Source organism: Alistipes sp. AF48-12 (genome assembly GCF_003477565.1).
Taxonomy (GTDB): domain Bacteria; phylum Bacteroidota; class Bacteroidia; order Bacteroidales; family Rikenellaceae; genus Alistipes_A; species Alistipes_A hominis.
On record NZ_QUDJ01000013.1, the window covers coordinates 1 to 105,611 of the forward strand.

Below are 105,611 nucleotides of genomic sequence, written 5' to 3' on the forward strand. Positions count from 1 at the left end.
GAATGAAAGGACGATCCCGTAAAAGGCTTTCGGAACCGGGCGTCTCGTCGGGGGAGGACGCGGACCCGACCGTAGCCGTAAACAATGATAATATCCAAATCATACACGCTTTCATAATACTTCCGTTTAAAGATTTTTAAGATTTACTTCAGTCTGATTCACAATCCGCTTAAAAGGCCGTGAACTCATCCGGTTGCCGGCTACCTCACTGCTCCCGGCCCGGAACTCGATATAATCTATACATTGATTATATTTTTAGTAACTAGTAAGTCCAACAAGTGGCACCAGTAACGCACATTCCAATGCAGGTATTACCTGCATTGTAAATGGCTGCCGTATTGCGTAAAAAGTTACATATATCCATGCAACTTTCAACGCAAGTTTGTTGACCCGGACAAGACGGATCCCCGTTACAGGGGTGTCCGCAGGTGGCATCGGAATGAGCAATAGTGTACTGATTACAGAAACCGTCGGGTCCACATCCGCCTCTGAGTTGATTCATTTCACCACCGTTAATCCTTGCAACGATGTCTTTCTTCAATACGAGTTTTTTCATGATAGATTAAATTAATAGTTTTCCCTACACTCTTTTACGGATTTTCGGATTTCTCCGGTTGTTTATAATAAGAATAAGTCCGTCCATTCGCTTTTCTGTTCCATATCGAGCGACGACATCAGGATTAGGCCGATGCCCGCGATTCCTTCGAGCATCGTATAGGAATCTTTCCAGAGCGGCGTCGTTTCCAACATATACCGTTATGCAGCGACAGCTCTTCGATATACAGGGGATCGCGTTCGATGATTTTTTTATCGATGTCCTCCAGCACATCGTCCGAATCGCCTTCCAACAAAGCGTTTTGGATCAGGTGTTCGACGCCCCAGCCGATACCGCACAGTCCGTCGACGAAGTTGATAGGGATGTTTTCGTGAACCATGTCGAACACTTCGTCCAGCAGTTCTTCCGCGTATTCGCGGAAGTAGGCTTTGCCGGTATGTTTGGCATATTGTCCGAAAAACGCCACGCCTCCCATTTTCCCATTGAGCAATCCCGCATTGGGGGCGAAATGGTAGCTGAGAATCAAATGACGGGTCTGTCTGTCGAGTAACATAGACATCAGTTTTATAAGTTTTTTATAAAACTACAATGTGATTAGAACTCCTTCTCTCTCAGATTTTATGATCCAAGCTATCACAATGCTCTTCACAATCGCACGGATATTTATATTCTCTTAAAAAGTTCCGTGCCGTTTTATGCCCTCTCTGTTATTGAATAACTTTACATAAGCTGTATTTCCCTTCTCTTTCGACTAATCGATTCTGTGTTTTTATCAGGTTACGAGTATTCCCCGACCGAATACAATAAATTATTCGTCCGGAAATAATTAGTATTGCTTTAAATGTAAAAAGGAAATCTCGATGAAGTGTTATTATCCGACCTTTCCCCAAGAATGTCAAGAGTCCAATGCGGATTAGCATACCCATGAAGCGCAATGCAATCGAAAATCAGAGATATAGAGTATGTTATATCCATTGGTATATAACTGGTTATGCAAAATGCAACTGTAAAACGACTTAACGACTTTAAGTATTCTTTTATGAAGTTCTTGCAAATTAGATAAATTTTATTAAAAATCAATATTATCAGTCGTTTTTTGTGCACGATAAAGTCGGAGAAAGTCGTAATACAGAAGGGATATATGCGGAAAAACGGCTAAACTATGGACAATAATGTGTTACATGCGTTTGGAATAGCATTTTCTGAATATATTCTGCCACCGAAAAAACGCTTAAAACCGCATTTTTCGCCATAGGCTTAAAAATAACACATCCTGTAAATCAACCTATTATTCTCCAAGATTTCAAATAGGTAACGAAACGGTAACGATTTTTACAGAGTCATCTGTCCAACTCACTGATTTGTCATAGAAAAACTTTACAGATTATATTACTTTGTCCTATTTGAGCAAGACGTCGGTCGAGCGTTGGGAGGTGCAGTCTTTGGTCCGGCCGTGCATGAAAAATCTTGACCGCACGGTACGCAGCCTGACGCGAGTTGAAAAAAGCGGCCGGGGCGGGCACGGTCTACTGGAGGCGGGGATATGCCTCGACAGGCTGCCAGGGGAGGCAAACGACGACGTGCGATTGTTACGGCATCCGTTTCCGGGGCGATAGCGCGGTTCATAATTTCCTGACAGTCGGCGGCGCCTCTACCGGTTGGAGTGAAATGATGTTCGTGTTCAAGAAAAAAATCCCGAATTGCGAGGCGCTCAAAGAGTGTTACGAGAAGGGGGTGGAGAGTAAAGAGCATGTTCGCGAACTGAAAAAAGACCCCTTTTCGATACTGAATTTCTGCGACGCGTTTTTCGCAGAGTAACGGTCGGGGCGATAAGTCGCTTTTGTATGTAAGGATCGATCTACCTAAGCGATCTGAAGTTCGTGTATTTTTTTTGGGTAAGGAGTGTCGGGAAATCGGGCGATCGTTTGGTTCTCCGACGGTTCGTTATATGGAGAATCGGCGATCCGGAATCCGGGCCGCCGTAACGTCGATGTCCGGAATACCGCGAGATTTCCGGTTCGGATACGGAATGGAAACGACAAAGCCGGAGTCTTGAGACTCCGGCTTTGTCGTTCCGAGCGATGTTTCAGGAACTGCGATTACAGCGCCAGTTTGTAAATCCGGTAAATGTCTTCGACGTGCAGGGCCCGGAAATTTCCCAGCCCGTTGCGTCCGTCGCGTTCGGCGAGGCATTTTTCGGCCATTTCGCGCAGGTGCTCTTCGCCGATCCCCACGTCGCTCAACCGGGTGGGCAGGCCCATTTTCCGGTACCAGCTTTCGAGACGGGCGATCATTTCGAAAACAATCTTTTCGGGATCGTCGAAAGCCAGCGAAACGTCGAATACGCGCACGGCGAATTGAACGAACTTGTCGATGTCCGTTTTGTAAACGTATTTCATCCACGCCGGGAATACGATCGACAGGCCCGCCCCGTGCGCGATGTCGTACTGCGCGCTCAGTTCGTGCTCGATGTCGTGGCTGGCCCAGTCGCCGATGCGTCCCGTGTTCAGCAGGTTGTTGTGCGCGACGGTGCCCGCCACATGATCTCGGCGCGGACGTCGTAATCGGTCGGATTTTCGAGGGCCATCGGGCGTGGTAGAGAATGGTGCGGATGGCTCCCTCGATCAGGCGGTCGGTGAAATCGACGTGTTTTACCCGCGTGAAATAACGCTCCATTAAGTGGGCGACAATGTCCGAGCAGCCGTTTGCAATCTGGTGCGGCGGCATCGTGAAAGTCACTTCGGGATTCATGAACGCGAATTTCGGGATCAGGCATTCGCCGCCGATGTAGCGTTTGTAGTTGCCGTCCTCGTTGGTGATGACCGAACTGTCGGACGATTCGGAACCGGCTGCCGGAATGGTCAGCACGACGCCTACGGGCAGCGCTCCCTCGATCGGCTTGTCGTCGTACAGGTAGTAGTCCCAGATGTCGTCTTTGCAGCGCATCGCGGCCGCGATGGCCTTCGACGAATCGATCGTGCTGCCGCCGCCTACCGCAAGGATGAAATCGATCCGGTTTTCCCGGCAGATTTCGACGCCTTTGCGGACGAGCGACAGGCGGGGATTGGGCTGTACTCCGCCGAGTTCGGCGACGTACAACCCTTCGGCTTTGAGCGATGTTACGACCCGGTCGTACAGGCCGTTGCGCTTGATCGACCCGCCGCCGTAATGCAGCAGCACCCGTTTCCCATATTTGGCGACTTCCCGGCCTACGCCGTTCTCGACGCCTTTGCCGAAGATGATTTTTGCCGGATTGTAATATTCGAAATTGATCATTGGATTAGTATTGAGTTAAATAGGGAATGTGTAGCTATTTCCGTTCGGTCAGCGACAGAATGAGTCCGTCGCGCATCGTGAGCGTGGCTTCGCGGCCTTTGCCGCGCAGATCCATCATGTCGTTCTTGTATCCGAAACCGTCGGCGGTCACGTACTGCGTCAAGTCGAATACCGTCCCGTCGAGGGTGACCCGCGCCAGATCCGGTTCGAAAACGACGTCGATCCGGTAGCATTTTTTCGTTTTGCCGTCCGTGCCGTCGAAAACGACGTTGATCGGGTAGGGGTCCTGCACGTAGATCGTATTGCCGCGCTGTTCGATCACCCAATGTCCATCCGCCTGCCGGACGTTTTTCGTGTCGTCGTCCTCGACGTTCCAAGCGTGCCCGCCGCCGGGCAGGTCGCGCCGGTCGAGCACCTCGGTTTTTTCGTTGCCGGGCAGGAACAGTTCCGCCTGGGCCGAGTCGGCGCTGAATACGATGTAAGCGGCATATACGGCGCCCGTATCGGATTGGGTCGTCGGGAGCATTTTGACGCCGTCTTCGAACGGACGGATGCAATCCTTACGCGCCTCCGACCATTGGTAGCCGGCCGATCCGATGCAGTCGTGGCCGTCCCTGTCCGCTCCGGTCGCCTGCCCCGTTTTTTTCGTCCCGTTCTGTCCGCAGCCGCAAAGCGCCAGCGCCGCGACTGCCATGAAAATCGTGTTTTTTATCATGTCTGTCTGTTTTGGTTTCGAGAATTATGCCCGTACAATATCCCGGCCAAACGGAGTAAAGGCCAGACTCATCAGTTTGAAATGCTGCCGGCCGAACGGGATGCCGATGATCGTGATGCAGAGCAGCACGCCCCAGAACAGGTGCGACAGCGCGATCCAGATTCCCCCGACGAAAAACCAGAGGATGTTCATCAGGGTGCTGAGGCATCCGCTGCCCTGTTCGGTGACGACCGTCTGCTGTCCGAATGGAAACAACGCTAACAGTCCCATTTTGAACGCCTGCAGCCCGAACGGGATGCCGATGATCGTCAGGCACAGCACCAACCCGCCGATGAAGTATTCGACGGCGATCGCCAATCCCCCAAACACCAGCCAGATAATATTGCCCAGTAAGTTCATTGTTTTTCCCTGTTTTAATTATAATTACAAAGATAGTATATTTTCATGCGGCTCCAAATCCGGGACGGTCGCTTCCCGGGGCGTTCGGATTCGTTAAAAACGGGACTTTTCTTCGGTGGCTCCCGATTCGACGTTTCTGACCTTGACTTCTTTACCCGTTTTGAAATTGTAACGCAGCGATACGGCGATCTGACGCCAGTTCTGGCGCTGTTCGACGGTGCGTTCGAAGGTCGGTTCCACGATCCGGATGTTTTCCTTGTTGTAATTGATCAGGTTGTGGACGGTCAGCGATGCGGTCAGCCGTTTTTTCAGCAGCGACCGCCGGAGGCCGGCGCCGACGTTGAACTGTCCGCTCATACGCATGTTGCCCCATAACCGGGGAGTCCGGTAGTTCAGATTCAGGTCGAGCGTCCACTCTTTGCGGATCGTCAGCGCGTTGTTCAGGTATCCCTGTACCGTATTCTGGCGGCCGGCCAGACTGCTGAAGCAGTTCATCGCCGTCAGATTCAGATTCAGCATCCACCACGGAGTAATGTTTGTCGGAACATTGACGTTCAGGTTGAAATTTCGTCCGATCGGGACGTTTTCGTAACGGTACAGGATGATATCCGGGTCGTCCGGATCGGTCGTTGCGACCTGTTCCGAACTTCCGTTGACCGATTCGAATCCGACGGTCAGCGAATATTTGTGCCGGATGATCCAACTGACCGAATAACTGTTTTGATAGGCCGGCCTCAGGCGCGGGTTCCCTTCGAGAAACGAATACTCCGACAGCGGCATACGGTACGGATTGAGGTTCCAGAACGACGGGCGGCTGATCTTCCGGTTGTAGTTGAAGGCCAGCATTTGCGTCGCTTTTTTGTTCAGCGGCAGCGACAGGTTGGCCGACGGGAACAGCCCGAAATAATTCTGCCGGTCGGTAATCAGCGTACTGCTGGTCGCCGGGATTGCATAGGTATATTCGCCGCGCAGGCCGACGTTCAGTCCGATCCCGTTTTTGAATTTAGTCGAAAAATCGGCGTACAGCGCCCCGATGTTTTCCGAATACCGGTTCAGGTTGCTCTGCCGGTCGATCCGGTGCCAGGCGTCGTCGCGGAGAAATTCGTACAGGATAGCGGTGTTCATCCGGTTCAGCGTGTACTTGGCCCCGGTACGGAGTTTCGAAACCGGACCGAGCGCGATTTCGAAAGCGGCGGTGGCCGCATAAAGGTCGTTGACCGTATGGATGTCGCCCCGGTAGGTGGTGTCGAACGCCTGCGACCCGGTATAACGGCTGAAGTAATCGGTCGGATCGTCGTTGTCGCGCCGGTAGTAATCCAGCAACAGTTTGAACAGCGAACCGGTGGTATCCATTTTGAAAATATAGTTCGCCGAAATCCCCAGGCCGTATCCCTGTTGGTTTTGCAGAAAATGGCTCGCTATCCGCGTCGAATCCGCCTTGTCCTGTTTTTGAAGTCGGTTATGGGTTTCCGATCCGCCGGGCAGATTGCGGAAGTAGCTGATTTCCAATCCGGCGCTGTGCCGGTCGTTGAATTCGTACAGCGCTCCGATGCGCGGCGAAACGGATTTCCAGTGCCCGTCGAGCCTGCTTTCGGAGCGAATCGACGCGTCGTTTTGCCCGAATGCGGACGATTCGGTAATTCGTACGATCTGTTTGCCGAACCAGGTTCCCATCGAAGCGTAGAGGCTCAACCGGTCGTTCCGGTAGTTCAGGTTGAACGACGGAGAAGTCGTCGAAGAAGCGTTTGAAAAGGCGTGCGAATAGTAGATGCCGACCGCTCCGTCGATCCCGTTGTCGCGTTTGCGCTTCAGCGTGATTTTGATGATGCCGGCGGTCATGTCGGCGTCGTATTCGGCCCCGGAGTTCGGCACGATCTCGATGCGCAGGATGTCTTCGGCCGGGATCTGGTTTAGGTAGTTGATCAGATCTTCGCCCGTTTCGCGCAACAGTCGGTTGTTAATCATTACTTTAGCGCCTTTTTTGCCGAAGATGGCGATGTCGTCTCTGATCCATACGCCCGGCGACAGTTTCAGCATTTCGACGGCCGTGCGCCCGATTGCCTGCGGCATGTCGGCCACGTTGACGATGAAGCGGTCGGCTTCGCGGACGATCGGGGCGGCCTTGACTTCGACGCCTTGCAGCGAAATTTCGGACGGGTCCAGCACGATGCGTCCCAGATCGGTGTCGTGCGCGATCGTTATGCCCCGCTGTTTTTTCTCGTAACCGAGCAGAGCGATCTCCATCCGGTAGTTTCCGTGCGGGATCCGCACGGAGAATCTGCCCGTGCTATCGGCCAGGGCTCCATAGACCGCCGAAGAGTCCGTTTCGGAAAAGAACGAGACGGTGGCGAATCCGATGGCGGAGCCCTGTCCGGTACAGGTCTGTCCGGTACAAGTCGCTGCGTCGGGTTGAGCCGACAGGGTAACGGCCGTAAGCAGCAGAACGATAGTAGATAAAATTTTCATAATCATCGGTAGATTTAGGTTGGTATGTTTGTTTTTAAAGATGCTTGTTCTGCAAATATATGTATAAATATTAGTATTATGCAATACATAATAATATTATTTTCGATGTATTTTGTTGTTTTGTGATATCATGTATGGCATTTTACCTGGACGGCAAGAGTTGTTCAGTACTGTCAATGAATGTTTTGACGGAAACGGATCCGAAGGTTTATGCGATAAGTTGAGCCTGTAAATTCTTTTGTTCCGATATTTTGATTTACTTTGCATCTGTTTTATTACCGGGCGTTGGTATATAATTTGCGATGTTTTTTTGCATATCCTAAAAGCATACACGATGGCAAAGAACAAAATGAAAGAAAAAGTAATTGATACAGAGCCTATTAAGGACGACCGTGAAGAGGTTGCCGAAGCGGCTCAGGAGATGGTCGAGGAGCAGACGGGTGACAAGGTGACAGACCAGGCGGCCGAAGAAGATGACAAATCGGCACGGATGGCAGCGGCCGAGAGCGAGTGGCAGGACAAATACCTGCGGCTGGTGGCCGAGTTCGACAATTACCGCAAACGGACGTTGCGGGAAAAAATGGATCTGATCGCCTCGGGCGGCGAAGACGTGATCAAATCGTTGCTGACCGTGATGGACGATATCGACCGGGCGCTCGACGCGATGTCGAAATCGAGCGATATCGATTCGATCCGCCAGGGGATCGTGCTGATCCATCAGAAATTGCTCGAAACCTTGCACGCGAAGGGTGTCGAGGAGATCACGGCGATCGGCAAGGAACTGGATACCGACCTGCACGAAGCGGTCGCCAAGTTCCCGGTTTCCGACGAGAAGAAGGGAAAGATCATCGACGTAGTCCAAAAAGGCTACAAACTGAAAGATAAAGTGGTTCGTTTTGCTAAAGTTGTTGTAGGAGAATAATCTGTTATGGCGAAAAGAGATTACTACGAGGTGCTCGAAGTACAGCGCGGAGCCAGTGCCGACGAGATCAAGAAGGCTTACCGGAAGGCGGCGCTGAAGTATCACCCGGATAAGAATCCGGGGGACAAAAGCGCCGAGGAGAAATTCAAGGAGGCTGCCGAGGCTTACGACGTGTTGAGCAACCCCGACAAGCGGGCGCGGTACGACCAGTTCGGCCATGAGGGAATGAGCGGCGCAGGCGGTTTCGGCGGCAGCGGCGGCGGTGCGGGCGGCTTCGGCGGCGGCTTTACGATGGAGGATATTTTCAGTAATTTCGGCGATATTTTCGGCGGGCATTTCGGCGGCGGTTTCAGCGGCGGCGGCTTTAACAGCGGCGGCGGGCGCAACCGGGTGAATCGCGGTTCGGATCTTCGGATCAAGGTGAAACTGACCCTCAAAGAGATCGTTAACGGGACGACCAAGAAGCTGAAAATCAATAAACAGATCGCTTGCGATCAGTGTGGGGGAACCGGAGCGAAGGACAAGGATTCGTATGCTACGTGTACGACGTGTAACGGTTCGGGTTATGTGACGCAGGTGGTCAACACCTTTTTCGGCCGTACGCAGACTTCGCAGCCGTGTCCGACCTGTCACGGCGAGGGCAAGATCATTACCACGCCGTGTTCGAAGTGTCACGGCGAAGGGGTCGTTCGCGGCGAGGAGGTGATCGAAATCAAAATTCCGGCCGGAGTGGGCGAGGGGATGCAGCTTTCGGTCAGCGGCAAAGGCAATGCCGCGCGTCACGGCGGCGTGAACGGCGACCTGCTCGTGCTGATCGAAGAGGAACCCGACAAGGATCTCGTTCGCGACGGGAACGATTTGATTTACAATCTGAATATTACCTTCCCGCAGGCTGCGCTCGGCGCTTCGGTGGAGGTGCCGACGGTTGACGCGAAGGCCAAAATTAAAATCGAACCGGGCACGCAGGCCGGCAAAGTGCTGCGACTGCGCGGAAAAGGCGTTCCGGATGTGAACGGTTACGGACGCGGCGACCTGCTGGTGGTCGTGAATATCCATGTGCCCGCCTCGGTGAACGCTTCCGAAAAACAACTGCTCGAAAAGCTGGCCGAGAACGACCATTTCAAAAAGGCGGAACAGAGCCGGGATATGAATATTTTCGACCGAATGCGCAGTTTCTTCCGTTAACGGAGAGCCGGGCGCGGGGTTGCCGGACAGCGTGCATGAGGAAAACTTTCGGACGGTTTTCCGGGACACAATATAAAGATAAATGGAGAACGATAAGATCAGAGTGCTGCCTGACGGGGTTGCCAACCAGATCGCTGCGGGCGAGGTGGTAGGCCGCCCCGCTTCTGTCGTAAAGGAGTTGATGGAGAATTCGGTCGACGCCGGTAGCAGGACGATCACGGTGAACTACAAGGACGGCGGGCGTTCGCTGATCCAGGTGGTCGACGACGGATGCGGCATGAGCGAGACCGATGCGCGGCTCGCTTTCGAACGTCATGCGACGTCGAAAATACGCCGTGCCGAAGACCTTTATCAGCTAGCATCGTTCGGTTTTCGCGGCGAGGCGTTGCCGTCGGTCGCTTCGGTGGCGGAAGTCGAACTCCGTACCCGGACTGCCGATCAGGAGATCGGCACGCAGGTCGTGATTCACGGAGGGCGGTTTGTTTCCCAAGAGCCGGTGCAGACGGCCGTCGGCACGCAGTTTCTGGTAAAAAATCTGTTCTACAATACGCCGGCCCGGCGCCGGTTTCTCAAGGAGGCCAACGTCGAGGGAAGACACATCCGTTCCGAATTCTTGCGGGTGGCCCTCTGTAATCCGGAAGTGGCTTTTTCACTGTACGACAACGATGTGCTGATCGCTACGTTGCCCGCTTCGAACCTTCGCCAGCGGATCGTTTCGGCGATCGGCGGCAAGGATATCGCTAAAAATTTGCTCGAAGTAGGCGCCGATACTTCGATCGTCAGGATCGAAGGATTCGTCGGCCGTCCTTCGGCCGCCAAAAAAACGAACCGGGAGCAGTACCTGTTCGTCAACGGCCGTTATTTCAGTTCGCCCTATTTCCGCAAGGCGATCCTGCAGGCTTACGAGAAACTGATCGCTCCCGATACGCAACCGTCCTACTTTTTGTATCTGACGATCGATCCGCAGCGGATCGACGTGAATGTGCATCCGCAAAAGACCGAGATCAAGTTCGACGACGAACAGGCCGTCTGGCAGATTTTCAACGCCGCCGTGCGGGAGTCGCTCGGCAGACTGGGAGTCGTGCCGATGATGGATTTCGAGATGGACAGTTCGATCGACATTCCCGTATTCCGGGAGGATGCCGCTTTCAGGATTCCCGATCTGGGGATCAATCCGGACTTCAATCCGTTCCGGGAGGAGAAGACGGCGGCGCCGCATGTTTCTCGGGCGTCCGACAACCGGGCCCCGAAACATTGGGAGAACCTTTATCCGGTGCGGGAAGACGATGCGACGGAACCGGGTTTTCCGGAACAGCGTTTCAAAGAATACGACAGCGCCGAACTGGAATTTATCGACGGGAGCGATTCGGGAACGGTGCAGCAGACGCTGGAGTTGGATGCGGAACGCCCTTTTTCGGGAGTATTGCCGTTCGGGAAGCGCTATTGCGTCGCCCGGTTGCGCGAAGGATTGGCGGTCGTCGATCTGCGCAGGGCGTTCGAGCGGGTGCTTTTCGAACGTTACCGGGGGCTACTGGGCAACAATGCTTCGGTGACCCAGCAATTGCTTTTCCCCGAACAAGTCGCGCTGACCCGTGAGGAGCAGGCGTTGATCGCGGAGAGCGGCGGGGAGATCGAAGCGATGGGCTTCGATCTCAGAACGGAACGGGACGGCGTGTCGGTGTTCGGTATCCCGGCCGACCTACCCGACGCGCAGATCGCCGGTACGTTGCGCGAACTGTTGGCCGAGCTGCGGGAGACCGGGGCGTGCACCGATGAGAAACGGCATGAGCGGATGGCGGCGATACTCGCGCGGAGGGGAGCCCTTTCGCTGGGCGAGGCAGCCGACGCCGACGCTGCCGGGCGGTTGCTCGGGGAGTTGTTCGCATGCGGTTCGTTCAATTACACGCCGGACGGGGCTTCTGTGCTGATTTATATAACGGACGAAGAGATCGCCGGAAGATTTAACGCGTAACCCGGAAGATCCGTCCGGGATAATTATTGACGAAGATTTGGTAAATAGACGATGATGAGATTTCAAACGGCTTATTCGACCCCTCCGGTGGTCAAAAACCTGATTATCCTGAACGGCCTGTTTTTCCTGGCCGAAATCGTGCTGCCCGGACGGATGGGCGACTGGCTGATCGAGCGGCTGGGGCTGTTTTTCTGGGAGAGCGGTAATTTTCAGATTTACCAGCTCGTGACCAGCATGTTCCTGCATGCCAATTTCATGCATCTGTTCATGAATATGTTCGCTTTGTGGATGTTCGGCCGGACGTTGGAGTACGAGATGGGCAGCAAGCGTTTTTTTGCTTTACTACATGGTGACGGGGATCGGCGCCGGACTGCTGCAATTGGGCGTGACCTGGATCGAGGTAAGTTCGCTGCATTCGGCCGTCGCCGCAGGGACGGCGAGTCCGTATGAGTTGGCCGCCCGCATCGGATCGGTTACGATCGGCGCTTCGGGAGCGGTGTTCGGCGTGTTGCTGGCATTCGGGATGATGCATCCCAATGCGATGTTGATGTTGCTGATTCCGCCGATCCCGATCAAAGCCAAATATTTCGTGATCGGATACGGACTGATCGAACTTTTTCTCGGCGTGTCCGGGGCCCAAAGCGGCGTCGCTCATTTCGCGCACGTCGGCGGTATGCTGTGGGGTTTCTTCCTGTTGCGTTACTGGAAAAAGAAAGGAGATATTTACTATTGACGTCGAACTGAATCGCAGGATTTCGGAATGAAAAAACGAACGTTGTGTTGGATGGCTGCCGTTATGCTGGCGGCCGGCGTCGCGGAAGCCCGGTCTCCCGTGCATCCGTTTAACGGAAAGAACCTGAAAGGGTGGGTCGGTTATGTCGGGGACTCCACGCTCGATGCGGCTGAAGAGTTCGGCGTCGTGGACGGGATGCTGCGGGTAAGCGGAGCGCTGGGTTATATCCGGACGACGCGCGCTTATTCGGATTACCGGCTGACGCTACAATACCGCTGGGAAGGCGAGCCTACCAACAGCGGAATCTTCATGCATATCCAGCCCGGCGAAGACCGGTTATGGCCGAAGTGTTACGAGTGCCAGTTGTGGGCCGGGCATGCCGGCGACGTGAACGATGCGGGGGATTCGCAGAGCGACGAATTCCGCAGGATCGGCGCCGCGACCGTTCCGAAGTTGCAGCCCGCCAGCGAAAGGCCTGCGGGGGAATGGAACGACGTCGAAATCGTGTGCGACGGAAACTCCATGACCATATTCATCAACGGCGTACTCCAGAACAAGCTGACACGTATGAATAACGACCGCGGGTATATCGCTCTCGAAGGGGAGGGAAGCCCGATCTTGTTCCGTAACATCGAGGTCGCGCCGCTGAAACGAAAACGATAACCTATGTCCGGCAAACAAAAAGAACACAGACGGCACGGTATCCTGCTCGGAGTGGCCGACGGGGTGGTTTTCCTGATCTCGGTTGCGTTGGCCGTGCTGCTGATGCTGGCCTATGCGGCTCCCCGGGTAGACCCCCACGATTCGCTGTGGTTCGCTTATCTCGGTCTTGCGGCTCCTTTTCTCTACCTGGCCAATCTGGTGTTGATGCTCTATTGGACGGTGCGTTGGAAATGGATCGCGGTCGGTCTGGCGGCAGTCGCCGTGATCGGACTCGGACACGTATCCAAATTTTTCAGGCCGGCTTTCGGGAAAGCTTACGAACAGGTGCGGCAGCCGGGGTCGTTCCGGGTGCTGAGCTATAACGTAGAGGCTTTTTCGGCAGGGATTCGCTCGGGAAACGCGAAAATCAGGTTGCCGAGATCGCCCGGTTTATCCGGGAATCCGAGCCGGATATCATCTGTATGCAGGAGTTCGAACTGAATCGGATCAATCCTCGCGTGAAGTTCGATTCGCTGCTGGAAGCGTGGAAATACAGCGCTTTTTTCTTTACGTCGGGCAGTCCCGACCAGAACGGGCGCGGACTGGCCATATACAGCAAGTATCCGGTCGTCCGGCGCGGCGGGATACATTATCCCGAATCGAACAACGCCTCGATGTGGGCGGACGTGATTATGCACCGCGATACGTTGCGCGTCTATAACAACCATATGCAGAGCACCCAGGTCAACGAGAGCGACCGCGAATACCTGTCGGGGACGGGCCTGTCCGCGGACTCGCTCGGAGACGAGCGGCTGAAAGACATTCTCCGCAAATTGGGCCGCAACTTCAGGGTGCGTGCCGCGCAGGCCGATTCGATCGCCGGGATTATCCACGACGGGACGCCTCGGGTGATCGTTTGCGGGGATTTCAACGACACGCCGATGTCCTATACTTACCGGCAGTTGCGGGGCGACCTGAAAGACGCTTTTTGCGAAAAGGGACGCGGGATCATTTTTACGTACCGCGGGCTGCTCGGGGTTTTCCGGATCGATTACCTGTTCCATTCGAACGACTTGGCGACCGTCGGATACGATTCCGAGCAGCCGCAGTGGAGCGATCATAATCCGGTGCTGGTCGATTTGAAACTGCGGTAATATCCCGTCCGTCATGATTGCCCCGATCCCGGATGCCCGGGCCGGAAAAGAACCGAAACCGTTCGCGGCGTTGTCGGAATCCGCTTCGCGGGCCTACCCAAAAAAACGTCTCCGCAAAATACTTTGCGGAGACATTCCACTTTACTTGTTGGCTTACAAAAATGGGATTGGAACTCTTATTATTCCTGACACAAAGATCGGGATCCGTACCTGTTCCGGCAATACCTGAACCGCGTTAAAAAAGGGGCGGCGTATCCTCATTTCGAGGGATGGCGCTATTTGCCGGCGTTCTGTCCGCGCGGTTGCTGCGCTGCGGGCGGCGTTCCGACTTTCGGCACCGGGAATTTGTACCGGGCGTAGGTGATCATCACCAGGATGATGCCGACGAAAATCAGCGCGGCGGCGACGATGTTGTCGTAACCGACCGTCACTTGGTTGCGGTAGATGCCCAGTACGGTCGCGGCCACCGGTTGCAGATAAGAGTACAGGCCCGTATGCACAGAGGTAAGCTTTTCGGTACCGTAGTAGAGCAGGTAGTTCGGCAGCATGGTTCCCAGGATCAGAATGTAGGCGATCTCGGCGACCCCGATGGCCGGCAGGGAGCTGAAATCGAAATCGACCAGCTTTTTGCCGAAAAACGGCGCGGCGATCAGCACGCCGATGATGTAGTACCATCCGGTGACGGTCATCGTGCCGAATTTCATCAGTTCCGGTTTGATGAAAACCGTGTTGGTCGCGGCGGCGAATACGCTGATCAGGATCAGCAGGTTGCCGATCTCTTCGCTCTTCTGTTGCGGCCAGCCGTTGCCGAGAATCAGCACGGCGCTTCCGGCAACGCCCAGGATGATCCCGATGATTTTCGCCCGGTGGATCTTTTCGCGCATCAGCAGGGCCGATACGCTGAGCGTTACGATCGGAGCCATCGTGGCCAGCGTGGAGGCGTCGACCGGGTTGGTATATTTGGCGCCCCACAGCATCAGGAATTCGTGCCCGTAAATCACCAGTACCGTCGGGATCAGAATCCAGATGAAGTCGCGGAACGGAATCCGGAACCGTTTGAAAAGAATGGCCCACGGAACGAACCAGACCGCCGAGACGACTACCCGCAGGAAAAAAAGGGTTTCGAAAGGCATGTAGCGCCGGATGATGGAGATAAAGAACGAGAAGTTCATCCCCAGCAGAATGTTGGCGAAAATCAGCGCCATGTGTGCGATTACATGTTCTTTGTGCGTATGCGGCTTGTCGGTCATAACGTGCGGGTAGGGACAGCCCGGGGGCCGTTTGAAAAAAGCGGTCCCGGAAAGGAGAATGTTCATTGCGGAAAACATTCCCGAATCCGGAGCCGCTTTTCGTGACTGAAGTGCCGGATTTAACCGAATAGGTTTAATCCCAGTTTGTTGGTGATGTACTTAATGGCGTTTTGCGCCCGTACCGAGTTACCCGATCCGTCGAGTTTCGGCGAAAAGGCCGCGATGCCCATCACTCCGGGCAGCACGCCGACGATTCCGCCGCCGACGCCGGTTTTGGCCGGAATGCCGGAGGTGAAGATCCAGTCGCCGGTGTGTTCGTAGAATCCGACCGAAGCGATCATCGCGACGATCTTCGAAGTCAGCTCGGCGTCGAAGACCTTCTTCTTGGTGACCGGGTTGACGCCGCGGTTGGCGATCGTGCCGCCGCAGATCGACAGTTGGCGTGCGGTCACGCCCATCGAGCACTGGCGGGTGTAGATATCCAGCGACATATCGGGATCGTCGTAAATCCGATTGTAATTTTTCAGCAGCCAGGCGATCGATCGGTTGTTGAAATTGGTCGCCGATTCCGATTTGTAGAGTTCGTCCTGCAGTACCAGCGGACTGCCGCAGAGTCCTGCCAGAAAATCGGTGATCGATTTCCATTTGCCGTCCGAATTGCCTACGGGCTTGACCATGCTGCACGCCGTGATGGCTCCGGCATTGACCAGCGGGGTCGAGGGATGGTCGTTCTCGAGTAGGATCGCCATGATCGAGTTGAACGGCAGTCCGGTCGCGTCGGCCCCGATTTTTTGCAGGATCGTGTCGGCTCCGTATTGCTGCATCGCCAGGATGGCGGTAGGCACTTTCGAGACCGATTCGATCCCGAATACGTAATCCGTGTCGCCCGCCTCGACGATCTCTCCGTCGGGGAGGCAGACCGATATGCCGAACAGTTTCGAAGGTACCTTGGCCAGGAACGGAATGTAGTCGGCGTTGTTGCCGCCGTCGTCGCCCTTGATTTTTTCGTAGGCTTCGTTGACGACGTCGTTCAGTTGTTTCGTATCGAATTTTTGCATAGTCGTTTAATTTTTAGTCGGTTCGTTATGGTCCGTCGCCGAGCCGGTCGTCGCGCCTGCGTTCGAAGCGTCGGCGGCGGTTCCCGTCGCAGTCGGCGTTACGGCCGGTTGTGCGGTTGCGGCAGCCGGCTGCGGTTGTTTTTCCCAGGAGAACGGCTGAAATTCTTTGGCCGCTTCGGGATCCTGCCAGGACGGTTTACGCGAAGCGTAGATGATGAACGGGGCGCCGACTACGATGATACAGCCGATAATCAGTACGGAGAACCATACCGTGTTGCTGCCCGTCGAAATCTGGCTGGGCGGGATAAAGCTGAGAATGAAGGCCAGCAGGGCGCCGCAGAAGCCGAGTCCGGCGATGAACCAGATCAGGCCGTTGCCTTTTCCGATCCGGAACGGGCGTTGCTGTTTCGGCATTTTGTAACGCAGTACGATGGCCGAGCTGAACATCAGCAGGTACATGATCAGATACAGCAACACGGTCAACTGCGACAGGATCTGATAGAAAGACTGCACGGAGGGCATGACCACGAACAGCAAGCTCAGTACCGTAACGACGCATCCTTGGATGAGCAGGATGTTGCGCTGTACGCCGGATTTGTTGGCCTTTTGGAAGAACGGCGGCAGATACCCGGCCTTTCCTACCGTGAAGATACCCTTCGACGGGCCGGCGACCCATGTCAGCACGCCGGCCAGTACGCCGAACATCAGCGCGATGGCGATGATCGGGGAAGCCCAGCTCATATGCAGGTAATGGAAATAGTTGTCGAATCCGATCAGCAGACTCTGCGTCAGGTTGATGTCTTTGGCCGGGATGATAAAGCCCAGCGAGAAGGTACCCAGTACGAAGATCAGCACCGTAATCAGCGACCCGATGAAGATAGCCTTGGGGTAGTTCTTGCTCGGATTTTTCACGTCCATCACATGGATACCCATCATCTCCATACCGGCGTAGAACAGGAAGATACCCGAAGCCAGCACCAGGTTGTCGAATTTGGTCAGGTCGGGGAAGAATCCCTGGCTCATGTCCATGTTATTATGTCCGCCGGTACTGAGGTAGATGATCCCGAGGACGATCAGCAGGCCGGCCGGGATAATCGTCCCGATCATACCGCCGATTTTCGAAATCTTGCCGACCCACGTCAGCCCTTTCAGGGCGATGGCCGTGGCGGCCCAGTAGATGACCAGTACGACGATCAGTGTGAAAACTTTGTTCGACGCCAGCATCATGTCGTGATGCGGGTCCATGCCGATAAAGGCGATCGAGACGGCTCCGAAGGTCAGCACGGTCGGATACCAGATCGTACTTTCGATCCATTGCAGCCAGATGGCCAGGAAACCCGTGCGGGCGCCCATCGCTTCGCCGACCCAGCGGAACACACCGCCCTGTTTGTCGGCGAACATCGCCGCCAGCTCGGCTGCGACCAGCGCGGTCGGGATCAGGAAAACGATCGCCGCGAACAGGTAATAAAATGCTGAAGATGGCCCGTAAACCGCTTCCGAAGGGAGTCCCCGGAGACTTACGACGGCCGTAATGTTCATAATTGCAAGTGTCATTACACTCAATTTGAACCCTGTACTTTTTGTTGTTGCCATACGATCATACGATTAAATTGCTTGTTAACTGTGGTGTCATTAACAACCGGCGGTTATCCGCTCTATATTCATGTTGCGGATAACCAGCCGTTTGCATAAGAGTAAGCTATTTCTTCGCCGTTTTGACGTGCGTGTGCGTGAAGACCTTGCCGACTACTTTCTGATTTTTGTCCTGCGCGATGCGCGTCTGCGTCGGGTATTCCAGCTTTTCGAACTCGTTGATCGCATTCTGCATGTCCGTCAGCAGCATATCGGTCATGTCGCGGCTCATACCCTGGCGGAAGACGATGCGCATGACCACGTAATTATCCAGCTTTTCGGGCAGGGTATAGGCCGGAACCATCCAGCCGCTCTGCTGCAGGGCCGCCTGCAGGTCGTAGAGCGTCCATTTGGCCGTTTTCGCATATTCCGGTTTCATGTACCAGATGAACAGCGGGTTCACCACGTCGTTGCTGTAATTGACGAACGGTTTCATCTTGCCGATTTGCTCGTGTGCATAGCGGGCGATCTCCATGCTGTTGGTCTGTACCTCTTTGTAGCCTTCGAAACCCAGACGGATGAACTGATAGTATTGTCCGAGGATCTGTGCCGCCGGGCGCGAGAAGTTCAGGCCGACCTGCGTGATGTTGGCTCCCAGGTAGTTCACGCTGAATGCCATTTCGTCGGGCAGGTATTTTTTGTCTTTCCATACGACCCAGCCCAGGCCCGGATAAACCAGACCGAACTTATGTCCTGAGGTACTGATCGACAGCACCCATTTCAGGCGGAAGTCCCATTTTTTCTCGGGTTCGAGGAACGGTAGGATGTAACCGCCGGTGGCGGCGTCCACGTGGATCGGAATATCGTATCCGGTTTTGGCGTTGTATTCGTCCAGGGCTTTGTCCAGCGCTTCGACGTCGTCGTTCAGGCCGGTCCAAGTCACGCCCTGGATGGGAACTATGCAGATCGTATTTTCATCGCACATGGCCAGCGCGTCTTTCGGATCGAGCGTCGTTTTTTCCAGGCTCAGGGGCACGGTACGCATTTCGATTTGCCACAACTGACCGAATTTTTCCCATACGACCTGGAAACCGGTCGAAATGACGAAGTTCGGTTTGTCGTACGGTTTGCCCTGCGCTTTGCGTTTCGCACGCCAGCGCAGCCATGCGGCTACGCCGCCCAGCATACAGGCTTCGGACGAGCCGATCGCCAGCGCGCCGGCTTTCCACTGCGCCTGTTCGGGCGAATTCCACAGGTTGGCCATGATGTTGACGCAACGGGCGGCCATGACGGCTACGCGCGGATATTCCGTTTCGTCGATGTAGTTCACGTCGATCGATTCGTTCATCAACTTGGTGGCGTAATCGTCCATGTAGGTCGTTACGAATGTGGCGAGGTTCAGTCGCGGCTGCGTCTGCGGGAACGTTTCATCCTTCACCATCTGGTAGGCGATTTCAGGAGCGGTGGGTTGCATCGGAATCTTTTCCGTAGGAGCTGACGTTCTCATTTTCTGGGAGCCGTAGACCGGAGTTTCGATGTCGGCCCGTTGTTTGTTCGAATTGTTCATAACGTTAAAATTTAGTATTTTATAAAATGTTGGAAAGTGAATTTTTAATCGGATTGATAACGTTGTTTTCAGAGAACGTCTCTGCCGTTCCACGGACGAAGTTTCCCCGCGATATCCCCGAATAAGGCAAGAATTATACCAAGCGGGGCCGCCCGTTCGGATTCGGAGCCCTCTGCGCCGCGGGTTTCGGGACGCGTTTTGCGAATTACCCGTTGATTCTTATATTTGTATCGTATGCCTAAAAAATTAACCCGATCATGAGATTATCCGCTTTTTTTATTTTCACGGCGATATTTTTCGCCTCGACCGTCGCGGGCCGGAATGTCCCGTTTTCCACCGAACAAAAGATAACCGGCCTGTATCCGCCCGTGAGCGGCGTTTTGTCCGGGAAACCGGTGCCTGAGTCGCCCGATCCGCTGGTTGCTTACCGCTGGACGAACCCCCGTGCTTCCGACGGTCTCGAATCCTATCTGCTCACTCCCGTTTCGGTCGGGATCGACCGGCCGGAGAACGTGAAACGGATCGGGAAAAAGACGGCGGCGATCCGGGTCGACGGCCCGTGCGACCTGATGTTCGACTTCGGCCGGGTCAGCGCCGGCTGGCTGGAGTTCGATTCGGACGACCTGGACGGGGAGGTCGAAATGAGCATCAGCGAATATACCGAACCGGCCGTATTGAATGCCGGCGCGCAGCATCCGCACAAGACGGCCGTACCGGTGCGTTACGGCAATACTTACCGGCTGGAACTGAATACGGAACTTTACGAAGGGGTGCGCTACGGTTGGATTCACGTCCGGTCGCTCCGCCGCCCGGCCACGATTTCCGCCGTCCGATTGGTTTGCCAGACCAAGCCTGCCAATTACGAAGGCAGTTTCCGTTGTAGCGATCCGACGCTGACCCGGATCTGGTACACGGGCGCCTATACCGTCAAGCTGAACCTGCTGAAAGAGTATTTCGGGGCGATCCTGATGGAGCGCAGCGACCGTCATTCGTGGACCGGCGACGCCCATCCGTCGCAGGCCGCTTCGATGGTGGCGTTCGGCAATTACGACTTCGTGAAACAGAACTTGTATTATACCTCGACGCAGTTCAACGGCATCGCCGGTTATTCGCTTTACTGGGTGTTGAGCCTGATCGATTACTATAATTATACGGGCGACAGGCAGACGCTCGACAGCCTGACCGACAACGCCTGCAAAAAGCTGGATGTCGCTTATGCCCACTACGGGACGAATCCCGACCTGCAGTTTCACGGTTGGGACGAACGGCTCGGCGCCGGGTTCGAGAACCCGAATTGCGACGAATCGCAGAATACTTATAAGATGTTGTCGATCCGGGCATGGAACGAGTTCGCCGCGGCGATGGATGCCTGCGGCCGTTCCGACCTGGCGGCGAAGTACCGCGCTTATGTCGACGAAAAGAGCCGGGAGTTGCGCGATGCGGGCGGTTGGTACGACTCGTTCGGTATTTTTGCGGCTTCGGACGCCGTGAATGCCGGTTTTACGAACTCCGGCGAACGACAGGGATTGTGGCGGACGGCTTTTACGGATCGTCAGCAGCGGTTGTCGTATTCGCCGTTCAATCAGTATTTCGTGATCCAGGCTATGGCGCGGATGGGACGTTATCCCGAAGCGTTGACTACGATCGACGATTGCTGGGGAGGACAGTTGCGTTACGGCGGAACGACTTTTTTCGAGGTTTATCGACCGTCGTGGAACGATGCGCTCGCCCCGAACGGCGCTCCGGTCAATAATCAGTGCGGTTACACGAGTTTCACGCATCCGTGGAGCGCCGGAGTGACCAAGTGGTTGACCGAAGAGATCCTCGGTGTGAAACCGGTTCTGCCGGGATTCGGGCGATTTTTGATCGCCCCGCATTTGTCGGAGCGGGTCGCTTCGGTCGAAGGCTGCGTCCCGACGCTGCACGGAACGATCCGAGTGGCTTTCGATATAAAGACCGGTAAGGGGCGTATTACGGTTCCCGACGGGACGGTCGCAGCCGTCGGTATTCCGAAAACGGGCCGCGTCGTCCGGCGGGTCTCGTTCGATGGGAAAGAGATGCCGCCTGCCGCGCGTCAGGACGATGATTTCGTCTATTACGAAGGGATAGTCGCCGGGGATTACCGGCTGCGGGTCGAATACGACGGCGCGTTGCAGCCTGTTCCGCAGGAAGCGTTTTCGTACGCCTGCTCGCAACCCGTCGTACAAGATTCGCTGACGCGCGGCGACTGGAAGGGAAAGTACGGTAGCCGGGGGTATATCCTGTGCAGTTACGACGGGGCGGGGAACGATCGCGTCAACCTGCCCGATTTTACCGATTCGGTCGTATCCGCCAAGATCGGCGCCCGCCTGATCGCGTCGGAGACCGACGATCCGCGGGCGCTGGCGTCCGACCGCAGCGGCGATCCGTTCCGCCGGCTCGGGGCCGCCGTGACGCTCGATCCGCTTCCGTGCAATCAGACGATGACGTTCGACTTATATAACAACCGGAATTGTCCTTACCGCGTGGCGCTCTATTTCGTCGATTGGGAACGAGAAGGGAGGCGCTCGGCTATCGAGGTTTTCGATTTGAAAGACAAGCGGTTGCTGATGCCCGTTCGGTTCGTGGAAAATTACGGCGAGGGGCGTTACGTGATCCTGCAACTCGACCGTCCGGTGCGGTTGCGGGTCGATCAGGTGCGCGGGACGAACGCTTCGCTCAGCGGGATTTTCTTCGACTGACGCCGGCGGTCGCCGCCGAACGATCGGCGGGAGCGGTTGCGGAACGGTGAAATTTAATCCGATTCTAAAAACGCATCGGATTTTTTTGGTACTTTTGTCCCGCAAAATCAATCCGGAAGGAGTATGCGGGAACGCGGCGCGGGATTTTATCATGGGCTGGCCATCGCGGCGGTCGTGATCTGGGGTACGACATTCGTTTCGACGAAGGTGTTGTTGACTGAAGGATTGTCTCCCGCTGCGATCATGTTCCTGCGCTTTCTGATCGCTTACGCGGTTTTGAGGACGGTCTGTCCGCGAAACGAACGCCCGGTGCGGTTCAAAGACGAACTGATGTTCGCCGCGGCGGGGATTACCGGCGGATCGATGTATTTTCTGACCGAGAACATGGCGCTACAGATCACGCTGGTGTCGAATGTCGCGTTGTTGCTGACGACTTCCCCGATCATGACCGTTCTGTTGTCCCGTCTGTTCTTCCGGCGGACGGAACCGTTCGGCCGGCCGGTCGTGCTGGGGATGTTGGTGGCGTTGGCCGGAGTGGCGCTGGTGGTTTACAATGGCAATTTTATCTTGCAGATTCGCCCGTGGGGCGACCTGCTGACGCTGACGGCCGCGTTGATGTGGGCGTTTTACAACATCGTATTGAAAAAGATAGACCGGCGTTATACGACGTTGGAAATTACCCGCAAAGTGTTTTTTTACGGTCTGGCGACTTTGTTGCCGGTGTTTTTTTTCACGCCGCTGCGACTCGATGCGGAACTGTTGCTGCGACCCGCGGTGTGGGGAAACCTGCTGTTCCTGGGGCTGGTCGCTTCGTTGTTCTGCTTCGTAATCTGGAACATGGCCGTCAAACGTCTCGGTACGGTGCGTACCAATAATTACATTTATTTCGTACCTTTGGTCGCGCTTGCCAGTTCGGCGCTCGTTCTGCACGAAACAGTGACGGTCGTGGCGCTGGCAGGAGCGGTATTGATCCTGGGAGGGGTTTATGCCGCGGAAAAGGGAGGAGGAACGAAACCAAAAAACGATGCATACGATGAATGAACCGATGACCGTTCGTTTCGCCACGGAAGAGGATGCTCCGGTCGTCTACCGGTTTATCCGTAAGATGGCGGAGTACGAGAAGCTCGAACACGAAGTCGATACGTCCGAAGAGGCGTTGCGCCGTTCGGTGTTCCGGGAACGGCAGGCCGAGGTGATTCTGGGCGAGGTGGCCGGCCGGCCGGTCGGGTTCGCTCTCTTTTTTCACAATTTTTCCACGTTTCGCGGTCAGAGGGGACTTTACCTGGAGGATATTTTCGTAGACAGGGAGTTCCGGGGAAAGGGGTACGGCAAAACGTTGTTCCTGCACCTGGTCGGATTGGCCGCCCGGAGGAAGTGTCGCCGGATGGAGTGGGTGGCGTTGAACTGGAACGCTCCTGCGATTGCGTTTTACGAGTCGCTCGGAGCGGTTCGGATGGAACAATGGAGTATTTTCCGGCTGACCGAGGAGCGTATACGGGAATTATCCGGTAAGCAATGACATAAAACAATAAAAGTATGGTTATCGACGAAAGGGAGTGCCGCCGCGAAGAGATGGCGGCGATCGCCAGGCAGATCATGATCGCCGGGCGGACGGCCCCTAAAGGCAAGGGGATCGATATTATCGAGATCGTAACGGTTACCGGGGAAACGATCGCCGAACTGGCCGGGGCCGTTCGCGACGCATCGGCCGCGACCGGGATGAAATTTTTTCTGCGCGATGCGGAGAACATCCGACAGGCCGACGCCGTGATTCTGGTCGGCTCCCGCAGTTCGGTGATGTCGCTGAACTGCGGCTATTGCGGTTACCCGACTTGCGTTGCGAAAAACGAGCATCCGGACGTCCCTTGTGCGATCAATATGACCGACCTGGGGATCGCGATCGGTTCGATGACGGCCAAGGCCGCCGATCTGCGGGTCGACAGCCGGGTGATGTTCTCGGTAGGATTCGCCGCACGGCGGATCGGCCTGCTGACCGACTGCCACGCAGTCTACGCCATTCCGCTCAGCGCATCTTCCAAAAATCCGTTTTTCGACAGACCATCGACACGCTAATAATCGCTTTATATGTATAACGAACAGATGATTCAGGAACTGCGCAAGCGTTGGAACGCTTTGCAGCAGGCGTTGGCACGGGAAGGGGGCGACGCGATCCTGATAACGACCAATGTGAACCTGTTTTACGTATCGGGAAGAATTTTCAGCGGGGCGGCCTATGTGCGTCCCGAGGGCGATCCGCTTTTTTTCGTCCGCCGCCCGGTCGGGCTGAAAGGCGGTAACGTGATCTATATCCGCAAACCGGAGGAGATCGCCGGCCATTTGCAGCAGAGGGGAATCCCGATGCCCGCGAAGCTGTTCCTCGAAACCGATTCCATTTCCTACAACGAGTATCGGCGCTACGAAAAGATCTTCGATCCTCGCGTCGTTTGCAACGGAACGCAGTTGCTGCGCGGGGTGCGGAGCATCAAGACCATTTACGAGATCGGCCGGATCATGCGTTCGGGCGTGCTACATGCCCGGCTTTACGAGCGGATTCCGTCGCTTTACCGTCCCGGTATGACCGACACCGAACTGTCGATCGAGATCGAGCGCGAAAGCCGCCGGCTCGGGTCGCTCGGTATTTTCCGGATTTTCGGGCAGAGCATGGAGATCTTCATGGGGAGTCTGCTGGCCGGGGACAATGCCGATGCGCCGTCGCCGTACGATTTCGCGCTCGGCGGGGCCGGTCTGGACGCCTCGCTTCCGGTCGGCGGAAACGGTACTCCGTTGACCGACGGAACCAGCGTGATGGTCGACATGGGCGGGAATTTCACCGGTTATATGACCGACATGACCCGTGTTTTTTCGGTCGGAAAGCTGACCGATCGGGCTTATAGAGCGCATGACACTGCGTTGGAGATTCAACGGCGGATCGAGCAGACGGCGGCGCCGGGAGTTCCGGCGGCCGATCTTTACAACCTGGCCGTGCGGATCGCCGCCGACGCAGGGCTGTCCGATTATTTTATGGGACACCGCCAGCAGGCCGGATTTATCGGCCATGGGATCGGAATCGAGATCAACGAAGCGCCCGTACTCGCGCCGCGGTCGAAGGAAGCGCTGGTTCCGGGTATGGTTTTCGCGCTCGAACCGAAGTTCGTCATTCCGTCGGTCGGAGCCGTCGGCATCGAAAACAGTTTTCTGGTAACCGATAACGGCGTCGAGAAACTGACCCATTGCGAAGAGGCGATCGTGCCGCTGCAATAGCCGGAGAAGACCGATAAAAAAAGGGGTGTCGGAGAAGACATCCCTTTTTTATCGGTAACAAAAACTCGTTATTTTCTGGCCGGACAAGCTTTTTTACTGTGGCAGCAAGCTTTGTTTCCTTCTTTGCAGGCTTCCTTCTTGCAGCACTCTTTTTTGCAATTTTCCTGACATCCTTCTTTGCAGACGCCTTCTGCACATCCGCAGGCTTTCTCACAATTTTCACCGCAAGCGTTCTCGCATTTTACATCGCAGGTCTTTGCGCATTTGGCTTTCTGGCAGCATTCGGTTTTCGCTTTGGTCGCTTTTTCGCTCTGCGGGGCCTGCGCCAACGCTACCGTGAACAGGGCTACGGCAAACAGCGAAACCATGAATAACACTTTTTTCTTCATCTTTCTTCGGTTTTAAAAAATTAAAATCAATCGTCCTTATTCAGCAGGACAGCCCTATTCGGGATATCCAACAAAACAAACGGGCTTTTATCCGGCGGTAGTATCCGTCTCCACAAAAATACGTAAAAATTTTTGGAAACGCCTTCAAATTCGTATCTTCGTCGGGAAAAATCCATGAATCCGATAAACGATCCGATGTGCGATGAATGAATTCCCGTATCCGCGATATTCCTATCAGGTGCAGCCGCGAGAGGTGGATCTGACCAAAAAAGCCACGATTTTTACGCTGGGCGATTGTATTCTGCACGCCGCCGGTGAAGACGCCGATCAGATCGGGTTCGGGGTCAGGGAACTGCAGCGGAAGAATATGACCTGGGTGCTTTCGCGCATGGCGGTCGAAGTGTACCGCTTTCCGGAAGAGTACGAGCGCTATACGATCGGGACGTGGGTAGGCGAGATCAGCCGGCTGATGACTACGCGTAATTTTGTGGTGCACGATGCCGACGATCGCCGGATCGCCGCGGCGTCGACCTGTTGGGCGATGATCGACATGCAGAGCCGTCTGCCGCTCGATCTGCGCGAAAACGTGGATTACAACCGGGCGCTGATTTCCGAACCGTGTCCCGTCGGCAAACCGCTGAAAATCGCGCGGGTGGATGGACAATTGGCCGACGACCGCCGGGTGCGGTACAGCGACGTCGACTTCAATCAGCATACCAATACGATGAAGTATATCCAGTGGATGATCGATACGTTGCCGCTGGAGCGTTTGACCGAAGGACAGATGAAGCGACTGGACATCAATTTTATACATGAGACGCGTTACGGTCAGCAAGTGCAGGTTTATTACGAAGAGGGCGAGTGCGGCGACCGTTTCGAAGTGCGTTTGATGCCGGAGGGCACGACGGCCTGCAAGGCAGTTTTTCAGTGGAATAAAAATCGATAACCCCGGCTTTGCGTGCAAAGCTGAAATATGAATGAAAATGAAAAAAACAGGCTCGTTTGTCGCAGTCGCCGCTGCGCTTGCATTGTTCTCCTGCACGGAGAAAAAGGCGGATTCCGTCCGGCTCTTCAACGGAACGGATCTGACCGGATGGGTACTTTACATGCAGGATTCGACGTTGAATCCGCAGCAGGAATTCGTCGTTCGCGACAGCGTGATCGCCCTGTCCGGACCGTTCGGATACGTACGTACCGACAAGGCTTATTCGAATTATAAGCTGAACGCCCAGTGGCGCTGGCCCGACAGCGCGACCAACAGCGGGATTTTCGTCAACATCCAGCAGGACGGTATCTGGCCCGATTGCTACGAGTGCCAGTTGTGGAACGGCCGCGCCGGCGACCTGATCAATTCGGGCGGAGCCGATTGCGCCGAATACCGGGCCGATTCGACGCTGATGATCGTGACCAAAATGAACGCATCGAACGAAAAGCCGGTCGGGGAGTGGAACAGCGCCGAGGTGATCTGCGACGATAGTACGGTGACGGTTTATATCAACGGCGAGTTGCAGAACCGGATTACCGGCGTGTCGAATAACAAGGGCTATATCGGCTTGCAGAGCGAAGGCGGCCCCATCGAATTCCGCCGTGTGGAACTTACGCCGCTCGAATAGGCGGAAAACCGCTGCCGGATTGTAAAAATTGCCGGGACGAAAAGTTCCCCGGGTCGTACGACCCGGGGAACTTTTCGTTTATCCGGTAGGGGAATCGGGAGTTAAATTCTCGCTTCATTTTACGGATTAGAATTGTTTCGGATAAAAGAATGTAATAATCGGATTGTCTTCTTTCTGCATGGATAAGCCCAAATCCGTTCTTGCTCGGCCGAATTGTTTTACGAGTGAATCGTAAGGAAGATTTTTCCAGCCCGCCACGTCATTGGTAACCATGATCGGAAACATATACCCGATAAATGCGTCTTCGGTCGACCCGATTATATTGGCAAAAAACAGCGGAAAAAAACCGTATCTTTTACCGAAGGATATCAATTTTCCCGTCGAAAGGGAATAAATACAATCGAATTTACGATGCGCTCTGGAATAACTGAAGTGAAGATAATCTTTTGTCAGGTAAAAATCGCCGTTCATGAATAGAAATTTGGTACCGTCCTGCGCTTTTCTCAAATCTCTTTTCCGTTCCGGTATTTTTCCGGTACGGTACGATCTCCGAAATTCACGGTGAACTCGACCCGGATACTTCCGTTCTCGTGAATCGAATAAATCGTATCGTTGTAGACCGGGCGGTAATAAACGATATTGTTTTTCGGGAAAAAATGGTGTCTGTTCACCAGGCTTTGATAGGTATTCTTTTTTCTGTAAAATCCGTGGGAAGTAAATGTTCCGGTAGAATCGGTCTCGAAAACAGAATAGTTGAAGATCGATCTAAATTCGTCGTTATCGCAGCTTATCGAGTTGAAAAGATATTGATTGTCGTTGAAAATATGGAACTTCATGCTATAAAAAGGAAATTTGACCGATTTGAGAAACTTTCCCTCGAGATTATAAAACTGTATGCGACGCATAAATTGATCGTATATGGCTATCTTATTACCGTAAAGTTCCATAAACGTCGGTTCTATGTATTCGCCCGGCCCTCTTCCGTGACTCCCGATAGAGCGTACGAACTGTCCCGATTTGGAGAACATCTTTACCGATTTGGAGGTGTATCCGTCCCGTAATATCAATACGCTGTCCAGAAAGATAATCTGATCAATTGCTCCTATCGTCGCTTCTGTATCGCTACTGAGTCTTATAAATGAAACGGAGTCGAAAATTTCTTCTACGTTAAATGCTGAACTCCCGTCAATTTCCTTCACGTCGATAGTTCGAAACGAATCTCGATAGATTTTCATTTCAGAGACGGGGCGGCCATCTTCTTTGATTCCCTCTTTTGAGATATTCGAACAACCCCCAAAAAGGAATATCAGAAATGTAATTCCGAATAATTTTTTTGTCATAAACGATTTTTAATCTAAAAAGATTGTTTTTCGCAAAAGCGTTTGTCCTGTGCTGCGCATAAGTTCTGCTTCTCTTTCGTTTACAATCGTTACCGGATCTTTGCATGTCCGTGTAGGATGATTTTCCCAATTATTATCCGCTGTCCTAATTAATTATAAAGTATTATGTTTATTGCTTATATCAAATGTTTTTTGACGGATAACTGACAGTCCTGCGCGATTATCGTATTGAAAAAATACCGGTGCCCATCATGAGCGCCGGCATTGTAGTGGAAAATCTGAATTACAAACCCGGCGTTTCGACTTCGTAATTTTGTGTTCCGGTTATATTTTCGATCCAGACCCAGTAGGCCGGCTGCCCGTGAAAGCTGCCCGAGCGTTCGACCCGCACGTCGGCCCCGCCTTTTGCGCGTACCGCTTCGGCGATCCGGTCGGCCTCAGCCTGCCCGGTATAGGGGCCGAAGCGGATGTCCAGCGCCGGCACCGGTTTGTCGCACCGCAGCGTGAAACGTTGGCCGCGCCGGTAGGCGTAGTCGATCGTGGCGCTCTCCAGTCGGTCGCCGCTGCGGGTCATCACGCGGGCTCCGGTTACTTCCAGTCCGTTCAGCGGGTCGGGGATACGCGGCAGCAGCCGTACCCGGTCGTCGCGCGAGTCGTCCACGCCGGCACAGATTTCCAGCGCGTTCATGGCCGGTCCCTGATTGGCTCCGTTGCTCAGGTCGCAGATGCGGTACCAACGGCCGTCGGGCATGATGTTCGCCCCTTCGGGGATGATCCACATCCATTTTCGCCAGTCGATCCCGCGCGTGCTGTCTGCGTAATTCATGTTTTTGTCGTACGTGTAGCGGGCGATGCTGACCAGCAGCCGTCCGGCATTGTCCATTTGGTCGAGCACCAGCGCCGAGTGGGTCAACCACCCGATACCGTATCCCATGCCGAGCACCGGGGTATCGCCGTAGCGTTGGTTCAGTTGGCGTCTGAGCGTGTGACGCGTGATCGGCGTTAGGTCTTCGTCCATCCGCTGCGGGTCGAGCCCTTCGCGATAGAGCGAGAACCAGGCCTGTACTAGGCAGTCCTGCAGGCTCGGCAGCACGGAGTTGCGGGCTACGCGCCACATCCGGTCGTGATCCGGCCCGACGGCCAGCATTCGCAGCATTCCGCCGCGGATGCGCTCCGCATAGGCCCTGTATTTTTCTGCCAGCGCCGTGTCGCCCATCGCTTCGGCCATTTCGGCCGAGCACAGCAGCGCCGTCATCGACGTATAGCTGGCGTACACTTCGTACATATCGCAGTTGGCGTAATTATCCCGGATTTTCCGCGGGTCGGTTTCGGTATCCATGTTTTTCGGGATCTGGCTGATCTTGCTGAATTTCGCCGCCCATCCGGTGAATTCGCCCTCGCTGTACACAACGTCGCGGCCGGTATAGTCGAGCAGCCAGCAGATAAAGTCGGTGGCGTCTTTGGTCGATTGCCAACGGCTTTTGCGGTAGACGCTGTCGCGCGTTTCGGTGAGCCACTCTCCGGTCGGCTTACCGAGCTGCTTCCAGGCGAACCAGCGGCTGACGATCGTCGAGGAGTGTCCTTCCATCTCTTCGTCTCCCGGAATTTCGTTGATCTCGTAAGGGATTGCGGCGGGGCCGTTCATCACGAACGCCCAGTGCGGGGGCGCGTCTTTCGGATATTTGGAGACGTCGATCGGCCCGTTGTCCGGTCCGTTCTGCGGATCGCGGTCGGCCCGGTAGAAATAGAGCCATTTGTCGCAGTAGTCCACGTAGCTGGTAAGCCGTTGCGGGTTGTCGATGCAGCGCAGCGCCTGCCGCACGTAGTGATCCGAGGTACGGGAGTAGGGCTCGCGGTAGATGCCGATCGGCTCCCAGGTTCCGATTCCCTGGTAGCCGCCGTAGAACGGCGATCCGACTCCTGTTTCATAAAAGCATCCGGTCGCCGGGTCGAATTTTTCGTCGATGTTGGTCAGGTTAGCCACCCAGATGTTCGACAGCATGTCCCCTTCGACCGAATCGGAAAGGAAGCGGATGCCCGTTCCCTTGAATCCCTGCGGGAAGTCGATTCGTTCGACCTTTTTCGGCAGGTCGTCGAGACTGGTATAAAGGATGTCCGACAGGGCTTCGAGTTTCGGTCCGAAGTCGGGAATGTCGTCGGTCGCGAAAGCGGGTTGCAGGTCGCCTTTCATAACGGTACGTTTACCGAATGCGGTCAGCCGTTCGGTCGGTTTCGCGCCCCGGGGCAGTTGCAGCGTGATTCCCGAAATCAGGATCTCCCCCCGTTTTTCGGTGTTGTTGTGAACGACGATCGATTCGATCGGCAGTTCGCGCGGCGTAACCGGCAGGTAATAGGCGCGGTAACTGTCGCCGGCTTCCATGTATTCGCCGGTTTCGCGCACTTGCAGCGCATCGCGCAGCACCTGCATGTATTCGGGGCGCGAGGCGAACGGTTCGCGGATCACCCGTCCTGCGTTGTGCGACGGATTTTTCCATTGGTTGAAAAACCAGATCGTACTGCCGACGATCATCGGGATACGGTCGGAGGAGCCGTCGGCGTAGCGGATCTCGATTTCGCCGATGGAAGTGCCGATCTGCACCTGGTCTTCGCGGGTTTCTCGCAGTTCGAAATGCTCGCCCCAGTGAGCCAGCCCGCTGTCCCAGCCGTCGTTGATCATGCCGAGCAGATACAACGTGCGAGCCGGCGATCCCACCGGGATGGTTTCGTCGGCGCCGTTGCGGACCCGGACGGTATTTTCCCGTTTGGAAACGGGGGCGGCCAGGAACGGGATCGTCCGGCAGAATACCAGCGAGTCGCCCGATTCGATTTTTAAGCCGTACAGGTCGGAGACCGACGTCCGGGCGTCGGGCCGCTGCGCCGAGACGGTCGTCGAAAGCAGTAGCAGCAGCGCGGCGCTGCAAAAAAGTGAAAATTTTTTCATGGTAGGTAAGTTAGGATTTTAGCCTCGTTAAAATTAATAAAATAAATTTTCTTTTAACGGATTTCCTGCGGAAAGTTTTGAATAAGTGCCTCGGGATCGTTTTCCGGGTTGGAATAACGCCCGGTAAATCGTACCTTTGGGGCGTAAAATAAAACGGAACAGACGCATGATTACGGTTTCAAACTTGGAAGTACAATACGGGAAACGAGTTCTTTTCAAAGATATCAACCTGAAATTCACACCCGGAAACTGCTATGGGGTGATCGGTGCGAACGGCGCCGGCAAATCGACTTTTCTGAAAGTGCTCAGCGGCGATGTGACGCCGACGCGCGGGTCGGTCGCATTCGGGCCGCACGAACGGCTGTCGGTGCTGAAGCAGGATCACTTCGAATTCGACGAGTGTACGGTGCTGGATACCGTGCTGATGGGACACCAGCCGCTGTGGTCGCTGATGCAGGAGAAAAATGCCCTATATGCGAAACCCGATTTCTCGGAAGAGGACGGAATCAAAGTCGGCGAACTGGAGGAGAAATTCGCCGAGATGGACGGCTGGAACGCCGAAAGCGACGCTGCCAACCTGTTGAGCGGGCTGGGGATCAAGGAAAATCTGCATTACGAACTGATGGGACGCTGAACGCCAAAGAGAAGGTGCGCGTGCTGTTGGCGCAGGCCCTGTTCGGCAAGCCGGACAACCTGCTGCTCGACGAGCCGACGAACGACCTGGACGTCAACACGATCATGTGGCTCGAAAACTACTTGGCGAATTATGAGAATACGGTGTTGGTCGTTTCGCACGACCGCCATTTCCTCGATTCGGTCAGTACGCACATCGTCGATATCGATTACAGCGACATCAACCTGTTCTCCGGAAATTACAGTTTCTGGTACGAATCGAGTCAGTTGGCCGCCCGTCAGCAGGCCAACCAGAACAAAAAGGCCGAGGAGAAGAAAAAGGAGTTGCAGGAATTTATCCAGCGGTTCAGCGCCAACGTGGCCAAATCGAAGCAGACGACCAGCCGCAAAAAAATGCTCGAAAAACTCAATATCGAGGAGATCAAGCCTTCGATGCGCAAATATCCGGGGATCATTTTCCAGCCCGAGCGCGAGCCGGGAACCAAAATTCTGGCGGTCGACGGCCTCAGCAAGACGGTCGGCGGCGAGACGTTGTTCCGAAACGTATCGTTCACGATCGAAAAGGGAGACAAGGTGGCGTTCCTGTCGCGCGAGCCGCGCGCGATTACCGCGCTGTTCGAGATCGTCGCCGGCGACGACAAGCCCGACAGCGGTATGGTCGAGTGGGGCGTAACGATCAATCCGGCCTATTTGCCGTTGAACAATGCGCCGTTTTTCGACAATCAGCTGACCATCGTGGACTGGTTGGCCCAGTTTTCGCAGGATACCAGCGAATTGTACCTGCGCGGGTATCTGGGCAAGATGCTGTTCAGCGGCGACGAGATTTACAAGCAGGTCAACGTGCTGTCCGGAGGGGAGAAAATGCGGTGCATGATCGCCCGGATGATGATCCGCCAGGCCAATACGCTGTTGCTCGACTCGCCGACCAACCACCTCGACCTGGAATCGATCCAGGCGTTCAACAATGCGTTGGTCGCCTTCAAGGGCGTCGTGCTGATGACTTCGCACGACCACGAGTTCATCAATACGGTGGCTAACCGGATCATCGAGATCACGCCGAACGGAATGATCGACAAGTACATGGAGTACGACGACTACCTGTTCGACGAGCGGGTGCAGGAAAATCTGAACCGCCTGTATACGAAATAGCGGACTTGCGCCGTTCGAAAATTGTTTATTATGAGATTGAAATCGCTTATACGGATCGTGCTGTTACTGCTCTGCTTTTCGGGCGGCGTTTCCGCGCAGAGTCCGGCCGATTCCGCGGCTTTGGCAAATGCTTCGTGGCGGACGGTTTACGATGCGGACGGGATGACTGTCCGTAAGTTGTCGATCCGCCTTTTCGATTCCGATCAGCAGATTTCGTGCATCGAGATCGCCCCGGAAAAATACCGTTTGGCCGTGATTCAGGATTCGCTTCGTACGAAGACTTCCCGGATCGGGAAGCAGTCCGGCGGGGTAGCGGCGATCAACGGGGGCTTTTTTAAAACCCGTACGAAACAGGCCGTAGCCATGGGTTTCATAAAAACAGGAGGATATCGGCCCGCCCAGATAGGGGCCGAAACCGGCGTCGCCGTGGCGGTCGATACTGCGGGAGTACTGCGGTTGATCGATTGGAGTCTGGCGATGGAGCAGGCGGACGCTCCGCATCGGGATCGGTATCCCGATGTGATGGTAACCGGCCCGATGCTGCTGCGCGGCGGCCGGTCGTTGATTCCGTGGGATTCGACGGCTCCCCGCCATCCGCGATCCTGCGTCGGGACGAAAGCCGACGGAACCGTCCTGCTGATGGTCGTGGACGGACGGCAGAGCCGCGCGGCGGGGATGGCCCTGTGCGAATTGGCTTATGCGGCCCGCCTGATGGGAGCGGCGGATGCGATAAACCTCGACGGGGGAGGATCTTCGACCTTGTGGACGAAGGGGCAGGGGATCGTCAACGCTCCTTCCGACCGGATGCTCTTTTTTCGCTCGGAACGTCCCGTCTGCAATGCGATCGTCGTGAAACGTAAATAAGGAATGATACTGTACTTGATTGTTATACTGTCTGTTGTGTCCGTGACGCTGGATCTGCTGATCCTGCGCCGGATTCGTCGGCGGTTACCGGACAAGCGGTGGCTGCGGAGACTCTATCTGGCGCACTTCCTGTTGCTCGATGCGGGGATCGTCGCCGCGCTGCTTTTTTACCGCTGCTGCTCCGAGGCGGGGGCGGAAAGTTACATGCACGTTATCCTGTGGGTGATCTGCCTGTTCTTTATGAGCGTCGGGCCGAAGTCGGTCTACATGTTGGTTTCGCTGCTGGATTATCCGGCCGGTTGGGTACGAAGAAAAAAGGTGCGGTTGTTTTCGAGGATCGGTCTGGCGGCTGGTGCGCTGACCCTGCTCGTGATGATATGGGGTGCGACAGCCGGCCGGTCGCGGATCGTGGAGGAAGACCTGATCGTCCGTTCGGATAAGATTCCGGCCGCTTTCGACGGTTATAAGATAGTACTGTTTACCGACCTGCACGCCGGCAACGAACCCGGGAATCGCCGCTTTATCCGGCGAATGGTGCGGAAGATCAACGAACAGCATCCCGATCTGGTTGTCAATGCGGGCGACCTGGTCAATATAGATGCCCGCGAGCTGACCGATTCGGTGATGTCCGTATTGTCCGGAATCCGTGCGAAAGACGGGGTCTATTCGGTGTATGGCAATCACGATCTGGGGATCTACCTGAGCCGGGACAGCGACCTGACTCCGCGGCAGAGTTTCGACGAATTGGCCGTCCGGCAGCGGGCGATGGGATGGAATCTGTTGGATAACGAGTCTCGGTACGTCCGGCGCGGCAGCGACAGCATCTCGGTGACGGGGGTGAATTTCCCGATCGGGAAAAAACTGAACGGACGGCAGAACGTCGATTTCGCACGCTGCGATTTCGACGCAGCCTACCGGGGAGTGCCCGACAGCCTGTTCAACCTGTTGATCGCCCATACTCCGGAAGTGTGGGACGAAGCGCTGGCTACCGGACGGGCCGATCTGACCCTGTCGGGGCATGTACATGCGATGCAGCTCAAAATCCGGCTCGGCGGATGGGCGTGGTCGCCTGCCGAATGGATGTACGATCGATGGAGCGGTCTGTACGAAGAGGACGGGAAATACCTTTTCGTCAACGACGGAATGGGATACGTGATGTATCCGATGCGGATAGGCACTTATCCGTCGATTACGGTGATTACGCTGAAATCCGAATAAAAGCAGGAATTAGGAGGATAGTTTCATGCCGATCACCCCGAGGACGATCAGCGCCGCGGAGAACAGCCGCCAGAATCCGGCCGAGTCGCCGAAAAAGAAAATTCCCATCAACAGCGTTCCGACCGCGCCGATACCCGTCCAGACGACGTAGGCGGTGCCGATGGCGATCGTCCGCTGGGCGACGTAAAGCAGGAACATGCTCAGCGCCATTGAAAAAATGGCGATCAGGATACCCCATATCTTGACCGGCATACTCTGCGACAGTTTCAGCCCCACTGCCCATCCCATTTCGAAAAGTCCCCCGAGGATCAAATAAAACCAAGCCATAATTCGTTCGCTTCAATAATTGACGCGCCGAAGGTAGCGAAATTTCCGGCCGTTATGAAATTGTCGAAAAAAAATTGTATTTTTGTCCGTAATCTTTTTAGACGGATCGACGGGATAACCGACCAGAAATGAAAAAACGCATATCCGCCATATTCGTACTGCTCACGGGAACGCTGTTGCTGGCGTTGTCGGCGTTGCCGCATCACCATCACGGCGACCGGATCAGTTTCGTCGCTCCGGAACGGTGCGTCGAATGTTTCGGGCACGTTCCCTGCTGCGGAGGGAACGACGATCACGGCGGATCGGACACGGACTGCGATCTGCGGTATCTGTTCGTGATGTACGGACGGGGCGGCAGCCAGCTCGTACAGGCGGTCGATCAACAGGACGATCCTACGGGCGGTTATCATTTTCCCGTCACGCTTTTCTTCGATTCCGTTTTTACGTTCGACGCCCGCGTTTATGCGATGGCGACGGTCTCTTTCGCACCGTTTGCCGAACCGGCTGCCCGGCCGGATGCGGCGGCATTGCCGCTGCTGCGGGCTCCTCCCGTTTTCATTGCATAGTTTTTGTTTCCGCACGGCGGAAAGACGACTCTTTCGTTTGCAAACGAGGGAGCGTGTTCACATGATTCAAACAAAAAATCCATGCAATGAATAAAATATTGTTAGCAAGCATACTGTCCGTAGCCCTGATGACGGGTTGCGGGAACCGGCCTTCGAGCGCCGGAGCGTCCGGGGACGGACATACGTCCGAAGCGGAACACGGCGATCACGACGGCCATGACCATGAAGCCGAAGGGCACGATCACGAGGCCGAGGAGGCCGGGCGCGCGGGACACGATCACGGAGCCGGAGGGGATACCCATGCCGGTGAAATCGTCTTTACGAAAGCGCAGGCTGCGCAGACCGATTTCGAACTGTTCGAAGTGCAACCCGTTACGTTCAATGAAGTGATTCCTACCAGCGGTCGGATCATGGCAGCGCAAGGCGACGAGGCTTCGGTCGTAGCGCCGGTCGGCGGCGTCGTGTCGTTCACCAATAAGAAGATCGCCGACGGTACGCCGGTCGGCCGCGGGGAAACGCTGTTTACGATTTCGTCCAAAGAGATGGCCGAAGGGGATTACGTGGCCCGCACCCGCTCAACGTACGAGCAGGCCAAAGCGGCTTTCGAACGCGCCGAAAACCTCGTGAAAGACAAGATCATTTCACAGTCGGATTACGAACAGAGCCGGCTCGCTTACGAAAATGCCAAAACCGCCTACGATGCGGTTGCAGGCAAAACTTCCGTCCGGGGAACACGGGTTACGGCCCCGATCGGCGGTTTTATTAAGAATGTCGCCGTGAGCGAAGGGGCCTTCGTCGAAGTGGGACAGACGCTGGCCACCGTTTCGCAGAACAAACGGCTCGTACTGCGCGCCGAAGTGTCGCAACGGTACCTGAACGATCTGCGTTCGGTGTCGGGCGCGAATTTCCGTACGCCGTACGACGACAAAGTCTACTCGCTCTCCGAAATGAACGGGCGGCTATTGTCGGTCGGTAAGAGTTCCGACGGCAGTTCGGTTTTCATTCCGGTTATTTTCGAATTCGATAACGGCGGGGACGTGATCCCGGGATCGTTCGTCGAGATTTATCTGATATCGTCGCCGCAGCGCGACGTGCTGACCGTGCCGCTGAGCGCCGTAACGGAGGATCAGGGTGTTCACTTCGTATTCGTGCAACTCGACGACGAGGGGTATGCCAAACGGGAAGTGAAGCTCGGCGCGGACGACGGCAGGAACGTACGTGTGTTGTCGGGTCTGAAAGCCGGCGAGACGGTCGTCAGCAAAGGCGTCGCGCAGGTAAAAATGGCTTCGTTCTCCGGGGCGATCCCCGAAGGCCATTCGCACTCCCACTAAATCGCCTGCGTCATGCTGAATAAAATCATAAACTTTTCATTGCACAACAGGCTGTTGGTGATGATTGCGGGCGTCGTGCTGCTGGCCGTGGGCACGTTTACCGCCCGCCATATGGAGGTCGACGTTTTTCCCGACTTGAATGCGCCGACCGTGGTCGTGATGACCGAGGCGAACGGAATGGCCGCCGAAGAGGTCGAACGCACCGTGACGTTCCCGATCGAAACGGCCGTCAACGGAGCGACCGACGTGCGCCGCGTGCGTTCGTCGTCGACGACCGGATTTTCGGTCGTCTGGGTCGAGTTCGACTGGGGAACCGATATTTACCGGGCGCGCCAGATCGTTTCCGAAAAGCTGGCTACGCTCAGCGAGACGCTGCCGCAGAACGTCGGCACGCCGACGCTCGGGCCGCAGTCGTCGATCCTCGGCGAACTGCTGATCGTCGGACTGACGGCCGATACCACTTCGTTACAGGAACTGCGGACGCTGGCCGATTGGGTGATCCGCCCGCGGCTGCTGGCTACCGGCGGCGTCGCCCAGGTAACGGTGATCGGCGGCGACATCAAGGAGTACCAGGTGCTGCTCGACCCGGCGCGGATGCGCCATTACGACGTTTCGATGCAACAGGTGCTCGACGTGGTGGCCGACCTGAGTCGCAATTCCAGCGGCGGTATCCTGAACCAGTACGGCAACGAATACATCATCCGCGGGGTGCTTTCCACGGCCGACGAGCAGGAGTTGGGGAAAGCCGTCGTTAAGACGACGGACGGCATTCCGGTGCTGCTCGAAAACGTTGCGGACGTGAAAATCGGAGCGAAATCGCCGCGGCTGGGCGTCGCTTCGGAGCGCGGCAAACCGGCCGTTCTGATGACCGTGACCAAACAACCGAATACCAATACGCTCGAACTGACCGACAAACTCGATCGGACGCTCGCCGAAATCCAGCGCACTCTGCCGCCGGACGTGCATGTTTCGACCGACATTTTCCGGCAGTCGCGGTTCATCGAAAGTTCGGTGGACAACATTCAGAAAGCGCTGTTCGAGGGGGCTATTTTCGTCGTGATCGTGCTGTTCGTCTTCCTGATGAATTTCCGCACGACGGTCATATCGCTGATCGCGCTGCCGCTGTCGTTGCTGGTGTCGGTGCTGGCGCTGAAGGCGATGGGGCTTACGATCAATACGATGAGCCTCGGCGGTATGGCCATTGCGATCGGCTCGCTGGTCGACGATGCGATCATCGACGTCGAGAACGTATTCAAGCGACTCCGACAGAACTTTTTGAAACCGAAAGAGGAACGGCTTCCGACGCTTACGGTCGTCTACGAGGCTTCGAAAGAAATCCGTACGTCGGTCGTCAATGCGACGATCATTACGATCGTGGCTTTCGTGCCGTTGTTTTTCCTCGGCGGGCTCGAAGGACGCATGTTGCGTCCGCTCGGGATTTCGTTCATCGTGGCGCTGTTCGCGTCGATGGTCGTCGCCGTGACGCTGACGCCGGTGCTGTGCAGTTACCTGCTGACCGGCGATCGGGTGTTGCAACGCAGCCAGAAGGAACCGATCGTTTCCCGTTTCCTGAAACGAATTTACAAAAAGGCGCTCGAATGGGTGCTTTCGCATAAACGGCTCGTAATCGGTTCGACCGTCGCGCTGTTCGTCGCTTCGCTGGTCGTATTTTTCAGCCTGGGACGGAATTTCCTACCGCCGTTCAACGAAGGTTCGCTGACGATCAATACCTCTACGATGCCCGGCATTTCGCTCGAAGAGTCCGATAAGATCGGGCGCGAGGTGGAACGTATCCTGCTCGAAATCCCCGAAATACAGACGGTCGCCCGCAAAACCGGGCGCGCCGAACTGGACGAACACGCGCTCGGCGTGAATGTTTCGGAAATGGAGGCTCCGTTCGAACTGGACGAGCGTTCGCGTCAGGAGTTTCTCTCCGACGTGCGGGCCCGGCTCGGCGTGCTGAAAGGCGTCAATATCGAAATCGGCCAGCCGATTTCGCATCGGATCGACGCGATGCTGTCCGGCACGAGGGCCAATATCGCGATCAAACTGTTCGGGCCCGACCTGAACCGGCTTTTCTCGCTCGGAAATCAGGTCAAAGGCGCCGTTTCGGGCGTCGCCGGCGTAGCCGACCTGAACGTCGAGCAGCAGGTCGAGCGTCCGCAGTTGCAGATCCGCCCGAAACGCGAAATGCTCGCCAAATACGGCATTCCGCTGCCCGAGTTTTCACGATTCATTGAGGTGGCGCTGGGCGGCGAAGTCGTTTCGCAGGTCTACGACCAGGGGCGTTCGTTCGACGTAACGGTCAAGATGGACGATGCCGACCGATCCGACATGGAGCGTATCGGGAATCTGACGATCGACGGGACGGCCGGTAAAGTGCCGCTCAGTTACGTGGCCGATATCGTATCGACCTCGGGGCCGAATGCGATCAGCCGCGAGAACGCACAGCGCAAGATCGTCGTATCGGCCAACGTGGCCGACCGCGACCTGCATAGCGTGGTGGGCGATATCCAGGAAATGATCCGGGAGAAGGTCGATCTGCCCGAAGGATACCATATCGAATACGGCGGCCAGTTCGAGAGCGAGCAGGCCGCGTCGCGGGTGCTGTCGCTTATGTCGATCATTTCGCTGCTCATTATCTTCTTGCTGCTGTTCCAGGAGTTCCGTAGCCTGTCGGTGTCGGGCATCATCATGCTGAATCTGCCGCTGGCGCTGATCGGCGGGATCGTTAGCATCTGGCTGACCAGCGGGGAGGTCAGTATCCCGGCGATTATCGGCTTCATTTCGCTGTTCGGCATTGCGACGCGCAACGGCATACTCCTTGTATCGCATTACAATCAACTGCGCAGCGAGGGCATGTCGTTGCACGACAGCGTGGTGAACGGATCGCTCGACCGGCTGAACCCGATCCTGATGACGGCGCTGTCGTCGGCGCTGGCGCTGATTCCGCTGGCGCTCGGCGGCGACTTGCCCGGTAACGAAATTCAGAGTCCGATGGCCAAGGTGATTCTGGGCGGACTGCTGAGTTCGACGCTGTTGAACGGGTTTATCGTTCCGGCAGTTTACCTGATTATTAACCGTAAAAACAGCAACGTATGAAATGCATCCTGATATTTGCGGCCGCCCTGTTTGCGGGGACGGCTTACGGTCAGCGCAGCGTTGACGACGTATTGCGCGAGGTCGAAGCCGCGAGCAAGGAACTGAAAGCCCAGCGCGAACTGACCGCCGCCCAGAAGATGGAAGCCCAGACCGGCAAGTACCTCGCCAATCCGAGCGTCGAGTTCGAAAGCCTGTGGGGCGGGGCCGAACGGATCCGTAATTCCGAGTTGACGGTGATGCAGGCTTTCGATTTTCCGTCGGCTTACGCATCGCGCAACAAGATTGCGAAACTTCGTTCGTCGTATTACGATACGGAAGGCGCCGCGTTGCGTCAGCAGTTGTTGCTGGACGCTAAGACGTTGTGCATCCAGATCGTCCACCTGAACCGGATGAAGGAGTTTCTGTCCGAACGGGTCGTCAATGCCGAACGGCTGGATTCCGCTTACCGTCGGAAGTTTGCAATCGGAGAAGCCAATATTCTGGAATGTAATAAGATCGGAGTCGAGCTGATCTCCGCGAAAACCGAGTATAACCTCAATGAAGCCGAACTGCTGGCCAAATGTCAGCAATTGGCTACGCTGACCGGAACCGAAAGCGACCGGTTTTCCGGTCTGGTCTATCCGACCGTGGAGAGTTTGCCTGCATTCGAACAACTGAGCGCGCTGTATATGGAGCAAAATCCGCAGGTGCAAAGCCTGCAGCAGCAGGTGTCGGTCGATAAGCAAAGCGTATCGCTGAACCGTTCGCTGTCGCTGCCGAAGTTCGAAATGGGTTATCGGCACGATTTCGGCGGGGAAGGACGTTTCAAAGGGTTCAAGGTGGGAATGTCGATTCCGCTTTTCGAGAACAAGAACAAGGTGAAGGCCGCGCGCGCCCAGGCGGCTTCGTCATCCGCTCAACTGGAAAGCGTTCGGCTGAATGCGGCGTCGGAGCTCCGGCAGTTGTACGACCAGGCCGTTACGCTGCGGGAATCGATGCGGTCGATGGAGTCGGTGTTGCTGGCGCAGAATAACCTGTCGATGCTGAACAAAGCGCTGGATGCCGGGCAGATCACGGTGATCGAGTATATTACCGAGATCGGCGTGCTGTACCAGAGCCGCCAGATGCAGTTGCAGCTCGAACGGGATTACAATTTGATAACAGCCCAACTTTTCCGGTTCGAATTGTAGGAACGCGTTCCTACAATTCGAACTTTATTTTCCGAATAACACGCTTACGGTTTTGTCCGTAAGCGTGTTATTTTTTATTTAGATTTGTGTGTTTTTATACAAATAAAATATTTTTTAAACATTTATTTCAAATGTCAATTTAAATACCTATCTTTGGCACGGTGAAAATATGTCTTTTGCGCGGATGTCGAGGCATTTAGTAATCAGAGTGATAGCAGATCGCCGGGAACGAACGGCATAAAACGAATAGAATCGGAAAGATGAAAATTGTAGGTGAACCGAAAGCATTTTTGAGCAACGAAGCATTGCAGCTCTTGAATCTTTATGAATCGCTGGGGCCGAGGGCGGAGATTTTCCTGCCGCGCCACATTTTTGACAACCTCACGAGTTTCGTGAGCCTTTGCATGGAGGAGCCCGATGATCCGGCCAAACAGCAGGCCGAGATCAACCGTTACCTGTTGAAGTTCAGGGAGGATATTCCGGGTTATACGGACGTTTCGCTGATGCTCATTCCGCACAGCAATTCGAAAGCGTTCGAACTGAGTAACCGCCGCGGCAAATTCGTCAAAAAAATCAACGCCCTGCTCGATACCGACGGTACCACCACCGAAGTCAAAAACGTGCTGCGGAACATCCGCGATACGCACGACCTCTCGGTCGGAACGCCTCCGATCAACAGTTTCCACATCGACTTCATGTCGCAGGTGCAATTGGGCGGCCATGTCCGCGATCTGCGTAAATACCGCGACGTGATCGGCGTGACGGGCGATATCAACGAGGCGCACTGGAATTACCTGATGGACACGCTCGAGCAGATGATCAGCCAGAGCACCCACTATACGACCAAAGCCGAGATCAACGACTTTTTGCACCGCAGCCAGTGGGCCGTGAATTTCAAGGGGATGAACGGCATGATCCGCACGGTCGTTTCGGGCAATGCCGACAAAGCCGTGTCGCTGCTCAGGGGCGACGTGTTCAACAAGGATGCCGTCGTGGTGCTCGAAAGTCCCGCGCCGGAGGATCTGTACGACCGGATGACGGTCGACACCACGTCGATTTTCGTGGTAAAGGTGAAGCATGCCCGGATCAACCACTATTCCGGGCCGAAGTGGTTCCCGCTGCTGACCCGTCTGGTGATCGTCGACGATTCGAAGGAGTCGCGCAGTTCGAACACTTCGCTGGTTTTCTGTTTTCACAACGGGATTATCAATACGCTGAATAAAGTACACACCAAAAAGCTGGGTTCCCCGGCCAATACGCAGTTGAACCTACGGTTGATCCTTGAGAACGTGAATCCTTCGTTCCTGATGGAGTTCCGCGAGAAACTCGAGGTGCAAATCGAGGAGTACGGCCGCGAGATCAAGTCGCTGCTGGTCGAGCAGACCGGCGACGACGCCGACGTCGAAAAGCGGATTACGCTGTTCAAACTCGACGCCTTTTCGCGCCAGGTCGTACAAGACAAGTATTCGCTTGAGAAACTGCGCGATTTCATTTTCTTCCTCGAAAACTGCCACAAGCAGGAGAATAAGAAGATCCAGACGCAGGAACTGATCGACGAGTTCGAAGGCCGGATGCGGAACTATTTTTACGCCGGCAATAAGCTGATCGACGTCATCACGATTCTCGAAGGAGGCGGACGCCACCAGATCAAGACTTTCGGCGATTATCTGCGCAGCCGGACGTTCAATAACCTCAGCAGCAAGATCCGTTACGCCTGCCAGTTGATCCTGGACGTTATTCCGAGCTGTTACGAACGCACCCTCAAGAACCATTTCCATAAGAATTTCGGAATCAACTTGTTCCTCGAAAAGTATCAGGAGTACCTGACCAAGGTGGGCAAGGACGCCGACAACAAGGGGCGTTTCGAAAAATTCCTGATCGATTTGGGGATTCGCGACAAATATTTCGCATTGAGCGACGACGACAAGGATATCGTCAAGAATTTCTTGTCGGCGCTCGGCAATATGGATCAGACTTCGGTATCGGATTCGGTGCAGATGATTATCCGCGACCTGTTGTTCAATCCGAACGGCCGTCCGAAACCCTATATCATTTACAACGGCGTACAGGCTTGGGAGTATAAGGATCTGCTGCCGGACGACTGTTTCGACGTCAATCCGTTCGACATCGAGATCGAGAACGACGCAGACGGCCGCCTGGCTTACGATCGGCTGATCGACCGCCTGTCGCGGATCAAATCGACGCTGGCGCTGTTCGACGACAGCGGCAGCCTGTGGGATCTGTTCTGCGAGAATACTACGATCATTATCAACGACCCGAACAATCCGACCGGTTATACCGATTTTAATACCGAGTCGGTCAATAACTTCCTGCGTTTCCTGAACAGTTGCAAGATCACGCTGTTCCTCGACGAGGCGTATGCCGAAAGCGTGAAGATCGAAGATACCACGATGCCCAAGTGGCGGACGATTTCGCGCTACATCATGAACAATATCAACGCGCAGTCGCGAATCAAGGCGATTTCGTCGCTGTCGACGACCAAAAACCTGGCGGCGACCGGCGAACGTCTCGGAGCCATCGCGCTGACGCCGCAGGCTGCCGATTTCGCGAAATACGCCCGCAGTTGCAACAGTGCTGCGCACGGCAACAACAATTCGTTGCTGATGTTGAACAATACGCTCGAAACGGCCCAGGTCGCCAAAAGTATCAAGGACCGCGTCGAAGCCGAACTGCCGAAAAACGCGTCTCGGTCGAAGATCAAGAAGACGATCGTCAAATTCATCGTCGATCAGATCGGCAAAACCGAGCAGAACAACGAGATCAGCAAAACCAACCGCCAGTTGCACAAGACGGCCGGATTCGAAGGATCGCCGCTGTACCTGTTCCTGCTCGACGAACTGGTTTCGCTCGATAAGCTCGACGTGCTGGGCTTGCCCGACGACTTCAAGTACCATAACGAGCCGTTCTTCATGTACTACCAGTCGCGCCTGGTCGAAAACCTGAACCGTTTCCGTGTCAACAAGAATTTCCGCAAGGAGTCGTTGACGCGGCTGAAGATGGCCCTGTCGGTCGCTTCGCGGCTACTGGACGGCACCGCGGAAGGCAAATACCTGAATTATATCAAATCGGACGGTTCTTATCTGTTCAATTTCCGTATTCGCGGCAAGTTCAGCTATGCTGACATCCTGCTGTTCTGCCAGTCGCTGGCCCGTTACCGGGGGATCGCTACGGTTCCGTATCCGACCGGCGTAGTACGCTTTTCGCTGGGCGGTTACATTTCGGCCGGGAAGGAGGGGATGAAGGTGTTTACCGCCGAGATCGAGGATGCGTTCTCCATTTTCATCAAGTATTGGATCCGGTTCGCCGATGCCCGCAACGATGTTGCCAACAAGGAGGTCGAAACGGCCGATTTGTTGCAGGGCGTTTTCGGTTATGCGAAGGATCAGGACTTTATCGACAGCGTGATTGCGGATTACAAACTGTCGGGCAAATACAAAAAGGACAAAGCGCCGTCGTTGCAGATCCGCGACGTACGATCGCTGTACCATACTTCGCCCGAACGCAGCGGCGTGACGATCACGACGATCGGTCGCTCGGCCAATTCGGTGATCGAACTGCACGGCGATATCGTCGGCAGTTGCAAGGACGTGTTCGAATTCATCAAAAGCCCGGCCTTCACGAAGGTCTATGAAAACTTGTTGGCGCAGGTGTACAAGCGGGTTCCGGCGCTGGCCGACCTCGATTTCAATACGGTCAGCTCGCGTTACGGCAAGGCTGTGATCCTGAAGTATATCACCAACAAGCGGACTTTCCAGCCGAATCACCACGTGCTGGATAATCCCGAGGAGAAGAACGTGATGCGCGAGATCCTGATCGAGATGGAGAACCTGCTGTTCTCGGATAGCAAGATGAAAATCCTGGCGATCAACGCGACCGGGAACCCCGAACTCGACAAAGCCAAGCTGGAAGGACTGAATTCGATCCTGAAAAAGTATATCCGCGAAATCCTGCTGCACTTCAACCTGCCGTTCGAGAAGGAGAGTCTCGAACCGAGCCGCAAGGAGATCATCCGCGTAGCCGGGGAGTGTTTCGAGGAGATTACCGGAATTAAGCTTTCGGAACTGAACCTGAATATCTGGGTGGACGAGTTCATGCAGAACCTGCGCGACCTGCCCGAATTCAAGTCGCTGCGGATTTCGCAGAAGTGCATCGGTTACATTACCGACAGCGTGGCCGCCGGGATCGCCAAATCGCCGGGAATTACCGACAAGATCTTGTACCTGTATTTGCTGAACAACGACAATTCGTTCTACAAGCTGGTTTGCAAGAAGCTGAAATATTTCGACGACAAGATCAGCAACTGCGACGATTCCGAACTCAAGATGTTTACCGAAGAGTTCGTTTCGAGCATCCTGCCGATGGAGTTGGAAGAGTTGAGCAACTACATCATGCGCAAGAAAGACATCAAGATCGCCGAGAGCGAGATTTATGCCGTTTCGCGCCGCGTAGTGCGGTTTTACATCAGCATGATCAAGCGTACCCGCGGTACGGACTATTACAACCGTTATGCCCACACGATGGTGCGTATCGTCGAAACGGCGTTCAAGAAGCAGAATTCGAGCGTCAACGAGATGGTGCAGCACGGTATCTCGCTGTACAAAGGATTCGAGATGGACAACAAATCGCTGGAGTCTTTTGAAAACGGCAAGATCGGGTGGATCAATGAACTGATGATCAAATGCGGCGTGATTTCGTCCGAACAGCCCGTTCAGGAACATACCCGGATCGTGACCGATGCGAAGAAGCGCGAGTATCCGTTCCACAAGGTAGATCGCGTGGTGAGCCGCAAGGAGAATGCCGGAACGCTCGCCGAAACCCCGACCGAATATATCAAGCACATCGACACCCGGCCGGATTCGTCGTTCTTTACGAACCGTCTGGCCCGTTTCGTCGCCAACATGGACTCGGACGACTACCGTTGTAAAGTAGTGAAGCACGGGATCGTCAAGGAACTGGTGATTTTCCAGAAGGGATACATGAAGTACCTGACCGATAACTTCCGGTTGAATTATACGGAAGATATCAGCCTGAAAGATATCAAGAATTTCGTGCCGGACGTAATTTCGCTGTTGGGCGCTCCCGAAAAGCTGATCTCGTTCCCGCAGATCGGGTATTTCGATATCAAAGGGCCGGCCGGCAATATCAAGACGATCGTGACGCCGTTGAAATCGGAAGCCGACTACTTCGGCGACGTGAAAAAGCCGCGTCTGACGGTCATCAACGAGAAGGTCAAGGAAATCGGCGGCGTTCCTCGCCACGGTTCGCTGTTCTTGGTCGAAGAGAACGACGGCAGCGTGTTCGTGGTCGAGATCGACGGCGACAGCGGAGTCGGCAAGAGCGAGATGATAGCGGCTTTCGTACTCAAGTGGCTGCGCAACAACCTCGAAGGTATCCGTTCGGTGAAGATGATCGCCGGGGATATGTTCCACGAGTTCCAGGATGCCGAAGGCAATCTGTACGGGATCGGAACCGAGGTGGGCGATTTCTCGCGGACGACCGACTTCGACCCCGATTATATCAAGTATTACAAGTACCTGTTCGAAAACAGCGCCGACAGCAATGTGGAAGACCGCAACGCCCGCAGCACGGTGGGCGGCATGTGCGACATCACGATGCCGTTCAAGATCGACATCATGCTCAGTGCGAGCAACTATTCGAAAGAAGAGGGCGGTATTACGCGCGCCGACAATCCGGAAACGTTCCTGCTCTATACCGACGCCCACGGCGAACGGAAAGAGAAAGCGACCAGCGGCGACGGTCCGAACTTCCAGCGTACGTTGAAGCGCTATACGGCCGATAAGGGAATCGTCGAAGTGATTTCGCGTCACGGCAACTACTTGGACGATATCCTGGACTGGGACTACAATCCGTCCGACAAGCAGTATTACCTGGCTTCGTCGTTCAAGCTGCTGGATAAGATCGACGTAACCGAAGTGGTGAAAATGATTTTCGTCAACCGCAGATTCGTGCGCGACGGCATCAGTTACCTGATCGAGGACGTATCGTTCGATATGATCCAGAATCGGTTTATCGCAACGGCCGTTTACGAAAGCGATAACGAAAAGATCTATACCGACGTCGTGATCGACCGGAAGATCTTCAGTTCGATGTTCGACTCGCTGGCGAGCACGCCGGGCGGACAGCCGTTCATTTCCGAGGAAGGGCAGGTCGAATGCGTCGAGAATCTGATTCTCTGTCTGCGCGGAGGCAAAGACGGCAAGGGCAAGGCGCGCGAGATCCAGTGCGGCGTTCTTTCGACCGAAATCGGCAAAAAGGGGCGCGAGATCACCGGGCCACAGAAAGCCGCCGCCGCTCTGAAGCAACTGATCCAGGAAGTGCGCGTCAACAAGCCGGAGATCAACGAGGGCAAGATCAAGGTCAAGAAGCTGATCAACGAGAAATACCGTCATATTTTCAACGGAGAGATGAACAGTTCGGAACTGTGGCGTTACAACTTCTACTTGTACCAGCTCGAAAACATGCGCAAAGCCGATCTGCGCCGAATCGACAACCGGAACAAAAAGGTGGATATCAGCAACCTGGTGAACTTCCGCCCGTCGGACAAGCACAGGGAGTTCAGTCCGCTGCTGGTCAATCCGAACCTGAATATCGAACTGTCGAGTTTCAGCGAAACCTTCGAGGAGCTGATGAGTTTCCCGAATTATCCAGACTTTGCCGAGGAGTTTGCGGCGAAAGTGGGTACGCTATATATTGCCGAGGGTTATAGCGAGGAGACGAATATCAACAATATGATCGTTCAGTTGCTGATCCTGGAGGGGTATATCAACAGCGACGATATCGCCCGAGGCAACGTGATCGAGAAAGTAAACCGCGAGACGATCGCCGCCGCGAAGTATGCCGTCGTACAGTTCCTCAATCAGAAGAAGGAGAGTGCGCAGCAGGCTCCGGCTCCGGTCGCCGAGAAGCCGTCGCCGAAGAAAAAATAGGCACGGATCGATCCGAATAGAAAGGGGGCGTAACCATTGGTTACGCCCCCTTCCGGTTGTGAAGAAATTATTTGAAACAGTGGTCTGAGCTTATTGGAAGAAGATCGGTTGTTCGAACTATCGGATGGTTACGGATTTGGTACGGACATCGTTGCTTCCGGCCGGGCGCGTTACGGAGAACGACGAGTTTTGCTCCCGGAGTTTGAAAATACCCGACGCGCTGTCCGGAACTCCGCTGTATCCGGTCCATTGCAGGGTGACTTTGATCTGGTCCTTGCCGGCCGGAACGAGCCCGGCGATGTCGAAGCTGACGCGTCCCCAGCCTTTCTGCCGCGTTTCGTCCTTGAATGCGTTGTGGCGCAGCGTGACGAATACCTCTTCGGGCGTCGATTTTTCCTCGTCGACCACCAGGTTCAGGAAGTGGGCTTTCTGCGGATCGTTTACGAAAATGATGAACTCGATGTTCAGGTACTCTCCCGTTCCGAACCAGGCGTTTTCGATGTCGATCGGATCCGTCCCGAGGCTGTCGATTTCGTCCGGAGTCAGTTCCGACAGGTAGACCGGCATTTTCGTCAGCAGTTTTTTCATGGCGTTTACCCGGATGTCGAAGCTATTCTCGCCCGTTTGTTCGAGCGGCGTGAACGTAGCGACTACCCGTAGGCTGTCTTCCACAGGGAAAGACGGGTCGAGGTTCTCGGTTACCCGGAGCGTGTTGCCGTTGTCGGTCTCTATTTTGAAATTCTCCGGAGTGCCGACAATCGTTCCCCAACTTTCGTTGGGGTGGAAATAGGCGTATTTGTTATCGTCCAAACACGAAGTGAGTCCCCACAGCGGAATGGCCGCCAGCATGGTTATTTTCAGAAATTTGTTCATGAATAAATAAGTTGTTTTGTTAGCTATTCGTTCGATATGGCACCTGTCCGGGCAATGTCGCTTCGGACGGTGCTCTGTAAAGTAGATGAAAGGGGATTGTCAAACGTTGCTTCGGAGAGCGTAAAAACGTGCGGCCCGGTTAGAAATTGTACCGCAGCCCCATCCGCAGGTTGACATTCCAACGGTTTTCGGTGCGATAGGAGAGCGGCTGGCGGTCATTGCGGAAATAGTAGCTGATTTCCGGCTGGACGAAAAGTCCGAAATGATCCGCGAAGTTATAGCTGACCCCGGTTCCCAGGTGGGCCGACCAGAACAGCCCTTTGGCCGACAGTTTATCCGTAACCGAGGAGGCCAGCGTCGAACCGTCGTAAATTTTCGTAGTGCCCCGTGCGGCAATGGCTTTCTCCGCCATAAAACCGCCGATGAAATAAATGTCGAAACGTTTGTTGTCCAGTACCGAGTAGGTCAGCGACAGCGGAATTCCCAGGTAGTGCACTTTTTGCGAGTAGCGGTAACTGAAAGCGCCCTCGATCTCGGCCTGCGAACTCAGGTAGGAGTATACCAGCCCCGTTTCGATACCCAGTCGCGGCGCCAGGTATTTGCGCACGTTCAGTCCCACCGAAACAGGGAACTTGTGATCCATGCTGCCCCGGCCGAATTCCGGAACTCCCCCTTTCGTATAGGCGAAACTGCTGTTTCCGTCGAGCAGCGACGTGAGTCGCGCCGGAGCCGGACCGCTTCCGGAAGCGGCCGACGAGAATGTCGAAGCGTTCGCGAAAGCCGAAGCGATCCATCCGTGGCGCGGACGGCGTTTTTGGGGATCCGGCGTGTCGAACAGGCGGCTGTGATCGGCGAGACGTTTCGGAGCGACCGTTTTGGCCGCCGTTTCGTTCTGCGGCGATGCTTGCCGGTCGGACACGGTCGTTTCGCTCGCGGGTTTGGGAGCAGCCGTCTTCCGCATATCGGAGGCTCCCGAATGCGAATCGGTATTCGCGGCTAGTACGGTCGCGCTTCCGTCGGCCTGCGGGGTGATAACCTCGATTTTGGCGGCCGATTGCAGTAGTTTGGCCAGCACCGGATCGTTCCCTTTCGCAGGGGCGGGGAGTTGCGCCTTGTCCCCGCCGCTCGCCGTGTATGTTTGTTCCGGGATATCCTGCAGAGACGGGAGCCCCGACCGGTAGACCCCGATGCCTGCGGCGATCAGCAGCAGAGCGGCGGCCGTCCCGTATCCGAGACGTCTTCCCAGGCTGCGTTTCGGACGGATTTCCAGTTCCGGATGGGCGTTCGCATGGAGCTGCATCCGTCGTTGCATCTGCTGCCACGACGGTACGGACTGTGCAGGCGTATAATCCTGCAATCTCTTTTTCAAGGCGTCTTCCAGCGAATCGCTCTTCATGGTTTTATATAATCTCTTCTTTCTGAAGTAATCTCTGTAAAAAAACTTTGGCCCTTAAGTACTGCGACCGGGATGTTCCCTCGCTGATGTTCAGCATGGCGGCGATCTCTTTGTGCGAATATCCTTCGATGGCAAAGAGGTTCAACACGGCCCGGTAGCCGTCCGGCAGTTCGGCGATGCAGCGCAGCAGTTCCGTTTCGGTCATCTGTTCCACGGCGGTCGCTTCAGTGCTGCCGAATTGCCCGGCCGCCTCTATTTCCGCCGCGTGGCCGATGATATCGGTTTTACGCAGATGTCCCAACGCCGTATTGACGAATATCCGGCGGAGCCATCCTTCGAACGAGCCTTCCCCGCGGAAACTGCCTATCTTCGAGAAGACCGTGATAAAACCGTCGTGCATCAGATCCTGTGCGATCTCTTTGTTACAGGCATAGCGCAAGCATACACCGTACATTTTGGGTGCATACTTCTCGTACAATTCCTGCTGTGCTCGCGGATCATTCTTACAACAGCGTTTTATCAGCTCTTTCTCGGTCACCAAATTGCAGGCTAATACTCCGATCTTTCAAATAGATGCGCAGTGGTTCGGTTTTGTTGCATCAATAACGGTTTTTTCCCGGAAATATTTTCAGCCCGGACGTATTTAATGTTCCTGTCGAGTGCAAATTTAATGAAATTTGTTCGTTTTAAAAAATAACGTCATCTTTGTCGAAACATCCATTCCAAAATACATGATTGTTCAAGCTTCCGCAGCGCTCTCCGCAGACGGTTATACGGACGATACTTCGCCCGGACGCCTGGTGCTTTCGCATCCGGCCGACTGGCAAGAGGTGTATCGTTTACGAGCCGGTTGCGATGCCGTTATGGTCGGGGCGGAGACCGTCCGCCGCGACGATCCTTCGTTGCTGTTGAAAGATCCTTCCCTGCGGCATCGGCGGGTGTCGCTCGGGATGAGTCTCGATCCGGTGAAGGTGACCGTTACCCGCAGCGGAGATCTGGATTCGGAATCCCGTTTTTTCTCGACGGGGGCGGGCGATAAAGTCGTAATTGCCGCGGGGGACGCGCCGGGCGAAAAACTGGAACGGCTCGGACGGGTCGCGACGGTCGTTCGGGTCGGGGTTCCCGTGACTGCGGAGGAAATTGTCGGCGTTTTGGAAACGATGGGGATTCGTTCCCTTTTTCTGGAAGGCGGAAGCCGGCTGATGACGCTGTTTTTGACCGGGAACCGGGTCGATCTGTTGCGGATCGCTGTGGCGCCGTTTTTCGTCGGGGAGTCCGGCGCGCCCCGTTTCGCGCGGGCCGGCGCGTTTCCGTTCGGCAAGGATCGCCGCATGGAGGTGTTGCAGGTTAGGCAGGTCGGCGATATGAGCGTGACAGACTATTCGCTGAGTCGGCGGGGAACCGATTATTTCCGGCTGCGGCAGGCCGTCGCTCTGGCGTTTGACTGTCCCCGTTCGGATTCGGCTTATTCGGTCGGCGCGGTGGCTGTGACCGCCGCCGGGCAGGTATTTACCGGATACAGCCGCGAAACGGCCGCCGATAACCATGCGGAGGAAGAGGCCATTCTGAAAGCCGAAAAGGCCGGCGTTTCCCTGAAAGGCGGCGTAATGTACAGTTCGATGGAGCCGTGTTCCACCCGAAAGTCGAAACCGCTGTCATGCAGCGCATTGATTACGGCTCATAAGATGGCGCGGGTCGTGTTCGCCGTCCATGAGCCCGATCATTTCGTACAGTGCCGCGGCGCTGCGGTGTTGGAGGAAGCGGGGATCGAAGTCTCTGTGATCGGGGATCTGGCGGCGGAAGCGATGCTGGCCAACGCGCATATCCGGTTATAACGTCCTTGCGGATAAGAATAAAGCGGCCCGGTCTCATGTCGAGACCGGGCCGCTCTGATACGCTGGGAAACCGGGATTATTGTCCCATATCGGCCGAGTAACGAGCGACATACCCCTCCTTGGTGACGCCTTCGATGTTGATCCGATACGATTCGGGATCGTCCGAGGTGTAGAACAGCACCGAAGCCTTGCCCGTTCCGTCGAATCGAAGCGAGGGATTCCAGTAGATCGTCGTACGCAGGTCGGGGCTGGATGCGGCCTTTTGTTCCGGCGTTTCATAGACCGGATTGTAGAAATCGGCGATCGTGCGGCAGCCGAGCGGTTTGATGAACGCTACGCCCGGAGCCGGCAGGTCGGCGATGGGTTCCGATCCGTCTTTACGCATGATACTGATAACGCCTCCTGCGCCCTTGATCCCGAAAAACGATCCGCTTCCCCCTTTGATAATGCTGATCGAACTCACTTCGTTCATGTATATCCGCGTCAATACGTCGTTATCGTAGTAGGGTACTTCGTCGATTAGGATCAGCGGTTCTATATCGCTTCCCCGGATGCTCAGTTTGGCTTCCGACAGTTTCCGAATACCGGGCACGGTACTTAGATAGTCCGTCACCAGGCGGCTCTGCATGTTTACGGGCACTTGGTCGCTGGTAATTGTCTTTTCGGCCATCGTTGCGTAGAAATTCCGTTGCTTTTGCTTCGCTTCCACGATTACCTCTTTCAACTGAATGACCCGCATCCCGCCGCTGTTGTAATATTTGTCGCGGACGTTGGCCAGGTACTTGCCGATGCCGGCCAGGTTGTCTTTGCCGTATGGGAAAGGCATACTGTCGGCCTCGGGGAACGTTTCGGGATCGACAAGGATATCCACGCCCGATCCCCCTTTACGGGTGGTCGCCTGCAGGATCAGCGATACGGTGTCGCTGAACTGGATGCTGTCGATCAGGAAACGTCCGTTCTCGTCGGCCCGTTTCATCATAAAACAGTCGGGCGAATAGGCGACGATCGAGGCGTCGGAGGCTCCCTTGCCGAACGCATTTTTCACCTGTCCGGATACGGCCTGTCCGGCTTCGATAAAGTATTTCGCTTCGAATTGCGGTGTCTGGGTCAGGTTTTCGATCCGGAACCTCCGCCAGCCGTGGGTCAGCATGACCAGATCCAGGTGGCGTTGGACGGCGGGCGTGTACGGGCCGTTGAAATAGTAGCCGGGGTTTTCGATGTACCCTTTCAGGTCGGAGGTCAGCAGGATATTCGACAGGATGTTGTCCCCGAGCGAATCCGGATAGACGGTATGATTGTCGGTGATGCTCATCGAGAATTCTCCTTCGGCGGGTTGTCCGCCCAGATCGGCCAGCGAAATTTCCATCCGTACCGGTTCCCGTTTGCCGTATTTCGGCTTGTCGGTCGCGACGTTCCATTCCACGGCGTCCGGATGGCGGACGAACAGCAGCCTCTCGCTGATCGGCGTTCCGCTTTCGTCCGCCAGCAGGAAATGGACGATTCCGTCCGGGAAGGCGTCCCCGCTCAGCTTGCCGGACGTTTTTTCCGCGCTCAGCGGGAGCATCAGCCGGATGTCTCCGCGCAGGTGCGCGATCAGGAACAGGGAGTCCGGCCAAACGGCTTCGGCAGCCTTCTGCACATTGTAAAAGATAGCCCCGTTGCGGAAAGCCATTTGGAGTCCCATTCCGTCGCTACGTACTTCGGGCAGCGGAAAACGTTTGACGATGCCTTTCTCCGACCGGGTTTCGGCGGTGTATCGCTGCCCGGCTTCCGGAGTCAGCATCAGCGTACCCATGCCGTCGTGTTCGGTGGCGAACGACGTTAGCGTGTCGCCCTGGGCGTTCGTTACGAAACCGGTTACCGGTAGGGAGAATCCAGTCGCGGCCTGCGCTTTGAAAGCTACGTGCTGGGTTATGCCGTTCAGCAGACTGCCCCCTTCGGGGAAAAACGATACGGCGTATTCGTTTTCCGGAGCATTGTTGATGTTGAACGTATTCGAATAATCCAGCGTTTCGTCTTCGAATTTGACGGCGATGCGCATGTTGCCCGGCGAGAGTTTCAGGTTTTGAACGGTCAGGACTCCCTTGTCGTCGGTCGTTTGCTGCCCCGTTACGGTTTTCAGGTCTTTGCCCGATACGTCGTACGATACTTTGATTCCGGAATGCACGCCGCCCGCAGCGTTGAAAAAGCGGATACGCAGGGTGCCTCCGTTGTCCGGCGCCGGGCGTTCGGTCACTTCCGAAAGGATATCGGTGACGATGGAATTGCCGATTTGCAGGCCGTGTCGGTAGAAAAATGCCGGATCGGTATTCTGCATCCAACTGGTGTATCCCCTCAGGTAATACTCTCCGGCCGGCAGGTCGGCCGGCAGCGGGATGCTTCCCCGGAATCCCAGCGAGTCGCGCCTGAATTTGAACCGTTGCAGCACCGAATCGCCGCGGTCGGTCAGTTCCACGTATATGTAGTTGCTCGGGCTGTTGTCCATGTGCGTGATGGCGTTCAGCAGGTATCCCCGGAACCATATCTCTTCTCCCGCTCCGTAGTAGGGCTTGTCCAGGTGGAGATACAGTTTTTCCTGCGGGGTTTTCCCGATGGTCTGGAAATAGTTGATTACCGAACCGCCGAAATCGGGCTCCGGGGCCAAAGCCGAAAAGGAGCCGAAAAGCAGGATAACAAACACGGCGAGGAGTGTCGTCCCGGAAACGCGTAGTCTCATACGAATAAGTTTTAGGTTTAGGTGTATTCGACAATATGCGGCATGATTGGTGCCGCACATCGTTACTAATAATAAAATTAAATCTTTTTAGCGTATAATCCAAGCGTTACGATCGAAAATGTCGGCTGAGAGAGAATTTTCGGTTGGAATTTTCAAAATAGTTTTGGATATTTGCAGTCCGAACAAATGAATGTTCATTCATTATTTAACGAGGACGGAAAGGAATGGCCAAGAAAATGGATATGACCAAACTGGATCGGATCCGGGAGGCTTCCGTGGAGATCATCAGCGAACACGGGATTCTGAACAGTTCCGTGGCGTCGATCGCCGAACGGGCCGGCGTTTCGGTGGGTTATCTGTACCGTCATTATCCGGGGAAGGTCGATCTGATCAACGACCTGCTCGAAGATGCGCTCAGGACGATCACCGACCGGATCTATGCGTTGGCCGACGAGACGAACGACATCCGGAAAATCGTGCGCGGGATCGTGGAGTTCATCATCGAGAGCGCTGCGACTAACCGCCCGAAACATAAGTTTCTGATCATGCTGCTGAACGACTTTTCGGTGGAGATCAATCCGGATATCCGGGAACGGATCCGGAGCATCGGGGATACGCTGATTGCGGTGGGGCGAAAAAATAATGTTTTGCGTGACGATACATCCGTTGAAGATTTGTATATTGCATTGGTCGGAATCCCCATGCAGTACCTTGCTTCGCGGTATAAGTTCGGTTTCGGGGACGAGACCGGCGATCAGCGGAGACTGATCGAAAAGATAACGGCTATATCATTGAGTGCCATTCAATAACAGTCAAGGAGTATGAGGAATTTTTGGATAGCGGTTAGTATTGCTACCGGGCTTGCGACGGCAGTCTGCGGGCAGGATGCGAAATCGTTGACTTACGATCAGGCGTTGGAGATGACCCTGACGCGGAATCCGGAGCTGAAGGCGCTTCCTATGAACAGGAAGCGGCTCTGCGGGAGCGGAAAGCGGCTTACGGACTGAGACTGCCGCAAGCGAGCGTTACCGGTACTTATGTTTATATGGGCGACGACATGTCGGTCGGCATGAACGACCTGAAAGGGCCGGTCGGCGGAATCCTCGGCAGTTTGCCGGAAGGACTGCTTCCTCCGGCCGTTTTGCAGCAGGCCCAGGCTTTGCTGGCAAAGGATTGGGCGATGAAACTGCAGGATCGCAGTTTCGGAACCGTCGCGGCCAACATCACCGTTCCGGTCTATACCGGCGGTAAGATCAACGCGGCGAACAACGCGGCGAAGATCAAGGTCGAAAATGCGGCGCAGAAAGAGACGCAGGCGCGTAACGGGCTGGTGTCGGAACTTACCGAACGTTATTACGGACTCGCCCTTGCGATGCAGGTGGTCGAAGTGCGCAAGCAGGTGCTCGACGGAATGCGCCACCATTTGTCGGATGCGGTCGCGCTGGAAAACAACGGGATCATCGCCAAGGGCGAGCGGCTCTATGCGGAGGTGCATACCGCCGAGGCCGAACGGGAATACCTGAAGGCGCAGAAAACCGTCGAAACCCTGAAAAGCGCATTGGGCAGCACGCTCAACAGCGAGGAATCCGTCTCTCCCGCCAGCGATATGTTTATCCTCAGCGATATCGAAGGGGCGGATTATTTCAAGCAGTGCGCTCTCGACCGGAACCCGCTGTTGCGGCAGGTATCGTACGCGAAACGCCTTGCGACCGAGAATATGCGATTGCAGCGTTCCGAGTTCGCTCCCCAGGTGGCGCTGATGGGTATCGCTTCGCTGTATAATTACCAGGTGTCGTCGATCATGCCGAAATGGGCCGTCGGGGCCGGCGTATCGTTCAAGATCTTCGACGGTCTGCACCGCGAGTATAAGTTCAGCGCGGCGCGCTGGCAGATCCGCCAGGCCGAGGCGGTCGGCGAGCAGGCGCACAACAACATGTTGACGCTGATCGACAAACTGTACAACGAAATGGTCACTTATTCGCAGCAACTTCCTTCGGTGGACGCTTCGTATCGTTTTGCGACGGAATACTTGCGGATCAAGGACGAGGCTTTCAAGGAGGGGGCGGCTCCGTCGTCGGACGTCGTGGATGCGCGGCTGAACCTGGCCAAGATCAAGATCGAGCGGTTGCAGGCGGCCTATTATTACGACCTGATGCTGGCGCGGCTGCTGGAAGCGGCCGGAATCAGCGAGGCGTTTTCCGATTATGCCAAACGGTCGGCCGCCATGCCGATCCGGTTCGAGGACGAATCGAACTGATGAAGGGCCTGTGTATTTGAAAAAATGCCGAGAAAAAACGTAAAAATAATAATCGTATGAAAAAGAGTAATGTCATCGGATTGACCATCGGGATCGTGGTCGTGATTGTGACCGTTTCGCTGATCTGCTGGTTCGCAATCAAGCCCGTGCCTACGCTGATTCAGGGCGAGGTCGAAGTGAAGAGCATCAAGATCTCGTCCAAGTTGGCCGGACGTATCGAGCAGATGGACGTGAAAGAGGGACAACAGGTGAAAAAGGGAGAGCTGCTGTTCGTGCTCAGTACGCCGGAAGTCGAAGCTAAATTGCGTCAGGCCGAGGCGGCCCGCAACGCGGCCGGCGCGCAGAGCGCCAAGGCCAGCCGGGGCGCCCGCATCCAGGAGATCGAGGGAGCGCTGAATATGTGGAAAAAAGCGCAGGCGGGGGTCGAACTGGCCCAGAAAAGTTTCGACCGGGTGAAAAATCTATACGAGTCGGGAGTCGTTCCCGCCCAAAAATACGACGAAGCGCTGGCGAACCTGAAAGCGATGCAGACGACCGAATCGGCCGCTAAAGCGCAGTACGACATGGCGGTCGAGGGCGCCCGCCGCGAAGACCGGGAGGCCGCCGCCGCGCTGGTCGACCAGGCTTCGGGAGCCGTTTCCGAAGTGGAGTCCTATATTTCCGATGCGATGCAGTATTCGCCGATCGACGGCGAGGTGTCGTCGGTGATCGCCGAAAAAGGCGAACTGATCGGGTCGGGCTATCCGGTGATTACGTTGCTGGATATGAACGATCTGTGGATTACTTTTAATATCAAGGAGGATCTGTTGCCGAAAATCAGGATCGGGTCGGTGCTGAAAGCCTACGTTCCGGGACTGGGCGGAGCGATCGAGCTAAAGGTCGATTATATCGCCGTGCAAGCCGAATATGCGACCTGGTCGGCCACTCGGACCAAAGGCGATTTCGATATCCGCACGTTCGAGGTCAAGGCGCGCCCCGTAGCTAAAGTCGACGGTTTGCGTCCGGGGATGACCGTCACGGTGAACTGGGACGAAATCCGGTAAATCAGAGGTTGCCGGAGCGACGGATTTCCGGCGGCCGTTCGCGTTTCCGTCCGGCGGAGATGCGGTTTCAAATTTCGGAAAAAATGGAATATATCAGAGCATTCTGGCGGGTATTTGTCCGGGAAGTCCGGACGTTCGGCAACCACAAGGTCTTTTACAGGCTTTCGGTGGGGCTGCCGATCCTGTCGTTCCTGTTCTTCGTCGTGCTGTTCCGCAGCGGAGTGCCGCACGACATGCCGGTAGCCGTGCTCGATCAGGACAATACGCCGCTGTCGCGTCAACTCGTCCGGATGATCGACGCTACGCCGTCGGCGAAAGTGGCCTACCGGATTGCCGGTATGGACGAGGGCGAACGGATGATGAAGGAGGGTACGATCGATGCGATCGTCTTTATTCCCCGCGATCTGGAAAAGAACGTGTACAGCAATACGCAGACCGGAGTCGTGGCTTATATCAACGACCTGAACCTCGCCAAGAACGGTATGCTGAACAAAGATATCCAGACGACCGTTACGACCTTTTCTTCCGGGATACAGATCCAGACGCTGATGAAAAAAGGATTGTCCGAAAAGGAAGCCTACGAGCAGATGATGCCGATCTATTTCGAAAAGCATGTCCTGTTCAATCCCTATGTCAATTACACATACTACTTGCTGCCGGTTTTTCTGCCGGTCATGTTGTTGATATTTACGCTGATATCGACGGTGTTTACCATCGGGGTGGAACTGAAGAACGGCACGGCGCGGCAATGGCTGTCGACCGCGGGAGACAACGCGCTCGTCGCGCTGGCCGGCAAGCTGACTCCGTATACGATCATTTTCTTCGCTCTTTGTATGCTGATGAATACCATTCTGTTCAAATTCGTCGGCGTTCCGCTGAACGGCAGCGTTCCGCTGCTGTTCGCGTCGGGCCTGGTCTTCGTGCTGGCCTATCAGGCGATCGGCGTGGCGATCAGCGTTCTGTTGAGCAACCTGCGGCTGTCGCTGTCGATCGGCGGAGGGTATTCGGTGCTGGCGTTCACCTTTTCGGGGCTTACGTTCCCGTTCCTGGCGATGGATCTTCCGGTACGGATCATCGGTTATGTTTTTCCGTTGACCTATTACGTGGACATCTTCATCGACCAGGCGATGCGGGGCGCTCCGCCCGTCTATACCATTAACTACCTCGGATACATGTCCGTTTTCATCCTGCTGCCGGTCGTCCTGCTGCCGCGGTTGAAGCGGATCTGCACCGATGAAAAATACTGGGGGAGGTTGTAGTCATGGGTTTATCGAAATTCAAAATAAAATACCGGGAGTTCGTCGATATCCTGCGTCACGAATACCATTATATTTTTCACGACGGCGGGGTGCTGCTGGTCGTGGTCGGAGCGATCCTGATCTATTCGACGGCCTATTCGTTCGCCTATAAGAACGAGGTGCTGCGCGACATTCCGATCGCAATCGTCGATAACAGCCAGACCCCGTCGAGCCGTCAGATAATCCGTTCGTTCGATGCGACGCCGAACCTGCGCGTGGCTTATAAGCCGACCAGTCTCGAAGAGGCGAAAAAGCTGTTTTACCAGCGCAAGGTCAACGGAGTGATCGTGATTCCGTCGGATTACGAAAAAAAGCTGCAGCGGGCCGAAAAGGTGAATCTGGCGATCTATGCCGACGCCAGTTACTTTCTGATGTACCGGCAGGTGTTTTTCGACGTCACCAGCAGCGTGCTCCATTCGAACGGCAACGTGGAGTGGGTGCGGTTCGTTTCGAAAGGCGCCCAGCCGAAACAGGCCGAAGCGCTGAGCAATCCGGTGACGATCTCCGTAAAGAACCTGTACAATCCGTCCGGCGGTTATGCGACTTTTATCATGCCGGCCATCATCATGGTCATCATCCAGCAGACGCTGCTGATCGGGATCGGCATGGTCGGCGGAACGTGGCGCGAGCTGAAACTGTACCGGACGCTGATACCCGCCGGCGAAAAACGGCTGGCCGTGCTGCCGATGGTTTCCGGTAAAACGGTCGCCTACCTGTCGGTGTACTGCCTGACGCTGCTCTATGTGCTGGGCGTTCACTACCGGATCTTCGGTTATCCGATGAACGGGTCGTGGGGAACGGTGATGCTGTTCCTGCTGCCGTACCTGCTGTCGTGCATCTTTCTCGGTATCGCTCTATCCACGTTGTTCCGTTACCGCGAGAATTCGTTGCTGTTGCTGTTGTTTACTTCGATTCCGTTCCTGATGCTCAGCGGGGCTTCGATTCCGAAGGAGTGTATGCCCGAATGGCTTTACGCGATCGGGAAGGTGGTGCCGAGTAGCAGCGGCGTGGACGGGTTCGTGCGAATCCAGACGATGGGGGCCACGCTATCCGAGGTTTCCGTGCAGTGGTGCACGCTGTGGGTATTGACGGCGGTCTATTTCGGCTTGGCCTGCCTGGGTATGCGCAATATCATCCGGCGCGTGGAGAACCGACAGGAGTGACGATTCGGCCCGTATATTGCAGAGAGTTAAACGATCAATCATCCTAAGAATGCGAATCAAAACAGGTATTGCAGGTTTCGGCCTTTCGGGGCAGGTGTTCCACGCCCCGTTCATCCACGCCAATCCCGGTTTCGAACTGACGGCCGTCGTCGAACGCCGGACGAAAAAGGCGTTCGCAAGTTATCCGGACGTCCGCTCGGTCGCCTCGTTCGGGGAACTGTTGGAACAGGACGTCGAACTGGTCGTCGTCAATACGCCGGACGCCACCCACTTCGATTTTTGTCGCCGCGCCCTCGAGGCAGGTAAACACGTCGTGGTCGAAAAACCGTTCGTGACGACCTGTGCCGAAGCCGAATCCCTGGTCGAACTGGCCGAACGGAAGGGACTTATGCTGACGGTGTACCAGAATCGCCGCTGGGACAACGACTTTCTGACGGTACGGCAGGTGCTCGAAACCGGAGCGCTGGGGCGTGTCGTCGAACTACAGTCGTCTTTCCAGCGTTACCGGCCGTTTCTGGCCGAGTCGGTTTGGAAAGAGGATCCGGGCGAGACAAGGGTAGGGATCACCTACAATCTCGGTTCGCACCTCTGCGATCAGGCGGTGGCCCTGTTCGGCAAACCGCGTGGCGTATGGGCTACGCTGGGCAGGCTGCGCGACGGCAGCCGGATCGACGATTACAGTTTCGTCGAATTGCTTTATCCGGAGTTGAAAGTTTCGTTGCGCGCGAGTATGCTGGTGCGTGAAGAGGCTCCGCGGTTCGCCGTGCACGGTACGGCGGGATCGTATGTAAAATACGGAACCGACCCGCAAGAGAATGCGCTTCGATACGAAAATGCGACGCCGGACGACGGAGTCTGGATCGTCGAGGACGAACGGCAGTGGGGCGTTCTGCATAACGACAGCGGACGTTGCAGGTATCCGACCGTTCCGGGGAATTACATGCGGTTCTACGACAATGTCTACCGCGTCCTGCGCGAAGGGGACGAACCGGCCGTCACGCATGCGGAAATGCTGACCGACATGAAGATCCTGGATGCTGTTTTCGAAAGCGACCGGACGGGGAACGCCGTTTCGCTGTAGGGCTTTCCGGAGGCGGCAGACCTTCGTATGGATACCGTTGTATAACTTAATATAAAGAACGATTATGAAAATTAAGATCTTAGAAGAGTTCAAACAGTTTGCCATGCGCGGCAACGTAGTCGATATGGCGGTCGGTATCATTATCGGCGGCGCATTCGGCAAGATCGTGTCGTCGTTGGTGGCGGACATCATCATGCCGCCGATCGGGCTGTTGATCGGCGGGGTAAACTTTACCGAATTGAAAATTCCGCTGAAAGCGGCCGTCTTTTCCGAGGCCGGCAAGGAGGTGACTCCCGCCGTAGCGATCAATTACGGCACTTTTTTACAGACGACGCTCGATTTTATCATCATCGCGTTCTCTATTTTCCTGATGGTCAAATTGCTTAACCGCTTCCATACACAAAAGAAGGAAGAGGCGGCTCCTGCGGCCCCTCCCGCCGACATTCAATTGCTTACCGAAATACGGGATCTGTTGAAAAATAAATCGTAGTCCGGTCTTCTTTTCCGGAAACAGAGCGCCCGCCGGGAAACCGGCGGGCGCTTTTCCTATTTGACTGCTAAAACTGCATTATGAAAAAATGTGGTGTCGAAACGGTTAGAAGGGGGGCATTCCTCCGCCGCGCGGCGGGCCCGTCGGATGATCGCCCGGAGGAGGACCGTCCCGGCGGAAATCGTCGCGGCCTCGGGTCGGCTGTACGCTTTGCCGTCTTTGCCGGTGAGCGTCCGCAGATTGTAGACCAGGCTGATGCTCACGTAGCGTCCCAGTACGTTGGTGGTGACATTCTGGATATAGTTTTCGCTGACGTTGCGGACGAAGCTTTTGTTTTGGTTCAGAATATCGTAAACCTGTACGCTGATCTCCCCGCGCTGGTTTTTGAACAGTTTTTTGCCGATACCGGCGTTCAGCAGGAAGAACTCCTCGGTGAACTTATCGGTAACGCCCCGGTATTTGGAGTAGCTGCCATTCGCTTCGAGCGTGATCCCTTTCCACGTGATCCATTTGATCCGTCCGGTTCCCACGCCGTTGAAATACTCGTTGTTATTGGTCGAGTGGGCGATGTTGTATCCGGCCCGGTAGGTAAACGTAAAGTCGAGTTGGTCGCTGAAATTGCTGCCCAACGTGATACCGCCGGTGTAGGAGGCTGTGGTAGTCGTGCTCCGCACCAGGTTGTAAATGGTCGGCATCGCGGTGTACGAAGCCCTTAGATCCAGATTCAGGTTGCTGCCGAGCCAACCGACCGGAAATCCGTAGTAGGCGCCGCCGTCGATCGTCCAGTAACCGTTCAGGTTGACCGGCCGGGAGTACTGCGCTCCGCGGTCGAGTACGACGACCGTATTGCCCGTTTCGTCCTTGACTTCGTAGCCGTTCCGATCGGCGCGTTCCACCGAATTGGTGATCGAATTGTTCTGTATCCCTGCCGTCATTTGCGCTCCGAGGGTGGTGCCTTTCCCGACGTTGACCCGCGTGTAGCGGATATTCATACGTTGCGCGTATACCGGTTTCAGGTTCGGATTGCCCTGCGATATGAACAGCGGGTTCGATACGTCCAACACGTTTTGAAGTTGGGTGACCGACGGGTTGTCCGTCCCGGAGAACAGCCTGACGCGCATCGAATTGCTGCGGTTGAATTTGAGATGCAGCATGGCCCTGTAGACGATGTTGTCGAAATTGGCCGCCATTTTCGAACGGGATACGGTCGGGAACTGCTGATCCCCGGTGAGCGTGGCGTACTGGTAGTTCAGGTTGACGACCAGCATCGTCTTATCGCTGTGCAGGCGGAAGCCGGGACCGACGCGGTGGGTCAGGTAGCCGCTGTTGTACGTGTTCGACAGGCTGTCCAGGAACAGGTCGCCGGGCAGTTCGTACGAACGTTTGTCGCGGTCGGAATAGTTGTACGAAATGTCGTAATTGGCGAGCAGTTGAACCCGTTCGGAAACCGGTTCGGAATACGAGACGCGGCCGCCGACCCGATAGCCTTTCGAGTGGTTCAGAATCAACTGGTTCAATTGCGAAGTCGAGTCCGGATTCAGGTAGCGCGTCAGCGAATACTTGGTGTTGTCCCGGTCGTTTTTCGAGGCTCCCCCGTTGATCGAAACCGTCAGTACCCGGCCGTCCCTGCCGCCGAATTTGTGCATGAAATTCAGGTCGCCCGAAATGTTGTATCCCGCCGAATTGGCCGCGCTGTTGCTTTTGAAAAAGTTCAGCAACGTATTGCCCGCGTCGCCGTCGGTGGCGGCGGTCGCCGACGTGTCGGCGCTGTACGTGTCGTTGGTCTGGAAACTGAGCGACGGACGGAACATCAACTGGTTGTTGTCGTTGATTTTGTATTCGACCAGTCCGTTGATCCGGTGGTTGAAGTTGCGGGAGTTGTCCCGGCCGGTCTCGTCGTATAGTTGGTCTGAAAAGTACTCCCTTTGCGTCAGCGCTTCGGTGGTGTTCTTGGTCGTGTTGAACGAATAACTGCCCTGGACTTTCAGCTTGTCCCACCACTGGTTCGCATAGTCGACGCCGAACATTTTGACGGTCGAAACGCCGCTCTGATTGCCGATCATAAAGGCATTCCCGCCGCGTCCGCCGGGTCCGCCACGTCCGCCGCCGGAACTGAGCACACCCAGCAGGTCGTCGGTAGCGAAGTTCTGCTGATTGACGTTGTTGGCCATGCCGAGCAGCGTGAGCCTCCGGTTGTCCTTGAGCAGGTTGATACTCGCGCTGACGTTATACAGTTCGTCGAATCCGTAACTTCCGTAAAAACGACCGAATTTGGCATGGTTGAGCCCGCGTTGCGTGACGATATTGATCGCTTTGTATCCCTGGCCGTCGTCGACGCCGCTGAATGCGGCCTGGTCGCTCAGTTTGTCGAACACTTCGACCCGGTCGATCACTTCGGCCGGCAGGTTTTTGATGGCCGTCGTAACGTCCTCCCCGAAAAATTCCTTACCGTCGACAAGCACTTTTTTAACCTGTTCGCCCTGCGCTTCGACGCTGCCGCCTTCCACTTTGATACCCGGCATTTTTTCCAGCAGTTTTTCGGTCGACGCGTCCGGAGTCACTTTGAAAGCTCCCGCATTGTACACCAGCGTGTCTCCTTTTTGCGTCGTGCGCATGGTCAGTCCTTTGACGACGATTTCGTCCATTTGTTGAATGTCGGGCGTCATCGTAATCGTGCCGAGGTCGGTCTTCGGTTTTGCGACCTCGACCTGCGAAGTGTGGGACGTAAGTCCCAGGTAGGTGATCGTAACGTCGTAAGAGCCGTAGGCGAGTTTCGGGAAAGTGAAAGCGCCGTCCTTGTCCGACGTGGTATAGAGTTTTTTCGTGCTGTCGGCCGGACTGCATTCGATGACGGCTCCGATGACCGGCTCCTGCGCCGTCTGGTCGATGATTTTTCCGGTTATGCTGCCCGATTTGGGCGTTGCCGCCGAAACCGGCTCCGGAAGGAACGGCAGTGCGAACAGCAGTAGGAGTAGCAGCGTCGTATGTTTCATAGTTCGTGTCATTTCCGGTTGCAAAGAAAAGCGTTTCACCATAGAAAACATGCTTCTGTCCGGTAAAACGGAAAATATAGAGGGTGAAACGCCCGCATCGCATCCCAATCGAAAAGCGGGGAGCGATTTGCTCTCCGCTTTTACGAACCGGGACGTTTCCTGTGTTTTCCGTTATTCGAATACCGACATGACCGGTCGCCCGATCCACACCTGCGGCTGGTCGATCGAAAAGATATGGCCGATCGTCGGGGCGCAGTCGAACACCATGACGCTTTCCGGGATTTCGTGCCCCTGTTTGATCCCCTTGCCGCAAACGACGAACGGGGTTTCCATCTCTTTCATCGAGATGCCGCCGTGTCCTTTGCCGGTACCGCCGTGATCGGCCGTGAAGAATACGATCGCATCGTCCTTCATATCGTTTTTTTCGAGGGTTTCCATAATCTTGCCGACATAGCCGTCGATCTGTTTGCACATTTCGAAATACTCGTCGCTCTCCCAGCCGCACCGGTGTCCGGTTTCATCCGGTTCTCCGAAGGCGATGAACGTAAAGAGCGGTTTCTCGCGTCCGATATAGAGGCACATACTGTCGGCCAGCGCCGGATCGCTCGGTACGTTGCTGTTGATGTTCACGGCTTTTTGTTCATACAGGCAGCCGATGGTCGGCCAGTTGTAACCGCACGCCATCACGGCGTCGGGCCGCGCGTCGCGGATCGCTCCGCAGATACCGGGGAAGAGTCCGTATTTACCGATCACGCGCGACGGCAGGTCGGGAACCTGACTGCCCCATGTCGTATAGCCGTGCAGTTCCGGCCCGGCTCCCATCAGCATCGAGGCCCAGTTGACGGCGCTCGACGACGGAAGCACGCTGCGCCGTTCGAGCGTATAGCTGCCGTTTTTCATCAGGGCTTCGATGTTCGGGAATGCTCCGGGATGCGCGCGCACGACGTCCGAACTGAATCCGTCGCTGCCGATCAGCACGACGTATTTGGCCTTTTGCGCTTCGCATTTTTTCCCTTTCGCGACGGCTCCGGTCAGCGAAGCGGTTGCGATAACCAACAGTAAAAGCGTAATTTTTCTCATAGTTTGTAGGATTAGTTATACAACTTAGGTGTTATAAAAGTAGGTTTTTTGTTTTAAAACAGCGACAAAAAACCGGCAGGCAGTATTTTCGGTTTAGCGCGCCGTCAGTTACCGGTAAACCATTTTTTGAAATCCGGAACCCGCGCCTTGCTGACGACGATGCGTTCCGGGGTTTTGACGGTCAGGTTGACCGACAACCGGCTGCCGAACCATACCGACAGGTCGCGGACGGCGCGGCGCGAGACGATGAATTGCCGGTTCGCCCGGTAAAAGTCGCGTTCCGGCAGCAAGGCGATCAGCGTGTCCAGCGGTTTGTCCATCGGCAGGCTCCGGCCGTCGAACGTGACGACCGAGACCTTCTCGTCGGCGGTGTAGCAATAGGCGATCTCGTCCGGGGTCAGCGGAACCAGTTTGTCGCGAAACGGAATCAGAAAACTCTGCGCCCGCGCCGAGAGGTAACGCTGGGTCTGTTCGACGTATTCGGCCTTTTCGCGGCCCGACAGCCGTTTGAATTTTTCGAAAGCCCGTTCGAGTTCCTGTTTTTTGATCGGCTTGAGGATATAGTCGATGCTGTTGACCTTGAATGCGTCGAGCGCGTAACGGTCGTAAGCCGTCGTAAAGACGATCGGGCAGGGGATATCGACTTGTTCGAAAATCTTGAAAGCCTGTCCGTCGGCCAGGTGGATATCCATGAAGACGATGTCCGGCAGCGGGTTGGCGCGTATCCAGCCGATCGAGTCAACGACCGTGTCGATCACGTCGACGATCTCGACCGACGGGTCGATTTCCCGCAGCAAGCTTTTCAGGTTGGTTGCCGCCGCCGTTTCGTCTTCGATGATTAACGCTTTCATTGTTCGGAGGTTTCAGAGTTCCGGGGTTCCGCCTGACGGTCGAGCCAATCCAGGACGTAACGGATGTTCAGTTGCTTTTCGAGCAGGTCTTGCGGGACGTAAAAATAGTGGTTCGACGATTCGTAGCCGATCGTAGGGTCGTTCCGGACGATCGGCAGCAGATCGTCGGTCAGTTCGGCTTCGGCTTCCGCCGCCCGGCGCATCGTGTCGATGTACCGGCGCCGTTCGTCGCGGTCGGTCGATGTCAACAGGCGGTTGCGGGCTTCGGTGAACCGGGCTTGGTTCGCCGACGAAGCGCAGTGGATGCCGACGGTACGGGCGCGTCCCAGGTCGTCGGTCAGTTGCTTGCGATATTTTCCTTTCGAAACCGCTACGGCTTTTTGCAGCAGTTCGCAGCCTGCCGCGAACCCGTCCGCCACTTTTTGCATCTGGGCGACGAACGTTTCGGTCGGGTAGACCGACCGCCAGTTGTCCAGCGCGTCGTAGGGGATACCTATCATGCTGGCCAGCCAGCCGGTCGGTTCCGTATACAGCGGATTGGCGGGGCCCATGTGCTGCGGCCCGCTATAAAGCGTTCCCCCGTTATAGGGAAATTCCTTGAACGCTTCGGAAAAGAGGTGCCATGCCCGGCATACCAGCGGTGCGGCCTGTTTGCCGTAATGTTTTTCGGCCAGTTGACGCAAGCAGGTTTCCTGCTGCTGTCCCGGACGGAAGGACTGGAACAGTTCCAGGTTGGTCGACGGATAACCGCCCAGACTCCAGCTCAGCATCACGCCGTCCGTAGCCTCCGACGTCAGGTTTTCGGCGTGCTGCGCCACGAGTTCCAATACGGGAACAGCCGGTACGACGGCCATTTCCCACGAGGCGTTCACCTGTATTTTGGCGACGGTTTTCAGGCCTGCCTGCTTGGCGTATCGCCAGTGTGCGAGCGCCCGCGGTCCCGGGCCTACGGCTGACAGCGCGTATTCGCCCACGGCCGACCGGATCCCTCCGCGTTCGATCGGCAGCGCCCATTCGCTGACCGACATCAGCCAGCAGCTTTTGGGCAAACGGCCGATGATCTCTTCGGCGTAAGAATCGTTCCATCCCCAGTCCCATACCAGCACTTTGGCGTCGGGACTGCCGCTCCTTACGCCTTTCTCGATCGCCGTGTTGACCTCTACGATCAGGTCGGCGTACGAGCGGTTCCGGCAGCGTTCGCATTGGTCCTGTCCGCCGCGCGACGCACAGTTGGTCAGGTTTTCCGATGCGGTGATCGTAAATACGCCGGAGAGTCCCGGAACCTGCCGGAATACCGATTCCAGCGACCGGCTCGTCCAGTCGAGCACTTCGGGCACCGACGTGCATAGGGCGCGCTGGTCTCCTTCGGCCGATCCCATCAACGCTTTCCTCTGGGGATCGGATTCGAAAAACGAGAGGTTCATCGCACGGGGTTCGTTCACATACAGGTAGATGCCGATCCCGTATTTGGCGGCGCGTTCGACCAGCCGTTTCAGCCCTTCGATGCGCAGTCCAGCATCGTCCGCCCCCGGGAAAATGCCGTCCGGCGGAACCAGTGTCCGCAGTACGGAGTGCATCCAGATTCCGTTCACGCCGGCCTCGGAGAGCCGCTGCAACAGTCCTTCCGGATAGGACGACAGTTCGGGATCGGTCAGCGGATCGCCGAACGTCGCGCAGTAAGGGTAGATGATCCGCAGCGCGAAACCCTGTCCGCCGGTATCGGCCGTTGCCGGTTCCTGTCGTTTGCGGGCGGGTTTATGACTTCGGGAAAATTCGTCGATGAATGCGAACCGGGGCGTCTCGGCAACGGCGGTTGCCGGCCGGATATCCCGGACTTGCGCGGCGATCCGGGCGGCTTGTCGTTCGGCCTGTTCGGAAGGCTTTTCGTAATACAGCGGCGGGCAATAGGGTTTCCTGTAACCCAGTTTTACGAACAGGTAGTCGTCTTCGATCAGCCGCCATGCCAGTTCCTCGCGCGTGATGCCGAGCAGCGTGAGCAGTTGGTCGTATGGCAGCAGGTGCCAGTTCCGCCGCAATACGGTGATATATCCCTGCGGGGAGTTCCATTCGGGTTCGATCGCCCGTTGCGGAGGAAGGCCCATCGATTCGGCCAGCGCACGGACATTTTCGACCGGGGTTTCGAGCACTTCGGCCAGTTTCCGGGCCGGGACGAGCGTCCAGTTGCGCCATACGAACGCGTATTGGCGTCCCGGGAACCAGGGCGATTCGACGGCGGGCGCCGTTCCGTTTTCATCGGGCAGCGGTGCGGCCGTCGATGCGGGTAGTGCGGCTGCGGCAGAGCCGAACAGCAGAAGCAGGGATACGATCAGTTTACGGGTCATGACAGGGATTTGATTGGGTTCGGGGATTCGATGAGCGGAAGGATCACTTCGAACGCGTCGTCGGTACGGATGATACGCACCTGTTGCGACGTGAGCAACAGGTAGCGGGACGACAGGTTTTTAAGTCCGATCCCTGTTCCGGTCGTTTCGTCGATTTTAGGGATCAACGGGTTCGACACTACGAGCGTGCCGTCGTCCGTGCGGATGGCGATCCGCAGCGGTTTCGTCCGCGAGATGCTGTTATGCTTGACGGCGTTTTCGATCAGTGGCTGTAGCGACAGTACCGGCAGTTTCCAATCCCGGTAACGGTCTTCGATCCGGATGTCGCAGAACAGTTTGTTTTCGTAGCGGATCGTCAGCAGGTAGAGGTAGGCTTCGGTGAAGCGCAGCTCTTCGGACAGCGTGGTCAGTTCTCCCTGGCCCGATTGCAGCATGTAGCGGAACGTGTCGGCCAGCCGGTCGATGTACAGCAGCGCTTTGTCGTTGCTTTTTTCACGCACCAGCATCGACAGCGAGTTCAGCGAGTTGAACAGGAAGTGCGGGCTGATCTGGTTGGCCAGCATGTTGTAGCGCGTTTGCAGGTTTTCGTTTTTGAGCTGCTCGTTTTCGATCGTGATGTGCTGTTTTTGGTAAATCAGTTCGAATATCAGTCCGTACAGCACCGAAACGATCAGCACGAACGAGCATTTCATGATGTGCAGCGGATTATACAGCCGGCCGGTCATCAGCGGGATGTTCCAATTGCCGCCGCGGCTCAGCGTCGGGATGAACAGGTAGAAAAGCACCGTGATCGCAATGGTCAACAGGATTTTGCGCGTCAGCGACAGGCTGCGTACGGTATTCAGCACGACGATCGCGATCGCCATGGCATAGAAGTAGAACAACTGGAAAGCGATGAATCCGGGAGCCATCGTCATCATCGGAGGCGGACGGTGACCGCGCACGTCGTTTCCGTTCAGCAGGAACGAAAAATTGACGATCAGCGTCAGCGCCAGCGCTACCAGCAGGTTGATGACGATTACCCGATGCTTTCCGGTCTGTTTCATGGCTTTCCGGCTATTTGTACCACGAAGCGTACATCATGTAGTCGCGGGCCGTGCGTTCGATGATGTCGCGCACCTGTTCCGGCGTCACGTCCTTCACGCGCCGCGCCGGTACGCCGGCGTAGACGCTGCCCGGTTCGATAACGGTTTTCGACAGTACCAGCGAATTGGCCGCGACGATCGATCCCGTGCCTACGACGGCATGATCGAGCACGGTCGCTCCCATGCCGATCAGGCATTTGTCCTCGATCCTGGCGCCGTGAATGTTGGCGTTGTGGCCGATCGAGATGTCGTTGCCGATGACCGTCACCGAACGCTGGTACAACGTGTGGACGACTACTCCGTCCTGGATGTTGACCCGGTCGCCGATCGTGATTTTATTGACGTCGCCGCGCAGCACGGTGCTGAACCAGATGCTACAGTCCCGGCCGATCGTGACGTCGCCGATGATCGTGGCGTTTTCCGCCAGAAACGTATTTTCTCCGATTACGGGCGTAAAGCCCCGCAGCGGTTTGATAAGTGCCATAATTCCGTTTTTTAAGTGATTCGCCGATAAAGTTAACGATTTTCCCGGATTTTCGCTTCGTTCCACAGGGCGTCCATCTGTTCGAGCGTCATTTTGCGCAGGGTCAGCCCTTGTTGTTCGGCGCGGTCTTCGATGTGGGCGAACCGTTCGATGAATTTGCGGTTGCTCTGTTCGAGCGCCGCTTCCGGATCGACGCCGTAGAGCCGCGCCGCATTGATCAGCGCGAAGAACAGGTCGCCGAATTCGGTTTCGGTGCGCCGCCGGTCGCGGGCGTCGATCTCGTGCTGTACTTCGCCGATCTCTTCGCGGACTTTCGCCCAGACGTCTTCGCGCTTTTCCCAGTCGAATCCGGCCGAAGCTGCCTTTTCGCCGATCCGGTAGGCTTTGACCATCGCCGGCAGCGAACGCGGCACGCCCGAAAGCACGCGCTTTTTCTCGTGCGCCTGCGCTTTTTCTTTCAGTTTGATGTCCTCCCAGTTTTGTTTTACTTGTTCGGCATTGTCGGCTTGCGTGTCGCCGAACACGTGCGGATGCCGGAATACCAACTTGTCGCAAATGCCGTTCGCCACGTCGCCCAGGTCGAACGCTTGCTGCTCGGAGCCCATCTTCGAGTAGAATACCACGTGCAGCAGCAGATCGCCCAGCTCTTTGCGGATTTCGTTCAGGTCGTGGTCAAGGATCGCGTCAGCCAGTTCGTAGGTCTCTTCGATCGTGTTCATCCGCAACGAATCGAACGTCTGCTTCCGGTCCCACGGGCATTTTTCCCGCAATTCGTCCATGATGTCGAGCAGGCGGCCGACCGCTTCGAGTCTTTTATCCATAGTCTTTTCGGTGTTTGATAGAGCAAATATACATTAATCCGAGGGAAAATCGTTAACTTTGTAAATCGGGGGTATCCGATAAAATGAAAGAGGAGGTGCGGAATTTATCGGTACTATCGGCGAGAAGGGGGGCTTGTCCGATTTCGATAAAGAGCCTGAGCCGGTTTGCTCGCCATGCCGATGCGAATGATATCAGGGTGTGGTGGATCGGCCCCGAATTTTGCTAAATCCGTTATTGTTGAATAAATTGAGACTACTGATCGTTGTTTTTGCGTTGCTGGCCTGCCGGGTTGCGGGGAGCGACCGCGTGGTCGTCGGAGCCGAGCGCACCGACCGGTACCTGCCGCTGATCGAAGGCAAGCGGGTGGGGATACTGACTAACCATACCGGCCGTATCGGCCGGACGCATATCGTGGATTCGCTGTATGCGCTGGGAGTGGATCTGAAAATGGTTTTCGCGCCGGAACACGGGTTTCGCGGCGATGCCGACGCAGGCGAACACGTTTCCGACGGCCGGGACGCCCGGACGGGGATCCCGATCGTTTCGGTTTACGGGGCCAACAAATGCCCGTCCGCCGAGTATATGAAACAGCTCGACGTCGTGCTGTTCGACATCCAGGACGTCGGCCTGCGCTATTATACGTACCTGTCGTCGATGCATTACATGATGCAGGCCTGTGCCGACAACGACGTGCGGATGATCGTGCTGGATCGTCCGAATCCGAACGGCTTTTACGTCGACGGCCCGGTGCTCGATCCGAAATACCGGTCGTTCGTCGGTATGCATCCGATTCCGGTCGTGCACGGGATGACTCTCGGCGAGCTGGCCGGGATGATCAACGGCGAAGGGTGGCTCGACGACGCTGCCGTCTGCTCCCTGACAGTGATTCCGTGCCTGAATTATACGCACCGAACGCGGTATGTACTGCCCGAAAAACCGTCTCCGAATCTGCCGAACATGCGCGCCGTTTACCTGTACAGTTCGCTGTGCTTTTTCGAAGGAACGCCGGTCAGTCTCGGACGGGGCACCGATTTCCCGTTTCAGGCTTACGGGCATCCGGATCTGAAAAGGACTTCGTTCCGCTTTACGCCGCACAGCAACGCCGGAGCGAAAAATCCGCCGCTGAAAGACCGGCTGTGCTACGGCGTCGATCTGCGGAGCGTCCCGTCCGACGAACAGGTGTGGCGCGAAGGGGTCAACCTGGCCTACGTGATCGATTGTTACCGGCAACTGAACCTGGGCGAAAAGTTCTTTACGCCGATGTTCGAAAAGCTTATCGGGGTCGATTACGTTCGCCGTATGATCGTCGAAGGAGCCGACGCCGGGCAGATCGAGGCCCGCTGGAGGGAGGATGTGGAACGTTTCAAACAGAGCCGTAAACCGTATTTGCTGTATGAAGAGTAGCCTGAGCCTGTTATTCGTTTTGCTGGGTCTGTTTTGTCACGGCCAGAACCTGATTCCGCGACCCGAACGGGCGGACAAGCGGGAGGGGGAGTTCCTGGTCGCCAAGCAGACTGAAATTTACAGTCCCGCTTTTCCGGATTTGTTCGATTACCTGAACGACCACATCGAGCGGGTGTGCGGCTACCGCCTTGCCGCCGGCGGACATCGCCGCAGCATCCAGCAGATATCCATCGAAAAGCACGAGGGCGGATTGTCCGAGGAGGGCTACCTGTTGGATATCTCCCCGAGCAGGATCACGATCCGGGCGAACGACCGGGGCGGAGCGTTCTATGCGCTGCAAACCCTGTTTCAACTGATGCCGGTATCGGTTTACCGGCCGGACGCCGCGCAACATGCCGAAACGTTCGCGATCCCCTGTTTTCATATCGAGGATGCGCCCCGTTTCGCTTACCGGGGCGTTATGCTCGACGTGTCTCGTAACTTTTCGGACAAGGCGGCCGTGATGCGGTATATCGACTGGATAGCGCGTCATAAGCTCAATACGCTGCATTGGCATTTGACCGACGACAACGGCTGGCGGGTCGAAATTAAAAAGTATCCGGAACTTACGTCCCGGGGAGCTTGGCGGGGGCCCGGCGAAGTGCTACCGCCTTCCTACGGCTCGGGGAACGAGCGTTACGGCGGATTCTATACGCAGCAGGATGTCCGCGAGATCGTGGATTACGCCGCGTTCCGCAACGTGGAGATCATCCCGGAGATCGACCTGCCCGGACACAGCCAGACGCTTACGTCGGTTTATCCGGAAACGTTCTGCCGGACGTCCGGTTCGGTTACCTACAAGCCGGAGGAGATGCGGGAAACGCTTTGCGCCGGTCGCGAAGAGAATTTCGAAATGCTGCGCGACATTCTGCAGGAGCTTGCCGGGCTTTTTCCGTCGAAATACATCCATATCGGCGGCGACGAGGTCAGCGTCCGCTATTGGCGGAATTGTCCCCGCTGCCGGGCGCTGATGACGGAGAAAAAGATGAAAACGCCCGCCGAGCTGCGGGGATATTTCGTACACCGCCTCGAAGACCTCGTCCATAGCGTCGGCAAGACATGCGCGGCCTGGAACGAGGCCGTTCAGGCCCGCAATTTGCGTCCGGCGACGCTGATTTACGGTTGGGAGAACGTCGACGTATGTCGGCAGGCCGCCGCGGCCGGACAGCCTGTCGTGATGATGCCCGCTTCCTATTGCTACATTGACATGAAGCAGCATCCGTGGGACCGCGGCCATACCTGGGCCGGTCGGGTCGACGTGCGGCGGGTGTACGATTTCGAGCCGGCGGATTTTCTTTCGGCCGAACGGTTGGAACGGGTGCGGGGCGTTGAGGCGGCGCAGTGGGCCGAATTGCTGAACGAGCCGGAACGTTTCGCCGAGTATCAAGGCTATCCGAGGCTTTGCGCGTTGGCCGAAGTGGGGTGGACGCAGCCCGGACAGCGCGACTGGAACGATTTTTACCGGCGGTTGACCTCCGGGCACCTCGAACGGTTGGGTGCGATGGGCATCCGGTTCCGCATGTTTCCGCCGCAGACGGAGTACCGCTCGGGCGTCGTTACCGTTACGCCGGAAATCGCCGGCGTCGAGATTCGTTATACGACCGACCTGAGCGAGCCGGACGAGTCGTCCGCGCTCTATACCGAGCCGCTGCGCACGGATCGTCCGGAGCGCTACCGGTTTCGGGCGTTCGGCTGCGGCGGGTACAGTACGGCCGTTTTCCCTGTCGCCGAGCTTTTCCGGGCGGAGCTGGCTCCAGCCGAACAACGGGTTTTCAGGGTGCCGTTGAAAGATTACGTGACCCGCGACGGGCTCTGGCTGTTGTCGTTCACGCAGCGGCGGGACAATGCGATGATCGTGCGGCTCGAAGTGAGCGGCCCGGATACGGCTTATACGATTATTCGAAACGGGCAAAAAATCAATCCGCTGCGCGATCTGAGATTGTACGCCGATTCGGCGAACCGCACGGCCGACCTGCTGGTCACGCTGAAAAACAACAGTTCGAAACGGGAAGAATTGACGCTGAACCTCAGGCCTTCGCCCTATATCGAGCCGGCGGTTTCCGTAACCAGTTCGCTGACCTGTTCCGGGAAATTTCCGATCCGCAACAGCGCCGATTACCAATTTTCTTCTTACGTACGTACGGTTTCCCCCTGCAAGGCGGGCGATTATATCCTGTTCGCGTTCGACGAGCCGGTCGATTGCGAGGAGATCGATGTCCGGACGGGACTTCCGGACGTTACCCGTTACATCGTGACCGACGGTACGGCCGCTTGTTCGGCCGACGGCAAAACGTTCGGGGAAGAAATTCCGTTGAAGCCGGACGGAAGCGTCGTGCTGCGTCCTTCGGCGCCGGTTCGGTCCGTCCGCATCTCGATCCGGGGCGGCAATGGCGAAACGATTCTCGGATGGCAGGATTTGCGGGTAGTTCCCCGGTTGTAATTTAAAAAAGATTCGATGGTTCGAAAGATTGTTTTATGTTTTATCGTATGGGCGTCGGCTCTGTCGTCGTCTGCCCGGGATATTCCGGAGTGCGTGCGTGTGAAACTGGATTCGATGATCGACGACGGGCTGAAATGCCGGGCCTTTCCCGGGGCTTCGCTCGTCGTGGGCGACCGGGACGGGATCCGCTATGCCCGCCATTACGGCTGTCACGACTATTCCGGAAAACGACCCGTAGCGGACGGAGATCTTTTCGACGTAGCTTCATGTACCAAGGTGCTTTCGACGACTTTCGCCGTGATGCGGTTGTACGATCAGGGTAAATTGAAAGTTATGGAAGCCGTCGGGCGTTACCTGCCCGAACTGGCGGCTACGCCGGTCGGAGGGATTTCGCTGCGGGAGTTGCTGACGCACACTTCGGGACTGCGCGCGCAGGTTTTTTATACGCCGTTGGTGCGCAATGCCGCCGGCGGAAGCATGTTCAGCGGCAAACGGACGGCCGCCTATCCGCATCAGGTCGGCAAAAACTATTACGTGGCCGGGGAGATCGCTTACGATACGGCTTACCTTTGTTCGACTTCGCGGCCCGGCTGGCGTCAGGCGGCCGACGACCTGTATGTCAATCCGGCGGTCGATACGCTGATCCTCGGACAGATCGTGCGGGATTATAAGCCGGCCCGTCGCGGCAGTTACCTGTACAGCGATACGAATTTTTTGCTGTTGAAGATGATTGTCGAACGCGTTTCCGGTCGGCCCCTCGACGAACTGACGCGGGAACTGTTCGCCGAATTGGACTGCACGGACACTTATTACAATCCGTTGCAATACCGCGATAAGAGGAACTGCCTGCCTACCGAGACCGACTATATCCTCGGACGCGGAACGGTGCAGGGGTATGTGCACGATGAACTGGGAGCCCTGATGGGCGGCGTGGGTGGCAACGCCGGGCTGTTTACGACGGCGCGCGACATGGCTCGTTTCTGCGAGATGATCCTCGGGGGCGGAACTTATGCCGGACGGCAGGTGCTGACCCGCAAGACCGTCGAGCTTTTTACGGAGTCGCCCTATACGGAACAGGGCGTTTGGCGCGGTCTCGGGTTCGATAAGCGGGACCCGAAAACGGGCGAATTGGGCGGCGAGACCCGTTTCGGCCATACCGGGTTCACCGGGACGATTTTCTGGATGGACAGCCGGACGGGCGTTTACATGGTTTTCCTGACCAATGCCGTGCACCCGACCCGGGTGAACAACAAGCTGAACGCTTCCATGCTGCGTACGAAAATCTGGGAAACGCTTTGCTGTATGCCGGACAGTTCCGGTAGTTTTTGAAAAATGTCCGGAGCGCCCGTGCGAACGGAGGTGCGATGATAAAAGACGCCCGGCCTTTCATTACAGTGAAAGGCCGGGCGCCGTATTTGTCAGGGAATCCGCTTATTGATTCATCGTAACGAGCAGTTCTTCGTTCGAACGCGTGGATTCCATGTGTTTTTTGATGATCTCCATCGCTTCGCTCGAATTCATGTCGGCCAGGTAGCGGCGCAACACCCAGATTTTCTGCAGAACCTCTTTGCTGAGCAGCAGGTCTTCGCGGCGCGTGCCGGAAGCGATGATGTCGACGGCCGGGTAAACCCGCTTGTTGGAGAGTTTGCGGTCGAGTTGCAGTTCCATGTTGCCGGTGCCCTTGAACTCCTCGAAGATCACCTCGTCCATTTTCGATCCGGTATCGATCAGCGCCGTTGCGATGATGGTCAGCGAACCGCGCTCCTCGGTGTTGCGGGCCGCGCCGAAAAACCGTTTGGGCTTGTGCAGCGCGTTGGCGTCCACCCCGCCCGACAGGACTTTGCCGGATGCCGGCTGTACGGTGTTGTAAGCTCGCGCAAGCCGCGTAATCGAGTCGAGCAGGATCACGACGTCGTGTCCGCATTCGACCATCCGTTTAGCTTTCTCAAGCACCATTTCGGCGACTTTTACGTGGCGCGAGGCCTGTTCGTCGAAGGTCGAGGCGACGACTTCGGCTTTGACATTGCGGGCCATTTCGGTCACTTCTTCGGGACGTTCGTCGATCAGCAGGACGATCAGGTAGACTTCCGGATGGTTGTCGGCGATCGCGTTGGCGATCGATTGCAACAGCATCGTTTTACCGGTTTTCGGCTGTGCCACGATCAGTCCCCGCTGGCCTTTTCCGATCGGAGAGAACAGATCGATCACCCGGGAGGACAGGTTATTGTGCCCGTTTCCGGTCAGGTTGAACTTTTCGGACGGGAACAGCGGGGTCATGTATTCGAATTGTACGCGGTCGCGGGTTTCGTCGGGACCGAGTCCGTTGATCCGGTTCACCTTGACCAGCGGGAAATATTTTTCGCCCTCTTTCGGCGGCCGGATGACGCCTTGTACCGTGTCGCCGGCTTTCAATCCGAATAGCTTGATCTGCGACGGCGATACGTAGATGTCGTCCGGGGAGTTCAGATAGTTGTAGTCCGGCGAACGCAGGAAGCCGTATCCGTCGGGCATGATCTCCAGTACGCCTTCTCCCTGTACGCTGCCCAGAAACTCGTCTTTCGCATCCTTCTTGGAACCCGTTTTCGGGGATTCGTGCTGCGGTTCCGCGTGGCGTTCCGCATGATCCGTTCCCGGCAGGTTTCCGGAACGGTCTCGGTCGGAACGATCTCCTGGCGTACGGGGGATTCGTTGTCATGGACGGGTTGTTTTACAGCGTCGTTCTGATCCGCCGTCGGCGTTTCCGGTTTCGTATAAACGATCCGGTTTCTTTTCCGGTCGCGTTCCATTTTGTTTTTTTCCGGACTGGCCGTGTAATTCCGCGCTTTCTGGTTTTCGCGGGGGGCTTCCGGATGGGCCGTTTTTTTCGCGTTCCGGGATTGTCCCGTTTCGGTCGCCGCAGGCTGCGGGTCTGCCGTTTCGGCGCGTGCCGCGTCTTCCTGTTTTTTCTCTTTTCCTGCGGCATTTTCCGCGAAGAACGGTTCGGACGGAATCGGGAGTTCGGTTTCCGGCTTTGTATCGGAGCCGACTCCGGTTACTTTGACGGCATTGATCTTTTTGCGTCTTTCCCGTTTTTGCGGCACCGGATGGTCGCTTTGCGGAGTTTCCGCGGGACTCGTTTCCTGGAGGGGGCTTTCGCCGCTTTCCGGCCGTTCCGACTGTTCGAGGATTTTATCGATGAGGGCCTGTTTGCGCATCTGGGCTTTGATACCCAACTTTTTCCCTATTTCACGCAATTCGGCAAGACTCTTTCCGCTCAATGCTTCTGCGTCATACATAGAATATGCTGTTTTTATTTATTTCAGTGATTTACGTTTGTCCGAACGGACAACGAAGACCATCGTTTAATGATGATACAAATGTAGCGGATTTTTTGAGAATAACAAAACGGAGGTCTATTTTTCGCTTCGCCGCAGGAATTCGACGGCTGCTTTCAGGTCGTCGGGCGTGTCGATCGCCAGGCTTTCCGAATGCGTTTCCGCCGCTTTGATGCGGAAGCCGTTTTCGAGCCAGCGGAGTTGTTCGAGCGATTCCAGTTTTTCGAGCGTGCCCTGCGGTAGTTCGGCGATCCGCCGCAGCACGCTGCTCTTGTAGGCATACAGGCCGATGTGTTTCAGGAATTTGTGGGATCGTTGCCACCGATCGCGCTCCGTGCCGCGCAGGTAGGGGATCGCCGAACGGCTGAAGTAGAGCGCATAGCCGTCGGTCGAAAGCACCACTTTCGGCGAGTTGGGGTTGAAGATGTCTTCGTGCGCGTCGAACGCTTTAACCAGCGTCGCGATTTCGGTGGCAGGATCGTCGAAACATCCGGTAATCAGCCGCAGTTGTTCTTCGGCGACGAACGGTTCGTCGCCCTGGATATTGACGACCGCGTCGAATCGTTTGCCGGTCGAAGCTCGATGCGGTCGAGGGCTTCGCGGCAGCGGTCGGTTCCGCTGCGGTGTTCGGCGGAGGTCATAACGGCCTGTCCGCCGAATCCTTCGACGGTGCGGACGATCCGTTCGTCGTCGCTCGCCACGTAACAGTCGGGGAAAAAGGCGTGCGCTTTTTCGTAGACGTGCCGGATCATCGGTTTGCCCGCGAGGTCGGCCAGCGGTTTGCCTGGGAATCGGGTCGATGCGTACCGTGCCGGTATCAGTGCCAGGAATTTCATGTTTTTCGTTTTTTTAACGGCCGGAGAGCAGCGGATGCGGAAAGTTTTACCGGCCTGAATGCGTTGCAAATTTAACTTTTTTATAGTTTTGCGCCTACGGATATGGAAACAAATTATCGGATAAGCCCTTTTGTCGAACTGGGCAGGAGGTTGGCTCGGCAACTTGCCGGCGGGGAACTGGATGCGGTCGTCGCCCGTGCGATTGCCGAAAACGGCTGGTTTACGCGGCAGAGCGTCGCGCAGGCGATCGAAGCCATTTGCACCGATCTGCTCGACGAGACCGTGTTGCGGGACTGGCTCGCCCGTTATCCCCGTCCGGACGCTTCCGCCGTTCGGCGCGTCGGGATCGTTTTGGCTGGCAACATTCCGCTGGTCGGCTTTTTCGACCTGCTGTGCGTTTGCATTTGCGGGCACCGCTGTTTCGTAAAACCTTCCTCGAAGGATCGCGTGCTGACGGGTTATGTCGTGGAGCAGTTGCTTCGGATCGAGCCCGCAATGCCGGTCGCTCCGCTGGAAGAGGATACGCCGCTGGACGCCCTGATCGCGACCGGAAGCGATTCGACCCGGAGTTATTTCGGGAAGCGTTACCGGGAAATGCCGTCGCTGTTGCGCGGTAGCCGGTACAGTATTGCCGTACTGGACGGAACCGAAACGGAAGCGCAGTTGGAAGGACTTTCGAACGACGTTTTCCAATATTTCGGTTTGGGGTGCCGCAATGTCGGCCGGATTTTTGTTCCTCGCGGTTACGATCCGACGTTGCTGCGCGATGCGTTGTCGCGCTATCCGATGTCGCATCCGGGCTACCTGAACAATTACCGCCAGGCGCGGGCGCTGCGGATGCTCGGCGGAGAGCCGCTGCTGGACGGCGGTTTTTTCCTGCTCCGCGAGAGCGACGAGCAGAGTCCAAACCTCAGCGAGATCGGGTATGCGTATTACGATGATCTGGACGGAATGGAGTCCTGGATACGGCGGCACGACGACCGGCTGCAGTGCGTCGTTTCCGAAGTCGTGGGCCACCCGCGCCGGGTCGGTTTCGGCCGGGCGCAGCATCCTTCGCCTACGGATTATCCCGACGGGACGGATGTGATCGCTTTTTTGCGGCGGATTTAAATAAGTTTGATTATATTTATTGGATATTAAAACGAACAGACCATGTCGATGATTTTTCAATTCAGGATGCTGTGCGACGAAGACGATTATTTCCTTCGCGAATACGAGGTGCCGTACGATATGACGCTCGCCGCTTTCCGGGATTTTATCAATAAGGATCTGCAATACCGTCCAGAAGAACTGACGTCGTTCTTCACGGCGGACGACCGTTGGAACAAGTTGCAGGAGTTTACGGCGATGGATATGGGCGCGACGGAGTCGGACGGGGAACTGTTGCCGCAGGCGATGGACCGCACGTTGCTGTCGCAGGTGGTTCGTAAAAAACGCGACCGGTTGATTTACCAGTTCGACGTGCTCGGCGACCGAGCGTTTTTCTTGGAACTGACCGAGGCCATGAAGGCGGAACCGGACAAGCGCTATCCGGCCGTAACGCTTGCCGAAGGCGATGCTCCCGACCAGTATCGTGCAGGGGCGGGAAGCGGAAGCGGTTCCGTTTTCGACGACGCGATGGGCGATTTCAGCGATTTCGCAGGCACCGACGGCTATGGCGATGACGAGTAACGTGGCAGGACGTAAGACGCTGGCGGTCGTTCTGGGAGCGACCGCAACGGGCAAAACCGGGGTCGGGATCCGTTTGGCGCAGGCGTTCGGCAGCGAGATCGTCTCTTCCGATTCGCGTCAGATCTACCGGGAGATGAGTATAGGCACGGCCAAGCCTACGGCCGAAGAGCTCGCTGCCGTGCCGCACCATTTCATCGATACGCGCAGCGTGAGCGAGGATTACTCAGCCGGACGCTACGAGGAGGATGCGCTCCGCCTGCTCGGGGAGTTGTTCGCAAAGCACGATCTGTTGTTTCTGGTGGGCGGATCGGGGCTCTACATCGATGCGGTTTGCGACGGAATGGACCCGTTGCCGGCTGTCGACGAAGAGTTGAGGCGGCGGTTGACCGAACGTTTCCGTGGGGATGGGCTGGCTCCGTTGCTGGAGGAACTCGAAAAATACGATCCTGCGTATTACCGGCAGGTCGACCGTGAGAATCCGCACCGGGTGATCCGTGCGCTGGAAGTGTGCCTGCAAACGGGGCGGCCTTACAGCTCCCTGCGCCGGGGAGAGGGTAAACAGCGTCCGTTCGATATCCTGAAGATCGGGATCCGGATGCCGCGCGAGACGCTTTACCGGCGGATCGACGACCGGGTCGACGGGATGGTGGCCGAAGGTCTGGAACGGGAGGCGAGGGCGCTTTACCCGTTGCGGGACTGCAATGCGCTGCAAACGGTCGGCTACCGCGAGTTCTTCGGGTATTTCGACGGGAAGATCACCCGGGACAAGGCGATCGAGCTGATTAAGCGCAACAGCCGCCGGTATGCCAAGCGCCAGCAGACCTGGTTCGGCCGTGACGACCGGATCGAATGGTTCAACGGCGGGGAGGGATGCGCCGAATCGATCGAAAAGTACCTGCGAAAGTTTGTATAATCCCCGAATATCCCTATATTTGCGCTCCATGCGTAGAAATAGGGCGATGATGCTCGGATGGTGGAATAGGTAGACACGCAGGACTTAAAATCCTGTGGACAGCAATGTCCGTACGGGTTCGATTCCCGTTCCGAGCACTGTAAATAAAGTAGTTGCGATTTGCTTCGCAGCTACTTTTTTATTTGTCCCGCTATGTACATGAAAAATGCGCACAAGAGAGGTTTATTATATCATCTATTTGATAGTTTTTGTCTATTAAAACGTAATTGTACTTTCTCGAAACAATTGTGATTATATCTATTGGTTTTACTTATTTTCTCTCTTCAAATCAAATAGTCTATTGATAAATAGGTATATTTGTATTTCTCTGACAGCCTTTGTGCCGATAGGGTTTTCCTGTGTGTATTTTCTGCAATTAAAATAGCCGTGTTTCAAGTGTAAATATATGAAAATTAACGTGTTTGGTGTTTTTATGCAGTCTCTGTCTCCAGTACGTTAGCCGTAGGGACTGCGTCGGCTTACAGTATGTTCAATTCAAATAGGGAGGGGATTTCCCGTTTCTTCCCGGATAATTGGAAAGTCTCCGCGATACAGGAATGTATCGCGGAGACTTTGTTTTGCAACAGATCCGTTTTCCGGGGAAAAGTATTCCGTTTACAGCGAGACGCAGCAGTTGAGCGCTTCGAGGGCTTTCTTTTTGTCATTCCGGCGCAGTACGAACGAGATATCGCAGTTGTCGCCGTAAGAGATCATGCGCACGGGGATGTCTTTCAGCGAATCGACTATGCGGTGTTCGAATCCCACGTTGTACCATTTCAGGTCGCCCACGACGCATACCACGACCATGTCGTCTTCCACCGTAACGTCGGCATAACGGCTCAGGGCGGCGGCGATTTCCGGCAGGTGCTTCCGGTTGTCGATCGACAGGGATATCTCCGTGTCGGAAGTGACCATCAGGTCGATCGGGGTGTGCGAACGAGCGAAACAATGGAATACCTTGTCGAGGAAGCGGTAGCCCGGTACCTTGTAGGTGGAGCGTATTTTTAGGTAGGTTATATCGTCCTTGGCGGCCACCGCTTTGATTCGTCCCGTGTCGGCCGCCTCGGAGATCAGCGTGCCGGGTGCCTGTGGATCCAGCGTATTCAACAGTCGTACCGGGATGTTCTTTTGCCGGGCGGGCAGGATGCAGGTCGGGTGCAGGATTTTCGCGCCGAAATGGGCCAATTTGGAAGCTTCGTCGAAAGTGAGTCTGCGTACCGGAGAGGTTGCGGATACGATCCTCGGATCGTTGCTGTGCAGTCCGTCGATGTCGGTCCATATCTGGATCTCGCAGGCGTCCAGCGCGGCGCCGAGCAGCGAAGCGGTGTAATCGCTTCCGCCCCGTTGCAGGTTGTCTATTTCGCCCGAAGCGTTGCGGCAAATGTAGCCCTGGGTAATGAAAATCCGGTTGAGGGGATAACCGTTTATGGCTTTGCGCGCATGTTTCCGGATAAATCGCATGTCCGGCTCCCCGCATTTGTCCGTCCGTATGAAATCGACTGCCGGCAGCAGGGCGGCATGTACTCCCGTCTCCGCGAGATAAAGGTACATCAGCCGGGTTACGATCAGTTCCCCCTGGGCCAGAATGATTTTTTCTCCGGCGGCGGAAAAGGGTTTCCGGCAGATTTCTCTCACCAGCGAAAAGCTGTTCTGGATATGTTTTTTCGCCTTTCCCGCGCTTCCTGCGCGGCGGTAAAGCGCGTCGGCGACCGCCGAATACTTGTTTTCCAGGCGGGCGGCGTCGTCCAGCGCGCCGTCCATATCACCGCCGGACAGTTTCGCCGCGATCCCGGCCAGCGCGTCGGTCGTTCCCGACATGGCCGAAAGTACGACCACTTTGGGCTGTTCGTCGCTGATAAGTCGTGCGACGTGTTTGATTCTTTCGACGGAGCCTACCGAGGAGCCTCCGAATTTCAGGATTTTTATTTTCCCTTGCTCGTGATTCATTGGTTTGTTTTTTTGTTTGCGATTTGGTTCGCGGTTCCTATCGGACAATTGGAGTGCCGTTTTCCGGTGTCTTAGTTTATGCTTTGAATGTCAGTGTTGTACGGGAACGAAAGGGAGCGTGCCGGTCTACCGAAATGAAAGGGTGCCTGTCGTTTTGATATACTTCGATATGGTTCCCGATTTGCCGTATGACAAATATTGTATATCTTCGCGGCATGACGACGACGTTTAAATCGGATTTGGTGCGGTAAACAATCTGTGTTTTTGATACGGATTGTCCTTTCGTTCGCTCTCGGATCGTTCTTTCCGGGAACAATTTTCGTATTGCTGTAATTTTAATTTTTAATCTGCGTGCGGTGGTGAACGGTATGGTTATGCCTTCACGCGTGCGCTAACATACCGAAGTAATGAGTAACGAGTATAAAACGATTCACGAATTTGATTTCAATTTAATCTGCGAATATTTTTCGAACGTAGAACGTCAGGTACCGGGCAGTCCCGAAGTGACTGTCCGGGCGCTGGGCTTTATCGACGGCCTGACCCCGCAATCCCGCATTGCCGATCTCGGTTGCGGGACGGGCGGACAGACAATGACGCTGGCGCAAAGAGCGCCGGGGCAGGTCACGGGGCTCGATCTCTTTCCCGATTTTATCCGGATATTCAACCGGAACGCCCGTGCGCTCGGCCTCTCCGACCGGGTGAAAGGGATCGTCGGCTCGATGGACGACCTGCCCTTCGGGAAGGAATCTCTGGATCTTATCTGGTCGGAAGGCGCTATCTACAACATCGGTTTCGAGCGGGGATTGAAAGAGTGGCGCGACTATCTGAAAACGGGCGGATATATCGCCGTTTCCGAATGTTCGTGGTTTACCGCCGAACGCCCCGCCGAAATCCACGACTTCTGGATGGCGCATTATCCCGAAATAGATACGATTCCGAACAAAGTCGCCCGGATGCAGGACGCCGGTTATGTTCCCGTCGCGACCTTTGTTCTGCCGGAAAACTGCTGGACGGAGCATTTCTTTTTTCCGTGCGTCCGGATACAGGACGCGTTTCTGCAAAAACATGCGGGCAGTAGAACCGCTGAAGAATTTATTGCCGGTCAACGCCGCGAAATGGAATCGTACCGCAAATACAAGGAATTTTACGGTTATGCGTTTTATATCGGGAAGAAAATTTAAGTAACTTATCGCGGAGATCGTCGCCGGAGACGGTCGCATACGACCGTAGAGGGGCTTGGACGTAAGGACACTTTCCGTATGAAGGCTCGCGAGGCCGACAGGAAAGGAATGTCCGGGCGTTCTCTCCCTTTCTTTTTTATAGTTTTGCCGTAGCGCCTTGTCGCGGACGCATGGGCGGAGGTTTCCGACGCTCGGCTCGATCGTCGTCGGGTTTCTTTCGCACCGGGAGCTGCTGTGGATCGAGGCCCGGCTCCGCGACGCGGTTTCCCGTTTCGTCCGTTCCGCTTCGTCGTCTTCCGGATACGCTTCCCGCGGTCAGGGCTTGTGCCCGCAAACGCGGCTGCGCCGGGGATTCCCCCGGCGGACGGGTAGTCCCGTCTGGGGAAGGACGTGCCGGCCGGAAAGTCCGACCGGAGCGGAATCCGGTCCGTTTTTGCCGGGCGGCAGCGCAACACGGTTGCGTCCGGATACGTTCCTGTAAAAAAGAGGCAATATTTTTGCGGGAATGATGAAATGGATTTTAATCGTACAGGCGGTACTGATGCTGTCGTGTACCCAATCGAATGGGCAGACTATGAAAAAAGAACTGACTCCCGAGGAGAAGCGCGTGATCGTCGGCAAAGGAACCGAAGCGCCGTTCTCCGGCGAATACTACCGTTTTAAAGGAAAAGGAACTTACTGTTGCAAACAGTGTGGCGCGCCGTTGTACCGCTCTTCGGACAAGTTCGACTCCGGATGCGGCTGGCCGAGCTTCGATGACGAGATCGCAGGGGCCGTCAAGCGGGTTCCCGATGCGGACGGGCGTCGGACGGAGATCGTCTGCGCGAAATGCGGCGGCCATCTCGGTCATGTTTTCGAGGGCGAGGGACTCACCCCGAAGGATACGCGACACTGCGTCAACTCGGTTTCGTTGCGGTTCGTGCCGGAAGAGACCGAAGGAGCGGAACGGAAAACCGAAACTGCCGTTTTCGCCGGCGGTTGTTTTTGGGGCGTGGAGCACCTGATGGGCAAGACGCCCGGCGTCCTTTCGATCGAGTCGGGCTATACCGGTGGAAAGACCGGGCATCCGACTTACCGCGAGGTCTGTTCGCATACGACCGGCCATGCCGAGGCCGTTCGTATCCGGTTCGATCCGGCCGTCGTGTCTTACGAGACGCTGGCCCGTCTGTTTTTCGAAATACACGATCCGACGCAGGTCGACCGCCAGGGACCGACGTCGGGGATCAGTATCGTTCGGAGATTTTTTACACGACTCCCGAGCAGAAACGGACGGCTCTCGAACTGATCGGGCGGCTCCGAGCGAAAGGGTACGACGTGGTGACGAAACTCTCTCCCGCGACCACGTTCTGGAAGGCCGAAGATTACCATCAGAATTATTACGACCGCAAAGGCGCGTCGCCCTATTGCCACCGGTATGTCAAGCGCTTTTAGGCCCCGGACACCGTTTTCGGGCGGATTCTGTCCGGATTCGTTAAAAAGAGGACATAATCCGTTATGATTTTACGGATGTCTCTGTGGAACATGCCGGTAATAATATTTAACTTGTGCTCTGTTCTTCCGGGGTGTCCGCAGCGGGGGCGATTCGCGAATTCCGGCCCGGAACTCGGGGCTTCGGGAGAACGGATATTTTTATAACTTTTATAAAATATAACTATTGAATCAGGGCAAAGTTTACCTTAAGTTTCGTTGTACTGCGAAAGTCGCCGCTCGCGTTGCGATCGAAGGTTTGAATCCTAAGTGGCGGCTCGAAGACATATCCGGATCGTAGCGGATATCGAGGAATGAAAGGGGGGCCGGATCAGAATGAATCCGACCCCCTTTTTCGCGCTCTTTTTTGCATTTTCGCGAAGAAAAGGTTATATTTGTAAATGTCATATAACCTACTGACCCATGAAAGAGGATTTTAAATTAAGTCGTAGAGATTTTATCAAAAGTTCCGCGTTGGGAACTTTGGGCGTTTTGAGTACGGTCGGCGTGCCCGCTTTGCTGACGGGTTGCTCGTCGCCGAAGAAAAAAGTAACGGTAACGGTTCCCGAGATACTGGCCAGCGCGCCGGAAGGCCGTCCGCTGAAAGCGGGGCTGGTCGGCTGCGGAGGCCGCGGCACCGGAGCGGCTTGCAATTTTTTGGATGCCGGTCCCGGTTTGCAGATCACGGCTCTGGGAGACGTGTTTCCCGACAAGCTGGACGCGTGCCGGAAGACGCTGAAAGATAAGGGACAGGAGATAACCGACGAAAATTGCTTCCTCGGTTTCGACGCCTACCAAAAAGTGATCGACTCGGGCGTGGATGTCGTGCTGCTGTGTACGCCTCCGGTATTCCGCCCGATGCATTTCGAATATGCCATCGAAAAGGGCAAGCACTGTTTTATCGAGAAACCGTGCGCAGTGGATCCCGTAGGGGCCAAGCGGGTTCTGGTTACGGCTAAAAAAGCCGATCAGCAGGGACTGTCGGTTATCAGCGGTACGATCCGTCGTTCGCAGAAGGATTGCATCGAGACGTACCGTCGCGTAGCCGAAGGCGCTATCGGAGACATCGTATCGGCGCATGTGACGCGTTTGGGCGGGGCGCTGTGGTACATCAACCGCAGACCCGAATGGAACGACATGGAGTACATGCTGCGCAACTGGGTGAATTTCTGCTGGACTTCCGGAGATCTGGTGGTCGAACAGTTCGTTCACGAGATCGACATGATGAGCTGGTTCATGGGCGATAAGACGCCTGTCCGGGCTGAAGCCACCGGTGGCCGCCAGCGCCGTGTCACGGGCGATATGTACGACTTTTTCAGCATCGAATACGTATATGACAACGGCTTGCGCGCGCACTGTACGTCGCGCCAGATCAACGGTTGCGATACGACGCACAACGTGATGGTGTACGGAACGCAAGGGTACACGAATTGTTTCGATACGATTTACAACCTCGACGGCACCATTGCCTGGCAGTACCCGAAGCCTGCGCCGGAGGATCCCGACCAGTCGATGGCCGTTCCCGATCCGTATGTGCAGGAACTGATCCGCCTGGTGACGGCTATCCGTACCGATACGCCGGTGAACGATGCCGAGCAGCACGTCAAATCGACGCTGATGGCGATGATGGGACGGCAGTCGGCCTATACGGGCAAATTCGTAACCTGGGACGAGATCATGGCTTCCGAAATGAAACTGGGCCCCGAAACCTACGAATTCGGTCCGGTGCCGGGGATTCCCGAAACGCCTCCGGTAGCAGGATCGCCGGCCTGATAATCTGAAACCTAAAACGATACAGTTATGCACCGCAGAGATTTTTTGAAAAACGCCCTGCTGGCCGCAGGAGTTCTGTCGTTTCCGTATTTGCGCGCCGGTGTGCTAGCCGATTCCGTGTCGGTTCCTGCCGATGACAAGGAGCCGGTTTCCGGCGATTTCCGTAAGTCGATCATGTGGGGAACGGTGGGCATGGAGGGTTCCGTGCTGGACAAGTGCAAGGCGATCAAAGCCGCGGGTTACGACGGAATCGAGCCCAATAGCCACATGGATCGCGATGAAGTGCTGGCCGCCATGCGGGAGACCGGTCTCGTGGCGTCGAGCGTCTGCAACGTCCACCATTGGGCGAAACCGCTCTCGCATCCGGATGCCGCCGTGCGGCAGGAGGGGATCGACGCGATGATCGTCGCGATGGAAGACGCGAAGGCGTACGGTACCGACGCCGTGCTGCTGGTGCCGGGTATCGTCAACGAGGAGGTTAGCTATGACGATTGCTGGAACCGTTCGACCGAATGTATTAAAGAGTTGATCCCTACCGCCGAAAAGCTGGGGGTCAAAATCTGCATCGAAAACGTGTGGAATAATTTTCTGTTGAGTCCGGTCGAGGCGTGCAATTACGTCGATCAGTTCGAAAGCCCGTATGTGAAGTTTTATTTCGACTGCGGCAATATCCTGGTTTACGGATGGCCCGAGCAGTGGATCGACATTCTGGACAACCGGATCGGACGTATCCATATCAAGGAATTCAGCCGCAAGGAAGCGGACTCCAAAGGGAGGGGAGCCGGGTTCGGCGTGTCGTTGACCGAGGGCGACGTGAATTGGAGCAAAGTGATGGAAGCGGCCCGCAAGCATTACCGGGGCGGATGGCTTACCACCGAGCAAGGGAACAGCGCTTCGGCGGAAGCGCTGGCGGATCTTTGCGCCCGGCTCGACCGGATCGTTGCTTTGTAGTTTATTGATTGAATCCGATAAACCGATGGAAAAAAGAGCGGTCACCGCCGTCGTGCTGGGAGCCAGCGGGCGCGGAAAATTGTACGGCGATTATGCGCTGGAGCATCCCGAAGACCTGAAGATCGTCGGCATCGCCGAGTTAGTCGATCTACGCCGTACGATGTACGGGGACAAATACGGCGTTCCGGTCGAAAACCGGGTCGCAACGTGGCAGCAGATGCTCGACCGGCCTAAATTCGCCGATGCGGTCATTATCGCGACGCCCGACCACCTGCATTACGAACCCTGTATGAGGGCGCTCGACCTGGGTTACGATATCCTGCTCGAAAAGCCGATCGCGCAGACGTTCGACGAGTGCCGCCGGCTGGTCGCCCATGCCCGCGACAAAAAGAAGATCGTCTGCCTGACGCATGTGCTGCGCTATTCGCCCTATTTCCTGAAGCTGAAAGAGATGATCGATACCAAACGGATCGGCGACCTGGTGAGCATCCAGCATTTCGAGCCGGTGGATCATATCCATATGTCGCATTCGTATGTGCGCGGAAGCTGGCACGATTCGGTCAAAAGCACGCCGCTGGTGCTTGCCAAATCGAGCCACGACCTCGATATTCTGTACTGGATGATCGGGAAGCCCTGTCGCCGGATAGCGGCCTTCGGCGGCCTGAAACATTTTAAGTCGGAGAACGCTCCGAAAGGGAGTACCGAACGTTGCACGGACGGATGCGCCGCAGAGGCGACCTGCCCGTTCTCCGCGTTGAAAATCTACTATCGCGACCGAACCTGGCTGTACGTATTCGACCTGCCGGAGGAGGAGCCCGAACGCGGCGAAGCGATTCTCCGTTACCTGCGTACGACCGATTACGGCCGTTGCGTTTACCGTTGTAGCACGATCAGCCGGATCATTACGTGACCAGCATGGAGTTCGAAGGCGGCGTGACGGTAAACTTTTCGATCGAGGCTTTTACCTCTTACATGGGGCGTCGTACCCGCATCATGGGAACGCGCGGCGATATCGTCGGCGATATGGAATCGTTCACGCTGACCGATTTCGCGACCGGCGAAAAGACGGTTTACGATGCGAATGCGATCGATGCGGAGAATTACAAAGGAGCCGGTCACGGCGGCGGCGACGCCGGCATGATCCGCGATTGGATTGAGCTGTCCGCAGGCAGGATGCGACGATCATGAGCACTCCGCTCGACGACTCGCTCGAAAGCCATGCGATCGCTTTTGCCGCCGAACGGAGCCGCAAAGAGGGACGTATCGTCGAGCTCGAATAACTAACGGCGGTAAAGGAAGGGGGGGCGGTCGGTTTCCCGAAGTGTGGAGGAAAATCCCTCGCGCGAAATTTTCCGACCGGATAAGGTTTCCGGTTTTTTCTGTTCTGAATTTAAAACAGCCGCAGGATTTTTAAATCCTGCGGCTGTTTTAGTCGGTTTTGCGTCCGGCTTATTTCAAAAAATCTTTTACGGCCTGCCAGGCCCGTAGTTTCTTCTCCAACGGAACGGCGTGTGCCGGACTGGTCGACGGCAGGATGATCCGTGTGATTTCCGGATCGACATTCGGAAAATAACGTTTGAAAAGCCGCGCGGCATACTGCCCGTTGAAAGCGATTGTGCGGATCTGCGGGTATTGCCGTAGCAGTTCCCCGATGCGGTTCGGTGCTTCGTTGCTGATGTTGCTGTCGAGGCTGCCGTCGCGCTCGCACCGGCGGCAAACGTCCCAAAGCGCGATTCGCGTCTCCAGCAGCATAGCTTTCCGATGCTGGTACGCGTCCGGAAGTTCCTGTCCGCAGAGTGCGGCCATGATGGGCCAGAATGCGTTGCGCGGGTGTCCGTAATATTGTTGTTTGCGCAACGACTCTTCGCCGGGCATCGTTCCGAGTACCAATATCCGGCAGCCTCCGTCGACGATCGGGTCGAAACTGTGGATCAATTTTCCCATGTTCTCTGTTTTTACGGCCTGAAGTCCGGTCGTTCGGACTTCAGGTCGATACAAAGATACGGAAAAACAGGGCAGCCGGGAGGTTCCCGTCTATTTTTTGCCAGGGGTTGGCATACAGGGCCGTAGTAGACCGCGCCGCCAAGGTGAGCCTCTTTTACGATCGTACGGCCGGACAAAAAAGAGGCGACTTGTTCGCTGATGGCGGTGGTTTCGGGGATTTCGAGCATGACGAGGACGGGGTGGTTGTTCCCCGAGATAAGAAATAATTTCGGGTTTATCCGATCGTTTGACGGATCGTGTCGGCGACTCGCTGCATCAGCCATTTCGGGGTGGATGTCGCGCCGCAGATGCCGACCGATCGGCAGTCGTCGAACCACTCTCTTTGCAGTTCTTGTTCGTCCTCGATGTTGTAGCAGCGCGGATTGGCTTCCGTACAGGTTTGATACAGCACTTTCCCGTTCGAACTTTTCCGGCCGCAGACGAAGATTACGACGTCGAACCGCCGGACGAACTCTTTTAGGTGCGGGTTCCGGTTCGAAACCTGCCGGCAGATCGTATCGTTGACGGTCACCTGCGACGGGGCGGCGGAGCGTTCCAGGATGGTTCGGTGCACCTCTTCGAACAGAGCAAGGCTCTGCGTGGTTTGCGACAGCAGGTAAACGGGTCTCGTGAAATCGATATTGTCCAGGTCGTCGAGCGTTTCGATGACGATCGCATCCCCGTCGACCTGTCCGGTCAGGCCGACCACTTCGGCATGACCCCGTTTGCCGAGGATCACGACCTGGCCGTTGCAACCGCTCATTTGTTCGTGCGCCTTTTTGACCAGCGTTTGCAGGCGGGCCACCACCGGGCACGTAGCGTCGATCAAGCGGATACGGTGGGCCGCTGCCAGCGCATAGGTCGTCGGCGGTTCCCCGTGCGCGCGGATCAGCACCGTCTGTCCGTCCAACTCCGGAAAATGGCTGTGTGCGATGGTTTCAAGCCCGAGCTTCTCGAGCCGCTGGACTTCGACGCGATTGTGTACGATATCTCCCAGCGAAAAGACCTTGCCGAGTTCTGCGAGCGATTCCTCCGCCTTGGTGATGGCTTTGACCACTCCGAAACAAAATCCCGATTTGTCGTCTATTTCGATGTACATGGAGCGCAGGTTATTTTTTCGATCCGCCGCATCACCCAATCCATTTGCTCGGGGAGGGTCATGTGGCTGTTGTCCAGGACGACGGCGTCTTCGGCCTGCCTGAGCGGGCTGACGGCGCGCGTCTGGTCGGCATGGTCGCGCTCGCGCAGGTTTCGTTCGACCTCTTCCAGCGACACTTTTTCGCCTTTGACTTCCAGCTCCTTGTAGCGCCGTTGCGCGCGGATCGCCGGGTCGGCCGTCATGAAGATTTTCAGTTCGGCGTCCGGGAATACGACGGTGCCGATATCGCGTCCGTCCATCACGATCCCTTTCTGCCGTCCCAGTTGCTGTTGCTGCCGGACGAGTTGCTCGCGTACGGCAGCAATGCCGCTGACTTTGCTGACCAGGTCGCTGACTTCGATGCTGCGAATCCGTTTTTCGACGTTTTCGCCGTTCAGGAAGATATCGCTCGCTCCGCGTTCGGAGTTGAATGCGAACGTGATCTCTATCTCGGGAAGCATCGCGATCAGCAGCGCTTCGTTCACGTCCCCGTCCTGTACGGCGCCGTGCCTCAGGCCGTACAGCGTTACGGCCCGGTACATCGCTCCGGTGTCGATGAATACGTAGCCGATCCGCGCGGCGATCTCTTTCGCAAAAGTGCTTTTGCCGCACGATGAAAAACCGTCGATCGCGATAACGATCTTTTTAGTAGGGGAATATTTCATGGACAGGTACTTTCATGTGAATGAAGATGGATAAAATGGCTGCGGCTCCGAGCATCACGATGACGCTTCCCGATATCCGGTTCATCCACAGCAGGTGGCGGGGCCGGAATTTGCGACGCAGAAAGCTGATGCAGAACGTCAGCAAGAACCACCACAGCGAAGTGCCGCACAGCACGCCGAGGATCATCAGCAGGCCGTTGGCGTACGGGATTCCTTCGTGGTTGACGCCGAGCGCCGCGAACAGCGCGACGAAGATCAGGATATAAGCCGGATTGGCCAGCGTAATCAGCAACACCGACAGGTAGTCGCTCCACAGGTTGCTGCCTTTGCCGGCCCGGTTGCGGCGGATCTGACCGACCGGATTTTTCAGCAGGATGGTCATGCCTACGATAATGACCGAGATGCCTCCGAGCACTTTAATGATAACCATGTTGTCTTCGATGAAAGAGAGCACGACTGTCAGCGAAAACAAGGCGACGGTAGCGAAAAGCGTGTCGGCGGAGGCGGCTCCCAGACCCGATACGAACCCCGAACGCTGGCTTTTGCTCAGTGTCCGCTGGATGCACATCACGCCGATCGGCCCCAATGGAATGGAGGCCAGAAGTCCGATAACGATTCCTTTCAAAAAAACTTCAAAACCCATAAATCATGCGTTTTCACGGAGATTTCGCAGTTGCGGCCGCGAAATCTTTCATGCAAAAGTAATAAATATAATCTATCTTTGCAGAACAGAAAAAGCGAAAAGATGGGAAAACGTATTCTTTGTTTGCTGCTCAGCGTGGCGTTGTTTTCGATCCCGTGGCTCGGGGGAACTTCCCTGACGCTGTTCGTGGCTTTCGTCCCGCTGTTGTGGATTCAGAGCGACGTGGCCGCGAAAACGGGACGAAAGGGGAAGCCGTTGCGATTCTGGCCCTATGCGGTGGCGACTTTCACGCTGTGGTGGCTCGCGACGGTCTGGTGGGTCGGTTTCGCGGCCGTGATCGGGGTCGTTGCGGCGACGGTGACCGGAACGGTATTGATGTCGGGGGCCTTTCTGATCTACCATGCCGTCTGGCGCAGGGCCAAACGGGCGCTGGCCTACACGGTGTTGGTCAGCGGCTGGATCGCTTACGAATATCTTTTCCTGAACGGCGAGATCTCGTTCCCGTGGCTGGTGCTCGGCAACGGGTTCTCGATGGACGTGAAGTTAGTGCAGTGGTACGAATACACCGGTGCGCTCGGCGGATCGCTGTGGGTGCTGGTGGTGAACCTGCTTGTGTTCGAAGCGTGGAAACGGCGACGCGAGCCCGTCCGGTGGATCGCTCCGGCGGTGGCGTTGCTGCTGCCCGCGGTCGTTTCGCTGATTATGTATGCCACATACGAAGAGCCGTCCGAACGGACGAAAATAACGGTCGTTCAGCCGAATATCGACCCTTACCATGAAAAATTCGTTTTGAAGCAGAGCGAACAGAACGAACTGTTGATCGGGTTGATGGACCAGGCGCCGCAAGACGCCGACCTGATCGTGGCTCCGGAAACGGCGATCGATGAATATTTCTGGGAAGAATACCTGGAACGGACGCCTTCGATGCTGCTGTTTCACGATTTTATCCGGCAGCGCAAACCGGGGACGATGGTGGTGACCGGTGCGAATACGTATGTTCCTTACGATTCCGAAGAGACCGCGTCTCCTACGGCGCGCGAGCGGGGCGGACAATGGTACGATGTTTTCAACACGGCGTTGGGGCTCGATTCGACGGAAGCGATCAAAATACACCATAAAGGGAAACTGGTGATCGGGGCGGAGATGCTCCCTTATTATTCGGTAATTCGAAAATGGAAATTCTTATTCGTCGATCTGGGCGGACTGTCCGGACAGATCGGATACGGGAAAGTGCGCAAGGTGTTTACCGCTCCGGGCGGCGTCCGTGCCGGGCCGGCGATCTGTTACGAGGCGGTTTACGGCGAATATTTCACCGAGTTCGTTCGCAACGGGGCGCAGGTGATGTGCGTGATTTCGAACGACGGCTGGTGGCGGGATACGCCCGGACATCGCTATCTGTTCGCTTATTCGCGGTTGCGGGCCGTCGAAAACCGGCGTAGCATCGCCCGCAGCGCCAATACCGGTATTTCCGGATTCATCGACCAGCGCGGCGACGTGTTGCAAAAACTCGGATGGGACCAGCGCGGAGCGCTGACCGATTCGTTGAGCCTGAACGACAGGATGACTTTTTATACCCGTTACGGGGATGTGATCGGTCGGGTGTCGAGCTATGTGTTCGTGCTGGGCCTGCTCTATTTCATGGCCTACCGTTTCCGGCGGAAGAGCCATATCGTCGATTAAAAGTGTACCTTCCGGTTTTTGCCCGGAAGGTTTTGTTTGTCCAAATAGTATTCGAATGACTTATCAGCAGACGCTCGATTTTTTGTATAATTCGCTGCCGGTGTTTCAGCACGTCGGCGGTAGCGCTTACAAGGCCGGATTCGATAATATCGTGGCGCTGGAGGAGGCTTTGGGGAATCCGCACCGCAAAATCCGCAGCGTTCACGTAGCCGGGACGAACGGTAAAGGCTCCGTGTCGCATATGGTCGCTTCGACGCTGACGGCGGCCGGATATCGGACGGGGCTTTTCACTTCGCCGCACCTGAAGGATTTCCGGGAACGCATCCGGATCGACGGACGAATGATTTCCGAGGAGGAAGTGATCGGTTTCGTCGAACGGAATCGCGGGACGATCGACCGGGTGCAGCCTCGTTTTTCGAGATCACTACGGCCATTGCATTCGATTGTTTTGCGCGGCACGAGGTCGATGTAGCGGTGGTCGAAGTCGGAATGGGCGGCCGTCTCGATTCGACCAACATCATCCGTCCGTTGGTGAGCGTCATTACCAACATCGGTTACGATCACACGCAGTTTCTCGGCGATACGCTCGAAGAAATCGCCGGCGAAAAGGCCGGGATCATCAAGGAGGATACGCCGGTGGTCGTCGGCGAAAGCCGGATCGAAACGCAGCTCGTTTTTATCGACAAAGCCAAAGCATCCCACGCCCCGATTCTCTTTGCCGACCAGACCTACCGGGTGCTCGGACAGATTTCCCGGCCGCAGGGACAGTCTTTCGAAATCGAAAACCGGCTGGACGGCTCTCGCTTCCGGATCGACAGCGATCTGCCGGGACTGTATCAGCGCAAGAACGTATTGACGGCGCTGACGGCGCTGGACGTACTGAACGGGGCGGGCGGGCTTTCCATCTCACGGGAACAGGTGTTTCGGGGAATTGCGACGGCGGCCCGGACGACCGGGTTGATGGGACGCTGGCAGCAGTTGGGCGAACGCCCGCTGGTTGTGTGCGATACCGGTCACAATGAAGCCGGAATTACGGAAGTGGCGGCGCAGCTTGCCGCGCAGCATTATCGCAAACTCTTGATGGTCGTCGGCTTCGTCGAGGACAAGGACTTGTCGAAGGTATTGCCGCTGTTGCCGAAAGACGCTTACTATTTTTTTACCCGGGCGGCGATCCGGCGCGCGCTCGACGAAAAAGAACTGGCGCGGCGCGCGGGAGCGTACGGATTGCGCGGGGAATGCGTCGGAAGCGTTTCCGAGGCGCTCCGTTTGGCCAGGTCGCAGGCCGGCCCGGAAGATCTGATATTCGTCGGCGGTAGCACGTATGTCGTGGCGGAGATCATCTGATCTTTGTCGGGGATAAAAACGATCAGGCCGGCACTCGTTGGGGTGCCGGCCTGATCGTTTTTCGGGAAGAATCTATTTGACCGTGTAGATAAAGTTGAAACGCGCTCCCGGCGCAGCGTCGCCGCAGGTATAAAACTGCGAGGCGTTGTATTCGGGTTTGCCCGATTCTGTATTTTTCGGCATGTTGTCCACCCATTTGAATTCGAGGTCGATTTTATCCTTGATTCCGAGTACCGACCGTTTCATCCGAATCGCCATTTTGTTGCCTTTGACGACGTAATCGAAATCTCCGGCTTTATCCCATTCGCATTTGCCTCCGACGTTTTTCGAGACGGTTCCGGTCGATGCGTCCGGCGTTTCGTAATTGACGACGTAGTCGTAGCCTTCCCATCCGGTCGATTTGTTCCGGTCGATGTCGATAAAAAGCATCATCCAGTTTTCGTCCTGCGGAGAGGTCATCGCCGAAGCGGTTTCGACATAGAAGTAGATGTATTCGGCATCGCGGGCGATTTTCGCATCGACGATATCGTTGCGTCCCAGCGAGCTGTTGTAATACTTGTCGGCATGCCCGGCGTGGGCCCGCTTGATCGCGTTTCCCTTGTAGTGCCTGAAGTCGGGTTTCACGTCTGTCCAAGCTGCCATCGAGTCGAGTTTGATCGTTTTGGTTTCCGACGCATATTCGCGCTGGGTCATGCCTTTGAATTTACGCACGTTCTGGATCAGTTGGTAATAATAGGTGTCTCCCCTGTAATTGCCGTCGGCGTCCCACCATTCGTTGTTCGGTTCGATGTCCCGGCTGTGTTCCCAATCGAATTGGTCGACGAACGAGAACGGGTCGCCCTGCCATCCCGTATCCCATTTCCCGGCGATGTATTCGTTCCATCCGGTGACGAAAATCAGGTACGGATCGAGCTGGATGCCGCGGTCCCATTGTTCCTGGAAATTGGCTCCGTACAGGTAAGAGTCCGGGCGCGTGTCCCAACTTTTGTTCTTTCCCGTGTAGCTTCGTCCCAACGTACCGGGAATATTGAATGCGCTGGCATGGTAGTAGTTCGAAGCGCAGGTATTCTGGGCTACGCCGACTGCTACTTCCTCGTTATAGGCGTATTTGTTCTGCGGGTAAATCTCCAGCCAGCCCCACTGGGTGTTGTTCGAAGGGCCGTTGACGTAGTCCGCCTGACCGGGCCGGAATGTGAAGAAGTTCTTCATTTCACGGTCTTCGGCGTTGTTCGTCGGGATGTTGTCGTTATAACCCATCAGCATCGGCTTGCCCTGCCAGGTGAACCAGAGGTTCTGGTATTTGCGGACTTTATACACGTCGTTGTACAGTCTTTTGATCATCTCGTACGATGCGTCGCTCGGACCGAAAGGAAGCAGGAACGAAATTTTCGGGACTTTCACGCCGTCCTTACGCGCCTGATCCCAGGTTTTCATCAGGGCATTGTAGGACTCGTCCCACAGGTGCGGCGCGTTCGTGCAGTCGAAGAACACGACGTCGACTCCGGCGTCGGCGAGCATCTCGGCATGTTTGCGCAGTACGTACGGGTCGGTCGTCCGGTAATAGCCGAACAGCGGTTCGCCCCAGAAGTGCGTATTGCTGCCTCCGCGGTCCCATACCGGGTTGTCCTTCTCCTTGATGGCATTGGGGTTCTCTTTCAAAATTTGGGAAATATTTCCGACCGTACCGTAACTGACCATGTTGGGGTTGTGCCACGTCCAGTAGAACATGGCTATGTATTTGTTTTTCTTTTTTGTGCCGGTCTGTTCGTAGTCGGGCAGTTTGCGTCCCAGCGGATCGGTGGCCGTCCACAGGTCGCTGTTTACCTGCGCTTCTTCGTAAACCGGACCGGGCGTATTGCCGCCGTTATCGCCTCCTTCGCCGCCGTCGCCTTTCTCCGGTTCGTCTTTCGAGCAGCCCGCCAGCAGAGCCAGCATCATCGCCAGAACGGATAGCCTTAAAAAATTTTTCCTACGTATCATACATTTGAAATTTTAGGGAAATTGGTTAAAAGTTGTATTTGTAAAATTACAAAAATATTTTTTCGGGACAACCGGATTCCGGCAAGAAACGTTCTGCCGGAATCCGGTCGATCCGAAGATTTTACTTTTTGAATTGGTAGCGGTAGCGGAAGCGTCCGTTCGGCGCGGCGTCTCCGTCCGAGAGACATTCCTGAATATCGCCTTCTTCGACCGCATTGTCGATCCATTTGAAGTCGATCGCGAAATCGTTCGCATTCGCGATTCCGATCGCCTGGGCGGGAACCGCCACGACCAGTTCGTTGCCGGCGACCCGGTAGTCCAGATCGGCGATTTTCTGCCAGTTCCAGCCGTTCAACGACTTTTCGAGGCTCGTTTTATTGTCGGTCACGTCGTTGTTGATCCGGTACTGAAAACCTTCCCAGTTACCCGATTCGCTGCCTTTGACATCCAGGAACAGCCGCATCCATTTCGGATCGGAGAACGGGGTTACCGGCGCTGCCGTGCGGACGTAGAAATAGAGCGTTTTGCCGTCGTTGGCCATTTTCGCTTCGACGATGTCGTTGCGTCCGGTCGTATTGATCAACTGTCCGATCCGTCCGTAACCGAAGTGGTCGCGGTGGAACGTGTCGCCCCGGTCGTCCGCGTAAACGGCTTTGACCTGCTGCCAGGTCGTCATGTCGCCCGGGTCGATTCGGTGAATGTCCGAATGTACCTCGATCGGTTCCACGCCTTTGTAGCGGCGGATGAAGTCGCAGAGCTGGTAGTAGTAGTTGTCGCCGAACCCGCCGCGCAGCGGTTCGATGTCGCGGCTGTATTCGTGATTGTAGTCGTCGCAGAAATAGCTGTCTCCGATTTTACACTCGTTATTTGCCAGGGTCAGGATCTCGCCCTGATTGATGAAGCGCATCGCGCTCCATTCGTTCCATCCGGTGAAGAACAGGAAATCCGGATCGACCTCCATGGCCCGCGAAAACTGTTCGTTGAAATGGAGTCCTTCGCCGGAGCGTTGTTCCGCTTCGGTCAGCGGTTGGCGGCCGTTGTGAAAGCTTCGGCCGATCCTCTGTACGCGATCCCGGCGATCGGTAGGATGGGTGGCGGGAGCGACCGACATCATTTCGGCGACGTTCGGGTCTTCGTCCCATCCGTAGTTCTGCGGATAGTAGTCCGCCCAGGGGCAGCAGCGCTGGCCGTCGCGGAACCAGGGTTCCCGCGAGTCGAACCAGCAGTGGCGCGTCGTGAAAAACGCATCCATTTCCGGAGTCAGCGCTTCCCGGGGGCAGAATACCAGCGGTTTGCCCTGCCAGCGGAACCACAGTTCTTCGTACAGTCCTTTCGAATAGATGTTGTCGTACATCTTTTTCAGCGTCTCTTTGCCGTTGGGCAGCAGCGTGTGGAATACGCACGAGATCTGCGGCGTCCGGTTTCCTTCGCTGCGCATTTTCCGGTAAACTTCCATCAGCTTGGTCACGATCGGCAGATAGATCACTTCGTTGGTCATGTCGATGATGATAACGTCCACGCCGGCGTCGGAAAGCATTTGCGCGTGTTTGCGGATGACCCACTCGTCGTTGGCGACGTAATAGCCCAGGTAGGGTTCGCCCCAGTGGTGGAAAGCCCCGACCGGTCCGTACTGCGGGGCGTCCGGACGCTCGTCCAGCAATTTCTGGATGTCGTACGGACTTAGCGTGTCGTTTTTGCCGGGGACGATCACATCCATGTCGGGGCGCGCTTCGTAGTGGTCGTATCCGTGCGCACCGTGCCAGACGACGAAGAACATGCCGACCGTTTTGCCCGGACGCGGTTTTCCGTACTGAGCGTCCGTGCCGATCGTGCGTCCCAGCGCGTCCTGCGCCGTCCAGGTCGGCGGCACGACCTGCGCCGCAGCCGCCCCGCCCGTTATACTCAGCAAGCAGACGAGGCGTAATATTCTGAATTTTATCGTTTTCATAGATAGGTTTGTTGGGTTTGTTTGCCGGGTTATCTGCTGAAGGCATATCGGTATCTGAACCGTCCGTTGGGCGCGGCGTCTCCGTCCGAGAGGCACTGTTGGATGTCTCCCTGATCGACCGCGTTGTCGATCCACTTGAAATCCACGGTGAAGTTCTTCGGATTTTTCACTCCGATTGCGGCGAACGGAACCGCAACGACCATTTCGTTGTCCGAGACGCGGTAATCCAGGTCGGCGATCTTTTCCCAATTCCATCCGTTGCGCGACCGCGACAGCGCGGTTTTCGATCCGTCGGCGGCCGGATTTCCGACCGCATACTGGAATCCTTCCCAGTCGGGCAGCCCGGAGCCTTTCACGTCGATGAACAGCCGCATCCATTTCGGGTCGGTGCAGGACGTGATCGGCCGGTCGGTGCGGACGTAGAACCACAGCGTTTTTCCGTCGTTGGCCATTTTCGCTTCGACGATGTCGTTGCGTCCGGTCGTATTGATCAACTGTCCGATCCGTCCGTAACCGATGTGGTTGCGGTGGAACGTGTCGCCCCGGTCGTCCGCGTAAACGGCTTTGACCTGCTGCCAGGTCGTCATGTCGCCCGGGTCGATTCGGTGAATGTCCGAATGTACCTCGATCGGTTCCACGCCTTTGTAGCGGCGGATGAAGTCGCAGAGCTGGTAGTAGTAGTTGTCGCCGAACCCGCCGCGCAGCGGTTCGATGTCGCGGCTGTATTCGTGGTTGTAGAGATCCCAAAAATAAGTGTCTCCCTCTTTCAGATCCCGGTCGCCGCACTTGAGAAAGTCGTTGTGATCGATGATCCGGATCGCCGTCCATTCGTTCCATCCGGCGAAGAAGACAAATTCCGGATCGAGCTCCATTGCTCGCGAGAACTGTTCGGCGAAACAGAGCCCCTGCTCCGAATGTTGATGCGCCTTGTCGGGTTGCTGTCCGTTGTGGTAGCTGCGTCCGACGCGGCGTACGCGTCCTCCGTCGGTGATCGGGTGGGTGGCCGGAGCGACCGAAACCGCTTCCGGCTTATCGGGCGATTCGTGCCAGCCCGCATTCTGCGGATAGTAGTCGGCCCACGGCCATTTGTCGCGTCCGTCGCCGAACCACTCCCACTCCGGAAGCGAGCAGAACCACGAATGCCGGATCGTGAAAAAGTCGGCGAACTGCGGCGTTACGTCCTGCGGAGGGCATAGGATCAGCGGTTTCCCTTTCCAGTAGAACCATAGATCTTTGTACAGTCCTTTTGCGTAAAAATTGTCGTACAGACGTTGGACGGTCTCCCGGGCCTGCGTGTTGAAGATGAATGACAGTTGCGGGGTTCTTCCGCCTGCTTCCCGGATCTGCGTATATACTTTGCAGAGGTTTTTCAACTGCGGCAGGTAGATCACCGCATTGGTCAGGTCGACGATGATGACGTCCACGCCCGCATCGGTCAGCATTTGCGCGTGTTTGCGGATTACCCAATCGTCGTCGGCCAGGTAGTAACCCAGGTAGGGTTCTCCCCAGTGATGGAATACCCACTGCGGTCCGTATTGCGGATTCTGCGGATTTTCGGTCATCAGTTTCTGGTTGTCGTACGGACTCAGCGTATCGGTCGGCTGCGGAATGCGGACGCCTTCGTCGGGCAATTGCTTCATGTAGGTGTCGTAACCGCTCGTGCCGTGCCAGATGACGAAGAACATGCCGACCGTTTTGCCCGGTCTCGGAGCGCCGTACTGTTCGGTCGATCCGATCGTGCGTCCCAGTGCATCCTGCGCCGTCCATGTCTGCGGGCGCGTCGCGGGGGGAGCGCAAAACAGCGTTTGCGGCGTCGTCAGAGCAGTTGCCAGTAAGATGCTTAGGTAGAGTTTTTTCATAGATTAGGTTTTAAGGTCGTAGGTTTGCAGGTTAAAGGAACAGCCGGAGTCCGACTCCGGCTGTTCCGGTCGTATCGGGTCGTCTACTGCTTTCCGAAACGGAACGCGTCGACCGTAAACAACTCGTCTGCGTCTTTGTCGCCGGTGAAACGCAGCGTCAGGGCATGTACCCCCTTGACAGGCTGTATTTTTGCGGTCAGCGTGACCGGTTTCCCGTCGTCCGACGCCGGAACATCGACGACGCCTACCGGCGGGGTCCACAGGTTGTCGATCCATACTTCGATCTTGCCTCCGGCTTTCGGGGTGACGTCCACCGTAAAACTGTCGGCCCCGTCTCCGAAATCGAGGTATTTATAGACGGCGTAATTTTCGTTCTGTATGCCGCTCAGTTCTTCGTTATCCGGTGCGCAGAGGCGTATCCGCGTATTTCCCCACAGCAGACACGCCCGTTCCGCCCCGGTTTTGTCGAATGCGTTCAGCGGATCGCCGGCTCCCTGAGAGGTCATTTCCACTTCGTTGATGCTTCCGTCTTCGTTGAATGTGATCGGTTCCATACAGGCTTTGCGCATCGACCGAGCGCCGTTCGTCGTCCGGTGGTAGAGTACGTACCATTGTCCGTTGAACTCGCAGATCGAGCCGTGGTTGTTCCACGATTCGGGATCGCATCCGGCGTTATCGACGATTACGCCGCCGTATTTGAACGGTCCGAGCGGCGATTTCGACGTCGCATAGCCGATGCAGGTCGGACGTCCTTTGCGCAGGTGAGCGTAAACCATGTAATAGATTCCGTTGCGCTTGCGCATACTGCTGCCTTCGTGGAAAAAGTGATCTTTTTCAGTGACCAGTCCGTCTACTATCGTCGTAGTGTCCACTTCCAGCATGTTGTCTTTCAGTTTGGCCCCTTTGGCCGAGAATTGCCCCCAGTAGAGGTACGCCTGTCCGTCGTCGTCGACGAAGACCGCCGGGTCGATCTGCGAAATACCTTTCATCGGCTGACCGTTTTTGAACGGTCCGTCGGGCGAGTCCGATACTGCCACGCCTTCGTCGATCGCGTCCCGCATACTGTAATATAAATAGTATTTGCCGTTTTTGTAAGCGGCGTCCGAAGCGTAGAGTTCGCCGTCGCTGTACGGAACCTGGTCGTTCGGCCCCTTCGAGGCGAAAGCGTTTTTGGTGATCTTCCAGTTTTTCAGGTCGGATGTCGACAGCAGGTCGTAACTCCACGAACAGTAGTAGTCCGGGCTTTCGTCGCGCGAAACGTAGAGGTACAGTTTCCCGTCCTTCCATTGGTGTCCTTCGGGATCGGCCAGGTATACTCCCGGCGGAACGATCGGGTTTTGTCCGTAAAGCGTGCCGCAAGCCAGCAGGCCGGCAATAAACAGTGATTTTTTCATTTCCAGATGGTCTATTGGGTAAAGTTAACCCGTTGGCGGAATTAATTTAAGTTGATAAATATGAGTAAAAAGTTGTACATGTCGCTGATTTTTAGTAACTTAGTGGTGATTAAAACATTAAGTTCAAACCATCGT

General features: G+C 55.9%; 77 protein-coding genes, 1 tRNA gene and 8 pseudogenes. 48 read left to right on the forward strand and 38 right to left on the reverse strand.

All coding sequences use genetic code 11. The features are described from left to right. Positions 1-680: 680 nt before the first annotated feature. A complete protein-coding gene (locus DW082_RS09085) occupies positions 681-1,109 on the reverse strand; it encodes a hypothetical protein (protein WP_145996492.1) in 429 nt (142 codons plus the stop codon). 944 nt (positions 1,110-2,053) lie between these two features. Here DW082_RS09085 and DW082_RS09090 point away from each other — a divergent pair. Further along, positions 2,054-2,374, forward strand: coding sequence for a hypothetical protein (locus DW082_RS09090; RefSeq protein WP_101570936.1), 321 nt, complete (start codon positions 2,054-2,056; stop codon positions 2,372-2,374). Between the two features lie 281 nt (positions 2,375-2,655). Here DW082_RS09090 and DW082_RS15060 read toward each other — a convergent pair whose 3' ends face one another. From DW082_RS15060 to DW082_RS09115, 5 genes and pseudogenes are all read right to left on the reverse strand, one after another. Beyond that, a complete protein-coding gene (locus tag DW082_RS15060) occupies positions 2,656-3,096 on the reverse strand; it encodes an iron-containing alcohol dehydrogenase (RefSeq protein WP_259335572.1) in 441 nt (146 codons plus the stop codon). A 112-nt stretch (positions 3,097-3,208) separates the two neighbouring features. Then, a pseudogene (locus DW082_RS15485) lies at positions 3,209-3,832 on the reverse strand (iron-containing alcohol dehydrogenase); the annotation flags it as partial. A 34-nt stretch (positions 3,833-3,866) separates the two neighbouring features. Continuing rightward, positions 3,867-4,547: an MliC family protein gene (locus tag DW082_RS09105; RefSeq protein WP_118458306.1), complete on the reverse strand. Its 681-nt coding sequence runs from the start codon at positions 4,545-4,547 to the stop codon at positions 3,867-3,869. Positions 4,548-4,571: 24 nt separating this feature from the next. Then, positions 4,572-4,946 carry a YccF domain-containing protein gene (locus DW082_RS09110; RefSeq protein WP_101570930.1) on the reverse strand — a complete coding sequence of 125 codons (375 nt, stop codon included), beginning with the start codon at positions 4,944-4,946 and terminating at the stop codon, positions 4,572-4,574. 93 nt (positions 4,947-5,039) lie between these two features. Further along, positions 5,040-7,412 (reverse strand): outer membrane beta-barrel family protein, encoded by a 2,373-nt coding sequence (locus tag DW082_RS09115; RefSeq protein WP_182424136.1) that lies wholly within the window; start codon positions 7,410-7,412, stop codon positions 5,040-5,042. Between the two features lie 334 nt (positions 7,413-7,746). On the opposite strand from DW082_RS09115, the gene DW082_RS09120 reads away from it, so the two are divergent. The 7 genes and pseudogenes from DW082_RS09120 (at position 7,747) to DW082_RS15075 (ending at position 14,020) form a co-directional block, all read left to right on the forward strand. After that, entirely contained in the window at positions 7,747-8,334 is a 588-nt protein-coding gene (locus DW082_RS09120) for a nucleotide exchange factor GrpE (protein ID WP_101570926.1), read from the forward strand. Between the two features lie 6 nt (positions 8,335-8,340). Then, positions 8,341-9,519, forward strand: coding sequence for a molecular chaperone DnaJ (gene dnaJ, locus DW082_RS09125; protein ID WP_055203767.1), 1,179 nt, complete (start codon positions 8,341-8,343; stop codon positions 9,517-9,519). Positions 9,520-9,601: 82 nt separating this feature from the next. Next, positions 9,602-11,491 (forward strand): DNA mismatch repair endonuclease MutL, encoded by a 1,890-nt coding sequence (gene mutL, locus DW082_RS09130; RefSeq protein WP_118458310.1) that lies wholly within the window; start codon positions 9,602-9,604, stop codon positions 11,489-11,491. Between the two features lie 54 nt (positions 11,492-11,545). Next, positions 11,546-12,224: pseudogene (locus tag DW082_RS09135) on the forward strand (rhomboid family intramembrane serine protease). A gap of 27 nt (positions 12,225-12,251) precedes the next feature. Further along, positions 12,252-12,887 carry a DUF1080 domain-containing protein gene (locus DW082_RS09140; RefSeq protein ID WP_101570922.1) on the forward strand — a complete coding sequence of 212 codons (636 nt, stop codon included), beginning with the start codon at positions 12,252-12,254 and terminating at the stop codon, positions 12,885-12,887. A 3-nt stretch (positions 12,888-12,890) separates the two neighbouring features. Then, positions 12,891-13,367 (forward strand): hypothetical protein, encoded by a 477-nt coding sequence (locus tag DW082_RS15070; RefSeq protein ID WP_259335574.1) that lies wholly within the window; start codon positions 12,891-12,893, stop codon positions 13,365-13,367. Beyond that, positions 13,319-14,020, forward strand: coding sequence for an endonuclease/exonuclease/phosphatase family protein (locus DW082_RS15075; protein WP_409049077.1), 702 nt, complete (start codon positions 13,319-13,321; stop codon positions 14,018-14,020). The genes DW082_RS15070 and DW082_RS15075 overlap by 49 nt, the downstream gene beginning before the upstream one ends. Before the next feature lie 275 nt (positions 14,021-14,295). On the opposite strand, the gene DW082_RS09155 is transcribed toward DW082_RS15075, so the two are convergent. The 4 genes from DW082_RS09155 to DW082_RS09170 form a co-directional block, all read right to left on the reverse strand. Next, entirely contained in the window at positions 14,296-15,270 is a 975-nt protein-coding gene (locus tag DW082_RS09155; protein WP_055204508.1) for a DMT family transporter, read from the reverse strand. 119 nt (positions 15,271-15,389) lie between these two features. Further along, positions 15,390-16,328 (reverse strand): glutaminase A, encoded by a 939-nt coding sequence (glsA, locus tag DW082_RS09160; RefSeq protein WP_055203776.1) that lies wholly within the window; start codon positions 16,326-16,328, stop codon positions 15,390-15,392. Positions 16,329-16,334: 6 nt separating this feature from the next. Further along, positions 16,335-17,921 (reverse strand): putative glutamine/gamma-aminobutyrate antiporter GadC, encoded by a 1,587-nt coding sequence (gene gadC / locus DW082_RS09165; protein WP_055203778.1) that lies wholly within the window; start codon positions 17,919-17,921, stop codon positions 16,335-16,337. A gap of 106 nt (positions 17,922-18,027) precedes the next feature. Beyond that, complete coding sequence (locus DW082_RS09170; RefSeq protein WP_101570916.1) at positions 18,028-19,467, reverse strand: glutamate decarboxylase; 1,440 nt, start codon at positions 19,465-19,467, stop codon at positions 18,028-18,030. Positions 19,468-19,724: 257 nt separating this feature from the next. Here DW082_RS09170 and DW082_RS09175 point away from each other — a divergent pair, with 257 nt between their 5' ends. From DW082_RS09175 to DW082_RS09195, 5 genes are all read left to right on the forward strand, one after another. Then, positions 19,725-22,187: an alpha-L-rhamnosidase C-terminal domain-containing protein gene (locus DW082_RS09175; protein WP_118458312.1), complete on the forward strand. Its 2,463-nt coding sequence runs from the start codon at positions 19,725-19,727 to the stop codon at positions 22,185-22,187. Between the two features lie 123 nt (positions 22,188-22,310). Further along, positions 22,311-23,228, forward strand: a complete 918-nt coding sequence (locus DW082_RS09180) for a DMT family transporter (protein ID WP_118458314.1) — start codon at positions 22,311-22,313, stop codon at positions 23,226-23,228. After that, the gene (locus DW082_RS09185) at positions 23,212-23,706 is read left to right on the forward strand and encodes a GNAT family N-acetyltransferase (protein ID WP_257937028.1); all 495 of its coding nucleotides are present in this window, start codon (positions 23,212-23,214) and stop codon (positions 23,704-23,706) included. The genes DW082_RS09180 and DW082_RS09185 overlap by 17 nt, the downstream gene beginning before the upstream one ends. Before the next feature lie 17 nt (positions 23,707-23,723). Beyond that, entirely contained in the window at positions 23,724-24,260 is a 537-nt protein-coding gene (locus tag DW082_RS09190; RefSeq protein WP_055203785.1) for a ferredoxin domain-containing protein, read from the forward strand. Between the two features lie 12 nt (positions 24,261-24,272). Then, a complete protein-coding gene (locus tag DW082_RS09195) occupies positions 24,273-25,448 on the forward strand; it encodes a Xaa-Pro peptidase family protein (protein ID WP_118458316.1) in 1,176 nt (391 codons plus the stop codon). Positions 25,449-25,516: 68 nt separating this feature from the next. Here DW082_RS09195 and DW082_RS09200 read toward each other — a convergent pair whose 3' ends face one another. Then, complete coding sequence (locus DW082_RS09200; RefSeq protein WP_055203789.1) at positions 25,517-25,837, reverse strand: hypothetical protein; 321 nt, start codon at positions 25,835-25,837, stop codon at positions 25,517-25,519. 202 nt (positions 25,838-26,039) lie between these two features. Between DW082_RS09200 and DW082_RS09205 the strand changes: the two genes are divergently transcribed. Continuing rightward, the gene (locus DW082_RS09205; RefSeq protein WP_101570905.1) at positions 26,040-26,783 is read left to right on the forward strand and encodes an acyl-[acyl-carrier-protein] thioesterase; all 744 of its coding nucleotides are present in this window, start codon (positions 26,040-26,042) and stop codon (positions 26,781-26,783) included. Positions 26,784-26,820: 37 nt separating this feature from the next. Continuing rightward, positions 26,821-27,450 (forward strand): DUF1080 domain-containing protein, encoded by a 630-nt coding sequence (locus DW082_RS09210; RefSeq protein ID WP_172970759.1) that lies wholly within the window; start codon positions 26,821-26,823, stop codon positions 27,448-27,450. A gap of 126 nt (positions 27,451-27,576) precedes the next feature. Here DW082_RS09210 and DW082_RS09215 read toward each other — a convergent pair whose 3' ends face one another. The 3 genes from DW082_RS09215 to DW082_RS09225 form a co-directional block, all read right to left on the reverse strand. Then, the gene (locus DW082_RS09215) at positions 27,577-27,921 is read right to left on the reverse strand and encodes a hypothetical protein (RefSeq protein ID WP_147386998.1); all 345 of its coding nucleotides are present in this window, start codon (positions 27,919-27,921) and stop codon (positions 27,577-27,579) included. Between the two features lie 32 nt (positions 27,922-27,953). Next, positions 27,954-28,790: a 6-bladed beta-propeller gene (locus tag DW082_RS09220; RefSeq protein WP_118458320.1), complete on the reverse strand. Its 837-nt coding sequence runs from the start codon at positions 28,788-28,790 to the stop codon at positions 27,954-27,956. 283 nt (positions 28,791-29,073) lie between these two features. Then, positions 29,074-31,731 carry a hypothetical protein gene (locus DW082_RS09225; RefSeq protein WP_118458322.1) on the reverse strand — a complete coding sequence of 886 codons (2,658 nt, stop codon included), beginning with the start codon at positions 31,729-31,731 and terminating at the stop codon, positions 29,074-29,076. Between the two features lie 166 nt (positions 31,732-31,897). On the opposite strand from DW082_RS09225, the pseudogene DW082_RS09230 reads away from it, so the two are divergent. The 3 genes and pseudogenes from DW082_RS09230 (at position 31,898) to DW082_RS09240 (ending at position 35,595) form a co-directional block, all read left to right on the forward strand. Next, positions 31,898-33,513, forward strand: a pseudogene (locus tag DW082_RS09230) (ABC-F family ATP-binding cassette domain-containing protein). 30 nt (positions 33,514-33,543) lie between these two features. Continuing rightward, on the forward strand, positions 33,544-34,377 hold the full coding sequence (locus DW082_RS09235; protein ID WP_118458324.1) for a phosphodiester glycosidase family protein: 834 nt from the start codon (positions 33,544-33,546) through the stop codon (positions 34,375-34,377). A 36-nt stretch (positions 34,378-34,413) separates the two neighbouring features. Next, complete coding sequence (locus DW082_RS09240) at positions 34,414-35,595, forward strand: metallophosphoesterase (RefSeq protein ID WP_228385769.1); 1,182 nt, start codon at positions 34,414-34,416, stop codon at positions 35,593-35,595. A 9-nt stretch (positions 35,596-35,604) separates the two neighbouring features. Here the strand turns inward: DW082_RS09240 and DW082_RS09245 are convergent, their stop codons facing one another. Beyond that, positions 35,605-35,922: a multidrug efflux SMR transporter gene (locus DW082_RS09245; RefSeq protein WP_055203806.1), complete on the reverse strand. Its 318-nt coding sequence runs from the start codon at positions 35,920-35,922 to the stop codon at positions 35,605-35,607. 128 nt (positions 35,923-36,050) lie between these two features. On the opposite strand from DW082_RS09245, the gene DW082_RS09250 reads away from it, so the two are divergent. From DW082_RS09250 to DW082_RS09270, 5 genes are all read left to right on the forward strand, one after another. Further along, positions 36,051-36,488: a hypothetical protein gene (locus DW082_RS09250; protein WP_118458327.1), complete on the forward strand. Its 438-nt coding sequence runs from the start codon at positions 36,051-36,053 to the stop codon at positions 36,486-36,488. Positions 36,489-36,574: 86 nt separating this feature from the next. Further along, a complete protein-coding gene (locus tag DW082_RS09255) occupies positions 36,575-37,819 on the forward strand; it encodes an efflux RND transporter periplasmic adaptor subunit (protein WP_228385770.1) in 1,245 nt (414 codons plus the stop codon). Between the two features lie 12 nt (positions 37,820-37,831). After that, positions 37,832-40,921, forward strand: a complete 3,090-nt coding sequence (locus DW082_RS09260; RefSeq protein ID WP_118458331.1) for an efflux RND transporter permease subunit — start codon at positions 37,832-37,834, stop codon at positions 40,919-40,921. Then, positions 40,918-42,090 carry a TolC family protein gene (locus tag DW082_RS09265; protein ID WP_118458333.1) on the forward strand — a complete coding sequence of 391 codons (1,173 nt, stop codon included), beginning with the start codon at positions 40,918-40,920 and terminating at the stop codon, positions 42,088-42,090. The genes DW082_RS09260 and DW082_RS09265 overlap by 4 nt, the downstream gene beginning before the upstream one ends. A gap of 260 nt (positions 42,091-42,350) precedes the next feature. Further along, positions 42,351-49,058 (forward strand): aminotransferase class I/II-fold pyridoxal phosphate-dependent enzyme, encoded by a 6,708-nt coding sequence (locus DW082_RS09270; protein WP_055203816.1) that lies wholly within the window; start codon positions 42,351-42,353, stop codon positions 49,056-49,058. Positions 49,059-49,175: 117 nt separating this feature from the next. On the opposite strand, the gene DW082_RS09275 is transcribed toward DW082_RS09270, so the two are convergent. The 3 genes from DW082_RS09275 to DW082_RS09285 all read right to left on the reverse strand — a co-directional run bounded on the left by DW082_RS09275 (position 49,176) and on the right by DW082_RS09285 (position 51,865). Continuing rightward, the gene (locus DW082_RS09275) at positions 49,176-49,931 is read right to left on the reverse strand and encodes a hypothetical protein (RefSeq protein WP_118458335.1); all 756 of its coding nucleotides are present in this window, start codon (positions 49,929-49,931) and stop codon (positions 49,176-49,178) included. 139 nt (positions 49,932-50,070) lie between these two features. Next, entirely contained in the window at positions 50,071-51,327 is a 1,257-nt protein-coding gene (locus DW082_RS09280) for a porin family protein (RefSeq protein WP_118458336.1), read from the reverse strand. Between the two features lie 4 nt (positions 51,328-51,331). Continuing rightward, a complete protein-coding gene (locus DW082_RS09285) occupies positions 51,332-51,865 on the reverse strand; it encodes an RNA polymerase sigma factor (protein WP_118458366.1) in 534 nt (177 codons plus the stop codon). A gap of 193 nt (positions 51,866-52,058) precedes the next feature. On the opposite strand from DW082_RS09285, the gene DW082_RS09290 reads away from it, so the two are divergent. Further along, entirely contained in the window at positions 52,059-53,162 is a 1,104-nt protein-coding gene (locus DW082_RS09290) for a dihydrofolate reductase family protein (protein ID WP_118458338.1), read from the forward strand. A gap of 76 nt (positions 53,163-53,238) precedes the next feature. Here DW082_RS09290 and DW082_RS09295 read toward each other — a convergent pair whose 3' ends face one another. Continuing rightward, positions 53,239-55,878, reverse strand: coding sequence for a Plug domain-containing protein (locus DW082_RS09295; protein WP_182424138.1), 2,640 nt, complete (start codon positions 55,876-55,878; stop codon positions 53,239-53,241). Positions 55,879-56,120: 242 nt separating this feature from the next. Between DW082_RS09295 and DW082_RS09300 the strand changes: the two genes are divergently transcribed. From DW082_RS09300 to mscL, 8 genes are all read left to right on the forward strand, one after another. Next, entirely contained in the window at positions 56,121-56,687 is a 567-nt protein-coding gene (locus tag DW082_RS09300; protein ID WP_259335576.1) for a TetR/AcrR family transcriptional regulator, read from the forward strand. Positions 56,688-56,699: 12 nt separating this feature from the next. Continuing rightward, positions 56,700-56,885 (forward strand): hypothetical protein, encoded by a 186-nt coding sequence (locus DW082_RS15080; RefSeq protein ID WP_259335577.1) that lies wholly within the window; start codon positions 56,700-56,702, stop codon positions 56,883-56,885. Positions 56,886-56,887: 2 nt separating this feature from the next. Then, a complete protein-coding gene (locus tag DW082_RS09305; RefSeq protein WP_259335581.1) occupies positions 56,888-58,135 on the forward strand; it encodes a TolC family protein in 1,248 nt (415 codons plus the stop codon). 56 nt (positions 58,136-58,191) lie between these two features. Continuing rightward, entirely contained in the window at positions 58,192-59,178 is a 987-nt protein-coding gene (locus tag DW082_RS09310; protein WP_101570877.1) for an HlyD family secretion protein, read from the forward strand. An 83-nt stretch (positions 59,179-59,261) separates the two neighbouring features. Further along, a complete protein-coding gene (locus tag DW082_RS09315; protein WP_118458369.1) occupies positions 59,262-60,437 on the forward strand; it encodes an ABC transporter permease in 1,176 nt (391 codons plus the stop codon). 2 nt (positions 60,438-60,439) lie between these two features. Further along, the gene (locus tag DW082_RS09320; RefSeq protein ID WP_118458342.1) at positions 60,440-61,639 is read left to right on the forward strand and encodes an ABC transporter permease; all 1,200 of its coding nucleotides are present in this window, start codon (positions 60,440-60,442) and stop codon (positions 61,637-61,639) included. Positions 61,640-61,688: 49 nt separating this feature from the next. Further along, on the forward strand, positions 61,689-62,720 hold the full coding sequence (locus DW082_RS09325; RefSeq protein WP_118458344.1) for a Gfo/Idh/MocA family oxidoreductase: 1,032 nt from the start codon (positions 61,689-61,691) through the stop codon (positions 62,718-62,720). Positions 62,721-62,784: 64 nt separating this feature from the next. Beyond that, the gene (mscL, locus tag DW082_RS09330; protein ID WP_055203836.1) at positions 62,785-63,210 is read left to right on the forward strand and encodes a large-conductance mechanosensitive channel protein MscL; all 426 of its coding nucleotides are present in this window, start codon (positions 62,785-62,787) and stop codon (positions 63,208-63,210) included. Between the two features lie 56 nt (positions 63,211-63,266). Here the strand turns inward: mscL and DW082_RS09335 are convergent, their stop codons facing one another. The 7 genes from DW082_RS09335 to mazG form a co-directional block, all read right to left on the reverse strand. Beyond that, positions 63,267-66,203 (reverse strand): TonB-dependent receptor, encoded by a 2,937-nt coding sequence (locus DW082_RS09335; RefSeq protein WP_182424139.1) that lies wholly within the window; start codon positions 66,201-66,203, stop codon positions 63,267-63,269. A gap of 171 nt (positions 66,204-66,374) precedes the next feature. After that, the gene (locus DW082_RS09340) at positions 66,375-67,283 is read right to left on the reverse strand and encodes an alkaline phosphatase (RefSeq protein WP_101570868.1); all 909 of its coding nucleotides are present in this window, start codon (positions 67,281-67,283) and stop codon (positions 66,375-66,377) included. A 104-nt stretch (positions 67,284-67,387) separates the two neighbouring features. After that, on the reverse strand, positions 67,388-68,134 hold the full coding sequence (locus DW082_RS09345) for a LytTR family DNA-binding domain-containing protein (RefSeq protein WP_118458348.1): 747 nt from the start codon (positions 68,132-68,134) through the stop codon (positions 67,388-67,390). Next, positions 68,131-70,476 (reverse strand): hypothetical protein, encoded by a 2,346-nt coding sequence (locus DW082_RS09350; RefSeq protein WP_118458350.1) that lies wholly within the window; start codon positions 70,474-70,476, stop codon positions 68,131-68,133. Before DW082_RS09350 ends, DW082_RS09345 begins: the two co-directional genes overlap by 4 nt. Beyond that, positions 70,473-71,522 carry a sensor histidine kinase gene (locus DW082_RS09355; RefSeq protein WP_118458352.1) on the reverse strand — a complete coding sequence of 350 codons (1,050 nt, stop codon included), beginning with the start codon at positions 71,520-71,522 and terminating at the stop codon, positions 70,473-70,475. Before DW082_RS09355 ends, DW082_RS09350 begins: the two co-directional genes overlap by 4 nt. 10 nt (positions 71,523-71,532) lie before the next feature. Further along, positions 71,533-72,045, reverse strand: a complete 513-nt coding sequence (locus DW082_RS09360) for a gamma carbonic anhydrase family protein (RefSeq protein ID WP_101570861.1) — start codon at positions 72,043-72,045, stop codon at positions 71,533-71,535. A 32-nt stretch (positions 72,046-72,077) separates the two neighbouring features. Next, positions 72,078-72,866: a nucleoside triphosphate pyrophosphohydrolase gene (gene mazG, locus DW082_RS09365; protein ID WP_118458354.1), complete on the reverse strand. Its 789-nt coding sequence runs from the start codon at positions 72,864-72,866 to the stop codon at positions 72,078-72,080. Positions 72,867-73,104: 238 nt separating this feature from the next. Here mazG and DW082_RS09370 point away from each other — a divergent pair, with 238 nt between their 5' ends. From DW082_RS09370 to DW082_RS09380, 3 genes are read left to right on the forward strand one after another with little or no spacing between them, the layout of a single operon-like run. After that, on the forward strand, positions 73,105-74,271 hold the full coding sequence (locus DW082_RS09370; RefSeq protein WP_118458371.1) for an exo-beta-N-acetylmuramidase NamZ domain-containing protein: 1,167 nt from the start codon (positions 73,105-73,107) through the stop codon (positions 74,269-74,271). Continuing rightward, the gene (locus DW082_RS09375; RefSeq protein WP_118458355.1) at positions 74,261-76,750 is read left to right on the forward strand and encodes a beta-N-acetylhexosaminidase; all 2,490 of its coding nucleotides are present in this window, start codon (positions 74,261-74,263) and stop codon (positions 76,748-76,750) included. Before DW082_RS09370 ends, DW082_RS09375 begins: the two co-directional genes overlap by 11 nt. Before the next feature lie 15 nt (positions 76,751-76,765). Beyond that, positions 76,766-78,079 (forward strand): serine hydrolase, encoded by a 1,314-nt coding sequence (locus tag DW082_RS09380; RefSeq protein ID WP_118458357.1) that lies wholly within the window; start codon positions 76,766-76,768, stop codon positions 78,077-78,079. A 102-nt stretch (positions 78,080-78,181) separates the two neighbouring features. Here the strand turns inward: DW082_RS09380 and rho are convergent. From rho to kdsB, 3 pseudogenes are all read right to left on the reverse strand, one after another. Further along, positions 78,182-79,432: pseudogene (gene rho / locus DW082_RS09385) on the reverse strand (transcription termination factor Rho); the annotation flags it as partial. 518 nt (positions 79,433-79,950) lie between these two features. Continuing rightward, positions 79,951-80,025: pseudogene (locus DW082_RS15490) on the reverse strand (hypothetical protein); the annotation flags it as partial. 117 nt (positions 80,026-80,142) lie between these two features. Next, positions 80,143-80,900, reverse strand: a pseudogene (gene kdsB / locus DW082_RS09390) (3-deoxy-manno-octulosonate cytidylyltransferase). Between the two features lie 102 nt (positions 80,901-81,002). Here kdsB and DW082_RS09395 point away from each other — a divergent pair. The 4 genes from DW082_RS09395 (at position 81,003) to DW082_RS09410 (ending at position 83,621) form a co-directional block, all read left to right on the forward strand. Further along, a complete protein-coding gene (locus tag DW082_RS09395) occupies positions 81,003-82,010 on the forward strand; it encodes an acyl-CoA reductase (RefSeq protein WP_118458359.1) in 1,008 nt (335 codons plus the stop codon). Positions 82,011-82,052: 42 nt separating this feature from the next. Continuing rightward, positions 82,053-82,571: an IS1096 element passenger TnpR family protein gene (locus DW082_RS09400; protein ID WP_101570850.1), complete on the forward strand. Its 519-nt coding sequence runs from the start codon at positions 82,053-82,055 to the stop codon at positions 82,569-82,571. Then, positions 82,555-83,484 (forward strand): tRNA (adenosine(37)-N6)-dimethylallyltransferase MiaA, encoded by a 930-nt coding sequence (gene miaA, locus DW082_RS09405; RefSeq protein ID WP_118458361.1) that lies wholly within the window; start codon positions 82,555-82,557, stop codon positions 83,482-83,484. The genes DW082_RS09400 and miaA overlap by 17 nt, the downstream gene beginning before the upstream one ends. A 51-nt stretch (positions 83,485-83,535) precedes the next feature. After that, a tRNA-Leu gene (locus DW082_RS09410) sits at positions 83,536-83,621 on the forward strand. Positions 83,622-84,138: 517 nt separating this feature from the next. Here the strand turns inward: DW082_RS09410 and DW082_RS09420 are convergent. Beyond that, entirely contained in the window at positions 84,139-85,470 is a 1,332-nt protein-coding gene (locus DW082_RS09420) for an aspartate kinase (protein ID WP_222613612.1), read from the reverse strand. A gap of 407 nt (positions 85,471-85,877) precedes the next feature. Here DW082_RS09420 and DW082_RS09425 point away from each other — a divergent pair, with 407 nt between their 5' ends. From DW082_RS09425 to DW082_RS15085, 7 genes and pseudogenes are all read left to right on the forward strand, one after another. Then, positions 85,878-86,651: a class I SAM-dependent methyltransferase gene (locus DW082_RS09425; RefSeq protein ID WP_118458363.1), complete on the forward strand. Its 774-nt coding sequence runs from the start codon at positions 85,878-85,880 to the stop codon at positions 86,649-86,651. Positions 86,652-86,808: 157 nt separating this feature from the next. Further along, positions 86,809-87,132 (forward strand): hypothetical protein, encoded by a 324-nt coding sequence (locus DW082_RS09430; protein WP_101570844.1) that lies wholly within the window; start codon positions 86,809-86,811, stop codon positions 87,130-87,132. 60 nt (positions 87,133-87,192) lie between these two features. Then, positions 87,193-88,082: pseudogene (locus tag DW082_RS09435) on the forward strand (bifunctional methionine sulfoxide reductase B/A protein). Positions 88,083-88,541: 459 nt separating this feature from the next. After that, entirely contained in the window at positions 88,542-89,891 is a 1,350-nt protein-coding gene (locus tag DW082_RS09440; RefSeq protein WP_101570842.1) for a Gfo/Idh/MocA family protein, read from the forward strand. Between the two features lie 27 nt (positions 89,892-89,918). Next, complete coding sequence (locus DW082_RS09445; RefSeq protein WP_055203871.1) at positions 89,919-90,842, forward strand: sugar phosphate isomerase/epimerase; 924 nt, start codon at positions 89,919-89,921, stop codon at positions 90,840-90,842. Between the two features lie 25 nt (positions 90,843-90,867). Further along, positions 90,868-91,752, forward strand: a complete 885-nt coding sequence (locus DW082_RS09450) for a Gfo/Idh/MocA family protein (RefSeq protein ID WP_259335578.1) — start codon at positions 90,868-90,870, stop codon at positions 91,750-91,752. A gap of 5 nt (positions 91,753-91,757) precedes the next feature. Further along, the gene (locus DW082_RS15085; RefSeq protein WP_259335579.1) at positions 91,758-92,030 is read left to right on the forward strand and encodes a hypothetical protein; all 273 of its coding nucleotides are present in this window, start codon (positions 91,758-91,760) and stop codon (positions 92,028-92,030) included. A 261-nt stretch (positions 92,031-92,291) separates the two neighbouring features. Here DW082_RS15085 and DW082_RS09455 read toward each other — a convergent pair whose 3' ends face one another. The 4 genes from DW082_RS09455 to DW082_RS09470 all read right to left on the reverse strand — a co-directional run bounded on the left by DW082_RS09455 (position 92,292) and on the right by DW082_RS09470 (position 95,271). After that, a complete protein-coding gene (locus DW082_RS09455) occupies positions 92,292-92,786 on the reverse strand; it encodes a DNA-deoxyinosine glycosylase (RefSeq protein ID WP_101570837.1) in 495 nt (164 codons plus the stop codon). Positions 92,787-93,060: 274 nt separating this feature from the next. Beyond that, positions 93,061-93,924, reverse strand: a complete 864-nt coding sequence (locus DW082_RS09460) for a 4-hydroxy-3-methylbut-2-enyl diphosphate reductase (protein WP_182424140.1) — start codon at positions 93,922-93,924, stop codon at positions 93,061-93,063. Continuing rightward, positions 93,909-94,628, reverse strand: a complete 720-nt coding sequence (gene cmk, locus DW082_RS09465; RefSeq protein WP_101570835.1) for a (d)CMP kinase — start codon at positions 94,626-94,628, stop codon at positions 93,909-93,911. The genes DW082_RS09460 and cmk overlap by 16 nt, the downstream gene beginning before the upstream one ends. Continuing rightward, positions 94,609-95,271 (reverse strand): LysE family translocator, encoded by a 663-nt coding sequence (locus DW082_RS09470; RefSeq protein WP_055203885.1) that lies wholly within the window; start codon positions 95,269-95,271, stop codon positions 94,609-94,611. The genes cmk and DW082_RS09470 overlap by 20 nt, the downstream gene beginning before the upstream one ends. Positions 95,272-95,373: 102 nt before the next feature. Here DW082_RS09470 and lnt point away from each other — a divergent pair, with 102 nt between their 5' ends. Further along, complete coding sequence (lnt, locus tag DW082_RS09475) at positions 95,374-96,951, forward strand: apolipoprotein N-acyltransferase (protein WP_118458375.1); 1,578 nt, start codon at positions 95,374-95,376, stop codon at positions 96,949-96,951. 55 nt (positions 96,952-97,006) lie between these two features. Continuing rightward, a pseudogene (locus tag DW082_RS09480) lies at positions 97,007-98,295 on the forward strand (bifunctional folylpolyglutamate synthase/dihydrofolate synthase). A gap of 72 nt (positions 98,296-98,367) precedes the next feature. Here DW082_RS09480 and DW082_RS09485 read toward each other — a convergent pair. From DW082_RS09485 to DW082_RS09500, 4 genes are all read right to left on the reverse strand, one after another. After that, a complete protein-coding gene (locus DW082_RS09485; protein WP_259335580.1) occupies positions 98,368-100,275 on the reverse strand; it encodes a hypothetical protein in 1,908 nt (635 codons plus the stop codon). 121 nt (positions 100,276-100,396) lie between these two features. Then, complete coding sequence (locus DW082_RS09490; RefSeq protein ID WP_118458364.1) at positions 100,397-102,223, reverse strand: hypothetical protein; 1,827 nt, start codon at positions 102,221-102,223, stop codon at positions 100,397-100,399. A gap of 29 nt (positions 102,224-102,252) precedes the next feature. Next, positions 102,253-104,082: a hypothetical protein gene (locus tag DW082_RS09495; RefSeq protein ID WP_101570826.1), complete on the reverse strand. Its 1,830-nt coding sequence runs from the start codon at positions 104,080-104,082 to the stop codon at positions 102,253-102,255. An 83-nt stretch (positions 104,083-104,165) separates the two neighbouring features. Next, positions 104,166-105,476 (reverse strand): family 43 glycosylhydrolase, encoded by a 1,311-nt coding sequence (locus DW082_RS09500; RefSeq protein WP_101570824.1) that lies wholly within the window; start codon positions 105,474-105,476, stop codon positions 104,166-104,168. Positions 105,477-105,611 lie beyond the last annotated feature (135 nt).

Bases quoted from the DNA above. Each gene is read 5' to 3' on its own strand.
- DW082_RS09085 (WP_145996492.1), bottom strand. From the start codon at position 1,109: ATGTTACTCGACAGACAGACCCGTCATTTGATTCTCAGCTACCATTTC.
- DW082_RS09105 (WP_118458306.1), bottom strand. From the start codon at position 4,547: ATGATAAAAAACACGATTTTCATGGCAGTCGCGGCGCTGGCGCTTTGC.
- DW082_RS09110 (WP_101570930.1), bottom strand. From the start codon at position 4,946: ATGAACTTACTGGGCAATATTATCTGGCTGGTGTTTGGGGGATTGGCG.
- DW082_RS09115 (WP_182424136.1), bottom strand. From the start codon at position 7,412: ATGAAAATTTTATCTACTATCGTTCTGCTGCTTACGGCCGTTACCCTG.
- DW082_RS09120 (WP_101570926.1), top strand. From the start codon at position 7,747: ATGGCAAAGAACAAAATGAAAGAAAAAGTAATTGATACAGAGCCTATT.
- dnaJ (WP_055203767.1), top strand. From the start codon at position 8,341: ATGGCGAAAAGAGATTACTACGAGGTGCTCGAAGTACAGCGCGGAGCC.
- mutL (WP_118458310.1), top strand. From the start codon at position 9,602: ATGGAGAACGATAAGATCAGAGTGCTGCCTGACGGGGTTGCCAACCAG.
- DW082_RS09140 (WP_101570922.1), top strand. From the start codon at position 12,252: ATGAAAAAACGAACGTTGTGTTGGATGGCTGCCGTTATGCTGGCGGCC.
- DW082_RS15070 (WP_259335574.1), top strand. From the start codon at position 12,891: ATGTCCGGCAAACAAAAAGAACACAGACGGCACGGTATCCTGCTCGGA.
- DW082_RS09155 (WP_055204508.1), bottom strand. From the start codon at position 15,270: ATGACCGACAAGCCGCATACGCACAAAGAACATGTAATCGCACACATG.
- glsA (WP_055203776.1), bottom strand. From the start codon at position 16,328: ATGCAAAAATTCGATACGAAACAACTGAACGACGTCGTCAACGAAGCC.
- gadC (WP_055203778.1), bottom strand. From the start codon at position 17,921: ATGGCAACAACAAAAAGTACAGGGTTCAAATTGAGTGTAATGACACTT.
- DW082_RS09170 (WP_101570916.1), bottom strand. From the start codon at position 19,467: ATGAACAATTCGAACAAACAACGGGCCGACATCGAAACTCCGGTCTAC.
- DW082_RS09175 (WP_118458312.1), top strand. From the start codon at position 19,725: ATGAGATTATCCGCTTTTTTTATTTTCACGGCGATATTTTTCGCCTCG.
- DW082_RS09180 (WP_118458314.1), top strand. From the start codon at position 22,311: ATGCGGGAACGCGGCGCGGGATTTTATCATGGGCTGGCCATCGCGGCG.
- DW082_RS09185 (WP_257937028.1), top strand. From the start codon at position 23,212: ATGCATACGATGAATGAACCGATGACCGTTCGTTTCGCCACGGAAGAG.
- DW082_RS09190 (WP_055203785.1), top strand. From the start codon at position 23,724: ATGGTTATCGACGAAAGGGAGTGCCGCCGCGAAGAGATGGCGGCGATC.
- DW082_RS09195 (WP_118458316.1), top strand. From the start codon at position 24,273: ATGTATAACGAACAGATGATTCAGGAACTGCGCAAGCGTTGGAACGCT.
- DW082_RS09200 (WP_055203789.1), bottom strand. From the start codon at position 25,837: ATGAAGAAAAAAGTGTTATTCATGGTTTCGCTGTTTGCCGTAGCCCTG.
- DW082_RS09205 (WP_101570905.1), top strand. From the start codon at position 26,040: ATGAATGAATTCCCGTATCCGCGATATTCCTATCAGGTGCAGCCGCGA.
- DW082_RS09210 (WP_172970759.1), top strand. From the start codon at position 26,821: ATGAAAAAAACAGGCTCGTTTGTCGCAGTCGCCGCTGCGCTTGCATTG.
- DW082_RS09215 (WP_147386998.1), bottom strand. From the start codon at position 27,921: ATGAACGGCGATTTTTACCTGACAAAAGATTATCTTCACTTCAGTTAT.
- DW082_RS09220 (WP_118458320.1), bottom strand. From the start codon at position 28,790: ATGACAAAAAAATTATTCGGAATTACATTTCTGATATTCCTTTTTGGG.
- DW082_RS09225 (WP_118458322.1), bottom strand. From the start codon at position 31,731: ATGAAAAAATTTTCACTTTTTTGCAGCGCCGCGCTGCTGCTACTGCTT.
- DW082_RS09235 (WP_118458324.1), top strand. From the start codon at position 33,544: ATGAGATTGAAATCGCTTATACGGATCGTGCTGTTACTGCTCTGCTTT.
- DW082_RS09245 (WP_055203806.1), bottom strand. From the start codon at position 35,922: ATGGCTTGGTTTTATTTGATCCTCGGGGGACTTTTCGAAATGGGATGG.
- DW082_RS09250 (WP_118458327.1), top strand. From the start codon at position 36,051: ATGAAAAAACGCATATCCGCCATATTCGTACTGCTCACGGGAACGCTG.
- DW082_RS09255 (WP_228385770.1), top strand. From the start codon at position 36,575: ATGAATAAAATATTGTTAGCAAGCATACTGTCCGTAGCCCTGATGACG.
- DW082_RS09260 (WP_118458331.1), top strand. From the start codon at position 37,832: ATGCTGAATAAAATCATAAACTTTTCATTGCACAACAGGCTGTTGGTG.
- DW082_RS09265 (WP_118458333.1), top strand. From the start codon at position 40,918: ATGAAATGCATCCTGATATTTGCGGCCGCCCTGTTTGCGGGGACGGCT.
- DW082_RS09270 (WP_055203816.1), top strand. From the start codon at position 42,351: ATGAAAATTGTAGGTGAACCGAAAGCATTTTTGAGCAACGAAGCATTG.
- DW082_RS09275 (WP_118458335.1), bottom strand. From the start codon at position 49,931: ATGAACAAATTTCTGAAAATAACCATGCTGGCGGCCATTCCGCTGTGG.
- DW082_RS09280 (WP_118458336.1), bottom strand. From the start codon at position 51,327: ATGAAGAGCGATTCGCTGGAAGACGCCTTGAAAAAGAGATTGCAGGAT.
- DW082_RS09290 (WP_118458338.1), top strand. From the start codon at position 52,059: ATGATTGTTCAAGCTTCCGCAGCGCTCTCCGCAGACGGTTATACGGAC.
- DW082_RS09295 (WP_182424138.1), bottom strand. From the start codon at position 55,878: ATGAGACTACGCGTTTCCGGGACGACACTCCTCGCCGTGTTTGTTATC.
- DW082_RS09300 (WP_259335576.1), top strand. From the start codon at position 56,121: ATGACCAAACTGGATCGGATCCGGGAGGCTTCCGTGGAGATCATCAGC.
- DW082_RS15080 (WP_259335577.1), top strand. From the start codon at position 56,700: ATGAGGAATTTTTGGATAGCGGTTAGTATTGCTACCGGGCTTGCGACG.
- DW082_RS09310 (WP_101570877.1), top strand. From the start codon at position 58,192: ATGAAAAAGAGTAATGTCATCGGATTGACCATCGGGATCGTGGTCGTG.
- DW082_RS09315 (WP_118458369.1), top strand. From the start codon at position 59,262: ATGGAATATATCAGAGCATTCTGGCGGGTATTTGTCCGGGAAGTCCGG.
- DW082_RS09320 (WP_118458342.1), top strand. From the start codon at position 60,440: ATGGGTTTATCGAAATTCAAAATAAAATACCGGGAGTTCGTCGATATC.
- DW082_RS09325 (WP_118458344.1), top strand. From the start codon at position 61,689: ATGCGAATCAAAACAGGTATTGCAGGTTTCGGCCTTTCGGGGCAGGTG.
- mscL (WP_055203836.1), top strand. From the start codon at position 62,785: ATGAAAATTAAGATCTTAGAAGAGTTCAAACAGTTTGCCATGCGCGGC.
- DW082_RS09335 (WP_182424139.1), bottom strand. From the start codon at position 66,203: ATGAAACATACGACGCTGCTACTCCTACTGCTGTTCGCACTGCCGTTC.
- DW082_RS09340 (WP_101570868.1), bottom strand. From the start codon at position 67,283: ATGAGAAAAATTACGCTTTTACTGTTGGTTATCGCAACCGCTTCGCTG.
- DW082_RS09345 (WP_118458348.1), bottom strand. From the start codon at position 68,134: ATGAAAGCGTTAATCATCGAAGACGAAACGGCGGCGGCAACCAACCTG.
- DW082_RS09350 (WP_118458350.1), bottom strand. From the start codon at position 70,476: ATGACCCGTAAACTGATCGTATCCCTGCTTCTGCTGTTCGGCTCTGCC.
- DW082_RS09355 (WP_118458352.1), bottom strand. From the start codon at position 71,522: ATGAAACAGACCGGAAAGCATCGGGTAATCGTCATCAACCTGCTGGTA.
- DW082_RS09360 (WP_101570861.1), bottom strand. From the start codon at position 72,045: ATGGCACTTATCAAACCGCTGCGGGGCTTTACGCCCGTAATCGGAGAA.
- mazG (WP_118458354.1), bottom strand. From the start codon at position 72,866: ATGGATAAAAGACTCGAAGCGGTCGGCCGCCTGCTCGACATCATGGAC.
- DW082_RS09375 (WP_118458355.1), top strand. From the start codon at position 74,261: ATGAAGAGTAGCCTGAGCCTGTTATTCGTTTTGCTGGGTCTGTTTTGT.
- DW082_RS09380 (WP_118458357.1), top strand. From the start codon at position 76,766: ATGGTTCGAAAGATTGTTTTATGTTTTATCGTATGGGCGTCGGCTCTG.
- DW082_RS09395 (WP_118458359.1), top strand. From the start codon at position 81,003: ATGGAAACAAATTATCGGATAAGCCCTTTTGTCGAACTGGGCAGGAGG.
- DW082_RS09400 (WP_101570850.1), top strand. From the start codon at position 82,053: ATGTCGATGATTTTTCAATTCAGGATGCTGTGCGACGAAGACGATTAT.
- miaA (WP_118458361.1), top strand. From the start codon at position 82,555: ATGGCGATGACGAGTAACGTGGCAGGACGTAAGACGCTGGCGGTCGTT.
- DW082_RS09420 (WP_222613612.1), bottom strand. From the start codon at position 85,470: ATGAATCACGAGCAAGGGAAAATAAAAATCCTGAAATTCGGAGGCTCC.
- DW082_RS09425 (WP_118458363.1), top strand. From the start codon at position 85,878: ATGAGTAACGAGTATAAAACGATTCACGAATTTGATTTCAATTTAATC.
- DW082_RS09440 (WP_101570842.1), top strand. From the start codon at position 88,542: ATGAAAGAGGATTTTAAATTAAGTCGTAGAGATTTTATCAAAAGTTCC.
- DW082_RS09445 (WP_055203871.1), top strand. From the start codon at position 89,919: ATGCACCGCAGAGATTTTTTGAAAAACGCCCTGCTGGCCGCAGGAGTT.
- DW082_RS09450 (WP_259335578.1), top strand. From the start codon at position 90,868: ATGGAAAAAAGAGCGGTCACCGCCGTCGTGCTGGGAGCCAGCGGGCGC.
- DW082_RS15085 (WP_259335579.1), top strand. From the start codon at position 91,758: ATGGAGTTCGAAGGCGGCGTGACGGTAAACTTTTCGATCGAGGCTTTT.
- DW082_RS09455 (WP_101570837.1), bottom strand. From the start codon at position 92,786: ATGGGAAAATTGATCCACAGTTTCGACCCGATCGTCGACGGAGGCTGC.
- DW082_RS09460 (WP_182424140.1), bottom strand. From the start codon at position 93,924: ATGTACATCGAAATAGACGACAAATCGGGATTTTGTTTCGGAGTGGTC.
- cmk (WP_101570835.1), bottom strand. From the start codon at position 94,628: ATGAAATATTCCCCTACTAAAAAGATCGTTATCGCGATCGACGGTTTT.
- DW082_RS09470 (WP_055203885.1), bottom strand. From the start codon at position 95,271: ATGGGTTTTGAAGTTTTTTTGAAAGGAATCGTTATCGGACTTCTGGCC.
- lnt (WP_118458375.1), top strand. From the start codon at position 95,374: ATGGGAAAACGTATTCTTTGTTTGCTGCTCAGCGTGGCGTTGTTTTCG.
- DW082_RS09485 (WP_259335580.1), bottom strand. From the start codon at position 100,275: ATGATACGTAGGAAAAATTTTTTAAGGCTATCCGTTCTGGCGATGATG.
- DW082_RS09490 (WP_118458364.1), bottom strand. From the start codon at position 102,223: ATGAAAACGATAAAATTCAGAATATTACGCCTCGTCTGCTTGCTGAGT.
- DW082_RS09495 (WP_101570826.1), bottom strand. From the start codon at position 104,082: ATGAAAAAACTCTACCTAAGCATCTTACTGGCAACTGCTCTGACGACG.
- DW082_RS09500 (WP_101570824.1), bottom strand. From the start codon at position 105,476: ATGAAAAAATCACTGTTTATTGCCGGCCTGCTGGCTTGCGGCACGCTT.